The following is a 115,343-nucleotide window of genomic DNA, read 5'->3' on the forward strand; positions in this document are numbered from 1 at the left end:
CCAGGGATCTCTTCCCAGTTCCGGATTGGAAACAACTGCAATTGTAAATCCATTTTTGGAGCTAAGAATGGGACTTAAGGTACTTACTGCTTGTTCTCTGAAAACGATTGGAGTGGAAGGAACCCCATTGCCATAGGCGTATCCCAAGGCCAGATTTTCCTCCAGTTTATTCCCATGAAAATATCCGGGGACCGTAGCCCATTCCAAGTCAGATTCAGGAATCGTAACTAAAGAAGGACTGCTGAGAGAGTAAAAACCCTCTTTTGTAACCTCGAATTCTTCCTTAATAAGAATATCCTGGGGGAAAGTAGGGTCAAAGCTCCAGGTAATAATAATCGTACCCCAATCTGTCTTTTCTTTAAAAACAACTTCGTCTTTGCTTAACTGCTCTGCCAGATCAGGGAAAAAGAATAACGCCTCTCCCGCAGTATTCAGGACTACTGGACTTACCTGCTCTTTCCAGAGATTGTATTGGTACTTGTACACCTCTTCCAGAAAATCTCCACCAACGATCGTTTTGTGTTGGACTTCCGATTTTTTAGGAGGCATTTCCTCAGTCCTAATCAGGGTATATTCGCCTGAAGGATTGGGTATTGGTTTCCATCTTCCATCGGATTTCAATACAACTTGACTGATTCTCCAGCCCCCATCGCTGTTTTCCCAAGATATTTTCAGATGGTCATTTTCCAGCCCAATGATTGATGCGGTTTGGGCAAAGGAGAACGAGATCACAAAGCTTAGAACTAAAAAACAAATGGAAGATTTCATGGTTATTTGGTTTGGATAATTTAAGAACCTAGTCAGTTTTTTTAAAGAAAGACGATTGAGATAGAATCCCGAGATACAACTCCGAGCTCATTCGCCAACCTAAACATCAAATTGGACGAGCATTATCCCCATTTGAGGAACAGAAATAGTCAATTCGTTAGAGGTATTTTTCTGTTCAATCAAATTCCCCCTATTGTCCAAAACATTGACTCCTGAAATTCTCCTTTGAGTTAAAGCAGCAAAATCAATCTTCAATTCTGAATTCAGGCTCTCTTTTTCCTGATTGAGTAAAATCACCCAAATCTTGTCTCCTTTCTCACTAGAAGCAATTACATATTCAATTGAAGGATTGGAAATTGAAACTGCGCCAGGAATTATTTTTAGGTTTGCTTTCTCTCCAAAAACACTCCCTGCCTCAAACCCATAGCTTTGATGTGGACCAACCTTAGGAGTAATAAATCCCCGAGGAAAGATGATTTCCCCTTGAGACCTTAATTCCGTTTCGGCCATTAAGTAATCCGTAATCCAGCCGATTTGCCACCAGGCATGATGCGGATAGGGGCCTGCACCCATATCCATTTTTCTCCAGTAGTAGGTGGCAACACTGGTTTTTTCATCTACAAATGCATGCCGTCCAATGGCCGCAGCCCTTGCCATATCAGCAAAAATGGGTTCTCCGGTAAGCTGATGCATCCGGATAAACATCCCGGCGTGACTTGCCAAAAGAATCGGCCCTGCCGAATTAGCAGACCCCATAGTCCCGCCGTGTTCAAAACTCAGCCCTACCTGAGAAATCTCCCAATCCTCTACCTGCTTTCCGTTGACCGTTTTGATTTCCCTGCTTGGAATGGGGTGAGTGTAAACGGAGGTTGTGTAAATCTTGGCAGCCTGGATGGCGGCATCTTTATACTTACTCTCTCCGGTAAGGTCAAAAAGATCCAAATAAGCTTGGGCTGTCTGCCCTGTAGCAAAATCAGGCACATATCTGGCATCACCACATACACCCAAAAAACTTCCATTTTTGACTCCGTTTTCCAGATACCAATCTGCTCCTCTCACGGCTGCATCCAAATATTTTGGATCTTTCAAAATCCGGTAGGCAACCAACAAGCCGTAAAATGTTGGTCTGAAATCCTTCAAATCCTGAAAGATTTCTTGCTCCTCCCTGTCGTAGGCCACTGCCCAACTTCCGTCCTCCTTTTGCCAATCCAGCAATAACTCTGCACCTAATTTGAGTCTGTTTTTTAATTCTTCATTCTCGGGCTCGAAAAGGAGAATATTCCCAATATCCAGCATGATGTAATAAGTCAAAGCAATGGGCTCGACCATTTTACCCCATTCTTCCACAAATATCTTGGATTTGGACAGGTAATACTGGCCGATGGCTGCACCCTGAAAAAAGCCTTCGGAAGTTTGTTGTTGGGTAAGCTTAAAATTTAGGGCAAAAGGCAGGACCTTTTCTTTCAAATAAGGACTTCCCGTGGCATTTGCCAGCATCCACATGGCTCCGTAATCGGCATTTTTCATTGCATCCTTGTCCGAACCAACTACTCCTCCATAGTAAGCCTGGGCTCCGATTTTTTTACCCTCAAATTCTTCTACTCTCCAAAGAGATGTCACTGGATCCAAAAGATATCCATACATTTCATTTACCCTTTCGGTCAGAGATTGACGGTTTTTTCTAAGGCTCAAACCTTTTTCAAATTCAAAAACATCATAAACTGCATGATTCAAGGTCTCAAACCAATCCTGGCTGGACAAACTGAATCGATAACCAAAGGATATGGATTCCCCGGTTTTCTTCTCTGACTCGAATTCTCCCAAAACAGGGTAATAAATAGATGGCGTTAGCTCAGCCTTTCTGTTCATATGTGACAGGCCCACTTTCCAGTCCTTGTGGGAGTATTGATCCTTTTCCCAAGGATTCCTTCCCAACTCAGGATTTGAAATAACAGCAAGTGTAAAACCCTTTTTCGAGCTAAGAATGGGACTTAGGGTAGTTGCCGTCTTTTCGCTGAACACGATGGGTTGAGTAGGAACTCCATTTCCATAAGCATAGCTCAATACTAAGTTTTCTTCCAGTTTGTTACCATGGAAATAGCCCGGCACCGTGGCCCATTCAAGTTCGGCTTCCGGAATGGTCACCAAAGTAGGACTGCTTAGTGAGTAAAAACCATCTTTGGCAACTTCCAACTTCTCTTCAATAAGAATGTCTTGTGGAAACTTCGGATCAAGACTCCAAGTGATGGATACTATACCCCAGTCCGTTTTTTTACTAAATGAAACTTTATCTTTCCCTAATTGCTTAGCTTGATCCGGAAAAAAATAGAGTTCATCACCTGCAACATTCAAAGAAACGGGACCTACCTCTCTCTTCCAATGCTCCACCTGGTGACTGTAGATTACCTCAGGATAACTCTGTCCTACTATCGTATGAAATATTTTCTCAGATTGCTTTTCAGGCTTAGTTTCAGACCTGATCAAGGAATATTCTCCCGATGGATTGGAAAGTTGCTGCCATTTACCTTCCACCTTGATGACTACTTCACTGATTCTGTATCCTTCTTGGCCAAGTTCCCAACCGATTTTCAGATGTTCATTTTCCAGCAGGACATCTGGTTTACTCTTTAGATACGAGCAAGAACCCAGGACTGCTAATATGAAAATGAGAATTAATGATTTCATGGTTATTAGATTTATGGGTTTTCACAAACTTTGATCAGGGGGACCAGGAATAACAGCCTATCCCCAAGACACTTAGGATTACTGACTCAAAACTTATTTAATATTGGAAAGCCAGCATACTCATACCACCGACGATAGCCTGCTCACAACTTATATTTTTCACTAGTCTCGACCTTACCCTGAAGATTTGAGGCAGAAAACCAAAAAGGACTACCTTCTTTCATTTCCCTGATGGGAATGGTGAATTCAAAGGGATAATTTCCATCTACTAAACTTTCGATCTTGCCATTCTCATCTTCATAAAACAGGGTTACGCTTGAAAAACGGGAGTCATCCTCCTGTAAATAAAAATAGGCCCTCCGGTCGTACTGCCCCAAGTTGATAACCATAGCTCGGGTCTTTCCGAAATCAAATTCATGAAGACTATTTCTGGTTGATGAGCCTTGAGACAAGATTTTTTGTTGAAAGCCTAGCTTTGGCGAAAGTCCTTCCAGTTTAATAGCTGTTATTCCATTCCCGGCCACCTCTACCTCAAAAGAAGAAGAACTTTTTAGAAAGGATTTTCCGTCTCCCAAATTTTCTACATTTCTAATAGAACCGGTTATCCATTCAGGATTTACCCTAACGGTGGATTTCACGACATCCTTCGACTGGTTGGTAAATGCCAAATAAAGCCCTGATTCATTGTACCCGACTATATAATTCAACTGAGGGTTTGAAACTGATAGTAAATTATTTGGCATCCACAGTTGGACCCCTTTCTCATTGTAAAACCTACCATGCTGACTGCCATACATTTTATTTTGCAGATAGGCATACCCCTCAATGTATTCAGAAGGGAAGTCTATTTTGCCCTTAGACCTGACAAAAGCATCCGTGACCAAGTAATCCAGCAACATACTGGCCATCGGTAAGATATGGTTGTAATGAAAGGAATTAACACTTAAAGCTTTATGCTCACGCAGTGGATAGTCAGCCTTTTCATAGGCTGTTGTCCTTGCTGTATTGATATGGTAACCTGGGAAATTTTGAGATCGCCCGATAATTGCCGATTTGGCTACTTCCTTTAAAAAAGAATCATTGGTATAATATCCCAATCGCAACATCCATGGAGCATAATTGGCCATAAAAATTGCACGATGACCTTGACTGGTGCCCGAAGATTCAGCTGTAAGTCCGATTTCGGAAAGTCTCCAAGCTTCCACTTTTTCTTCGGGAAAATACATCTGCTCATGCCCTTTTGATTTCAGATACCAATAAAGAGGAGCTTTCCCTTCCTTATTGACTAAAATAGTTGTATCCGGAATTGCTGGAACCATCCAAGTAAACATAGTATATCTCCTAGCACCATCATGTGCTGCCTCCAGGTACTTTTTGTCTTTGGTGATTTCATATAATTCTGTCAATTCCACCCATTTCGGGGTGAAAGCATTCCAAAAAAACAATCCCGGAGAATAAGGATCCTCAAAATCAGTTTGTTTGGTTTCGACCCTTCTTTGTATGTATTCATCTGCTCCGGAAATTGCCAAGTTTAGGAATTTTTGATCCTTGGTGGCTTTGTAAAGGAACATGGCATTAACCCATGAATCCCCCTTTTCTGCCACATCCAAATTGCGGATCCGGCTTCGCCCAAACTCATTTTTGGCCAATTCAAGAAAAAAAACATTGGTTTGGCCAAGAATCTGGTACAAAGAAGCGAGTTCAGAAATTGGAGCTATTGGGCCAGTCATACTTCTGGAAGGATGCTGGATTTTTTGTTCGGGGTCAAGCGAAAAAAGAAATTTCTCTCTGGACAACATATACTCCAGTGTAGGGTAAGCTCTCCTTTCAAACATCGCCGAATCATCCATCACAATAGCCAATTCCAAAGGATTTAAACTCGAAACATTTTTTACGGCACCCGGAACATCTGTGGAATAGGCAAAACCCTTTAATGAATCAACAAACCAAGCATAATCTGACTTGGAATAGTCCACTATATTTTCAATGGTCTGGTTCAGAGATATCGTTTCATTTATTCTATAATCCTTAAACCCAAATTCACTTCTAGCAATATTTTCAAAGGCTTCATGGATTTCCCCGGATTCAATTACTAGGAAGGATTTAAATTGAAAAGTTTCTCCAACTTTCATCTCAGATCCCTGCCCGCCCAGCACCGGGGCAAATAATTGGGGTTGGGCTTTACCCTCCTCATTCCTAACCATGACCCCAAACCGACTATTTGAAAGTGACGGTAAAGGATCAAAAGGGAACTCTTCAGATGCTGCCATTACCCCCAAGGAATGGGTACCATTATGAACCAATGCGGTAGGAATTGGACAGCGAAAAGCCAAAGTCATTACCGGGCTTTCCGGAAATCTTTTCTCCTGCCAAATCAACGGCTGCCATATTTCCTTCACCTCAGAAAGCATGAATTCAGGAGCTCCAGTATAACCCACCGAAAAGAAACCATCCTTTTTCGGTGTGAGCTTATATGTAATGGCAGGATGCCTGCCTTCTATATCAAAGACTTCGGCTGAAAAATTAAAAAACTCATGATCATTAAAAATCAGTTGAATCGTGCCTTCCTTCATTTCCAAGGAAGATGCACTGATAGGAAATACCATTCCAGCATTGAATGGATTAGAGGTTCTTTTTGTGGCCTCCGCGTCCAATATCCTATCGTCAAAACCATCTCCTACCGAACTATCACTTCTTTTTACCTTTCCAAGATCCGCTCTTTTACCCTCGTAAGCCGTCCAAGTGATAATGTTATAAGGAACCCCCTCTATTCCAGCCGGCCTCATGGCTAAGTCAGGATTCTTCTCGCTGTAAATGATTGAAAAAGAAGGCTGAAATTGATATTTGAGCCCACCCTTTTGGATGATTATCTGGTTGTTTTCTATTAAAACCTTATCCTCTCCACCTGAGAAACACCCTAAGTTTAGAATTACAATAAAAGCAATCCAGACTTTTGAAATAATATTCATAGTTTAAAGTGGCTTTTTAGATTTTTAAATCCAGATTAAGAATAACAGCTAACCCCAAATACGCTCAGAGGCACATTTTCGACCCTTTTTTCAAATACAATGGTCAAACTAGTGGTGGTCACGGGCTCTTGAAATCTGACCTTTTGAATAGTTTGGTGATTCTCATTTTGTTGATGAATCACCTTACCTGAATCATCTTTTATCAGAAATGATTTGACACAAAAAGGTATTTCACTTTCGGGATGGCCCATTAGCGTGGATTCCATTGGATGGTCAAAATCAGAATCAAAATAAAGGTTGACCTCGGAAATCATCTTTTCTTGGGGCCATTTCAGTTTCAAAGCAGGAATAGAATCATCCAAAGAGGCTACCCAGGCATTGGGCTGATTGGTAGGTCTGAAAATCCCATTTGCAATATTTCTTGCGGAAAAAGGGCTTAAACTCTTCTCCAATTCGAAAGCAAGGTTATGCCCTTCTGGGCGGCGTTCCGGCACCCAAAATTCAAATGCATCAATGCCAATTCCGACGGGAGGCTCCTGCCTGCTACTTGTTGCAACAGATTTATTGAACTTATTAAATACGGACAGCATCCCCGTCACTCTGGTGTTTGAACACTTGAGCATTAGCTCAGAATTGGCAAGGAAGGTGACAAAAACATATTGGGAAGCCGTAATCTCCTGCTCAAAAGAAAAGAAATAGAAATGCTCTCCTGGCTCAATATCCAGTTGAAGCTTCTCTAAAATGATCTCAGGAGTATAGTTCTCTGGCTTTTCACTAAGCCTTAACTCGACAGTTAACTTGGATTTTACAGATGATTTAACCTGAATTCTAATTCCGGGAATAAGTCCCAGTTCTACAGGAATCATTTGGGCCATAGAAAAATCCAAGTTTCTCCAAGGTCCATCAAACGGAAGTCCTTTCAATTCCAATTCAGAAGAACTTGTTACATGAGCACTTTGAACCAAATCCTCACTGTCCTCCAGTCGAACATGAGGAATGTATTGCCCAGATCTGATTAGCCTTTTTTGAAGTTCATTCATCCGATGTTTTTCCATCAAATCTGCTGGCAAGAGATTCTGTTCCACACAAAGTGCCGCCGCCATGGCCACTGCCTGACCATTATGAGCGCAGGTAGCCATCACTCTGGAGGAACCAAAAGCAACGTGAGACGCACTGATAATTCTTCCACCAAGGAATAGATTCTTGATGTTTTTAGAGTACATGGTACGATAGGGGATTTGGTAAACCCCTTTGCTATGCCATTGGGTACAGCCAGGTTTGTCACCGAAAACACCATCCGCAGGATGCAAATCCAAAGCCCATCCCCCAAAAGAAACCGCATCGAAGTGTTTTCTTTGGTCTACGACATCTTTTTGGGTAAGCATGTAATCCCCTTCAAACCGACGGCTTTCCCGCTTGCCGGGAATCGTACCAACCCATTCTAAAGTCAGGTTTTCGGAATCTGGATATTGGCCTGAATTCTTGATATGATTCCAGATACCATATATGACTTTCCATAGCTCCCATTTGATTTCCTCGGATTCATGGATCGTGTCCCTTCTTCCTCCATATTCAACCCACCACAATCGACATCCAAATTCTTTAAGATTAAAGGTTTTGAATCTGGGTAACTTGGTAATATCAATATCCGCAAACCCTGGAGGAACAAAACGGACCGGCTTTCCTGTGTCTTTACTGTAGAAATAGATTGAATGACCGAGAAGCTGTCCATAGCTTTGATCAGGTGCAAATGCTTCATCAAACTCATCTTTTGATTCCGCTCCCATTCGAAAAGCTGCACCAGCGAGAAACCCTACTATTCCATCACCGGTGGCGTCCACAAAAAATTTGCCTTTGACCTGGTATTCGGTTGAATTTTGGGAGCAGAAAGCCCGGATGTAGTCTATTTGATCATCTTCTTCTTTTTGTAAATCGTGGACTGCGGTATTGAGAAGTAGCTTGATATTTGGTTCTCTAGTGACCATTTCAAGAAGGATAGTATCCAAAATCAGCGGATTACCTTCAGGATTACGGTAGAGATTTTCAACCAGTATTTCATCGACAACTCCTCCTTCTCTAGCCCAACGGTTGTTGTTACCCATGTGGGAGGTGGCGCCTAAAATCCAGAGTCGAACCTCCGAAGAAGCATTGCCCCCTAATACCGGTCTATCCTGGATTAAGATTACTTTGAGTCCTTGCCTGGCTGCCGTGATTGCACAACATGTACCTGATAATCCACCACCAGCTATTACCAAATCTGCGGTTAGGTAATCTGTTTTTAAACTTCTGGTTCCCTTTGAAAATTCTTGTTTTATCATAATTCCAATGCTCAGTTCGAGCGATTAAAAGTCTTTTTGAAGTTTTTGAATACTGCTTTTCACCACATTCCAATACAGAAAGGCTCCAAATCCAGAAATCAATACCCCTAAGACGATGAGATAAAAAGCGGATTCTGGCGCCCAAATAGATAGAAACCCGAATAGGAGGCCAATGGAAATAAGCGAAACACCGAGAACTTTAATCCCAAAATCATTCTGCTCGCTTTCGCCCTTTTCTTCCTCCTTTGAGGTATCAAGAAGATCAGGTTTGTCGAAGGAGGGCTGAATTTTTCCAAGAATCTCTACCAGAATTAGTAGAAAAATTGGAATCCCTACACCCAAGAGTAATTCCTCAGTTCGATTTAATGAGAATTGAAAAACAGCCGGTGTAAAAAACTTGAAGAATAAATTGATGGTCAAACTGATCACAGTGACACCCAGAATGGTTTTACCATTTTGCTTTTTTGAAAAAAGAGACCAAATAGCAGGACCATAAAGCGCTCCGCCAGTAACCGCGGCAATACTTAGAACCACCTCCACAATTCCTCCAGCCAAAGGAACCATAAATGCTACTCCGATCGTACCCAAACCGAAAAGAACGGTAGTGATTCTGGCTACAATCATCAAAGTTTTGTCCGTAGAATGGGGTCTTATCGGCCTAAAAATATCATTGGTCAGAACAGCAGCGGCTAAATTCAGGGAAGTATTGACCGAACTGGCTGTGGCGAAAATCATCCCTCCCAACATCAGTCCCAACACCCCGACAGGAAGCACCTGCTTGCAGATCATCAAATACGCACCTTCAGCCTCTAGCCCCTCCAAGCCCGGATTGAGCACCCTGTAGATCATGGGAGGAAGCATCCATATTACAGGACTCACAAGGTATAATGCTCCAAACAGGTAGCCGACTTTACGGGAAGAATTGGCATCCTTGACCGAAGTATAGCGCTGCACATAGGCCCAGTTGCCCCCAATAAATATAATGTTGTAAATCGTAAAGGCTACGATAAATACAGCGGTATACTCCCCATTGAAAAGATTGAAAAAGGTATCGGGAGTCTTCTCTATAAAATTGTTAAGACCCTGAACTTCCTCCAAAGAAAGCGGGATCACCAACAAAACTGCTGCGGTGAGAATAACAAATTGCAAAACATCGGTGACTACTACTGCCCATAATCCCCCGACGGCAGTGTACACCATGATCATACCTCCCAGCAAAAGAATTGCTGAGTTGATATCAAACCCAGTGGTGACATTGACAATCTTGGCTACAGGATAAAGAAATGCTCCCGTATAGCCCAAAGAAAGAAATAGAAAAAGGTAAGTGTAGTACTGTTGGATATTTTTCCCAAATCGATTGGTCAAAAATTCCGCAACTGTCAAAGCTTTGGATTTCCACCATCTCGGTGCGATAAAATACCCCACCACAAATCCTGCAATACACATGGACATTTGAATGGTAATGGCCACTAATCCATATTTGTAGGCAATCGAGCCCCATACCACGAAAGTTCCTGCCGAGAAAAAACTCATAAACAATGAAAGTCCATTCATCGACCAAGGCACAGCACCGCCTGCTGCAAAAAAGGACTTCATATTTGTCCCTTTGGTGGCAAAGGACAAGCCTGCCAACAGAATGATAAGTGAGAAGATAATGATGGTAATGTAATCGAGTTGCTGCATGTTGGTTCTTTGCTGAAAGTGGGGCGATTATCTGCTATTGCTAACTATGGAAAATGGTTTTGACCTTCCGTGGGAGGTAATTGAAGAAAGCCTGAACTCATAGTTGGTTTTAGGATTTAGCCCTTCTACAAATACAAATTCTTCCAAGGACTTGGAAATATTTTTGGCAATCCAGGGACTATCAGTTTTTCCTATTTCCCGATATTCCAAAAGATACCCTATAGCCTTTTTCACCGGTTGGAAGTGAACCAAAGCTGATCCGTTTTGAAGGGTTACACCGTTAAGGATAGGAGTCTCAGGGATTAAATTCTGATCAGGTGACACCTCATAAACAGGTGACCAATCACTGTGATAATAGTTATCCTTCACCCGTTGAATCTGAATGCGGTATATTTCATTAGTATCTTTAACAGGAATGAAAATCAAACCTGGATTGGTAGTGGAAATAATTTTGCTGTTTTCATCTAAATTCTCCTCCTTGGAAAATCTGACCCGAAATTGGAAGTCATCCACTTCGGTAGCGTATCCAACAAAAAACCCATTATTTTCTCTTTGAATATGCCGGATTGCTGGGGGTACGACCTTTTTAGGATCTATTTCGAGGACTTGCTTAAGGATCAAGGTTTCCCCTGCTGAGTTGACGGCAAAAACTTCCAATTCGTAGGAAGTGGAATATTCCAGCTCGTTTATATCAAGATAATTATCATAGGATGGACCGAATTCCTTTACCTCATCCTCCCCAAATTTTATCCTTGCTTTATGAAATTCAGCAGTAGGATTTTTATCCAGAAAAACCCTCAGCATACCAGATTTGGAAGGCAGATTGTTGTGAGCGATTCTACCTGCATAGACTCCCACTGGAGAAATGGCTTGGGGAGCTTTAAAATCCACAGCTGCATCGATGACTCTATCATTTTGAGGGGTCAAAAGGATGACTTCTAGCTTTTGTCCTCTTTCTGTTTTCCAAGCGATATTTCTTTTCAGTTGCGGCGTACCAGGATTGATTGTCGGTAAGTTTTCCCAACCGGATTCCAAAACCTTCCCATCATGGTCTTGTACCCTCCAAACCAAGCGGTAATTCTTTATCGAGAAGGATGGAATGTCTAAAAGTTCGCGAGGGGTCAAGGTGATATCTGCGCTTTTTCCAGAGCTTTTTAAAACCAGAAGTTCACTCAGTGGAGCATTTTCTTTTTGGATGCTGTAATAGGCCCGCTTCTTTCTTCTATACACATCGACCACACCCCAAGATCGGTTTTCGGAAAACTCCCTAGTTGATACATAATTACTTCTATAATCATTGAAGGTCCAAAGTGAAGCCCCAATTAAATAGGGCAACCCCCTAAGAGATTCAACCAAAGATTTGGCATCAAAATCGGAGTTAAGGTCCTCCCCAAATTGTCCAATCCCATATTCTGAATAGAAGAGGATTTTTTCCGGATACATCTTATGCTGTATTTCAGTAATTGACTTAAGGTCTCTTCCATATTTGTTGATCAATCCAAGATCGGAATGGAGGATAAAGTCGTTATCTCTTTGAGCTGTGTGGGAGACTGCGGACACCAATCTGGTAGAATCAAGTGTTTTTGCTAAAGCCACGCTTTGCTTAACATATTCAAAAGTCTCTGGATAATCCCCAATTTCGTTTCCTACACTCCACCCAATGATGCTTGTATGATTGTATTGGGTATCGATCAGCCTGATTAACCAATCTTTGGGAAGGTCCATTTTTGGGTCGGCTAAAGGATCAAAACCCCATAAAGGAACTTCTGAGATCGTCATAATTCCTCTTTCATCCATGTAATCCAATACTTCTTTTGGCAAAGGCAGGTGGGAGAGTCTAGCCAAATTTCCTCCTGCAGCTTTCATCAAGTCTATGTCTTCCTTGATTCTCCAAAGCGGAAGGGTATTTCCAGTCACCCGATCATCGGGCACCAAATTGAACCCCATCGCGCGTATGGATTCTCCATTGAGTAAAAGCTGTTTTTTGGCATGGTCTAATTCTATTTTTCTCAATCCAAATCGCTCGATAGAAACAGGCGCATCTGATCCTCTTAGAAAAACTTCTGAAGTGTAGAGATTCGGCATATCAAAATGCCATGGAAAGACCTCCTTTCCACTAAGAGAGGTTTTCAGGATAACTTCCTGATCAGATTCACCAGAAAGCTTTTGGGTAAATGGGATTTTTTTCAGTAAATGGCCGTCCTTTTTTATTTGGATTTCACCTGCCAAATCGGTGTTTTGATTAGTGAGGTTTTGGAACTTCAACCTAAAGTGTACTTCCGCGATCTTTTTCTTGTAGTCAAAAATGGGAGTTATGTAATTGCCAGTTAACCTGATTTCATCGGCAGCTGATAAATAAACCGATCTTCTGATCCCTCCCCAATTCCATATTGCCCCGATTTTCTTTGAATTATCCACCAGTAAGGTAACTTGGTTGGTCTGACCAGGTTTGATGTAGGGAGTAACATCAAAGGTGAAAGGAAGAAACCCACTGTTGCTTTTCCCGACAAATTGGCCATTAATCCAAAGAGAGGCATCATGGGAAACCGCCTCAAAATGGATTTTAATATTTTTCTCTTTCCAGGATTGCGGGATTTCAAAAGTCTTTTGATACCAAGCTGTTCCTACATAGTGTGCATATTCATTTCTTAGATCCCAATTCCCCGGTACTTCCAAGTTGTCCCAAGTTTGATTTTTTGAAACATTGGATTGATACCACTGATTCTCAATCCCATGGTTATAAGGATCAATCTTAAATGCCCATATACCATTTAATTCCAAGTAAGAATTCCCAGATTTATTTTGACAAAGAGCTGGTTCGAAATGAAAGGTCAGGAATATGAACAGCAAGAAAACAAAAGGAATCTTTTGAATTTTCATGGAGGGTGAATTAGCTAGTAAAGCTGAGGGTTTGAATTACAGCCTAAAATAGGTTTTTTAAATACCTGGAGATGAAAGCCTTCACCTCCAGGTATAGCCACACTATTCCCAAGCAGGGTTTTGTACCAATTGTGGATTAGCTTGAATTTCATCCAATGGAATTGGGAAATAGCGATGCTTGGGCTCTGGTTTTCTAGTTGGGAACACATTGTTGGTAGCCAAAGGAACCAGGGTAAGGAATTTTCCGGTTCGGGTCAGGTCATACCATCTATCTGCTTCAGCAAACAATTCCCATGATCTTTCCTGAATGACGGCATCCACAAATTGGGCTGCAGACAATCCTGGAGTCAGATTCTGCAATTTTGCTCTCCTTCTGACCATGTTGATATACCCATATGCTTTTGCTGTTGGTCCAGTAGCTCTTGCTTCAGCTTCAGCGGCAATCAGATATACATCGGCCATTCGGAGGATAGGCAAGTTGATCTCATACGCGCCCCCATTGGAATTGGGATCTCTGTATTTTCTGACCAACACCCCTTCAGTAGTAATTGGCGTGATGCTTTGCTGGGGTACAACTTGCCCACTTCGGTTAATGTAGGAGGTTGCTAACAGCTTCCTTCTATCATCTTGAGGATCAAAAGAATCATAAAATTTCTTATAAGCGAAAGCAGAACCAAAACTTGCATTACCATATTCTACCCCCGAACTGTTTTGAGGGCCAAATAATGCTGGAAGTTGAGCACTTCTTCCTGGAACAGCCCTGATGCTTTCAAAGGCCCAGATATTTTCAACTCGTGCCAAAGTCTCCTTAGTCACATCAAAAACGTCTTCGATATTATCCAACATCCTGTATGGACCAGAATTGATAACAGATTCGGCCATTTGAAGGGCCTTTGGATAATCCTCATTGTACAGAGCCGCTTTTGAATAAAGCGCCATGGCAGCTTCTTTGGAAGGCCTTCCAAATTGGGGAACTTGCTGACTGTATGCAGGTAATCCTTGGATTGCGGCATCTAGATCGGCGTAGATTTGCGCATATACTTCTTTTATCGTACTCTTTGGAAGGAAGGCATCGGCTTCTCTTTGACTAGGATTGGTTTTGATTACCACCTCTCCAAAATTCTTGGTTAGCATCCAATGATAAAATGCACGAAGGAAATAGGCTTCTCCTAAAATAACTGCTTTTCTACTCTCGTTCATAGCTATCCCAGGAACTTTAAATAGCACCCAATTAGCTCGCTCTATCCCTAAATAACAGGACCTCCAAGTTTGAACCGGAGACTCAAATTCTCTTGAGAAACTTTTTTGGGCAGAATAATTCGGGTCATAGCTGAACAAAGTGTAAGTATCCCTGGCTACTACCGGTCGCGGATAAATCTGGTCAGTACCCCAATCCACAGCATGTACTGCTGTACTATACATGGTAGCCATAGGATCGTATGCAGCAATAAGTGCTGTCTCAGCGTCCCCTGCTGTTCTGTAGAAGTTTTCTGAGGTGATATTTGAAAATACTTCCTCTTGAAGCTCACAAGAAATCAAACTGATGCCTATGAGTCCAACGAATATATAACTAATTAACTTTTTCATGATTTTAAGAATTAGAAGGTGATTTGAAGACCGCCTATGAAGGATTTCGCGATTGGATAAACAAGATTATCTACCCCGATTGCAACATTGGAACCACCGAAGGTATTGACCTCAGGATCAAACCCGCTGTAATCAGTAAATGTCACCAAGTTATTGCCGCTGACATAAAACCTCAGCTTTTGAATTCCTTTGATCCCCAGGATAGAATATCCTAATGTGATATTCTTCAACCGAACAAATGAGCCGTCTTCCATAAATCGATCAGAAATCGGCAATCTTCCTCCTTGGAATCCACTTACATATTCTTGTGAAGGATTGGTAGGAGACCACCTATTTTCTAATTCTTTAAGAACATTTCGCTGTCCTAGAGGATTTTCAAAAGTGTATCGACTTACATTATATAAATCATTTCCAACAGAACCCGAAACAAAGAAATTTAGATCGAATCCCTTGTAAGCAAAATTACTGGTGAAACCGAAAATGAAATCCGGATTTGGATCGCCAGTAATGACCTGATCCAAGTTGTTTATGACTCCATCATTGTTGATATCTTTAACCTTGTGCCCTCCAACTCTACCTCCTGAACCCGGTAAGATTTGCTCCCCAGACTGATAAATACCATCAAAAACAAAGGTCTTAAAAACTCCCAACGGGTATCCCACTGAAACTACACTGTACGGAGTAACGAATTGCTCATCAACATCCCCGTCCAAGCCAACAACCTTATTTCTATTGACTGAAATATTTGCTGAAATGTCCCATTTTAGATCTTTATTGATTAGAACTCCATTAAGTGCAAATTCAAAACCCCTGTTTTCAAGTTCCGCAAAGTTTCCAATGATGGTACTGTATCCTGAACTGAGTGGAAGATTTTTCAAATACAACAAGTCACTGGTTGTCCGGTTGTAAAAATCTGCTACTACACTAAATCGATCATCCAAGAAACTTACATCAAAACCGATATTTGATTGGTAGGACTTCTCCCATCTCAAATCAGGATTGGCGATTCCATTGGGAGCAAGACCAGTTACCAATACATTTCCCATGTTATAGGATGATCCGGGACCTACTGTAGCTAAAGACTGATAAGGATTAATTGCACCTGAATTACCTGTAATTCCATAGGAAGCTCTCAGTTTGAAGTCGGAAATCACGGTGCTCGATTTCAAAAATCCCTCTTCACTGATTCTCCATGCAGCCGAAGCTGCCGGGAAAAAACCATACTTATTGTTTACCCCAAACTTACTCGATCCATCTGCCCTAGCAGTAACATCAACGAATATTTTGTCTTTGTACCCGTAATTGACTCTGGCCATGTAACTGTCCAACCTTTCGGATGAACGAAAACTGTTTACTGAATAAACAGCGGCTACCTGAAGCGCCTCATTAGTTGTAGCATCATTGGGGAATCCGGTACCTGAAGCTTGATTGGATCTCACCTCGTCTGACTGGGTAGAAAACACCCCCGTAAACCTAAGACTATGATTCTCTCCAAACTTTTTACTGTAGGAGAATATACTTTCATGAAGTAAGGTGCTTAAATCTCTATTCAATTTTCTACCAGAACCTGAAGTAGCATTTCTGTCTCCAAGAGCAATAATGGATATCGGTGAATAGAAATCATTAAGATCGTTTCTCAACACGGCATTGAATGAGGCGGTGTAGGTTAGACCTTCTGCTAGTTTGGCCTCAATATAGAGATTGGAGAGAACCTGCTGAATAGCTGTCTTATTCAGAATTTCAGCTAAACCCAAGGGGTTGGTCACTTCCCGATAACCACCGGATACCTGATCTCCAAATGGCCAAACATTCCCGTTGGCATCATAGGGTTTGAGTGTGGGAGGTGCTCCCATAGCTGCACCAACAATGCTGGTTGTAATAGCCGCTCCATCTAAACTTGAAGAACCGGTAGGAATGGTATTGTTGATGTTTTGACTCCCCAAAATACTTGTCCCAATTTTGAACCTATCGTTGATTTTATGGTCTAAATTGATCCTGAGGGAATACCTTTGGAAATCAGAATTAATCACAATTCCCTTTTGGTCAAAAAAGTTACCTGAAATCGCAAACTGGGTTTTTTCATTTCCACCCAACAAAGAAAGTTGATGACTTTGCATGGGAGCATCTCTGTAAATTAAGTCCTGCCAGTTGGTACCTTCTCCTTCTGCAGCGGGATCCGCAAATACTGCTCTCCTATAAACTTCATTTTCCAACTCAGCAAATTGAGCCCCGTTAAGCATATCTATTTGTTTGGTAGGCTGTTGGACACCATAGTAGCTGTCTAAAGAGAATACCGTTCTTCCTGCACCTCCTCTTTTTGTGGTTATAATTATTACACCATTAGCGCCTCTTGCCCCATAAATAGCGGTAGAGGACGCATCTTTCAAAACCTCCACTGAAGCAATGTCATTAGGGTTTATAGTGGATAGTGGACTTAGGTCATTGACTCCTCCTCCATTATTGAATTGTACCCCATCAATAATAAAGAGAGGCTCAGAACTTCCTCTGATGGAGTTTGTTCCTCTAACCCTCACACTTACGTTGCCTCCGGGAGCTGCGGAGTTTTGTACTACCTGTAATCCCGCTACTCTTCCTTGAAGACCTTGAGCGACGTTTGCTACCGGAGTCTGTAGTATTTCTGCAGATTTGACAGAGGAGATTGATCCTGTGGTTTCGATCCTTCTTTGAGTACCATATCCCGTTACCACTACTTCCTCGAGCTGGTCAATGTCCACCGCAAGTTGGATCTGAAAATTGCTCTTCCCCCCGACAATAACTTCTTGTGAGACATATCCCAAATAGGAAATGACCAATACGGAATTGGGAGAGGGAACCTGAATGGAGAATTTCCCGTCGATATCCGTCACTGTACCGACAGTAGTCCCTTTGATTAAAATGTTAGCACCGGGCAGCCCGAGCTGATTCTCGTCCGTGACAACCCCGCTAACCTGCATCTGCTGGGCAATTGCCAAAGGAATACTACCTATGCACAAGCAAAGTAGTATTAGCGTTAGTAGTTTTTGTTTCATAATATGGGAGTATGGTTAATTGATCAATAATTCATTCGGAATTTCTTTTTGAAATAGCAAGAAATTCAAAACATGAAACCAATATATCGTCGAATCGGAAAATAAAAAATTGTTTTTTCAATAATTAATTCATTTTTATATCGTAAACGTTATCGATAACGTTTACATTTAAAAATTCCTTAACAACTTGATTGATTTATTGACAAAATGACAATGGGGGTTTTGGGGAAAATTTGTGTTTATTTTCCACGATCAAACAAAGAATATCGTTCTTTTGAATTTGAGAATAGGTTGGGTTAACTTAAACCAATTGATCACATACCGATTATCATATTACTCTAAAATCTTACCCTTGAAAAAGCCTATTACCATAAAGGATCTTGCTAAAAGTCTGAATATCTCGGTGGCTACTGTTTCCAGGGCTTTGAGAAACTCCAGCGAAATCAACGAGGAAACTAAGCAAGCTGTATTGAAGCTGGCAAAGGAAATGGACTATCATCCCAACCTGCTTGCTAGAGGGTTGAGCAGCAAAAAATCAAAAATTCTTGGTGTGGTAGTTCCTACAATCAACCGGCAATTTTGGTCCAATTCAATCTCCGGAATTGAAAATATCGCCTATCAAGACGGGTACAAAGTAATGATTTTCCAATCTACCGAATCTTTTATTAAGGAAGTGGAAATCGTAGAAACCCTCGCCAATAGCCGTGTTGATGGAATTCTCATTGCTTTTTCAAAGGAAACCAAAGACTATGCGCATGTCCAGCAGGTGATGGACAGAGGAATTCCTGTAGTCCTTTTTGAGCGGGTTTGCGAGGAACTTGAGACCTCCAAAGTAGTGACAGATGATTTTTTTGGTGCCAAAAAAATAACCCAACACCTCATCAGTCGGGGGAAAAATAACATTGCTTACTTGGGAGGCCCCATGTCTTTGGGAGTGTGCAAAGACCGGTTTCTTGGATTTCAAAGTGCTATGACAGATGCGGGATTGAACATACCGGCTGAGCACATTATTGAAACAGAAGAGTTCACTTTTGAAAATGCAAAAAACGGCATTTATCAACTTTGGAATACCAAGAATAAGCCGGATGCCATTTTTTGCTTTGCAGATATTTTGGCAATCGGAGCGCTGGATGCCTGCAAAGAATTAGGAATAAAGGTTCCTGAACAGCTGTCCATAGCCGGATTCGGCAACGACGACACAAGCAGGTTTGTAAGTCCCTCCATTACTACCATGGCACAACCTTCCTTTGAAATCGGACAGTTAGCCGCTAAGCTGATTTTAGAGGAAATCACCGCCGGAAATGAGGTTACGATCCTGAAAAAAGAAGTGATCCAACCTACTTTGGTGATCCGGGAAAGTTCTTGACAATTTCTTCAATAATCATAGTGCTAATTTTGCACGGGAAAATCTCACTCCAAACACTGAAAAGAAAAGTAATCTAAATTACTGTTAGTGTGGATTCACTTATTCCCAAAAACAGTTAAAAAAAACGGCATGGTGATGATCGATCGGTTTTAAAAACACCTTTAAGATGAAATCAAAAAAACGATGGTTTATTCAGTCTGTTGCCGGACTATTGCTTACCGGAACAGGCCTTTGCATGACTGTGAACGCTTGTTTTGCAAGATTCGCAGGCGAAGATTGGTTTTGGTATGGGACAGCAGCACTGCTGGTTTTTCAGGCGGGCTTATGCCTTGTAATTGACGGACTGAGATTCAGGATGAAGGAAAATTTTTAAGGGAATCTTAATCCTTCCTAAAAGGGATCTTTGGCTTTTTTACCGAAATTTAATAGAGTATTAAAAAGGGTTTAAACCAATTTAACTTCATCCCATCTAATACTCATTCAACCCATCCCAGCCATGATCAAGAAAATCACTCTCGCCCTTTTGGTTTTGCTAGTAGCCATCCAGTTTATTCCCATGGATAAAAACGAGTCAGGTCCTACCGAATTTGACATCAGCAAAAGCTACCACATCCCGGACAACGTGGCCACTATCCTGAAAGGCGCCTGCAACGACTGCCACACCAATACAACTATTTATCCTTGGTACTCTAACATTCAACCGGTAGGATTTTGGCTTAACCACCATGTAGAGGAAGGAAAAGAACACCTAAACTTCTCCAGCTTCACACAAACACCACTGCGGGTGCAAAACCACAAGTTTGAGGAAATCGTCGAAACGGTGGAAAGTGGGGAAATGCCGCTGGCAGACTACACCTATCTAGGCCTTCATCCTGAAGCGAAACTAACCAATGAGCAAAGACAAATACTCATCGACTGGGCAAAAGAGCAAATGGCTTTGCTTGCCTCCAAATATCCGGCAGACAGCCTAAAAATGCGACCCAGAAACTCTCCAGCTCAATAAAAAACAAAGCCCCAAGTTTTTGGGGCTTTGTTTTTGATGCCCTTCTAAGAAACGGTGCAATTAATTCAGGATCGCTTCGTCGCAATAAAGTCTGAATTCCTTGTTGACTTGTCAGCGCTGCTCCTACCCATGACCCAATTGATTGGGAGACTGCTTACCTAGTACTTCGTTCGCATTTACGAGTCTGTCATTACTCTTTTGTAAGTCCCAATTTTTTCGGAATCTCAATGACTTTCCTCCTACTTCCAAACTCCCAAACTTCCCAACCACCCAACTTCTCCCCTTTCAAAAGCCTAAATCTTTTCCTACTTTCCGACATGAAGAAAATCACCGATTCAGAAGTCCGATGGGGAGTTTTGGGAGTGGGCAATGTATGCGAAGTCAAGTCGGCACCGGCCATGAACCTTGTTCCACACAGCAAGTTGGTAGCAGTCATGCGTCGCGACGAGGCAAAAGTCCAGGACTACGCCACGAGGCATGGAGTTAACAAATGGTATACCGATGCTCGGCAACTCATCGATGATCCTGAAGTCAATGCCATCTACATTGCTACACCTCCCAATGCACATTTGGAATTGACCCAAATGGCAGCTGAAGCCGGTAAACCGGTCTATGTGGAAAAACCTATGGCCCGGACGCACGCCGAATGCCAAGCAATGATCGAGGCCTGCGAAAAAGCGAATGTGCCACTTTATGTTGCCTACTACCGTCGTGCACTTCCGCATTTTGTCAAAATCAAGGAACTGATGGAAAAAGGAGCCATCGGGGAAATCCGAACTGTTCATGTAAACATGAAGCAAGTGGTGGAGCCTGAGATCATCACGATGCTGGAAAACAATTGGAGGGTCGTACCCGAGATCGCCGGAGGAGGTTATTTCTTCGACTTGGCCTCTCATCAATTGGACCTATTGGATTTCTTCTTTGGAAAAATCACCCATGCTTCGGGATATGCCACCAATCAGGCCAAAGCCTATGCCGCTGAGGACTTGGTCGTAGGAAGTTTTGTTTTCGAAAACGGAGTACTGGGTACTGGTAACTGGTGCTTTACTTCTTCGCAATCTGCCGAAAAAGACGAAATCATCATCGATGGAAGCAAAGGGCAGATCCGCTTTGCTACTTTCGGTAAAGGCGAATTTACGCTGATACAAGACTTTCAAGAACACCAGCATTTTCACTTACCACTTCCCCATCATATTCAGCAACCCTTGATTCAAAGCATCGTCGAAGATCTCTTGGGAACAGGCACTTGCCCAAGTACAGGGATCTCCGGAGCCCGAGCCAATTGGGTCATGGGAGAATTGGTCAAAACCAGAATTGCTTAACCATCCACCATCTCCAGCCCTTTTTATATGTTTAAACACAATCAAATGAAATACCCCATCCCTAATCTTCCCATCTTCAAAAGAACAGGATGGACCCTTCTCTTTCTTCTTCTTTTCACGGGAATCCAGCAAAATCTATTTGGGCAGACCAAACCGATTTTTGAAAACGGTGAAGCCCAAATCGTACCGGAATTCAAAGACTCGACCAAATGGATCAGACATGACCTCTGGGTAGAGACGGAGTTTGACACCGACGGTGACGGGAAAAAAGACCGTATGCATGTGGCGGTGACCCGACCCTTTCAGACCGAAACCGAAGGACTAAAACTCCCTGTTGTTTATGCGACCAGCCCTTACTATGCCGGAACAGCCGGAAATAATCGGGAGTTTTTTTGGGATGTCCGCCATGAACTGGGTGAACCAGGCCCACCTCATGTCAATCCAGAAGTCAAGCGAACAGGTGAAAGACCAATCATTTCCAATACCGAAATCTACATTTGGGTACCCAGGGGATATATCGTGGTTCACTCCTCCTCTCCAGGAACAGGCCTTTCTCAAGGTGCCCCTACCGTGGGAGGACAGAATGAGTCTTTAGCTCCAAAAGCAGTCATCGAATGGCTAACAGGAAAAGAAAACGGCTATACCAGCCCTGACGGAAATGAGAAAGTAACGGCCTTTTGGTCCACCGGTAAAGTGGGCATGACCGGTACTTCTTACAATGGAACACTTCCCATAGCCGCTGCCACCTCAGGAGTCAAAGGATTGGAAGCCATCATCCCCATTGCCCCTAATACTTCCTATTATCATTATTATCGTTCGAATGGACTTGTCAGATCACCTGGCGGGTATTTGGGTGAAGACATCGATGTTTTGTATGATTTCATCCACAGCGGAGATGAGTCCAAAAGGGCCTATAACAATCGAACCGTTCGTGACAGCGAGATGGCACAGGGAATGGACCGAATCACAGGAGATTACAATGACTTCTGGGCCGGACGCGACTATCTCAATCAGATGGGAGATTTCAAAGCAGCACTCCTGATGGCGCATGGGTTTAATGATTGGAATGTGATGCCCGAGCACTCTTACAGAATCTATGAGGAAGCCCGGAGAAAAGGGGTTCCTTCCATGATTTACTATCACCAAAACGGCCACGGTGGACCTCCGCCCTTGAGCATGATGAACCGATGGTTTACCCGATACCTGCATGGAGTGGAAAATGGGGTGGAAAATGATCCCAAAGCTTGGATCGTCAGAGAAAAAGATCCTCAAAACAAACCTACTCCTTACACGGATTTTCCTAATCCTAGTGCTTCAGATGTGACCTTGTATTTGATAGGAGGAGCTCCAAGTACAGGCAAACTGAATCTTGAAAAAGTCACCAACAGCAAACAAGAAACCCTGGTAGACAACTATTCTTTCTCCGGTTCTGCCCTCGCCCAGGCTGAATTCACAGAACACCGATTGATGTATCTCAGCCCTGTATTGAAGGAAGATGTGCATATCTCAGGGACGGCAAGCATGAAAATCAAGCTTGCTTCCAACAAACCTGCAGCGAATCTATCGGTTTGGCTCGTTTCTCTACCATGGAATGAAGGCCGAAATGCCCGAATTACAGACAATATCATCACCCGTGGATGGGCCGATCCTCAAAATCATTCTTCTATTCGGGAAAGTGAACCCTTGATTCCGGGAAAATTCAATGAGCTAAACTTCGAACTTCAGCCTGACGATCAGATCATTCCTGCAGGACAACAAATCGGCTTGATGATTTTCTCTTCAGACAGAGAATTCACCCTTTGGCCACAGCCTGGCACTCAACTGACCATAGACCTGGACGGAACGTCCCTGACCCTTCCGATCGTGGGAGGAAAAGAGGCTTTCCAGCGATCCACCAAGTGATCGATTATAAAGAACCCAAAGCCTAGATCTGGGCTTTGGGTTCTTAATATCTGATATTAAAAAGATAAAATAGTGTCAATTTTAACAAGTCATGAACCTTCAAGAAACTTCTCTTTGGCCTGAGGTTGCGCTGGTAAGCATCTTGTTTTTGTTTGGGCATATATTTTTGGGGCACTTCGAAGAAAAAACCCCAAAATGGAGAAAAGTACTCAAGTACTTCTTGACCTTGATTTTAGTCGGTGGACTTTCCCTGCTTTTCAACCGAATCGTCGCCCTGATCTTTCTTGGCCTTACCTTAGTCCCAGTACTTTACATCCATTTGATATGGCTTCCAAGCAAGGGAATTAACGGCTGGACCGGAGAACCCCGTGAAAAATACTATGAGCTACGGGGCTGGGATAAAAATCCAAAACATAAAAAATGAAAAGAAAGACTTAATTTCTCTTTCACACGTTTACCCAATTCTAAACCGTCTTTTGGATAATCTTGCATTTTTCGATTACCCGTACCAGACTCTCTTGTATCACCCCCGCTAAGTTCTCTTTGGAAGTATCCTTAGCTTACAGTTTGAAGGAAATTTCCGGATTGCAACTCATTTGTTTTTTAAACCAAAACCTTAAATTTCTACAAATCCCAATTCCATGCACGAGCATCATCTGGTAGTTTTTATGGCCTTGCTGATTCTAGGCTATGGACTTTTTTCAAAAAAAGCAGAGAATTCGATCATCACTCCTCCCATGGTGTTTGTCATCATAGGCCTTTTAGTAAGTTTTTTTGATCTGGAATTGATGAAAGAAGGGCCAAAAGGCCCATTTGTCAAGCCCCTGATGGAATTCACACTGATGCTAATCCTTTTTATGGACGGGTCTGCGGTCGATCTGAAAACTCTCATGAACGAAAAGTCTCTTCCGTCTAGGCTTTTGGGTATCGGACTGCCTTTGACTATGCTATTGGGATCACTTCTCGCTATCCCTTTATTTCCCGAGATTCCGACACTTTCCCTGATTATGATGGCTTTTATCCTTTCGCCAACCGACGCGGCGCTGGGCCAGGCGGTAGTAACAGGGGATCAGGTTCCTCGCAAAATCAGACAAACAATCAATGTGGAAAGCGGTCTGAACGACGGGATTGGACTTCCCCCTATTTTGGTTTGTCTAGCCTTGCTTTCGGGTTCTTCTGGCGAGGGGTTTGATTCTCAGTATTGGCTTGGATTTGTGGCTAAACAGCTTATTCTAGGACCAATCATCGGGGTAGTGATCGGTTTTGTTTCAGGTAAACTATTGGAGCAAGCATTCAAAAGAGGAAGCATTACCCATGCTTACCAAATGTTGGCTTCTTTAGCCATACCGGTATTGGCCTATGCGGGTGCTGAACACTTTCATGGCAATGGATTCATTGCTGCGTTCTCCGCAGGTATGTTTTTTGGAACTTCTGTACCCATCCTTAGAGACCGAATCAAGGAATTTGGTGAGGCAAGTACGCAGGCAATGATTCTGTTCATTTTCTTGCTATTCGGGATTATTCTTATTCCTGCATCGTATCCTTATTGGGATTGGAGAGTCTGGCTTTATGCATTGTTAAGTCTCACCCTAGTCCGCATGCTTCCTGTAGCGATCAGCCTCATCAAATCCGGCTTAGACCTCAAAACCACCCTTTTTATAGGCTGGTTTGGCCCAAGAGGCATTGCGTCTGTTCTTTATCTCTTGATGGCTATCATTGCCTTGGGACCGGAAGGCAATGAAAAAATAATCAGCATCGTCAGTCTTACCGTTCTTCTGAGTATTTTCCTGCATGGAATTTCTGCTGTGCCACTTTCTGCGGTTTTGAAGAAAAGGGTTTAACCTGTCAAATCAGGAAGGATTTCTTAACTTACTAGTCATTTAATCTCCAAAATATGAATCGCACTCTTCTAACCTGCCTTTTTTTGATTGGATTTTCAATTTCCTATTCAAATGCCCAAAATCTAAAAAACCGCATTCAGCCTGGAAAAATGTACAATGCCGGAGATTCTTTGTATGCGCCGAAGTTTGGGTTTAGCGGAATAATCCCCCAAGGATGGGTGGGAGTCCTTCCTCGGGAATCAGAGGTTTTTCTGCTTAATTCCTCCACTGGAACCTTTGGCGAGATCTTCGTTTTTGGAAGGGAAAAAATCGATTTAAATCAACTGGCGAACACATGGAGAACAGGTGTAAATGTATCTGGAACCATCACTTTAAAAGCTTCAGATCCCAAAATCGAAGGAGATCTTCTTTTTTCACCGGTGGTTGCTGCAGGAAATTACCTGCCTCCCAAAAACTATAGAGCCTTTGCTGCCACCCGCTGTGGAGAGACTTGCATCACCGTTTTGGCGATTTCTTTGGAAGAAAATGCGGAAATGGCCTCCGCCTCAGCAATGGAGTTTTTAAAATCCGCAACCCTTTCTTCCCCCAAAGAAATTGATCCCTACGATGGATTTGACTGGAAAGGCTTTCTTACTGGAAAATTATTGATTTCCTATGAGGGATTTATTGGCGGGAAACAGCAAACCAAAATCAATCTCTGCGAAGACGGGAGCTTCCGGGCAGTCATTTCTAAAAAAGGCATTATGAAAGACAGTAATCCTGACTACAAAGGGACCATGAAAGGACTATGGACAGTGGAAGGAAAAAATTCAGAAGCCACTCTCACCTTCACATTTGAAAAGAAAGATTTAGCCCCGGTAACAGTCGAATTGAAATTCCTCAATGAAGAGCTTTACGCAAATGGAGAGCGGCATTATGCCAGCCAATCAGAAAAATGTGACTAAGCCAAAAAAAAATCCAGATTTCTTTCCATAAAAATTTCCTCGGGTCCTCAACCCGAGGTTTTTTATTTTCAACCAACTCATTCAATTGCCAAATTTTTTATAAAAAAGACTTATTGAAAAAAATTTTTTCAATAAGTAGCAATAAAATCATATCATTTTTTTAAATCATCGAAACATTATAGTTTAACTTATAATATTTTTTTATAAAACTGGCTCGATTTTAGAAACTACTAATGCAACTATCCGTTCCAAATTAGCATCTACACTAAAAAAACGGCATCAAGAATTGCAAGCAGCTCCTGTACCATGAGATAACCCTTCTAATCGACAACCCTTTATTTAACACTAAACCACAACTACCATGAACACCACAAAAACAAATCGATGGCTGAACCACCTATCTTTTGGAATCCTCTTCTTGGTCATGATGATCCATTCAAGTCCGGAAGCAATAGCCAAGCATAGAAATGGAGTGAGTTTTCAGGTCTTTTACGACCAACTTACTCCATATGGAGACTGGGTCAAAGATGCCCGATACGGTTACATCTGGCTTCCCGCGGTCTATGATGACTTTCATCCCTACGGCACCAACGGACACTGGGTTATGACTGAATACGGAAATACTTGGGTTTCCGATTACGATTGGGGCTGGGCCACTTTCCACTACGGCAGATGGTATTTTGACGATTACTACCAAAGCTGGGCTTGGATTCCGGGCTACGAGTGGGCTCCTGCTTGGGTGAGTTGGAGATCTGGAGGTGGGTACTATGGCTGGGCACCACTTGGACCTGGCGTCTCCATCAATGTGAGCATCAACATTCCTTCCCGGCATTGGGTGTTCATCCCTCATGGCCGGATCTATCACAGAAATGTATACCACTACTATTCACCCTATCGCCATCACCACACCAAGGTGAAAATCATCAACAGAACAACCGTGATCAACAATACGGTCGTCTACAACAATCACAATTACTATGCAGGTCCTAGCCGAAGAGATGTCGAGCGTGTGACCAGACAGGTAGTGCCCGTATACAATATCCGTACTGCGGAATCTCCAGGGAGATCGGCAGTGGCAAGAAACGAAGTGAGCCTATACAGACCCCAATTGGAGGAAACCAGAGGAAGAAGCGTAGAAGCTAGGCCGTCCAGAGTGTATCAGGCGGAAGAGGTGAAAACCGCACGTGCAAGCCGACAAATCAGTCCTGCGAACTCAGGCACAACCAGTCAACCTAGCCGAACTGGCTCTGCCAATCCCAGCCAAGGAACTGCAAATCAAGGAAGAACGGCCACTCCTTCGTCCAGAGGTCAGGAACAAAAATTTGAGGTGAAACCAGCTCCTGCAGATACCCGTCAGCGGGAGGCAACTTCCCAGCCCTCGAGATCTGCACAGCCTTCCAGACAGGGAACGGTACAAACTCAGCCTGCTCCTTCCCGAGAATCTCAGGTAAGAACACAGCCGCAGCCCTCTAGAGAATCACAAGTGAGAACTCAACCTCAACCTGGTAGAGATGCTCAAGTGAGAACACAGCCTCAACCGACACCGCGGGGAAGTGTGGAGCAGCGAAGTTCGGCACCTTCCAGAACTCAGGAAGTGCGCCAGCCTCAGCAGCGAACCCAATCTCAACCTCAGGTAAGAACCGCTCCTTCCCGAGGAAATGACACCAGGGTCTCTCAGCCAAGCAGAAGTCAAAGCAGCCAGCCACAGGTAAAATCCTCGGCGCCTGCCAGAAGCTCAGCCCCTGCAGGCCGAACCGAATCCTCAACCCCAAGCAGAGGAAACAGCCGAGACAGAAATAATTAAGCACATTAAATAACTAAACCAACTCAGCCCTGCCGAATCAATGGCGGGGCTTTTTTTCTCTATTTCCATCAACATCATTTGAAGCTCCATTTCTGAACTTTTAGACTTCTGATTTTAGCATTCAGAATTATGTTCTATGACTTTTCTTTAACTTACTTTTTCAAAACCACCGAATCCTTATGAAAAAAGTTCTTGCCATTTTGCTTCTACTTGGAAGCATCACTGCAACTGCACAAACCTACGATTCCTCCCTCCCTATCAAATACCGAAATATCGGCCCTTTTCGCGGCGGTCGATCAGTGGCTGCTAGCGGAGTGGTAAATGATCCGCTGACCTACTACTTCGGCACTACCGGAGGAGGACTCTGGAAAACCTCGGATGCAGGTCAGCATTGGGAGAATATTTCCGATGGATTTTTTACGACGGGTTCGGTTGGTGCCGTAGCTGTCGCCGAAAGCAATCCCAACATTGTCTATGTCGGAATGGGTGAACATGCTCCCCGGGGCGTGATGACCTCCTATGGGGACGGCGTATATAAATCCACCGATGCAGGCAAAACCTGGAAAAAACTAGGCTTGGAGAAGACCCAACACATCTCCCGAATCCAAATCCACCCAACCAATCCGGATATTCTTTACGTGGCCGCCCAGGGCGCTCTGCATGCTCCAAACGAGGATCGAGGCGTGTATAAGTCCATCGATGGAGGTTTGACTTGGGAAAAAGTCCTCTTCGTGGACAACATGACCGGAGCTGTGGAGCTTTCCATGGACATGAATTTCCCGGAAATCCTGTATGCCGCCATGTGGGAGCATCAGCGTTTCCCTTGGCAGGTGAAGTCCGGCGGTCCGGGCTCGGGACTTTACAAATCCACAGATTCCGGAAAGACCTGGAAGAAAATCCACAAAGGTTTGCCTGAGGAAAAAGGAAAAATGGCCATCTCCGTCTCTAGAGCCAATTCCAATAAGGTTTATGCCCTGATCGAAAGTGATACTGAAAAGGATCTCGGTGGTCTCTTCGTCTCTGATGACGCCGGAGAAAGCTGGACACTAATCAACAAAAGTAACCGACTTACTCAACGAGCTTGGTACTACATTGAAGTCTTCGCTGATCCCGTAAATGAGCATAAAGTCTATGTGCAAAGTGCGCCATTTCTGGTATCGATCGACGGCGGCAAAACCTTCGAAGACATCGACGGCCCGCACGGGGACTACCACGATCTCTGGATCAATCCTAAAAATGCCAACAACCTAATCCTGGCAGATGACGGTGGCGGTTCCATTTCTTTCAATGGTGGGAAAACCTGGTCTGTTCAGAGCAATATGCCTACCGCTCAGTTTTACCGAATTAATGTGGACAATCAATTTCCCTATCGCATCTATGGTGGGCAACAGGACAATACATCTGTAGTGATTTCCAGCATGGCCTTGGGCAGAGGAGGGATAACTCAAGAGCATTGGAACTATTCCGCAGGGGGAGAAAGCGCGTTTTTGGCCTTTGACCCGGATGATCCGAGATATGTATTGGGTGGAAGCTACCAAGGCACGATCGAAGTGCTTGACATGAAGACTCAGGGCTCCACCAACATCATGGCCGCCCCGATCCAATACCTGGGGATGGACGCGAAGGACATGAAGTACCGGTTCAACTGGAACGCACCGATCATCTGGTCCCAGCACGAACCCAATACCTTTTATCATGCTGCTCAGGTTTTACTGAAAACCCAGGATTGGGGAAAAACCTGGACAGAAGTTTCCCCTGACCTCACCCGAAATGAAAAATCCAAGCAAGGAAAAGGTGGCGTGCCTTACACCAATGAAGCCGTGGGTGCAGAAAACTACGGCACCATCGCCTATGTAATCGAAAGCCCGCACGAGACTGGAGTTATCTGGACAGGTTCTGATGATGGCCTTGTTCATCTAACCCGTGACGGAGGAAAAACCTGGACCAATGTCACTCCAAAAGACTTGAAAGAAACCCTTGTAAATGCCATTGAGGTTTCGCCTCACGATCTGGGGACTGCCTATATCGCGACGACCCGATACAAATTCAACGATTATACGCCTGCACTCTACAAGACCACCGACTACGGAAAGACCTGGACGAATATCTCCAAAGGCATTCCCTACGGTGCCTTTACCCGAGTGGTACGAGAGGACACGAAAGTGAAAAACCTGCTTTTCGCGGGAACTGAAACGGGAATGTATATCTCAAAAGATGGCGGTGCAAATTGGTCATCTTTCCAACTCAACCTTCCACTCACTCCGATTACCGATCTAAAAGTAGCCCATGATGACCTGATCGTGGCGACGGCAGGACGATCCTACTGGATTCTCGATGAGCTGAATGCCGTGCGGGAAGTACAGGCCAAAGCAGACAAAATCACGCTCTACACTCCAGAAAAAGCCCTTTTGGGCAACTGGTATTCCAGCATGAACAGTGGCAATCTGGACAGATTCACAGGCACGCATCCTTTTCAAGGACATAACCCTGCCAATGGCATGGTGATCTACTATCACTTGCCCGAAACCTTTGCCGACAGCACTGAATTGACTTTGGAAATTCTTGATGCCAAAGGAAATCTGGTGCGAAAACTGAGTTCCAAAAAAGATCCGGATTTCAAATCCTACGACGGTGGACCTTCACCCGAACCGACAATCTCCACGCGCAAAGGAGTCAACCGATTTGTCTGGAACCTGCGTTATCCGACGGTACAGGGTATCCCAAGCGCCTACATCGAATCGAGCTATGCGGGCCACAAAGCCATTCCTGGCACCTACACCCTTCGACTCAGCGGTGGAGGAGTGACAGCCGAAGCCAAAGGGGAAATCGTGGACGTTCCGGATTACAACCTCACTCCTGCCGACTACCAAGCCTATCACGAATGGATGAGTCAGCTGGAAAGCGAGGTCACCACCATGCACACCCTAGTCAATACTGCCAAAGCCTACCAAGACCAACTCAAAGACTTGGTCAGTCGCTTGGATAAAAAAGCGGAATACAAAGACCTAAAGACCGCTGCCGAAACCCTAATCAAAGAAATCCAAGCTTGGGATGAAGACATGGTACAGCGCAAGTCCACCGCCTATGATGACGTGGAAAACTTCCCCAACAAGTTCACCGCTAACTTTCTATTTATGATGAACCACGGAGAAAGCAGTATACCAAAAATCAACGAAGGCACCAAAGCCCGCTATGCCGAACTGATGGAACAGTGGAAACCCCTCAAAGCAGAAGGCGAGCGACTGATCCAAACTGCCGTGCCGGCATTTAATAAGTTGGCGAGTGAGAAGGGCGTTGGGGTGTTGTTTGTGAAGTGAGGAAAAAAGGCTGGGTGGAATTTTTAATTCCATCCAGCTATTCCTAAATTCATAAGAAAGGAACAGTAATGAAGGATAATAAGAAAACCAAGGATCTAAAGACCTTAGATCAATTTATTGAGGAAGAATTTGGGTCTATGGGAACGAAATCAAGGGATAGATTTGAAAAGGGATTTAGGGCTTTTGAAAGATCTTTCTTGGACAATAAACGGAATGGATTTTTCGAAATTAGTGTTTAGAACCAATTTATAAATTGTTTTGAATGTTTGAGTGAGATGACAAATCCCACCCAGCGTCAAGAAGAACTTCAAAGGATAAGAGTAGATATTACACCCAAGGGGGGTAGAAGATAATGAAGTGACCCTTTTTAGTGTTTGGCCCATGAAAAAAGAGGAAAGACCTAAGGTACTTTTTACAGATGAGCAATTGTGGTAGACGGGTTACAGAAACACTTTTGCAAATTCACACTCATTCTGAATCCTTACTTTTTCCTTGACAACTTGTCAAGTTAGGACTAACTTAGGTCAAAATCAGACAGCTATGACACTGACGATGCATATTGGGGAGTTTAAAGCTAGGTTTTCCGAAGTAGTGGAACTGATCAAAAACGGCGTAACCATCAAGGTAATCAAGGGAAAGTCCGGTGATTTGGTTGGCTATTTTGGCAAAAATCTCGAGCCTGCAAAACCTGTTAGGCGAACCTTGGGATTCTTTAAGGAGCAGGGTGTGACTATTAACCAAGAGGACCTCCTTTGGTCTGATCGGGAATTGGAAGAGTTTGGGCTATGAAGTATTTGCTCGACACTCATGTGATTTTGTGGCTCGCCTACGAAGACAGTAAACTCAGCAAAGGAGCCAAAGAGATCCTACTTGATATAAAAAACGAGATTTATTTAAGTGCTGTAAGCTTTTGGGAAATCGGATTGAAATTCCAGTCGGGAAAATTAGACTTAAAGGGCCATAATCCGGAAATTCTGAAAGCCGGATTTGATCAAAATTTTGATTTCCATGAGTTGAATTTGGAAATGGATGATACGGTTACAATTTACAACCTGGATTCATCCATTCACAAAGATCCTTTTGACCGAATGCTGATCTGGCAATCGCTACGGCACGGTTTAGCTTTTGTCACAGCGGATGAAAATATTCAACGCTATCAGGAAATTGGACTAAAAGTAGTGTGGTGATCAAGGGGATTTGAACGGTTTAAATTTTCAACAACCAAACTTAGGTGGTTCTTAGCAATTCTCCTGAAGCTCAAATTAGGACTGAATTAAGTCCGAGCGCTATCACTCGGCAATAAAACCCGAGTACTCACCTAGCCTTTTTCCACTAAAATCCTTAAACTTAGTCTATCAAATCATTTTGACATCATTTTTCATTCTTACCTGATTTTAAAAGTTCATCTAATGGAAATCCATCAAGAAGACAATGGCAAAAAAGGAAGTTTTTATATCCTCCTCGAAGGCAAAAAAGAGGCGGAAATGACCTATACCTGGGCGGGAACTCATCGAATGATCATCGACCATACCGAGGTCGGTGATGCGCTCAGGGGAAAAAATGCCGGCAAACAACTCGTAATGAAAGCGGTCGAATTTGCCCGGGAAAAAGGAATCAAAATCCTCCCCCTGTGCCCCTTTGCTAAAAGTGTTTTCCAAAAAACAGCAGAAATACAAGACGGACTCTAACTCACTACACTCATGGACAAGGACAATCTCACCAAAGAATATAGCAATGGCGAAGTCACCATCCTATGGCAGTCAGGCAAATGCATCCACTCCGGAAACTGTGTTAGAAATAACCCGGATGTATTCCAGCCCAAATCCAAACCATGGATCAAGCCTGAAGCAAGCACCACCGAACGAATCATCGAAACGGTGAAAAAGTGCCCATCTGGAGCGCTGACATTTTACTTGAACGAATAGTAAGGGGAATAGTCAAGCTGGGAGAGTTTAAAGAACACACTCTCGGCGTAGATGGTAAGGACCTATACTAAAATTCTTTCTTCTCCCCATTTGAGTATTGTTTGACCCTGACCACTCCCACTATTTTTAGAGTGTAGTGCAACTCGAAGTGCGGATTTTCCATCCTCAGCCTGAATCAATCTCATTTCTAAACCAACTGGAACAATGAAAATCACAAAAACAAGCATCCCACTTGTTGCGCTTGCCTTTTCCCTATTCGTATTTGCACAAAGTGTAACAGCCCAAGAAGTCGAAAGAAACAGAAGCAAGGCTGTCTATGTGGAAGTATTTGGAAATGGACTTACCTATTCCCTGAATTATGATACCCGATTCAGTAAAAGTTTAAAAGGACTTGGGGGCCGTGTGGGTATAGGATATCTGGCGATGGAGGGAGATAATCTAACTTCTATTCCCATCATTGTAAATTACCTATTTGGGAAGGACAAGCACTATTTTGAAGTTGGTGCAGGCACTACTTTTCTAGCTGCATCGAGCCCTACTCAATTTGGAACTATTGATACCCGGGAAAAGGGATCTGCTTTTATCGGAACGATGAGTTTTGGTTACAGACTGGAACCCCAAAATGGAGGCTTTATGTTCAGAGCAGGCATCACTCCATTATTTGACGGAACTTCCTTTTTCCCATTTTGGCCGCAGGTCTCTTTCGGATATTCATTTTAGAATGCGCTGGAATCCTTCCGTAGGAAAAACTATTTGAAACATTTCAGCTTTTAGCTGATGTGTTTCAGTTCCCTCCAAGGCTTAGTTTCTTCTCAGTAATTTGAAGTTCAATAAGGCGCAGAATGAAGTCTTAAACTTTCACATCTTGGCCATTGACTATTCCAAAGAGAAAAAAAGTTTTACGAAGCCATCGAAATTGCCCTTCACCCTACCGGATTGGAAATAATCAGACTTCCCTACGATTTTTTTGGTAATCCAGGTAATGACCATGCAGATGGCGATCAAATCAATTACCTGGAAATAGAAAACGTGATTTTTGTTCCGGTTTTTGACCTAGCCGAAGACATCGTGGCAATTCGTATCATCAAAACTTGTTTCCCCAATCAGAAAATCATCCCAATTGAATCCAATGAACTGGCTAAAAATGGGGGAATTCTGAATTGCATTAGTTGGACTATTCGGCGGGATTAATTGCAGATGTTTACTGAAAGATTTCTGAAATCTTCACTCCTTAAGGCCAGAAAATGAAGCAGCCGACGTTCTAAATGATCTTTCCTTACCTCTGATCAGGATTTTTTCTTCTCCCCAGGACCAATCCCAAAAATGCTCTAGCTTTAATCCTCAGGATAGTAAGGAACCACTTTTTTGATATACATCACACCGCCTGTCCTGATGATCACCTCAGACTGATTCCCTTTTTCGTCATAGCGATATTCGGTGGTTGTCGTAGAAGTCAGTACCGTATCGCCCTGCACGATATCGTACTTCTCGTTGCGTATTTCTTCGTTTCGGTCATTGTAATATTTCTTGTAAAAGACAAAAAGCTGATCTGCCGCATTGTACCACTTCTGCAAGACTTCATTGCCTCTTTGATCATAGGCATATTCGAGTTTTCCTTTCAGATTCCCATTGGGAAGAAAATCAGTCATCAGTAAAATGCGTCCCTCTTCATCGAGTTGATCGACCGAATTTTGGACAATGTCTTTTCCGTTATAGATGAGTTTCGTATATGAAATTGGCTTTTGGGGATCATAGGTGATTTCTTTCAACGCTGTCTCCTTAACTCCGGAAATAATCTGAGTTTTAATCAACCTTCCTTTTTGATCGTAGGTGTGATCCGCTCTGGATCTGAGTTCTCCGTTCAACTCATAATTTTCCTGATAATCTACCAACCCATTTTTTAGGTAGAAATACCTTGTTCCACCATTTACCCGGCTGGTATCTTTTCGGTAAATCTGATACCCAACTTTCCGTCCTTTATCATCAAACTCGTAGATCTCCCAAGAACTCACCTGGGGTTCATCCGTGGAGTTTTCGGGAATGGGTGCATGATCAATGATTTGAACATGATGCGGCTTGCCTTTGAGTCCTTCGTAGGGAATCAACCCCTTTTGTCCCAAGCAAAAGTTGGATAGAAATAAAAAGGAAATGAAGGTAATAACCTCAATGGAACTGACATTGGAAATTTTTTTTTTCAGATTCATGGGAATGAGAATTGAGCTAAACTAAAAAAGATTTCGATTATATCTAGCAAAAAAATCTTTGATCTGGGCATATCCGATTATGTTAAAATCAACACTTGTCAGAGATTCCGTGACATAAGGTCGATTAGATCCTTTTGGGGATAGTGTCAAAGGATCCACATTGACTTCCTTTAAATTCTTTTTTGAGCAAAAATAATTCAGAAAATCAAAGACCGATTTGGGCATTTTTATCTGAAATTCTTCTTTTGATTGAGTCGGCTTTCATGTATCTTTTAACATGAAAAAGAATTTAGGAAAGGCACACACTGTACTTCGCCTTTTTTTGGCGGTGTTATGTGCTTACCTATATTTTGGTGAAGTAATAACAGGTGCATGGGGCGTAGTCATGTTATTGTTGGCTTTTCTTTACCTATTTACAGGCCTTACTTCTTATGCTCCTTTGTATGACATTTTTAATATGAGTACCCGACGGTCAAAGAAAAAAGTTGATAACCCTTAGGTCTGGTCCATGAATTTTTTGGTATCAACCCTAGAGTTTATAGTATGGACTGTTGCTAGTCTGATTTCACTTTTGAGTGTAGTTTTATTCATCAAATCTCACTGGCCGGCTGTAACAATCTGGGGACTAAATGTATTCGTATCTGCACTTTCCCCTGTCTTTATTTTCTTTGGAGGATTGATCCTTTTAGTTGGCCTGGTTACCGGCAATCCTTTCCACATACTCTTAGGCACCTATGCCACTTTGGTTTATATGTTTCATTTTTTTAGCGTAACCCGACCACCTGATTCAGCATGCGGTTTTGAACAGGCCTTTGGAAGTAATTGGAGAGATCAAATACGTCCAGAACAACAAAAATACTTCCTCCCACACCGTAGGATCCTGAGACTACCCATGTTGCCTGAACCTCAGCTTGAGCAAAACATCCCCTTTGCGACTATTCCAGGCACCGATCATCAACTTTTGTGTGACATCGTGAAACCACCCTCCATGATAAAATCATCTGGGATTGCCTTCATTTTCTTGCATGGTGGTGCATTTTATACGATGGACAAAAATTTTCGTACGGAGGAACTCTTCAGGCACCTTGCCGCACAGGGACATGTGATCATGGATGTTGCTTTTCGACTGGCATTTGAAACCGACCTGATGGGCATGATCCATGATGTGAAAAGAGCCATTTTTTGGATGAAGGAGAATGCAAAACGCTATTCAGTAGGCCCGGAGATGATCATTGTAGGCGGAGGTTCTTCCGGTGGGTACCTGGGCTTGATGGCAGCCTATACTGCTACCGATACGAGGTTTACGCCCAATGAGCTTTATGGAAAAAACACCAACTGCGCTGCTGTGATTACCGAATACCCGGTCTCCGATCTGAAAGCACTGTTTTACCATACTGATGAAAGTAAAACCTCCGGGGCTGAAAACCAGAATTCAATTAAAAAACCACCTATTAAAATTCCGCTCTGGCTAATGAAAATAATAGGCAACAATTATGACCGGCTGGGGATTGACAAGGGAATTGACAAAGTGGGCACGATTGCGCCTTTGATGGGAGGAACACCTGAGCAATGCCCGGAGAAGTACACCTTTTTTTCACCTTTCACCTATGTAAGCTCAACCTGCCCGCCGACTTTGCTGATTCATGGTGATCACGATATCATGGCTCCGGTGAAATCCACACAGCTTTTATACGAAAAACTGATTCAACAAAAAGTAACAGCAGTGCTGCACATCATTCCACAAACAGATCATGCTTTTAGTCGTTTTTTACCTGCTATCGCTCCGGCAGCCCATAATTTATTCTATGATATTGAGCGGTTTATGGCCTTGATTGCAAACCAGAGGAAATGAATTTGGAACCCAAACTTGGAGTCTCACAGGGTCAGCTTCATCCGCCTATCTGATGGTAAAGCTCCAAAATTCCAAATCCGAACATTTGGTATTATTCCTTAAGCTGGTTACCGGTGCTCGCCGGAGCTTGGCCAAAGTGAGGATTACCTATCCAAAAACCCCTCTAGAAGCTGTTTTGATTTTTTCCCTCCCAAGTGACACTTACCTCCACCTCCCTTTTCTCTGAGCAAAGGAAAAATTCAAGATCAGTTCTCTTTGTCTGTATTCTTTTCTAATTGCTGTCGTCCTGTTTGCCTGGATGATCAAAAACCGATAAAAACAACCCGTGGGGAAACCTCCAGTCATTGCATAGCCCGGAGATTTCCATTGCAGCCTAGGACTTTTTGATCCCAATTCAGCCAATTTCCTCTGTAATCTCCTTAAATTCAAGTAGTCCATGGCATTGCCTTGAAAACTATGAAACTCTGGTTTTTCATTCTTTTTATTCTCACGTTTTTCCAGGCTGATCATTATCAGAAACTGCGAAATGAGATGGTCAAAACCCAATTGGAGGCCAATGGAATTCACCATCCCCTTGTGCTTCAGGCGATGCGCAAGGTGCCTCGACACCTTTTGGTACCCGGCAATGTCCGCCATTTGGCTTATGAAGATGGTCCACTGCCCATAGGATATAAGCAAACCATTTCCCAACCTTACATTGTCGCCTATATGACTGAGGCCATCGATCCGAAGCCTGGCATGAAGGTCTTGGAAATCGGAACCGGCTCCGGGTACCAAGCAGCCGTTTTGGGTGAAATAGTGGCTGAGGTTTACACTATCGAAATCGTCAAACCACTGGGCGAAAAAGCCCAAAAGGACTTGGCCGAATTGGGCTATAAGAATGTGTACGTGCGAGTGGGTGACGGGTACAAAGGATGGCCTGAGGAAGCACCTTTTGATGCCATCATCGTGACCGCTGCACCTGATAAAGTCCCTCAGCCCCTTATCGACCAATTAAAAGAAGAAGGAAAAATCATCATTCCGGTCGGGCCAAATGCCAATACTCAGGAGCTTCGTCTTCTTGAAAAAAAGAAAGGAAAAATCCGAACTACCTCCTTGTTTCCTGTCCGATTTGTACCCTTCGTCAGGGACAGTTTAAGCCACTATTGAAACTCAAACGTTCAGAATTAAAGGTTCCAATTTCACCTAACATAAAAAGTAAAAAAAGAATCCTCCTGCAAATCTTTGAAACCATCATTTCCTTGGGAAAAAGGTCCCCTGCAACAGCTACTTCGGGTAAGCCGATCCGATGAATCACATTTTTGCGCTCCACCTCCTTGCAAGCGTTCCATTTTAGCCCAGGCTTTCCTGCATTTTTCCTACCTTTGCGCTTTCCAAAGAATTCATCCCAAATCCATTACTCAATGGCCACCAAAAAAATACAATCTGCCCTCATCTCAGTCTATTATAAAGACAATCTCGAACCGATCATCGCCCTCCTAAAAAACCACGGAGTGAAAATCTACTCCACTGGAGGTACCCAGAAATTTATCGAGGAGCAAGGCGCAGAAGTAATCCCTGTGGAAGAATTGACCAGCTATCCGTCCATTTTTGGAGGAAGAGTAAAAACCCTTCACCCGAAGGTCTTCGGCGGTATTTTGTATAGAAGAGAGAATGAAGGAGATGTGGCCCAGGCAGCCGAATACGATATCCCGGCCATTGATTTGGTGATCGTGGATTTGTATCCTTTTGAAGAGACTGTGGCTTCCGGCGCATCTGAATCGGATATCATTGAAAAAATCGATATCGGAGGCATCTCACTCATCCGAGCTGCAGCCAAAAACTTCAAAGACGTGATCATCATCGCTTCCAAAAATCAGTACGGAGAACTCGAAGCCAAACTGGAGGCTCAAGACGGAGGCACCACCATCGAAGACCGTCGCTATTTTGCCGCACAGGCCTTCCAAGTGTCTTCCAACTACGACACCCATATCTTCAATTACTTCAACCGAACAGAAAATATCCCTGCTCTGAAAGTTTCCGAAAGCAAGTCCAAAGCGCTTCGGTACGGGGAAAATCCTCATCAGGCAGCACATTTCTATGGAAATCTGGAAGACCTATTTGACCAATTAAACGGAAAGGAATTGTCCTACAACAACCTTGTGGACGTAGATGCAGCAGTGAACTTAATTGCTGAATTTCCTGACCAAACTGCCTTTGCCATCCTCAAACACACCAATGCTTGCGGGTGTGCGACAGCTGATACGGTAAAAGAAGCCTATCAAAAAGCTTTTGCCGCTGACACAACCTCTGCTTTTGGAGGAGTATTGGTAACCAACAGAACCGTAGATAAAGACGCTGCGGAGGAAATGAATTCGCTTTTCTTTGAAGTATTGATCGCACCGGAATTTACCGAGGAGGCCCTTACTGTCCTCAAAGGAAAGAAAAACCGAATTCTGCTTCGTCAGAAAATGGCTTTACCGGGGACTAAGATGATCAAGACTTTGCTCAACGGAGTGATCGAGCAGGATAAAGATCTGGCTACCGAGAGCAAAGCAGATTTCAAAGTGGTCACCAAAGTCGCACCAACAGAGAAAGAATTGGATGCCTTGGTATTCGCAGCAAAAGTCTGCAAACATACCAAGTCAAACACTATTGTATTGAGCAACGATTCTCAGCTATTTGCTTCAGGAGTGGGGCAAACTTCCCGAGTGGATGCCCTGCGTCAGGCAATCCTCAAGGCGAAGGAATTTGGCTTTGACCTCAAGGGGGCTGTAATGGCTTCCGATGCCTTCTTCCCTTTCCCTGACTGTGTAGAGATCGCTCATGTAGCAGGAATCAGCGCTGTTGTTCAGCCAGGAGGATCAATTAAAGATCAAGACAGTATCGATTTCTGCGATGCCCACGGCATGAGTATGGTCATGACGGGAGTACGTCATTTCAAACATTAATTGGAAGTAGCTAGTAGCTAGACTTTAATGTCAAGACCTCCGGTTCATTTAGGATCGGAGGTTTTTTTTGTATTCCGATTATTCGTTCGAGAGAGCTGTACCATCTGAATTCACCAAAGTTGAATCCCCCTTTTTACTTTTCTAAAAACCAGCACTTTCAGAGGTGAATTGGATCAATATTTTTCTTAATTTGATAGAGGTGCCAAGCTCAGAAAAATGACTTTTGGACAATTGCAAAACTTCCGAAACGAATGTCTTTAAACAGATGGAAAAGACTACATCCTACAGACCCCAATCCGAAATCGATCCAAAAGACTTTTCGATCATACTGGGCGGCCCATTTTTCCAGTTGCTAAGAAAAGCCCACCTCAGTGGGAATGCCTTGGAACTGGTCAAAAAAAGAACGTTGATCATTTCCCTTTTGGCCTGGTTGCCGCTATTCCTCTTGTCTCTTTTGGAAGGAACGGCCTGGGGTGAGGCTATCGTGTTACCCTTTATCAAGGACATCGAAGTTCAAGTTCGTTTTTTGATTGCGTTGCCAATCATGGTAGTTGCGGAACTCATGGTACATGAAAGGATGCGTATTGTGGTCAATCAGTTTTTGGAAAGAGAGCTGATTCCCGAATTAGAAAAACCCAAATTTATTAAGGCAATTGAGTCCGCTTACCGCTTAAGAAATTCCTTTGCCGTCGAACTTTTCATCGTAGTTCTTATCTATGTCATTGGATACAATGTAGTTTGGGAAAAATCCATTGCGGTAGACGCAACGGCCTGGTTTACTGAAAATGGACAAGGTGAAAGAGGCCTTTCTATGGCTGGGATGTGGTTTAGGTATTTTAGCCTACCCGTATTTCAATTCCTTTTCCTTCGATGGTACTTCAGGATATTCATTTGGGCAAGATTCCTTTTCCAGATTTCCAAGATAAAGCTAAGGCTTTCGCCTATGCATCCGGATTATCTCGGAGGGCTTGGTTTTATTTCCAACATCGTCTTTGCATTTATGCCATTGGCGATAATGCACGGGGTGGTGCTGGCAGGATCTATAGCCAATCATATATTCCGGGAAGGAACCACTCTTCTCGATTACAAATATGAAATCATCGTCATCACTTTGATTGTGCTTTTTTTGGTTGTAGTTCCCTTATTGGCTTTTTCCTCCCAACTGGCTGAAGTCAAACGACAGGGAAACAGAACGTATGGCAAACTGGCGATTCAATATGGACATGATTTTGATACCAAATGGATCAACTATAATCAGCAACCAACTGAGACGCTCCTTGGCAACCATGACATCCAAGCACTCTCAGACCTTCAAAATGCCTTTAAAATAATCCGTGACATGAGGATGGTACCTATTTCACGAAATGATATCGTGATGTTGATAGCCGCCACCATAGCTCCTGTATTACCCCTTCTTCTGACCATGATGCCGCTAAATGAGATTATTCAAATGGCTGCAGGGATTCTTTTCTGATTTCCCTATTTCTACTGAATGGGCTTCTCCAAGAGTATTCTCGCTTGTTGAGAAAAATCTTCCCTACTTATCGTGTTATGGATATCTCCTGAAACAGGTGTGTTTTCCAAGGGCTCTAGTTAAAAGCACTTTTTCCATCCCCTAGACTTGTGTAAAGTCAAAAATGAATGAATTCTATTCCTTTCATTTTCGGCCTCGAATCCTCTATTTTGCCGTGCAATTTCCAACAGTTCATATTAGTCCTCGTATTTCCTATTTCGTATTTCGTACTTTTGAAGACTTATGAAGTCCCATCAGCTCAAATTATATAACACCCTCTCCCGTCAAAAGGAGGATTTCGCCCCCATCAACCCTCCTTTTGTTGGCATGTATGTCTGCGGACCTACGGTCTATGGCGATGCTCACCTCGGTCACGGCCGTCCGGCAGTCACGTTTGACACAGTCAATCGCTACCTGACTCATTTGGGTTATCGGGTGCGCTACGTTCGCAACATCACCGATGTGGGGCACCTGACCGGTGATGCTGACGAGGGTGAAGACAAAATCGCCAAAAAAGCCAAACTCGAGCAGCTCGAACCCATGGAAGTAGCCCAGCAATATACGGACACTTACCATCGGGATATGGCTTTGCTCAACACTTGGAAACCCAGCATCGAGCCTCGTGCCACAGGCCACATTCCAGAACAGATCGCCTTGGTGGAAGCTATTCTCAAAGAAGGTTTGGCTTATGAGGTCAACGGTTCTGTCTATTTCGATGTATTGAAATACAACAACAGCTACAAATACGGAAAGCTATCCGGGCGTGTCTTGGACGAATTGATCAGTGGGAGCAGAGATCTTGATGGGCAGGGAGAAAAACGTAATTCGGTGGATTTTGCCCTTTGGAAAAATGCTGCTCCAGAACATCTGATGAAGTGGGAATCCCCATGGGGAGTGGGTTTCCCGGGCTGGCACCTCGAGTGTACAGCCATGAGCTCCAAGTATCTGGGCACCCAATTTGACATTCATGGCGGTGGGATGGATTTGATGTTCCCTCATCACGAGTGCGAAATCGCCCAAGGTAACGCCTGCAATCATAAAGATCCGGCCAAGTACTGGATGCACAACAACATGATCACCATCAACGGACAGAAGATGGGCAAGTCGCTGGGCAACTTTATCACGCTGCAAGAACTTTTCACAGGAAATCATCGACTGTTGGAACAAGCCTACAGCCCGATGACGATCCGCTACTTCATGCTCACGGCTCATTACCGCTCGACCTTGGACTTTTCCAACGATGCGCTAAAAGCAGCACAGAAAGGCTACAAAAAGATCATCAACGGCCTGAGAATCGCACGTGCATTGGAATACACGCCAAATCCGGAGATCAGCTTGGACCCAGAACAAATCAAACAGGTAGAAAGCAGCATCACCGCAGCCTACCGTGCGATGGATGATGATTTCAATACGGCCCAAGCCATCGGTCATCTATTCAATTTGCTGAAAAAGATCAACTCGATCTTCACCGGACAGCTTGCCTCTGCGGCTTTGGGAGAGGAAGTTTTTGCTAAGCTGAAAGATACCTTTATCACGTTTGTGGTGGACATATTGGGCCTGATCGAAGAAAAAAGCGACGTGCAGGACTCCATGATCGAGCTTTTGCTGAAGCTTTATTCTGAAGCCAAAACTGCCCGTGACTACGCCAAAGTAGACGAAATCCGCGCTGGATTAAAAGCAATGGGTTTTGTAGTAAAAGACATGAAAGACAGAATCGACTGGGCTTATGAAGAATAATAAAACCTGGCTTATTGCCTTGTTGGTATTTGCCTGGGCCTGCTCAGGTGAAAAGACCACTGAAACAACCGTCACCGAAGCAGTAGTAAAGCCCTATCCTAGTTTCAATGCTGACTCTGCTTATGTGTTTGTTCAAAAACAAGTGGATTTTGGACCTCGTGTACCAGGTACAAAAGGACATGCCGACACCAAAGCCTGGATGATTTCAACTTTGGAAAAATATGGTTGGTCTGTACAGTCTCAGGATTTTCAGGCAAAGACCTATGACGGGTTGACTTGGAACCTTTCCAACATCATTGCCTCTTTCAATCCCCAAGCCAGCAAACGAATCCTGTTGGCTGCACATTGGGATACACGAAGAATCGCCGATAAGGATACCGAACGGCTTAACGAACCCATAGACGGGGCTAATGACGGGGGTTCTGGCGTAGCTGTATTAATGGAAATCGCAAGAACTATAGCCTTCCAGGACTTGAAGCCTGAAGTGGGGATTGATTTGATCTTTTTTGACGGAGAAGATGATGGTGAACCTGAAAACGCCCGACTGCGCGACAATTCACAGATTTGGTGGTGCCACGGGTCTCAGTATTGGTCCAAGAATAAGCATATTCCAAACTACTCTGCTTATTATGGCATTTTGGTGGACTTAGTGGGAGGTAAAAATGCCAAATTTTACAGGGAAGGCTACTCCAGAAAGTATGCTTCAGGAATTCTTTCGAAAGTGTGGGGCAATGCGGCTCAGTTGGGGCACAGTGACTTCTTTATTCAAAAGGATGCTCCAGAAATCCTCGACGACCATGCATTCGTCAATGAGTGGGCTGGAATTCCAATGATTGACATCATTGAGTTTTCACCTGACTTTGGATTTGGCCATTACCATCACACCCATCAGGACAATATGGAACTCATTGATGCCCGTACCTTAAAAGCAGTTGGAGAGACTGTTTTGTTTACAGTTTATCAGGAATAAGGTTTTTTCCCAAAATCTTTGCTTTATTCGTAATTGCAGACGATTGCAGGTTGAGGTAACTAGAAAGCACTAAAAATGAAGAAGGGTCATCAGATCACGATGAAGGAAATCGCTAAAAAGCTCGGCGTGTCGGTTTCCACCATTTCCAGAGCGCTCAAAGACTCCCCGGAATTGCATCCTGAGACCAAGCGAAAGATCGTGGAAGCTGCCAAGGAAATGAATTATCAACCCAATCTCCTAGCACAAAGTCTCCGTATCAGCCGATCCAAAACGCTAGGTGTCATTGTCCCCGAGATCACTTCTCACTTCTTCGCTTCCTGTATCAGTGGTATCCAAGACACGGCAAACAAGCGTGGGTACAATGTAATGATTTGTCAAAGCAACGAATCTATCGAACAGGAAAAGGCCAATATCCGAACTCTGGTTTCCAGTCAGGTGGATGGCCTTTTGATTTCGTTGAGTCGGGAAACCAATAAGTTTGATCATCTCTACGAGCTCTACGATCGGGAAATCAACTTTGTATTATTTGACCGGGTACAAGAGGATATCCCAGTTTCAAAAGTCACCTTCAACGATGCCGGTGGGGCTTATCAAGTGACCAAACACTTGTTGGAAAATGGTTCCAGAAGAATCGTATATGTCTCCGGTCCGGAGGATTTGTACATTTCCAAAAAACGAAAAGAAGGCTATCTCCGAGCCCTGGCAGAATTTGGAGTACATCAGGACAATTCCCTAGTCAAAATCACCGACCTTACGGAGGCTGGAAATATCAAAGTAGCCCGTGACATTCTGAACATGCGCCCACGGCCTGATGCTGTTTTTTGCATGATTGATCCGGTGGCTGTAGATGTATTAACCGAATGGAAAGCTCAAGGGATCAAAATTCCAGAGGATATTGCCTTGGCGGGTTTTACGAATAATCCAACATCAGCTGTAGTCGAACCCCCTCTTACCACAGTTTCCCAGCCTGGCTACGAGATGGGGAAACTGGCCGTCAGCCACCTTTTGGATCAACTGGACGGAATCGCCTCCGAGGATCCGATCTCCATTGTATTGGAAACCACTCTTGTCCCAAGGAAATCCTCCCAGCATTTTGAAGTGAAAAAGTAATCGGTTATTGTGTTATTAGTTATTGACCTAACAGGGAGCTTCTCTAATAACTGATAACCAATGACTTAATAACCAGTCCCATGCACACCCAACTCACCAAGACCTTTCAATCCTATTTTGCCACTACTCCACTTGTTGCTTTTGCTCCGGGACGGATCAACCTGATCGGGGAGCATACAGACTATCAGGAAGGTTTTGTTTTTCCTGCAGCAGTTTCACAGGGCATTTGGGTAGGTATTCAAAAAAACAGCCTAACTGTATGCCGCTTGTATTCCATGGATTTTGCCCAGGAATTCAGCTTTGAGTTGGATTTTATCTCTCCGAAAAACGGGCATTGGGCCACCTATGTCATGGGCATGTGTGCACTGATGAAGCAGTCTGGCTACGAGGTACAGGGATTTGACATGGTGATCGGTGGTAATATCCCGGTGGGTTCAGGACTTTCCTCTTCTGCAGCACTGTCAGTAGCGATTGGAACTGCAATTTCCGGTTTGTTTGACTTTCAGATACCCAAGAAAAACATCGTACTCTACGCTCAGAAGTCCGAGCACCTCTATGCCGGAGTCAAATGCGGGATCATGGATCCTTATGCTTCCGCTTTTGGAGCAGCTGGAAAAGCCCTTCTATTGGATTGCCGAAGCAATACGCATGAAGAAATCCCGGTGAATCTCGGCGAATATTCCCTGATCCTGGTCAATTCCAAGGTGAAGCATTCCTTAGCAGATTCTGCTTACAATAAGCGTAGAGAAGCCTGCGAGGAAAGCGTCAAAATTCTTCAATCCGAGTTTCCGGAGATTCATACCCTGCGGGATTTGAAAAATTCCGATCTGGAAAAAGTGAAGCAACTCCTTCCGTCAGAACTTTTTCCAAAAGCAAAGCACGTCATCACCGAATGTGCCCGGGTACACGAAGCCGCTGCAGCCTTGCAATCCGGAGACTTGGCTTCCTTTGGAAAACTGCTAAATGCCTCTCACCAAAGTCTCAGTCAGGACTTTGAAGTGAGTTGCCCAGAATTGGATTTCCTAGCGGATAAAGCTCAAGCCCTCGATATTGTCTTAGGTACCCGAATGATGGGAGGAGGCTTTGGCGGCTGCACGATAAATCTGGTTAAAACCTCCGAATTGGAAGCTTTCCAAGCAGCCTTGAAAACTCCATACCAACAAGCCTTCCAAAAGACCCCTGAGTTTATTTTGGCGGAGATCAGTGAGGGGGCGAGGGTACTTGGGTAAAAAAAAGAGACCTGCCAGGATTTGAAATCCTGACAGGTCTAATCATCCTGAAATTTTCCTCCATCGAAGGAAAATCCCCATTTCTACTTCCTTTTATACTTCGCTACCCGCTCGTCTTGGATGACTCCTGACCAGTTGAGTCCGAAGGTGAAATCATAGGCATTGCCAGCGGCGTCCACATGCACTTCCATGTCATGGGCGGTGTCTTCCAACTGAGTCTCCACTGCCGCCATCGAAGCTGGCAACTGAATCGGAAGCAGTGCGGATGGCTCATATTTACCACTTACCAGATCGAAAATCACCTGATCCTGCACTCCGAAGTGGAAGAAAATGCCCTGAACTTCTTTTTCAAATTCTGCCATCACCATGGGATTGGCAGCTTTGATAACCACAAAAACCGGCTTATCCCCCATTGCTTTTTTGGTATCGAGGATGGTCTTTAGATCCTGGAAGTTGGCGGTTTCTACCGACTTGTTTTTGTAGGATCGATTGGTCACTGACGGGTCCATCACTGGGTCTCCGGCAGCAAGGCTTTGCTCCCTGGCGAGTTCGGCTTTGTAGGGAGCGTATTGTAGGGAGATCGGTACGTAGCCATTTCCGCCTTTTTCACGATCAGCAAGGTCATAGCCGGTACCTGATTCAGGACTTTCCACAAAAACGAGGGAGAAATCTGCCTCTTCGGCTGTTTTCACCACTTCGAAATACTTCGCAGCAATCTCCAGATTGACCGGATCGATCCACCTGGGCTCGGTTTTGATTCCCCACCAGTTGGTCGTAGAAGGTACATAACGCTGCGGAATAAAGACTTTCTTTCGCTCTTTGATCGGCAAGGCTTGCGCTTCATTTTTCAGTAAGACCACAGACTTAACTTGAGCGTTGTAGCCTTCTTCCATAAACTTCGCATTTCCTACTTTTTGCTCAGTGACTTGCGGATCTAGGTACGGATTTTCAAAGAGTCCTGCATTGAAAATATTGCGAAGCAATCGCACGGCTGACTGCTCGATTCGGGCTCTTGCCGCATCTACACCCATTTCTTTCTCCATCAGTTCGAAGGCTTCCAAAACCGGGACTTTGTCATTATTTCCTCCAAACTGATCCCCTCCTGCCATCAAGACTTTGAAATGTCGATCCGCAATTGTGGCCGTTTCCATGCCCCAGGGCTTTCCTGCAAAGGTGTTCACATTGTCTCGCTCATTACCCGTCACGCCCCAATCGGTACACACCACGCCCTCGTACCCGTATTCTCCACGGAGCAAGTCTGTGATCAGATACTTGGAATACGCATTGGCGACGTTTTCTCCACTTTTATCCTGACCGAATGAAATGGTGTAGTAAGGCATGACTGCGGTAGCTTTTCCTGTAGGGCCATTCAGCTTAAATGCACCTTCGGTAAAAGGCACAAGGTGCTCCGAAAAGTTGTTTCCCGGATACACGGCAAATTTGCCATAGGCAAAATGTCCATCTCGACCGCCTTCTTCAGGGCCTCCGCTTGGCCAATGCTTGACCATGGCATTGACGCTGTGATAGCCCCAACCACCCGCGATCTCGGCCTCACCTGTGGATGTCTGAAATCCATCCACATAGGCTCTTGCCAAATCGGCTGCTAAGCGGGAATCTTCTCCAAACGTACCCTTGATTCTGTTCCAACGAGGCTCCGTGCCCAAATCGATCTGAGGGGAAAGCGCTGTCGAAATACCCAAAGCCCGATATTCTTCGGAGGCAATCTCTCCAAATCGCTGCACCAAAGCAGGATCAAAAGTCGCCGCCATGCCCAAGGATTCCGGCCACATGGAAATAGTTCCTCCTGCCCCGGCATTGTATTCCGTACTGGCTACAGGGCTGTGACGGGGATCAGAACTGTTATTGGCAGGAATACCAAACCCCAATCCCTCCACAAAAGCCTGCACCTTATTGTTCCACTCAGCGGCTACTTTGGGACTTTCCACCCTTGTAATCAAAACATGGCGCAGGTTATCCTCTTCCAAAAACTTCTTTTGCTGGTCGGAAATGCTGGAGGTCGGCAATCCGCTTTCTGAGATAGGCTTGCCACCATAGGTCCCTGCACCAAAACCCTGTGGATTGGCAGGGATGGATTGATGCGAACTGTAGAGCATCAATCCGGCGATTTGCTCCTTGGAAATCTTGGAAGCCAAGTCCTTGGCTCGCTCCTCCACCGGTAGTCTCCAGTCTTCGTAGGGATCAAGAGAACCGTTTTTGTTGAGGTCTTTGAAAGCAAGTCCCGAATCCTTCAAAATCGTGACTCCGGAAGACTTGGAATAGCCCAAAGTCTGTCCCATGGACTGCTTGACGATAACTATGTCTTCACCGATAGTTTGCTCGGTGATCTGATTGCTTTCGCAGGCAAAAAGGCTAAGCGAAAGCAAAACTGCGGTAGTTTTAACTGGTCTCATGTGGAGAATTAGTTTCGTATTTGGAAAGACAGGACTAGCTTCTCAAACCCGCCTTATTTTTCACCTGCAATATCGGGATTTTTTATTGTTCCAACCTGTAACAATAGCCATTCTCATCATGAAAAATTACCGAAATTCAGTTACTTAGGGGCCGAATTCGGAGAAACCTCTATTTTGCAAAAAATTAATCCAAACCTTATGAATTACCCGAAAAACCTACGTAGCCTGCTCTTTTTGCTTGTGCTGTTGGGAGTAGGTTTGGCTTCTTGCTCCAAAAAGCGGGAAGGCCAACCGAAAGTGCTGGTTTTCAGCAAAACTGCTGGATATTATCATGAATCCATTCCAAATGGGATCGCTGCAATCCAAAAATTGGGAGCAGAAAACGGCTTTGCGGTAGATACCACCAAAAATGCCGAGTTGATCAATGAAGAAAACCTTGCTCAATATGCAGCGGTCATCTTCTTAAGCACGACTGGTGATGTTTTGGATCACTACCAAGAGGCGGATTTCGAACGCTACATCCAATCAGGAGGTGGCTTTGTCGGAATTCACGCCGCCGCTGACACGGAGTATGAGTGGGGCTGGTATGGACGATTGGTCGGTGGATATTTCTCAGACCATCCAGGCATCAACGATCCTCATCCAAACGTGCAGCCTGGAAAAATCACCAAAACGGGCGAAAAGCATCCTTCTGTAGACTTTTTGCCTGAATCTTGGGAGCGTACCGACGAATGGTACAGCTATAAAAAAGTCAATCCAAACACCAAAAAACTCTTACTACTCGATGAAGCTTCCTATCAGGGAGGTGCGGACATGGGCGAGCATCCGATAGCTTGGTACCATGATTTTGACGGAGGCCGTGCTTACTATACCGGAGGAGGTCATACCAAAGAATCTTATGAAGAAGCTGACTTCTTGAAGCATCTATTGGCGGGTATCCAATATGCTATAGGAGAAAATGAAGAGTTGGACTACAGCAAAGCCAAATCCAAGCGCACACCAGAGGAAAATAGATTCACCAAGACTACCCTTTCCATCGGTCAGTTTACCGAACCGACAGAAATGACTGTACTGCCAAATCTGGATATTTTGGTTGCCCAAAGAAGAGGAGAAATCCTCCACTACAATAACGCCACCGGCGAACTGAAAGAAGTCGCCAAATTGGATGTGTACTGGAAAACCGAAGTGAAGGGCGTGAATGCGGAAGAGGGTTTGATGGGCTTGCAAAAGGATCCAAATTACGCTACAAATAATTGGGTGTATGCCTTCTATTCACCGACTGGCGATCAGGAAATTAACCGACTTTCCCGATTCAAGTTTGCCAATGGAGTCTGGGATATGGCTTCCGAACAAATCATTCTCGAGCTGTATTCCCAGCGGGACATCTGCTGTCATACCGGTGGTTCGATCACCTTTGACAAGGACGGAAATTTGTTCCTGTCCACGGGTGACAACTCTACTCCATTCAATCAGCCTGGCTCCAAATACACACTCAACGGCTACGCTCCACTCGACAGTCGCGATGGCAACAAGCAGTGGGACGCCAGAAGAAGCTCCGGCAACTCCAACGATCTAAGAGGAAAAATCCTCCGAATCAAAGTAAATGAAGATGGAAGCTATACCATTCCTGAAGGCAACCTGTATCCTCAAGGCACAGAAGGCACCCGACCTGAGATCTATGTTCAAGGCTTGAGAAACCCTTATAGAATCTCTGTAGATCAGAAGACCAACTTCCTCTATTGGGGTGAAGTAGGACCTGATGCCGCCAATGATTCGCTTGATGTAAAAGGTCCGCGTGGCTACGATGAAGTAAATCAGGCAAGAAAAGCGGGGCATTTTGGATGGCCATATACCATTGGAAACAACTTCGCTTATCGGGAATTCAACTATGAGACTGGACAGACGGGTCAGGCCTTTGACATTAACGGACCGGAAAACAATTCTCCAAACAATACCGGTTTGAAGAAACTTCCTCCGGTAGAGCCTGCCTTTATCTGGTATCCGTATGCAGTATCTCCTGATTTCCCTCAATTAGGTACAGGAGGACGTAATGCCATGGCTGGTCCTGTGTACTATTCCGATATGTATCCTGCAGAAACACGCATGCCTGATTATTTTGACGGCAAGTTGTTTATCTATGACTGGATCAGAGGATGGATCAAAGTAGTGACTATGCAGGAAAACGGTGATTTTGACAAGATGGAACCCTTCATGAAAGGCACCAAATTCAACGCTTTGATGGATATGGAAATGGGTCCCGACGGTAAAATCTACATTCTCGAATATGGAAACGGCTGGTTTACCAAAAACCCGGATGCAGGTCTCTTCCGAATCGACTACAATGGAGGAAATAGAGCTCCAGTGGTGGCAGACTTGAAAGTAGACAAGACTTCAGGTAAGAATCCGCTTACCGTGACCTTGACTGCATCTGCCTCAGACCCTGAGAAAGATCCATTGACTTATACCTGGGACCTTGGCAATGGTGAAACCAAAACTACCAGCGATCCTACCCTAACCCATACTTTTAACACCGTGGGTGAATACGAAATAAAAGTGACAGCCAACGATCCTGCTGGATTGGCAGGAACAAGCACCTTGGTATCTGTGTATTCAGGTAACGTTGCACCAGTGGTGACCATCCAAGTAGAAGGCAATCAATCCTTCTACTTCCCCGGTAAGAAGGTAAGCTACTCTGTTTCTGTCTCAGATGAAGACCATCCTGATGCAGCTTCTGATATGTCTAGCCTTTATGTTGCAGCGGACTACCTCCAAGGCATCGATCAGGCAGAAGCAGATATGGGTCATAAAATCATGAGCGAAGCGATGACTGGAAAGTCTCTGGTACAATCCCTGACCTGTAAAACTTGCCATAAGGAAAATGAGGCTTCTATCGGGCCTTCTTATACCGAAGTAGCTAAAAAATACAGAGAAAGAAACCGTGATTACCTGGTCAACAAGATCAAAAATGGTGGTGGAGGAGTATGGGGAGAAACAGCCATGCCTGCCAACCCAGACCTGAAAAATTCAGAGGTCAATGCTTTGGTGACTTACATCCTTTCCCTAAGAAAAGAAAGCAAGCCAAGTCTAGCCGCCAAAGGAACCGTGGATCCGACTTTAGGCAATCCTCCTTCTCCAACCGGCTCTTTGGTATTCTCAGCTTCTTATACCGATAAAGGAGGCGAAAATATCAAACCAATGACCGGTTCTTCCTCCTTGGTATTGATTCCAAATACCGTGGATTTGGCTCAGGCCGGTGATTTTGCAACGTATACCAAAATGGTCTTCGACGGCAGAACCTTGCTGATGGTACCTAATACCAAGGGCTCATTTGCACTGCCTGCCATTGATTTGACAGGAATTGGTTCGGTGACTTTGATGACAGCTTCCCAAGAAGCGCTTAAAGCTCCGGTCAAATTTGAGATCCGACTGGACAGTCCTACCGGGCCTGTGGTTGCTGAAGGATTCCATCAGGAAAGTGAGGGATTCAAAGCACCAAACATGCCTATCCTAATGCACCAGGCAAACATCCCAGTATCTGGAACCACGGACGGCAAAAAGCATAAGCTTTACTTCGTAAGTGATGCCAATGGTGCTGAACTGGGAACATTCATTCTGACAGGAATCACCTTTAATGCGAAGTAATAACTATAAAAATCCTATCACCCTGGCCTGTGTCCTCACAGGCCAGTAAAATTAAAGCCAGCCCGAACTCATTTCAGGCTGGCTTTTTTACTTTAGCATAAAGGGGAAATTAAGAGAAGTTACAAACCGAATTCGAAGGCTTCCAAATCACTTTTTGGTCATTTAAATCTGATAAACTTATTTCTCCTTCTACTCTATTTCCTTCACAGTCTTTCACGATCAAAGCCCAATTGGCAAGTGGGTCACAAGAACCAAAAAAGAAAACCGTCTCGCCCTGATACCTTGCTTGACTCAAATAAGAGTACTCCGAAAAACCCGGACCACTCATCTCTTGGATTGCAGATTTGATCCAAGCAAGATCCTCTACCGGATTCTCGACTCCACAAACCACCGGTCCTTCCTCATCATTACAGGAAAAAAGGAGCGCAGAACAAACTAAAAGGAAAAGATACTTTTTCATAGATACAAAGTTTTTGATTTAGTAATGATACGAATAGGATAGGTCATTGGCTACAATACCATAAAAAAAGCCACCCTAATCAATTCAGAGTGGCATATTTGGATTGATTCTTTCGAAAATACCTAGGCGGAATAATGGATTTTTAGAAATATCGAATGTCGAATATTGAACGTCGAACTCAGAACCTCCTACCTCTTATTTCATCGGAGAAAAAGGCAAAGCCTTGTAAAATACCGCATCGATCTTTTCCACGATTTTACCGTCAGCTTCTGAAGCATCTCGAGCCTTGATCCAATCCGGATCGGCAACAAATCTCTTGAATGCCTCATTGTAGGCTTCCTTAGAATCATGGCCAAGGATATACACCAACTTAGGCTGAGATCCGTCTTTCTCCACCGTCAACCAATAAGGATAGTTTTTCAAACCCTGTCTGGCAAACAATTCCCGGGTATGGTCCCGAAATCGGGTTTGGATATTCTCGATTCTCCCCGGCAAACAATAGTAGGTTCGCATTTGAAGGATTCCGCTTGGCTTGGGCTTTTTATGATCATTCAGGTTATTAGCCCAAACCATGAACGTCTGATCCACTTTTTGAACCAAGGGACCATTGGCCTCAGAGGCAGTTCGTGCTGCCACCCACTCTGGGTCGTTGGCAAATTTGTTCCAAAGTACATCTCGCGAAGCCTCGTCTGGATACCCCAAAATGAAAGTCAAAGTCTTATCCGGATTTTCCTCAGAGATAAAATAGGCGACATTTTCGATCCCGTTTTTCTTAAACAGTTTCAAAGTATGATTCTCAAATCGCTTGATCAGATCAGGCATTTTTCCTTCATGGGCGGTATAAGTCCGCATTTCGAAGTACTTAGACTTGATGCCCTGTTGGGCAAAGGTGACTACCGCCAAGGTCAGGGCGAGCAGCAGAGTGGTGATTTTTTTCATCAGGTTTAAGGGTTTGATTTTATTGGAAATTGATTTGAAATACAAGGAAATAATTGGAAATACAACTGAAATCTTGTCTCCTTTGGAGGTAGAAATACCTTGGAAATACCTCTTGAAATCTATTTCTACCCTTATTTCATCGAGCGAAGCGAGTTGTATTTCTACTGTATTTCTATAGTCTTAAATTTTTTACTTTTTCCAAGCTTTATACAATGCCGGACTAAGTACCAGTGCAATGGTAAGTAGACCGAAGGTCTCCCGGTTTTCTTCCATTTGCGGAGTCTTCATGGTCAGGTCTTTTTGGGCCCACTCATCGGCAATCCAATCCCCTACTCCTCCCGGAAAAAAGTAAATCGCTCCGAGGACTGCCAATATGACCACCAAGGTCAACGGTAGTTTAGGAAAAATCCCCCTCACTCCGAGTAAACAAAAGATCATCGCTGCGCCATAAATGCTCACCCAGACTTCCGGATCAGGATCGTTAAATTGCCAGTAAGCAAAGAGGGCAAACAGGAAAAACCAGATACTGAAGTAGATTTTATTGAATCGCATAGGCATTTGGGTTGATGCGCTAAACTAAGCAATTTCAAAAACAAACCATCCTGCCTGGGATAATCGGTCGAGAATGATTTTTAGCAGAAAAATGATCCTATTTTACAGCCAAAATTCCTGACCTTATGGCTCAAATCCGAATCGCCAAAACAGCATATGATCTTCAGGGAATTCTGGACCTTCAATGGGAAAACCACCTCAGTCGTGTTTCTGATGAAGTCAAACAGGCAGATGGTTTTGTCACGGTAAGACACACCCCTGAGCAGCTCCTAGCCCTTCAGTCCATCGCCCCCCACGTGATCGCCTTAGAAGAGGACCAGGTGGTGGGGTATATATTGGCAATGACCAAAGCCAGCCGTGATTTGATTCCCGTTTTGGTCCCCATGTTTGATCAGTTTGATCAGATCTCCTACCGTGATAAAAAGATATCCGACTATGAATACATGGTAGTGGGCCAAGTATGTGTGGCAAAAGATCAGCGGGGAAAGGGACTTTTTGATCAAATGTATGAAGCCTACAAAAACCAATTCTTCAGCCAATTTTCCTTTGCCATCACCGAGATCGCCAAAAGCAATACCCGATCATTGGCAGCACACAGACGGGTCGGCTTTGAGGTCATTCACGAGTTTGAAGAAGTAACCCAATCCTGGGCAATTGTGGCTTGGGATTGGAAATAAATTAGAAGCAGGTCAGAGAAGGATAGTTGACCTAGAAATGAAAATTAAATTAGTCTTACTTATAGGGTAATAAGTAAATGATTGGGTAAGGAAACGGGGACTTACGGGTTCCCGTTTTTATTTATTAGAAATTAATTCCTTACCTTTTGAATACATAGATGGAATAATTCATTCAAATATGGCTATTTCAGAGCAACAACAAGAAATAATCAAGAGAGCTGCCCATAAATATCACCCCAAATTTATCGGCATTTTTGGTTCCTACGCACGAGGAGATCAAGCTATAAATTCTGATTTAGATATCTTGATCGATTTCGAGGAAAATGTGAATCTCATTGATCTGATTGGTCTAGAGCAAGAACTTTCAGAACTGTTGGGTTTGAAAGTTGATTTAGTAACTCAAAAATCGATTTACCCGCCGCTTAAGTCGATAATTGAAAATGATTTAATCAGAATTTTATAGGATGAAGAAAGATCCTTTGATTTATCTCAACCATATTTTTTCCTGCATCCAGAAAATCAAAGAATATACCCACGGATTCAGTGAATCTGACTTTCTTCAGAAGCCTGTCATACAGGATGCTGTTATCAGAAATCTCGAAATAATTGGTGAAGCCACTAAAAAAATACCAATCGAGTTTCGAGAAAAATATCCTCATATTGAATGGAAGAAAATTGCAGGAATGAGGGATAAACTCATTCACGATTATATAGGAGTGGATCTTTGGGCTGTTTGGGGTGTAGTCAAAAACATCTTACCAATCTTGGAGACTGAGCTAATTTCCATCATCGAGGACATGGAATAAGTAGATTAATCCAAAACCTATGGATTAGGGAAAAGCCTAAACACCGGATTCGGACGATGCGCCTGCCGTATCAACTCCTCCAACTCAGCCACTTTTTCCGAATTCGCTTCTGCAAGGTTTTTACTTTCTCCTGGATCAGAGGCCAAATCAAATAACTCCACAGTCGTTTTTGAAGGATCTTTCACCTGATACTTTACCAACTTCCAATTGCCCTGACGTACAGCCTGTCTTCCGCCCAACTCATGAAATTCCCAATACAGATGATCGTGACGAGATTGATCTGATTTGCCCAAAAGCGCTGGCAAAAATGAAATTCCGTCAATTGCGTCAGGTACTTTTTCCCCTAAAATATCAGCCAACGTAGGCAACCAATCCCAAAAGGCGGATACATGATCAGATTTACTTCCAGGTTTCACTTTTCCCGGCCATTTGACGATCATCGGCACCCGGATTCCCCCTTCATACAAATCCCTTTTTAAGCCCCTAAAAGGTCCATTGCTGTCGAAGAACTCAGGATCTGCTCCTCCTTCAAAATGGGCTCCATTATCTGAGGTGAAGATCACGAGGGTATTTTCTGCGAGACCCAGTTCTTCCAATTTGGCCAAAACTTCACCCACATAGCGATCAGTTCGCTCCACCATCGCAGCAAACGCAGCATGAGGAAAAGATTCGGACTGGTAGCCGGGAATTTTCATTTCAGGTCCATAGTCGCCTCCTTCAGGTGCCTGATGCGCTTTTTCCTCCCCGAATTTTGCCCGATACTTTTGGAAAATAGCATCATCCGGTGCCGCCAGTTCGGCATGAGGCATCACGATCGGCATGAAAAGGAAAAAGGGATTTTTCTGATTTGATTCAATAAAAGCCAAGGTCTTTTCCTGAATCAAATCCGGAGCGTAAGTCACTTTATTGGTCCAGTCATTTCCCGGAAGATCCACTTGGGTTTGATTTTCCCAGAGGTAAGCGGGATAATAGCGATGGGCGTAGCGCTGACAATTATACCCGTAAAACTGCTCAAAACCCTGATTGCTCGGATCACCGGAAGTACCTACAAAACCCAAGCCCCATTTCCCAAAAGCCCCAGTCGCATAACCTGCTTGCTGAAAGATCTTGCTCAGCGTCTGAAGCGTGTCCGGCATGGGATATTGCCCTTCGGGCTGAATCTCAAAATTGCCTCGAACTGGAGTGTGCCCGGTGTGAAGTCCAGTAATCAGGGCCGAGCGGGAAGGGGCACACACGGGTGCCCCGGCATAATGCTGAGTAAAAAACATCCCTTCTCTAGCCAGACGGTCAATATTTGGGGTCTCAATGTACTGTTGTCCCAAAAAGCCCAAATCTCCATAGCCCAAGTCATCGGCAAGGATGAAGATCACATTGGGAGTAGAGGAATCAAACGGAGAATCCGGAGTCGAGCTTTGACAAGAGACAAGGCCAAAAAAAGCTCCGAAAATGAGCGCGATGGAGGAGAATTTCATGCTGGAAAATAACCCAAAATGGATTAAAACAGAAATGGGAAGCATTTCTTGAAGAAAGCTTCCCATTTAATAATCTGAAAACCATAGTCTTCAAATCACTCCAAGCTACAGTTTATGTGGCTTTTCCCAGTTGCCCGAGTCAAAACCGACAGTCTGCAGTCGCTCCGAAGAGCATGTCCCAATTTTCAGATACCTTTTTGCATTTCTGCGGTTGCCCTTCTCAGACTTTTCTTTCGAAAAGCCCCTTCATGCCCGGTATCCTGAATCTGCCCGAAAGCAAATTCTTGGGCCGATCGTGATAGCACTTCTGCGGTGGTCCGTTTCAAACTGCTGCATTTGAGCAGCCGTTCCTTTGTGCCCGATGAAGTTTACTTTTCACCCGAGGGTTCCAAGCGCTGATGAATCCGTTTTTGCATTTCTGGAGTTTCCCCTTTCAACCGTGAAATTTCTTCCCCGATCTTTCATGCCCGGAAATTTGATTTCTCCGAAGAGAAGCTCAAACTCAGTCCATCGTTTTTGGCACTTCTGCGGTTTTCCGTCTCAGAAATTTTCCTTTCGAAAAACTCCCCTTCGCGCCTGATCTCAATCTGTCAAACTACGGTCCGAAATCTTACTTTCGGCCTTTTATCTCTCACTTGGTATAATCAAAGTTGACTGATTTTCAGCCTGATTCCAAATTTTCAACTAAAAACTTTCCCACAACTTTTCCCCAAAGAAAAAGCCACAAAAACACAGGATATCCACCATTTTACATGGAGTTATGCACATTTTTTGGAATATTTTTTCAAAATTATGATATCTGTCAGCATTTTGATTGGACTCTATTTTTCTCTCTTTGTGTTTTCGATTATTTTGACAATTCATCCAACAGCCAATTTCCCAAATGACCCGAAGAAGATCTTTTATCAAACAATCCGCCCTCATCGCCGGAGGCCTTTGGCTTTCCCCCTCTCTACTTCAGGCCCGACAACAAACTGCCCCAAGCGACCGAGTCCGCGTGGCACTGATTGAAGCCAATAATATGGGATTCGGAATTCTGCGTCATCATCTCGCTCTTGCTGAAGTGGACTGCGTAGGGATCTGCGATGTGGATCAGAATGTTTTGGAAAAGCGCCTCAAAGAAGTGGAAGATGCGACCGGAAAGAGACCCGAACGATTTACAGATTTCCGTAAGCTGTTGGAGAAAAAGGATCTCGACGCAGTCATCATCGGCACACCGGATCACTGGCATTGTCTGATTGCCGTGGCGGCCTGCCAAGCCGGAAAAGATGTCTATGTAGAAAAACCAATGGCCAACTCCATAGGAGAATGCGACTTGATGACCCAGGCTGCCGCCAAGTACAACCGAATCATGCAAGTAGGGCAACAGCAGCGGGCCGGACAGGCTTTTATCGAATCCAGAGATTTGGTCAAAAGCGGTTACCTGGGAAAAATCCGAAAAGTAAACATCTGGTCCAATTTCAATTATGGTTTGGGAAATGAAATCAAACCATTGACGACCGTACCGGAAGGAGTGGATTACGACTTTTGGCTAGGCCCTGCCCCCAAGCGGGAGTTTAATCCCAATCGCTTTCACGGCAGTTGGAGACACTTTTGGGACTACGGAGGAGGCTTGATGTCTGACTGGGGCGTACACCTGCTGGACATGGCCATCTGGGTAGAGGAAAACCCTTCTGCACCCTCCACAGTCTTGACCTATGCCAAAAATGTAAACAAAGAAAACCGGGATCGGGACACTTTTGACACGATGAATGTGCTTTTCCCAAAAAAAGACTTCCTAATCAACTATGACATGAACGGTGGCTTGCAAAGCGGACCCTACAACAAACCTTATGGTATTGCCTATGTCGGGGAATTGGGAACACTGGTCGTAAACCGAAACGGCTATGAAATCTATCCCGAATGGGACGGAACTGCAAAAGCCCCAAAATGCGAAGCCAAAAAACTCGAAGGCACCACCGAATCTCACAACCTCCACGTGGCTAATTTTGTGGAGTGCATTAAAACCCGAAATCAACCCATTTGCCCTCCAGAAACCGGAAGACTGGCGGCTCTCCATGCTCATATTCCGAATATTGCTGCCCGAATTGGTGCAGAACAGTTGATTTGGGATGACCAAAAAAGAGAATTCGTAGGCAATGCCGCTGCAAATGCGCTGATTTGGCCGGAATATCGGGAGCCTTGGACTTTGCCGAAGGTTTGACCGTCATTGCGAGGGGCTAAATTTTCACACAAATTGGATCTTAGGTCTTCGGTGCCCCGAAGCAATCTCTTCCTGTAGAATTAATTAAGACTGCTTCGTCGCAATAAAGAAATTCCAGAAATTTATTGACAAGAATGCTCCGCACATTGACGGCTAAACTATAACCCCGATGTTCAAGGCTTCAACTTTACTATACTATCAATTTCGGACTATTGAAAAGATTGCTTCGGGATCGCAATGCTTAAGAATAATTTGGTAATCAGAAAAATCCCTCGCATTGACGCCAAAAGTGCTGGTTCAGGAGAAGCAACACAACTTCCTACCTCCAGACTTCCTACTCCCCAACACCCTTACTTCAAGGCTATTCTCATCAAATACGCATCCGCCGTCATATACAGATACTTTTCATCGGCATCAAAGGCACAATTTGCCGTTCCGTTTTCGGTAAGGATTGTCCCAAGTTGCTTTCCTTCCGGGCTGATCACCAAAACCCCGCCAGGACCGGTAGCAAAGAGGACTCCACTGGAATGCACCTTCAGTCCATCGGGAAGACCCTTTCTGGTTTCGCTTTGGAATGCAGTCGCATCAAAAAGCACTTTTCCCGCGACAACATTACCCTTTTCATCCAAATCAAAAGCATAGTATCTCGCTTTTTCCGGATCGGATTGGGCAATATGGAGCGTCTTTTGATCGGGACTGAGCGCGATTCCATTGGGTCGCGAAAGGGTATCCACCAGCAAATTCACTTTCCCATCGGAGTCCAAACGATACACGCCCTGAAAATCCAGCTGCTTCTCATCCCAAGGGTCCATCCCGTAAGGCGGATCAGTGAAAAAAAGTTGACCCCGAGAATTGAAAACCAAATCATTGGGACTATTGAAACGCTTACCCTCATATCCGGTGGCCAATGCTTCAAATTCCGATTTTGGTGCCTCAAGCGAAGCCAGCATTTTGCCTAATTGCCGCTCTCCGTGTTGGCACAAAATCAGGTTTCCTCCTGCATCCAAGGTCAGTCCATTGGCCCCTGGTTCGCGTTTATCGGTACGATCTCCCCAGTAGCCCGAAGGACTCAAGTAAAGCGAAAGACTGTCTTTCTCGGTCCATTTCCAGATTTTATTGGTGGGCACGTCGGTAAAAATCAAGGCTTGCTGCTCCTCCAGCCAAAGCGGCCCCTCCGCCCATTCGAAACCCGAAGCCAACACTTCGATTTTGGCATCCGCAGGAATCAGGGCATTTATTGAAGCATCAAGTCGCTCCACCGAACCGATAGTCATGACTTCCTGCTCAAGGGATTCCTGAGATTTAGGAGAAGAACATGATGCGAGTGCAAAAAGGATTAACCAAAAGGAGTTTTTCATGTGTTTATAATTTGATTTTCATTTGCCACATGGAATGCCCTGGATAATCATTTCCCTGTGTGAGACATTTTCTCATGGGCATTTCATAATAGGTTGATTTTGGGAAAGAGGAAGTTAACCCAATCTGCTCAAAAGTCCGAATCCAATCTCAATCATAGATTAAAAAGCCCCAACTTCACAAATTCAATGAAATTTGTGAAGTTGACTTCATGAATTTAGCTGAATTTAGGAAGTTGTAGAGAAATAATTAGCGTCACAACCCACTCGCCTGGGCATTTTTTCCGCGTTGAGCGATCAGCTTCTCCCGAATTTTTTCTCTCCGGTAAAAATCCAAAGGTTCAGCCTCTCCTCCACTCTGGATTCGCGCCTCTCTAACTAAAGGTCTGACATCTGTCAAAAACGCTTCTTGCAGCACTTCCTGAGCTCCCACCACATCTCCTTCATTTTGGCATTGAGTCAATTTTTCACGGTCCACCAAAAGAGCCTTGGCATAAGCCTGTGAAATGGCCTCGAGCGCCTGAATCAGATCCTCCAATGGGTCCTTGGTATTGTGACTCGCATCGATCATCCAGGAAATAGAGTCCCATGCTTGCGCCCTTTCAGCCGCTCCACCGATCAGTTCGCAAAAGATCAAGAAGAGCTGATAAGGCTTCACACTCCCTGTGCTAAGGTCATCATCCCCATATTTGCTGTCATTGAAGTGGAAGCCGGCAAGCAGATTCTGATGCATGAGCGTAGCTACAATCTGTTCGATATTGGTATTGGGCAGGTGATGGCCCAGATCCACAAGCACCTTGGCCCGCTCTCCAAGCTGCCGACAAATCAGCGCCGAAGTGCCCCAATCGGGAATTACCGTATGGTAAAAATTGGGCTCGTAGGGCTTGTACTCCAAGAGCAATTTCCAGTCATGAGGCATTTCCGCATAGATTTCCTTCAGGGATTCCGTGGTCCATTGCAGCGCCTTTCGGAAATGGGCCTGTCCGGGAAAATTGCTTCCATCCGCCAGCCACACGGTCAGCCCTTTACTTCCCAGGCTTTTTCCGATCTCGATCACCTGAAGATTATGTTCCACGGCCTGAGCACGTACAGCTGAATCGGCATTACTCAACGAACCCATTTTATAGGAAAGCGGCTGCCCGTAATCCTGAAAGGTATTGCTATTCATCGCATCAAAACCGATCCCCAGACTTGCTACTTTTTGCTTCACTGCCTGAGCATCTTGGGGAATATCCCAGGGAATATGCAGTGAAACGGCATCTGTTCGCTTGGTCAGTTTGGACAGAAGTCCGATATCCTCCAGTTTTTCCTCCAAATTTCTGGGTTCACCTCCAATTGAAAACCGCCCAAATCTCGTCCCTCCCGCACCCAAGGCCCAACTCGGTACCGCAATCTGGAAATTGGAAATCTGAGAAATCAAGGCATTTACTTTAATCCCTTTGACATCAAGCTGCTCAGAGATCAAGGAAAGTGAACGTGCGTGAAATTCTTTGGACATTTGTTTAAGAAAATTTGGTATTGGAGTTATTCGAGTTAATTACTCTTATATTCTGATTGAAATTCCACAATTACCGACTTCGTATTGCCCAACTCTCGTCGGGCAGGTGCTCAGTCTTACACCGAATTGGTTTTGCGGGAGAGAGCTTTAATTTTCTTCCGTCTCCGGTCCTCTGTCTTCCTGCTGTCTATTTATCCAAAACGGTGCAGTCACCATCCAAGCGAGCATCCCGATTCCCATACAAAGCTTCATGGAGTCGAGTTCAATTTGGCCCAAAAAGAAAAGCACAGGTGGTACAATTGACAACACTAATCCGATCACAGAGGCAATTTTCAACAGACCTTTCATTTGGCAAGGAAATTAGTCAAGGGGTATTTCATTCTAGATAAAACTACGAAAATGGCCACGGCCACAAACCAGCCGGGAAGACCGAGAAAGAAGATTTCCACACCATAGGAGAAGTTCAAAGCCAAACAAAAACCCAAAGTCAACACCCAACTCAGCAGTGCCGGCCAGCTAAAATCCGACTTGGAATTCAAGGCTCCTTCCGAACGGAAACCCATTTTGTCAGCAAAATAAAAATCTGCAAAAATCACCGCCCCCATCGGCATCAAGAGCAATCCATAAAGTGCCACAAAGTCTAATAGCTTCATCACGAGGGCTGGAAAACAAGCTGCCAAACTGGTGATCCCACCCACGATGGCTGTGATTTTCCAAGTGGGGACTTTCGGAAAAATCCCCTGCAAAGCCAATCCTGCCCGGTAAATTGTCGGATTGGCCGTAGTCCAGCCCGCGATAATCACGCAAACTGCCCCGGCAATGCCTAAGGTTTGATAAGCAATCTGTCCCGGAGCAAATTCCTGGGAACCGGTATTGGCCTGAAGAAACACGGCATACAAAATCCCAGAGGCAATCCAAGCTACAAAATGCCCCAAATAAACACCTGCGAACACTGAAAATCCTGAAGTCCAGGATTTGGCGTACCGCAAAATGGTCAGATCTGACATGCCGATATGCATGGCCATATTGCAAAACCAGGCAAAAAAGATGATGTGCCAGATGGTGAATCGGGACATACCCGGAAGTGGAACCCCGTTCCAAATCACCTCCTTCGCCACAGAAATCAAGCTTTCAGCCGAACCGACCCCCAACTGAGCTAATCCAACAATCCCCGCAGCGATAAAAATCAGAATCATCCAGGGCGACATCACATTGGCAAACTTGGATACCTGATTGTACCCTTGGATTGCTACCAAGGTAATCACAGCCCCCATCAACAGAACCGTTACGATCCAACCGGGAGTTCGGGGAAGCCAGTCATTCAACGTCGGCATCTCCAGATTAAAAGGAATCCCTACCGCAGTAGCAGAAACAGCAATCATCGAACCTGCCAGAAAACAGAACATCAATGCATTGACCAGATTATACCAACGAACCACCTGTTTTCCGGCGATTCGTTCGAGCTGGTAATAAAGCGTCATTCGCTTGGCAGTGGCAATCGGGGCAGTAATCAATCCCCAACTCAGTACAGCGAGCAGATTGCCGAGTAAAAGACCTAAAACCAAATCCCCCGCACTGACTCCATGCGCCACAAACAGCGGCCCGATCACAAATTCCGTCCCAGCAGTATGCTCTCCCGCGTACATTCCCAGAAAACTCTTATTGCCTTTCAGTTGATTGTCCGGAATGGGAGTCCGTTCGTATTCATTGGTTTCAGCAACTATTTTCTTGAATAATTTACTGCTCATCGGATTTATTTTGGGATGAATAAAATAAAGAATCAAACCTGCCCTGTCCTGCCCTGTCAGACTACAAATTATCCTTTTATCTTTAGAAAATATTGAGAAAGGCAAAATTGAAATCAGAAATGAACTACCAATCAATTAATGACGAAATATGCTTCTCTCAAGAAAAAAAATCTAAAAAATCATTACTCGCAAGACACTACAGGATACCTAATGCCATGGATTCTGTGAAATTCATGTTATAACCAGTAGACCTGTACCAATGAATACACCTATTATGAGTTTCAAATATGTAAGTTACCTCTGGGATGAAGCTAAAGCTGCCCAACTGGAGGGAAATGAGGTGGACCTTTTAATATATCGCTCCAATATGCTGGGAGCGGACCTGAGAATCACCAATTACGGCGGCGGAAATACTTCCTGCAAGACCATCGAACTTGATCCATTGACCAAGGAGCCTGTGGAAGTGATGTGGATCAAAGGTTCGGGTGGAGATATTGGTACGATGACACGTTCTGGTTTGGCTGGACTTTATGTCGACAAACTCCGGTCTCTTAAAGGAATCTATCGGGGCATCGAATTTGAAGATGAAATGGTAGAGCTGTTCAATCATTGTATTTATGACCTAGCCTCCAAGGCACCTTCCATCGACACCCCGCTTCATGGATTTTTACCTTTTAAGCATATTGACCACCTTCATCCGGATGCTGCGATTGCCATAGCAGCTTCCAAAGACGGAGAAAAAATCACTCAAGATCTTTGGAAAGGTTCTATCGCGTGGGTTCCTTGGCAGCGACCAGGATTTGACCTTGGACTGAAACTCAAAGAAGCCCTCGACAACAACCCTGGCATTCGTGGAATTATGCTCGGAGGACACGGATTGTTTACCTGGGGAGATACCGCGTATGAATGCTACATGAACAGTCTGGAGGTAATTGAAATGGCTTCCTCTTATTTGGCTGAAAATTATGGCAAGAAAAGACCTGTTTTCGGTGGAGAAAAAGTGAAATCACTGGATGCTGGCCAAAGAAAATCCCAAGCCGCTAAGCTAGCTCCAATTTTGAGAGGCTTGGCTTCCTCTGAAAAACGAATGGTCGGCACCTTCAACGACAGTGAGACCGTGCTCCAATTCATCAACAGCCATGATCTTGGAAAATTAGCACCTATGGGCACCTCTTGCCCAGACCACTTTTTGAGAACCAAAATCAGTCCTTTGGTCTTGGATCTACCGGCAAATGCGGATCTGAGTGATGTAAAAGGTCTAAAAGAGAAAATAGGAGCTGCTTTCCAAACTTACCGGGAGATGTATGCCGACTACTACCAAAAGCACAAGCATCCCAACAGTCCAGCCATGCGTGACCCCAATCCGGTGGTCATCTTATGGCCGGGAGTGGGCATGTTTAGCTATGCCAAGGACAAGCAGACCAGTCGAGTTGCCTCAGAATTCTACATCAATGCCATCAATGTAATGCGCGGAGCAGAAGCGGTTTCCGAATACGTTTCTCTTCCACTCCAGGAGGCTTTTGACATCGAATATTGGCTTCTAGAGGAAGCTAAACTTCAGCGTATGCCAAAGGAAAAGCCACTTTCCAGAAAGATCGCCCTGATCACCGGAAGTGCGGGAGGAATCGGAAAGGGAATCGCCGAACGGTATGTGCAGGAAGGCGCTTGTGTGGTGCTAACCGATATCGATCAGGAAAGACTGAATGGCACCGTCGCAGAATTTGAAAAGAAATACGGAAAAGATGTCGTCCTCGGAGTTCGCTTGGATGTCACGGATACCGGAAGCCTAGCCGAAGCCATTCAGGCGACTTGTCTCAAATTCGGCGGATTGGATATCGTGGTCAACAATGCTGGCATCTCGATTTCCCGTGCCTTTGAAGATCACACCCAACAGGATTGGGACCGACTCAATGACATCTTGGTCATGGGGCAGTACCATGTCTCTAAAGCAGGAGTTGACCTGATGCGTCAGCAGGGATTAGGAGGTGACATTGTCAATGTAGTCAGCAAGAACGCCTTGGTGGCTGGGCCAAAAAATGTGGCGTATGGCACCGCCAAGGCAGCCCAACTTCACATGTCTCGCCTGATGGCAGCCGAATTGGCTGAAGACAAAATCAGAGTCAATGTGGTCAATCCGGATGCTGTGATCGAAAACTCAAATATTTGGGAAGGAGGCTGGGCAGAAAATCGGGCCAAAGCCTACGGCATCGATGTGAAAGACCTTCCTCAATACTATGCCAACAGAACCCTTTTAAAGGAAAGCGTGAAAGTCAGCGACATTGCTGATGCCGCCTTTGCCTTCGTCGGTGGACTTTTGACCAAATCCACCGGAAATATGCTCAATGTGGATGGCGGCCTCGCGGCGGCTTTCCCTCGGTAAGTCCGATACCCACTTTTACCCTAACAACCTAACCCAATTAACCCTTGTAACCTATGCTTCTTGACAAATCTGAAAAAATCGCCGTGGACTCGCGCACGCCGAAGTACCTGCAGGTGGTCAATTTGATCCTGGAGGAAATTGAAAAGGGAAAACTGAAAATCGGCGACAGGATTCCCTCCATCAATGAAACCAGTTTTGACTTTTTACTATCCCGAGACACCGTGGAAAAAGCCTACAATGAATTGAGAGATCGTGGGATCATTTCTTCTGTAAGGGGAAAAGGATTCTATATCTCTTCAACCAATATGGGACACAAAATGAAGGTCCTGTTGCTTTTCAACAAGCTCAGTTCGTACAAAAAAATCATCTATTATTCCATCTTGGACACACTGGGCTCGCAAGCCACAGTGGATTTGTACATCCATCACTACAACAGAAACCTTTTGGAGGATTTGTTGGAACAAAACCTGGGCAACTACAATCAATACGTTTTGGCACCGCATTTCTTTGATCAGGACGGACATCCTGAAGCAGGCTATGACTTGATCAAGCGTATTCCAAAAGAAAAACTACTAATCATTGACCGGGCTGTAAAAGGTCATGAGAATGAGTTTCCCGGGGTGTATCAGGATTTTGCCAAAGACATTTTCGAAGTGCTGGAATCAGGAATGTCGCACTTACGGAAGTACCAAAGATTAATCTTGGTTTTTCCAAAAGGTGAACTGTATCCGGTGGAAATCATGGATGGGTTTAAGCGATTCTGCTTTTTTCATGACTTCAAAAACCTTATCGTAGACGGGGTAGATGATGACGAACCACTGGATGTGGGCGACTGCTACATAGTCCTGGCTGAGTCAGATCTGGTAAACATCGTCAAAAAGTCAAGAGAGCAGCTCCTCAAGCTGGGACGGGATGTGGGCGTGATTTCTTACAACGATACCCCACTGAAAGAAATCCTGGCAGAAGGGATCACTACCATCTCCACTGATTTTGTCAGTATGGGCAAATCCATCGGAGAGCAAATTCTCGGAATCGAGGACCGAATCCCCATCAAGAATCCTTTCCGGATGACCCTCAGAAAGTCACTATAACCACAAATCAAAGAGAGTCCGGACCACAAATTCAGACTCTCTTTTCTTATAAACCATTTCTAAGTTCCTTTTAAAAGTTACTTGGCTATTCACCATTTACCATGTCTAAAATCCCCGTTACCGCTGTATTTGACATCGGGAAAACGAATAAAAAATTCTTCCTTTTCGACGAAAACCTCAAAGAGGTCTTCAATACCTATACCCGACTGGAAGCCATTCCGGATGAGGATGGATTCCCCAGTGAACCCATTTTACCACTAAGGGAGTGGATGCTTAAGACTTTTCAAGAGGCTTTGAAGTTCCCGGATTTTGAGATTAAGAAACTCAATTTTTCGGGCCATGGCGCTTCTTTCGTTCATACCGATGAAATCGGGGAGCCCGTCACCCCGCTTTATGATTACCTGAAGCCTTATCCTGAGGAGCTTTTGGAGAAATTTTATGCAGAAAATGGAGGCAAAATGGTTTTTTGCCAAAAGACCTCTTCTCCACCCCTTGCCATGCTCAATTCAGGGCTTCAGATTTATTTCCTGAAACACGCCAAACCTGAGTTTTTCAAAAAGGTCAACTATTGTCTTCATTTGCCTCAGTACCTCAGCTTGATCTTTACCGGCCGAATGGTATCCGACTACACCAGTATCGGGTGCCATACCGGGCTGTGGGATTTTGAGAAAATGGATTACCACGACTGGGTAAAAAGAGAAGGAATCGAACCTCTATTGCCTCCCATTCTACCCGGAAACACACTTCTGACCACCAAACCTGAACTTGGCAGCATCCCCTGCGGCATTGGTATTCATGATTCTTCTGGAGCACTTTTACCTTATTTGCAGCAACAAAAAGAACCTTTTGCACTGCTTTCGACCGGGACCTGGGCCATCAGCATCAATCCTTTCAACAAGACGGCACTCACGGAATCCGAACTCAACCAAGATTGCCTTCAGTTCCTCAGCATTTCCGGTCAACCGATCAAAATCTCCCGTCTGTTCATCGGAGAAGAACATAAATATCAGGTGGATGAAATGTACAAGCATTGGGATCTTCCACTTGGCACTTATAAAAAGCTTCAATTCGATCCGTCGATTTTTGAAAAAGTGGCGGCCAACGCTCAAAAAAGAATCGGATTCCATTACCTCAAACCCCAAGAGTATGGTCTGGAAAAAGCTGAATTTACCGACTGGAGCATTTTTTCAGAATTTACCGAAGCCTATTACACCTTTATTCACGAACTGACAGACATTCAAGTCGCTTCCTTAAAGTTGGTTTTAGACGGTGCGCCAGTGAATCGAATTTTTGTGGATGGGGGTTTCAATGCGAATTCTATTTTCCTGGAGATGCTGCGAATCAAACTTCCCGGGAAGGAAATTATTCCTAGCGATTTCCCAAATGGATCAGCCTTGGGGGCTGCGATGTTGGTAAATATGAAGTCCTGATTTTATCTTCCTGCTATGAACCAGCCTACCCCACATATCGGACTTTTTATCCCTTGCTATGTCGATCAGTTTTATCCCAGAGTGGGTATTTCCACCTTGGAATTACTGGAAAAATTCGGGTGTCGCGTAAGCTATCCCTTGGGACAGACTTGTTGTGGTCAGCCAATGGCTAATGCAGGGTACGAAAGAGATACGGAAGGAACAGCCAGGCATTTTATCGAACTGTTCAAAGATTTCGATTACATCGTCGCTCCTTCAGGGAGTTGTGTCTTGCATGTCAAAGAGCACTTTCCCAAACTCCCAGACCTGGAAAAGGAACATCAGGATATCCACGACAAAATTTTTGAGCTCACGGAGTTTTTGACAGACATTCTTAAAGTGGATAATCTAAAAGGAAAGTTCCCTCATAAAGTAGGTTACCATGCCTCCTGCCACGGGCAACGAGGCCTCCGTTTGGCATCGAGCTCCGAAATGAACAGTACCCCTTTCAATAAAGCAAAAAGCCTTTTGGAAAATCTGGAAGGACTGGAGTGGATGACCTTAAGCCGTACGGATGAATGCTGTGGCTTCGGTGGAACTTTCTCGGTCACTGAGGAAGCCCTGTCCCTCCGAATGGGCAGAGATCGACTGGATGATCACGAAAATCATGAAGTGGAAATACTTACAGGAGGAGATATGTCCTGCATCATGCACCTGCAGGGCATAGCCAGTAGAGAAGGAAGAAAAGTGAAGTTTATGCATCTGGCAGAAATCCTAAACCAAGCCATCCAATGAGTCACCCACAGGCAGCCACCGAATTTTTAAAAGACCAAGCCAAAGCCAAATGGCATGATGAAACCCTTTGGTTTGTACGGGACAAGCGTGACCGCATCAGCAAAACGATTCCAGAATGGGAAGAGTTGAGAAATCTCGCTTCCCAGATTAAGGAAAATGTCCTGTCCAAACTGGATGTTTACTTAGAGGAATTTGAGCGAAATGCCCAAAAAAACGGAATTCAGGTACATTGGGCCAAAGATGCGGAAGAACACAATCAGATCGTGTTTTCCATTTTGCAAAAGCAAAAGTGCACGGCCATAGTCAAGAGTAAATCCATCCTGACAGAGGAATGTCACCTCAATCCTTATCTGGAAAAAAACGGAATCGAGGTGGTAGACACGGACTTGGGCGAGCGAATTGTGCAATTCCTCAATCAACCACCAAGCCATATAGTGCTTCCTGCCATTCACTTAAAAAAGGGGGAAATCGCTGAGCTTTTCCATGAAAAGCTTCACACCGAAAAAGGAAATGAGGATCCGACCTATCTGACTCATGCGGCACGACTTCACCTGAGAGAGAAGTTTCTGAAAGCCAAAGTAGCCATTACCGGGGTTAATTTTGCAGTGGTGGAAACGGGCGAATTCGTCGTCTGCACCAACGAAGGAAATGCCGATATGGGAGTTCATCTCGCAGATGTCCATATCGCCTGTATGGGAATCGAGAAAATCATCCCAAGAAGGAAAGACCTTGGCGTATTCCTTCGATTGCTCGCTAGGTCTGCCACGGGACAACCCGTCACCAATTACAATTCACATTTCAGAAGCCCATCACCTGGAAAAGAAATTCACCTTATCCTCGTGGACAACGGACGTACAGCTCAACTGGCACGGGAAAAATTCCGGAACTCACTGAAATGCATTCGCTGCGGAGCCTGTATGAATACCTGTCCGATCTACCGTCGAAGCGGAGGATACAGCTATGGAAGCACGGTCCCGGGCCCTATAGGTTCCATTCTTTCACCGGGTTTGGATATGAAAAAACACAGCACCCTGCCTTTTGCTTCCACACTTTGCGGAAGCTGTTCGGACGTGTGCCCGGTGAAAATCAACATCCACGAGCAACTCTATGAGTGGAGACAAGAGATCACCAAAACTCATGGTGAACTCGGAAAAGGCCTGTCTATGAAACTGGCTAATGGGATTTTCAAAAGTCCTCTAGCCTACAAGATCTCAGGAAATCTAATGCGAACAGCGCTAAAAACCCTTCCCAAGTCATTGATTTACCATCCAATCAACAGTTGGGGGAAAGGCAGAAATCTTCCCGAAACACCCAAGGAATCCTTTAAAGACTGGTACCTGAAAAACAGAAAATGAGCAGCCGAGAATCCATATTAAACGCCATCCGGGGAATTGAAAAAGAAGAAAAACCTCTTCCAGAGCTTCCTTTATTCGGGATATCGGAGGATGTTGAGACAGGCTTTAGAAAGTCTATCGAAGGAAATAAAGGATACATCGTGTCGGAACAGGAGTTTTTGAACTGGCTTTCTGAAGCTAGTTTCCCAAAAGTGTATTCAGCCTCCTCAAGCTATGCTTCCATATCTACTTTGTCTCTTCCTGAAGATCCTCATGACTTAGAAGACCTGAATTTGGCCATCTTAGAAGGACAATTCGGAGTAGCTGAAAACGGAGCAATTTGGCTGGATGATCAACAGCTCCCCCATCGTGCCATTCCTTTTATTACCGAGCATTTGGTCATAATTCTCAAAAAAGAAAATTTGATCCCTACACTTCATCAAGCCTATGATCGAATCGGATTGGACTATTCAGGCTTTGGATTATTCGTAGCCGGGCCTTCCAAAACAGCGGACATTGAACAATCCCTAGTCATAGGTGCTCATGGAGCCAAGAGCCTAAGAGTGGTACTTTGTTGATTCCAGATCTATTTCCAGGTAAAAGACATTCTCATTTGATTCATTGATGAGATAGCCCAGTCTCATCCCCAAATGATCAGCAATTTTCTTACAAAGAGACAATCCTATCCCTGTCCCTTTTTCATTTTTAGTACCCTTTGCACTTTTAGCGCCAAAATCGAATAAATGGGTGCGCAATTCCTCCGGGATCAGCTTTCCTGTATTTCTCACTTCCCATCTTATTTTGTCATCTGAGGTGGTCAATGATAGATAAATCAAAGCACCGACAGGAGAAAATTTAATCGCATTATCCAGCAGGTTTTTCAATATAATCTTCACCTCCTTGGCTTCTAAATTAACGACTAAATTTGGCCCGTTTAATTCGAATACCATCCGTTGGTTTTTACTTAATGCTTGTCCCCCCATGGTATCCACCATCAGCATTCCCAACTTTTTAATGTCCGTCTCAGGCTTCTCAGTTTCTCTGACCTGCATTTCTGAGATAACCCACGCAAGAGTATTGTCCAATACCTGAGTCAGCTGAAAACTCTGTGATTTTAATCCGGAAAGAATTTTGGATAAATCCTCTTTGTCCAAGATCCCCTGATCCACCATATCCAAAGTAGCATTTAACGTTCCAATAGGCCCTCTTAAATCATGCGAAAGAAGGGCGATTAATTCATTCTTTTTGGAATTTAAAGCGGTAAGTTCTGCAAGCTGAATTTCATTTTCTTTTTTGAGATCTACCAAAATCCGATGCTGCTTCTGATAATTGATGATCAAAAGATAAATCCCGATGAAAATGAAAATAGTGCATAAGGCTATAGAAATAGCATTATCCAAAAACAATTCTCTGGGACTTTGATAATTTTTCGAAACTTTAATAAGGGATTCTACCTCCAGGTAAAAAAGCAAGAGGTAACTCCCCATGCTTGCTACCAACCAAATTAAATTCAATGGCTTTTTGAAAAAAATGGCCACAGCCACCACAAATACAAAGATATTGGTCAACGTTGGCCCTTGATAGCCATCATTGTAGAGGTAATTGATAATGGTAAAAATCAAAATCAAACCCAACATCAGATTCATAGCCAAAAAGAACTTTCGGTACCTGACCATGATAAAAACAAAGCATAAAAAAAGGGAGATATAGACAAGCCGGACTCGATTCAAAACGGGGTTTAAATCCAAGAAATAATCTGATATTCCAAAGAAAAGGATGGCAAAAAATGTCAGGAACACAAAATACAAAGCAATTCTTTGCTGCAATTGCTCCAGATTTCCGGGATCTTGTTGACTATTGAAAAGCCTCCTCCACATGAATACTTATACTTTATGTTATACACATAAAAGTAAGAAAGTATTACGGGAGCACCCGACATCTATTAAAAAAAGGCATGAAATACCTACTTTGTTGAATGAAGTGCAATTCTATTACCCTCCGAATCTACAAAAACGCCCATAAACCCAATGTTTGGGGCGATGAGTCGCCTTTCAAACAGAACCTTTCCTCCGCACTCCTTTACCCTTTCAAGTTCTGTCGTACAATCTTCAGAAGTAAAATAAATCAAGGGCCCGGAATCTAAACTTGGCTTGTAAAAATCCTTTTGATAGACCAAACTTCCTCCGGCACCGCCATTACGTTCATCCCAAGGGAACCAAGCCATTTCAAAATCCCCCATGATCTGCCTGCTAAGTTTACAGTCAAATACTTTTTCATAAAATAGTATCGCCCGGTCCATATTCTGAACCGGGATTTCAAACCAACAGACAGTCACTGATTTCATAAGGCTGGGTGAGATATGGTATTCATGGTTTTGAGTAATTCTTATTTGATCAAGATCTATTAAATAGATCTTGATCGATACTGTCCTTCGACTCTGTTAAATATCACATACCTGGCATCTTATATCTGCTTGTCTTTTTGTCAAAAGTCTAGCCTCTTTGTCTTGCAACATCGAACTGATGTCTAAGGTCTTGATACTTGCTACTCAAACTCTCGTCAGCTTTATCGGATAGGTTTTTCCGGCATTCCACTGACAGACATAGATATTTTCATCCTGATCGATGCACACATCATGGCAATGTTTGAAAACCGGTTCTTTTTGCACCATCAATTGAAGTTCTCCATTGCGATACTCGGGGGCGGTTCCTCCAGGATTGGAGACCACTTTATTATTGATATCCAGAATCGTCACAAAACCTGAATTGTTGGTTTGCTCCAAATAGCGCAGCCTCGACCAACAAACTCCTGCATACAGGTTTTCTTTATGAAAAACAGGTCTACAAACAAAAGCCCCAGGAAGGAAAATCGTCTCGAGGTACTTTCCATCCATAGTGAATCTCTTGAAAGAATTATGACCTCGGGAAGTGCACATCAAAGTAGGCTCTTTGCCTCCACGTTGATCCACTGCTATGCCATGTGCAGTACTAAACTGCTCATCTCCTTGGCCGGCACCGCCGAATTTCCGGATGAATTTGCCGTTTTTGTCATATTGAAGAAAAAACTGGGAACCATAGCCATCGGCAATGTAGAGATCTCCATTGGGAGCAATCGCGGTTTCAGTGGGTACCCATCGCATTTTTTCATCATAAATCCCCTCTGCTATCGGAGAATTAATTTCCGCCACCACTTTACCATCCAAAGTAGTTTTCACTACCCTGCCCCCATTGTCCACCACCCATAGGTATTCTGCATCTCCTTCGTCCACCAGCGAAAGCCCATGAGCACGATCCAACCCCAAAGTCCAAGTTTGTAATAGTTTACCCGACTGATCATACATGATGACATTATTTTTTACTTCATCAGTGAGAAGAATCATCCTCCCTTTTCGGTCCATGACCATCTCATGGCAGTTGACTACGGGCACTTTGTCGGGATCCAAATTGCCCCAGTTCATATCAATTTTATATCTGAAGTCACCGTGACCGAGCACTTGATCTTGAGCGGCAAAAAGGGAAAATTCTGGTTTAAGGGTCATAGCTAGTCCTAATAAGGAAGTGTTTTGGATAAATTTTCTTCGTGAATGCATGGAATAAAAGGTATATGGTCAATTTAAGGAAATTGGTAAGAATGGCTTTCCTGAAGCGGAAAAAATTTTTAGCTTAGAATTATCCCAAAACCCAACACCTATCGATGAAACTCAAACTCTCTACCCTTCTCTTGCTACTGGTCTTAAGCTTACAGACCCAAGCCCAAGAAATAGCACTCCAGCTGTATTCCCTTCGCAACGAAATGAAGGTTGACCCTGTCAAGTACCACAAAATGATAGCCGAATGGGGTATCTCTGCACTCGAAGGAGGGGGAAATTATGGAATGTCTGACACGGAGTATTTCAAACTCCTTTCTGAAAACAAACTGAGAATAGTCGGTGTAGGCGCAGACTACAACAAACTGAAAACTGATCCTATCTCGATAATTTCTGAAGCAAAAAAATACGGAGCAAAATTCGCCACCTGCTATTGGATTCCACACGCTGAGGGACCGATCAGCTTGGATGAAATCAAAGCCGCCACAGATCTTTTCAACCAAGTCGGAGAGCAATTTGCAAAAGAAGGAATCACCTTAACGTACCATCCCCACGGGTATGAATTCGCAAAGAGTGGTACAGGCACGCCGATGGACTACATGCTGGAAAATGCCAAGCACTTCAAATTCAACATGGACGTGTTTTGGGTACAGATGGGGGGAGCCGATCCGCTGGCTATCATGAAGAAACATCCCGGAAAATTCCCTCAACTTCACCTTAAAGACCGAAAGAAAGGCACTCCGGGGTCTCCTGATGGTAGAGGTGATGTAGAAACTAACGTTGTTTTGGGCACTGGAGACATTGATATCGCAGGACTGATCCGAGAAGCTAAAAAACAGGGCACCCAATTCTTGGTCATCGAAGATGAAAGCAGTCGATCCGTCCAGCAGATCCCACAAAGCGTGGCCTACATAAAAAGTATACTTAAAAACTAGATTACTAAAGCCCATCCCAAAAAGATGGGCTTCTTTCTTTTACCGTGTAGCGTATTTACACATTGCTACGTTTGGTCTTTGAATATATCGGCTTCACTTAATTCTTGTACTTATGAAAAGATCCAAACTATTCCTCGCGGCGTTTCTTCTGATAAGTGGAATATTTTTTTCTTGTGAAGATCAGGTCACCACTACTTACACCTACCGAACGATGTTGCCGGTCTTTCTGGAAATGAGTGATGTAAGAGCAAGAATGATAGCTGTAGAACCCGCCCAACCCCTGGACAACCCCGGCAAAATCTACATTTACAAAGATTTTCTATTTGTGAACGAACCCACCAAAGGGATACACATTTTGGACAATTCCAATCCTTCCAATCCCATCAATCTGAGTTTTATTCCCATCGAAGGAAATGTGGATTTGGCTATCAACAGCGACATTCTTTATGCCGACAATTACGTGGATTTGTTGGCCTTTGACATTAGTAAGATCAGCAATATCAAATTAGTCAAGCGTGTAGAAGATGTTTTTATGCACATGTACAGGCATGAGACCGGACAGATCATCACCTTCAAAGACACGGTGATCACGACTGAAAGTCCAAGATGGGAAACCATGGGCTGGCTGGCTCGTTCCGACATGAGCTTCACTGCCAACATGGCGGCTGCTTCTCAAAGCTACGGAACAGGTGGTTCGATGGCGCGTTTCACACTAATGGATGGGCATCTGTATGCAGTGGACGAAACCACCATGCGGGTATTTGATGTGCAGATTGCAGCCGAACCCAAGTTTGTCAAACCCATTGATCTAGGCTGGGGTATTGAGACTATTTTCCCTTTTCAAAAGAAATTATTCATAGGATCCAACCGGGGAATGCACATCTATGACGCCTCCACTCCCCACTCCCCTACCCGAATGGCCGTGTATGAGCACGTAGTCGCCTGCGACCCGGTAGTAGTCAATGAAGAGCACGCTTTTGTAACCTTGCGAAGCGGCAATTTTTGTGTGAACAATATTAATGAACTACAAGTCATCGATATCAAAAATCCATACGAACCTAAGCTGAAAAAAGCATATCCCATGCTCAATCCCCATGGTTTAGGATTGGCTGGGGATTTCCTTTACGTCACTGAAGGCAGGCATGGTCTGAAAAGCTTCAATGTCAAGGATATCATGAACATTGACAAAAATCAACTCGAATTTTTGCAAAGCATGAAATCGGTCGACTTGATACCGGGGCCAAAGTCTCTGATCGTGATCGGCCCAGACGGGATTTGTCAATACGACTACAGCACCCCATCCAAGCTGAAAAAACTTAGCTGTATCCAAGTCACTAACCCGGTAATAATCAGTTGAGATTATGAACCGCAAAGTCATTTACCTTATCCTTTTGTTTTTCTTTGCCTATGTCAAAGCCTTGGCACAGGACAACGTATATTTCCAGCAGACTGAGGTGGGATTCCTTTGGGGGAAAGGGCTAAAAAACTGGGAAGGAGGCTACGAAAACCGTTTGAATCTTACATTTTCCACTTTCCACGGTGCTAAAATCAACCCCAACCATGTGTTGGGTTTTTCCACAGGCTTAGATCAATATGACCAAATCAATCTTATTCCGATCGCCTTAGGTTGGAGAGGTTTTTTGGGAAAAGAGGGCAAACCTCGACTTTTTGCAGGATTGGACTTAGGTGGAGGCGCTGCTTTTCTTGAAAAAAAGGAAACCACTGATTGGAGTAGCAGTTGGTATGAAGGAGGAATGATGGTCAGCCCTACTGCTGGCGTAAAATTTCCGGCAAAGAGAGGAAAATGGGCTCTTTCCACCAGCATTGGTTACAAAAGACAACAAGCCTCCTTTCTTCAGGGATTTTTCGACAGGAGCGGACTATCCTCCTTCGCTACCCCAGGGATATCTCGCTTACCAAACGGGTTTTCTTCACTAAACGAGACCAATTACCTTTTTCACAGCTTAGTCTTCAGAATGGGTGTGATGTTCTAATTAAAAGTAGGTTTAAACCACCTCACTGCGTTGTGAAAATAGATCTTGTCCACCACCCCTTTCGGAAGTTTAAGTCCCTTGAAAGAACCGTTAACCTCGGAGACTTCCATTACTTCATCAGTCACAAAATACCTCCAATCCTTCAGCCAGGTTGCTTTGGCATTGGCCATTACTCTTGCTGGGTCAGAGTTTCCTGAAATTCCCAAATCTGTTCCATAAATGAGTCGATCTTGGTATTTGATCAGGAATTGACGGATTTTTTCCCGATCCTTTTGACTTTGGAATTGGAGATGACAGATTCTAGCAGCCATGTCCACCGCTAGATTGGGATATCGATCCAGTCTTTTGGCAAGTTCATCCACATCCCACTCCAAACTCCCCAAATGAGCCCCGACAAAGCGGATATTGGGAAATTTGGCCAGCAGACGATCCCGAGCATCAATCTGCTCCTCATAGCTGGGATATTCCGGATGCAAATACATGTGGTATTCCGGATGCTCTTTGAAATAAGTCCGGTCATTGTTGACGGTCATATCTTCAAGAGGCAGCCAGCAGTTTTTTGGCTCTCCCAAATGCGCCATCAGCGTTTTACCCTGAGCCTCTACAAACTTAAAGATTGGCTCCAATCTGGGGTGATCTGCCATGATAAACTCTCCGTTTTCGTCACGATAAGTCATTCCGATATTTTTCCAGATCTTGATTCCAATCGCTCCCTGCTCAAAAGTGGCCGCGATACGTTTGATTTCCTTCTCTGCCCAATCCGAATCTTTCCAATCAGCTAAAGAAATGGTGGAAAGAAAGTCGATATGACTGGGGTTGACGTTTTTCTGATGGAGGGAAAGGCGGATTTGCTCAGGAAGCGGAGGATAGCTAGGCACATCAACGTTCACAGTAAGCAGTAAAAAATTATTCTCCTTACCCGCCTCCATCAGTGCGGTATTTTCTGAATTGTGATGGGTATGTGAATCAATCTTTTTGACTTTTTGAAAGTCCTCAAGGCTGTAATAGCTTTCTTCAGAATCAATCAAAAGCCCTAACACGAAGGGTGCCAGAACAGGAATCAGGAAAGTAATCATAGTGGATCAGGTCGGGGTCCACTAAAGTTAAAAAAATACGTGTCTACATTTCTAAAAAAAGATCACAGAAACCGCTTAATAGTCCACACAATCAGAGCAAACAAGAAAACCAAAATGGAAATCTTATTAATCCCGTGCATCATGCGCAGGTTAAAGTTGGTAGGCTTAGTTGGATCCGGCTTACGGAAAATATTCAGGAAGTAATTTCCCACCTCACCCAACTTGAAGAATTCTTTGACTTGGTTTTTCTCTGACATGATGCTTGAGTTTTACTATTTAACCCAATTTAGGCGAAATTGATTTCCTTTTTGAAAATTGAGAATTTGAAATACTTTTGAAATAAAGACCGCTTCGCGGTCTGAAATACCCACAGAAACATTGTATTTCAACTGTATTTCAACTGTATTTCAACTGTATTTCAACTGTATTTCTTTTTAAATCGTCTCCGGCTCGATCCACATCCCGTCTTCCCGAATAATGTTGATCAGTTCGTCCACGGCCTTTTCCGAAGGCACCGATTTCTTGACCACTTCTTTTCCTTTGTAGAGGGTGATTTTTCCTTTTCCGGAACCTACGTAACCATAATCCGCATCGGCCATTTCTCCCGGACCGTTTACGATACAGCCCATGATGCCGATTTTAACCCCTTTCAGGTGATCAGTGCGCTTTCGGATCATTGCAGTGGTTTCCTGTAGGTCAAACAGCGTACGTCCGCAAGAAGGACAAGAGATGTATTCCGTCTTGGACATTCGGGTTCTTGCTGCCTGCAAAACCCCAAAGCTGACTGAATTATGCAACTTGATCTGATCCAGCACTTCCTGACGGGTATGATCTCCTTCTTTTTCCAAAGAAATCAAGATCCCATCACCCAATCCATCCACCAAAAGGCCTCCCACATCGGTAGCCGAATAGAGCATGGTCATATCAGCTGTCTGATCGGGATAGCTCACCTTGACCACCACAGGCAATTCGCATTTGGCTTCAAGTAGACTCACAAATGCTCGACGCAAAGCTGGCATACTATGCGAATTGGAAGTTTTCAGGATGAGAATGGTGTCTTTTCTTCCCGCGACTGCTGGAATCACCTGCTCGATTTCTGTGTCTTCTACTTCCAGAAAATTGAGTTCGGCATGAAACCTTGAAGCTTCCAGGTACTGATTCAGACTGAAAAGCGGAAACTTGTTTACCTGATCAGGCGCTTGTTCCCACACGGAAACGTTCTGAATTTCCTTCATGCCATTGGGCAACATAAAGGGAATCGGATTGGAACCCGAAAAGACAAAATCAGCTCCCAAGTCATTCATTTTCCATTTGTCCAATTCGGGAAGGTAAAAATGACCGACAGCCTTCATTTCCCGATCGGTGATTTTCTCGACTTTGGAAATATCTGCAATGACCCTAGGCACATTATGTCCCCCGAAATTATAAGTCTCGGTGACATGTCGCTTGTTATGCTCAAAAGGGGTAATCGGATAATGGCTTATTTCCCGGATGGGAGCATGACCTGCACGGTCTGTATATCGATCGATCAATGCCTTAGCTACAGGTGCTTCAAACTCCGGGTCCTCCGTCAAGGAAACCCTCACGGTATCTCCAAGTCCATCTTCCAGCAAGGTACCTATTCCGACTGCAGATTTGATACGACCATCTTCTGCCTCTCCTGCCTCAGTCACACCCAAATGGAGTGGATATGGCTTAAAACCACCCTCGTTCAGTTTCTGAACCAACAGGCGATAGGCTTGTACCATTACTTGAGTATTGGAAGATTTCATGGAAATGACGATATCAAAAAACTTCTCGTCTTCGCAGATTCTCAAAAACTCAAGAGCAGACTCAACCATCCCCAGCGGCGTGTCTCCATATCTGCTCATGATTCGGTCGGAAAGCGAACCATGGTTGGTACCGATACGCATGGCTGTACCGTTTTCCTTACAGATTTTCACCAATGGTAAAAACCGCTCTCTGATCCGTTCCAACTCTTCGGCATAAGAAGCATCGGTGTAATCGATGACCTCAAATTTCTTTTTATCCGCATAGTTTCCCGGATTGATGCGAACCTTTTCCACAATCCTCGCGGCGAGTTCGGCAGCATTTGGAGTAAAGTGAATATCTGCCACCAAGGGAGTCTGATACCCTCTTCTTCGAAGTTCTGCTTTGATATTTCGGAGATTCTCCGCCTCCTTGATCGAAGGGGCCGTAATTCGGATCAATTCACAACCCGAGTCAATCATTCGGATACACTGCTCGACAGAACCGATCGTATCCATGGTGTCCACGGTTGTCATAGATTGTACTACGATGGGATTGTCCCCTCCGATGACGACATCTCCTACTTTCACGGGGATGGTCTTTCGACGGGAATATTGCGTCAAGCTGTCGCAATAGAGAGAATCCAAGCTTTTGATCAAAGGCTCCATAGGTTAAATATCTCCAAGTTGGGGGCGGATAATTAGTTCTTCAACAACGGTTTGGGGGGAAAGGTTATAGGCAGCCCAAACACTCTCTGCCACGTCCTGTGCACGGACAAAACGCTCCATTGGCAAATCCACTCCAGCCCAGCTATCCGTGAGGGTAGCTCCGGGTAAAATGGACGTGACCTTTACGTGATGTGGCTTTAATTCCTCACGTAGGCATTTGGTCATACCTAGCATAGCCCATTTGGAGACTGCGTAGCTTCCTCCATTGGGGTAAGCAGTCAAACCTGCAATTGAACCCATGCTAAAAATATGTCCGGACCTACGGTTGATCATTTCTTTGACAAATGCTCTACTGAGGTAATAAGCAGAAAAAAGGTTGGTCTGCATCATAAACTCAAAATTGCCTTCCGGCTCATCATGAAGAGCTCCGGGCAGAAAGATGCCAGTGTTATTGACCAAAATATCAGGGATCACCAGGGATTTCACCTCCTCTGCAAACCTGTTTACTTCCTCTTTTTTGGAAAGGTCAGCCACAGAGGCCAATACTTGAATATGAGGATGTTTTCCTTCAAGAGATTTTTTTAAAGCCAAAAGATCATCCGCATTTCGTGCACAGGTATAGATATCAAATCCTTCCAACGCGAAGCGTTCAATGATCGCCCTTCCAATCCCCTTGGTACCTCCTGTCACCAGGATACTTTTCCTCATTTGTTTAGTAGTTTAATAGTTAGTATGACAACTATCTAGAACGAACAAAGTTACATTTTTTTATCAAAACAGCGCGGAGACTTGCATTCTACCAACATGTACGACCCGGTCCAAACCCTCTGAGTTTCTTCCCTCATAGACCAAATTGAGTTGTAAACCTGTTCCAATCTTTTGAAGCCAACTTAAGTTCCAGGTGACATTGGTGCCCGGAGTGAGTGCCTGCAGCATTTCATAGCCTACCGGAGAATTTATTTCCCCATTGTAATCGATTTGGATCAGTTTGAGATTTCCCATTAGGGTGGTCTTGATAGCCTTTGCATACCTCAAATCCAATCCGACTTGGTGGGTTCTTGCCCTTTCTTCGTACTCGATGTTTTGGGTATTCTCTTTCCCCGTGAAGGAATAATTGCCAGTGATTCTAAAAAAGGGAGAAGGCTGCCAGGCTAATTCTGGTCCGATCATACTCTGGTTGATCGTGTAATTCCGATTTTCCAGAAAATCAGAAGCAGATACTCGGTTACCCAATCCTCCAATCAGTCGTAATGTAGTGATTGAGTTAAAATTGTATCGGGTATTGAGTTTCCAATCCTTTTGAATTTGGTCTTCAAATCCCCCGGACAGCAACTGCTTAAGCTGGGAGTCGAAGAGAGACAGGTCTAACCCATATTTTGCGGATGCCCTGTTAAAAAAGAAGGTGGTTCGGATTACCTGTCTAAGTGAGATAATTTCATTTCGGTCTATTCCACCAATAAAAGGATTGATCCGTACCCAGAACTCATCTGAAGTCACTTTTTTTTCCACGCTGAGACTGGAGGTATTTGAAAACTTCAAAAGAAAAGCTTTCAAGCCTCCTTGATTTTTCCAATCCTCTGGAAATCTGGCTTGCAGTCGGTAATTCAACAGGGTGGAATAGGCTTGTATATAGGTATCCGTCGGGACAAAAACCTTGATATAGAGCTTCTCCTCCGGATTGATGGCAAGGTAAAACTCGTTGAGCTGCTGGATTCCATCCCCATTATCATCTCTCCAAGTATGGGTGCCGTCTCCATTTGGGGCAGGCAAAAAGACAAATTCCCGCTGAAGTTCCCGTCCATTGCCCAAGGCATAGCTTATTTCATTTCGAATGAGGTTTTTACCGAGAGAACCTGTGTAGTCTATTTTTCCCAACAAGGTCAACTCAGTAGGCAATTCTCTTTGCAGAAATTCAAGTTCACGGTAAGTAAGCGTACTGGTAAGGCTGTGTTGATCCCACTGTTTGCGAAAAGCAAAATTGGTGGTGAATGCCTGCGTATCATCCAGAAGTTTTCCATCAATCGGCAATCGATCCTGTCGCCAAGCTGCGTCGGCAGAAAAAGCATACCTCAGCGAATCGTTGCTTTTCAGAAATACAAGGTGTTCTTTAAAATTCATTGCTGTCCTGAGAACCGAATCCCGCTCTGACTGTTTCAACGCATTCTGATCCAAAGAAAATTGGTATCCGGGAACAAGAATTTTGGAACGGTAACTCACGTTTCCTACATACCTGACCCAATCCGTTTGGAGGGTATCTTTATCGGCATTCAGGCGAAAGAAATCCTGCCTAACCCAGATTCTTTTCCCTAACTCGGCGTTCCAGACGGCATTATGCTGAACTCCATTGAGTTTATCAGCACGATTTCTCAGGTAGATTTTATAAAGAAAATTATTTCTGGAGTCTTTTTCCAAGGCAAGTTGAGTCCAAAATAGACGCTCTGCAGCAGCCTTTTCCAAATCTACGGGATCCAATCCCCAATCTCTGTCAAACTCGATATACCTAAAGCGGTCAATAAAATTGAAATTGGTCGAATTATATTCCAGTTCAGTTTGGGCCTTTATTCGGTAGCCTTTCAACGCACCGATTTCCCGGTCCTCGGATTGAACCCCCAATTTCCACGCTAATCCCTGATTATCTGCATCATCTTCAGTGGAAAAAAGGTTTTGATCCTGTGAGGAAAGCGCCAGCTCCGTATATACTTTTTCATGACTTCCCAATTTCAATCTGGTGCCGGCCGTAGTCATGCGTTTTGAATCCGGTGCGGGAAGTTGAGTTAAAATGGAATAATCCGCCTGAGGCTGACCATTGACTCGGGGCACAAACTCAAACACCGTCCCATTGGCCAATTGATTGATTCGCCTATAATCTCCCTGACCCAGAGGGACCTGGGAAAATGAAAGTGCAAAATGAGCCTTTTGGGGATCTGTAGAATATCGATAATAAGTGATCAACCGGCCTAGATCATCGACGTCTTCTACTTTTTCATACAAAATGCGTGTAGGATCAAACGCCACTGAATCAATTCTAGGAATCACGGCATCTTCCACCTCATCACCTACAGAAGCCAAAAGTGCCTGTTCTTCGGGAGAAAACTCCGTAAACAGAGGTCTGTTCCGATTGTCCTTTTCTTGATAATAATTCAGATAAACGTCCATCTTCCCATTGCTTTGCAGGTGATTGGCCCCCAAAATGGATCGAGAATAATTCCTCTCTGCAAACTCAAAGTCAACTCTCACCCTTGAATATTGAGTAATCAGGACTTTAGGCGTAAATGTGATTTCGGCCTGATTGTAGTCGATGACGTAATCGGCATTAAAACCTCTTTGCAATAATCTTCCATCCAAAAATACCCGCTCCGAATTAGCCATGATAATCACAAATCGCTCTCCATTCGGTCCATTGACCCGATAAGGACCTAAAACCCCTTCCAAAACAGGCACTTGGATAGAAGCAAATTTGCCTTTAGCTACTGAAGCAAACCCTTGAGTACTTGATTTCCAATTAGCTTTCAGTTGGTACTGAGTAGTCAGTTGGATTCCCTGGACATTTTTATAATAACGCAAAAATTCAGATTGCCTCTGCTGAAGTACTACATCCCCTGCCGCAAGTCTGAAATTATCATTGTAAAGCTCTATAAGCACATTATCGAAATCCTGAATTTGCTGGGTATTCCCCTCTGGCTGGAAAGGAACATTCTGATCGGTAATACTGGCCCGGATTTTCAGATTTTCTCCGATCTCTCCTTCCAGTTGCAGATTCAAAGCCGAATTGACAAAGACATTCTGGGTATTCCCAAAGGACACTCCTCTTGTCAAACTTCCTGTTTTGTAAAGAGTAGAACTAGGAAAAAGCTCTTCCTGAATATCCAATGGACTTACGGCAGCCACTCTGTTATCCTTAAACATTGCTGTGGAGTCATAATCCTCTGCCAAGGTTCTTCTTGCAAAACTCCTGTCCAACCTTACAGCCAACGTTTTATAACAAATCTGCACTGAATCAGGTCTACTCTGTTCAGGAAATCTGATTTGAAGGGTTCTTTGTGAGGTAGAGTATACAAAAGGAAAGGAGTTGCCCTGCAGATCAGAAACCCGAATACTTGCCTCAATTGCAGTGAGTGAATCGAGAACTTGCGGAGATTCAAAGTCTTTGGAAATGACCCAACGGCATTTTTCCTGTGCCGCAGCTGTAAGCAAGGAGGCAAAAAATAAAATCCAAGAACAAATCAATCGGCGCATCAGACCCTTTGAAACTTTTTCTTTCAAGGTACTAAAAAGCCCAAACTATTGAACTAGCGGAAAGGTGAGGTAGAAAGTGGTGCCCTTGCCAACTTCTGTCTCAAACCAGATTTTCCCACCTGCGGTCTCCACTCCACTTTTGGCAATGGCCAAGCCCAATCCGGAGCCTTGGCTTTTTGTACTGAAATTTGGAATAAAGATTTTGTCCCGCAGATCATTGGGTATTCCCTTGCCATTATCCGTGATTTCTAAAAAAACCGCCTGCTCAGTCATCCATAACCATATCCGAATGTGGGGTGTTTTACCAGGCTCAACAGCCTGAATCCCATTGATGATCAAATTAGAAATTACCCGTCCAAACAATTTATCATCCCCCATGATCGGAATATGCTCTGTGTAGGAATCATCCTGAAAGTCCAGTTGGATGCGCTTGTCGTTGATAAACAGGTCTAAGACTTTATTCAACACCTGCTTAAAGTTCATCAACTCATTTTTGGGCAATGGCATTTTGGCAAAAGTAGAAAAAGACGATGCTATGCCACTCAGTGCATCCACTTGGTGGATGAGGGTTTCAAGTGATTTTTTAAGCTTTTCCTGATCCTCAAGCTTCCCCTCCTGCTCCAATCTCAGCAAATGTTGAAGAGTCAACTTCATAGGCGTCAGCGGATTTTTGATTTCATGCGCCACCTGTTTGGCCATTTCTCTCCAAGCGGATTCCTTTTCGGTTGAAGCCAAGACTTTCTTACTGGCCTCCAGCTTATAGAGCATGTTATTGTATTCGTTGACTAAGAGACCAATCTCATCTTTGGATGCCCAGTGCATGGGTTCGTTGTTGTCCAGACTGGTAGCCTTTAGTTTCTGAGTAAGCAATTTAAATGGAAGAGTCAGGTGCTTGGAAACGAAAGAGGAAACGATCAAAAACAGGATAAAGATGACTACGAAAGCATTGAAAATATTGCTGAGCACATCTGAAATGAGCGAGTTAAGCTCCGACTCAGACTCAAAAAATGGAACAGCCAAAATCCCTATCACGGATTGGTCTATTTGGGAAGGCACCGCAAGGTAGACCGTTTGGTACCGAAGCTTTCCTATCTGTTCTTCGACTAATACTTGAGAAAGGTTTTTTTCTATTATTCCTGCCAATGCGGCCGGATTAATTTGAGGCGCAAGAATCTTTTTTTCAAAAATATTGCTGCGATTAGAAGCTTCCAGGAAGCCTTCTTTGGTATACAAATGAATATCACTGGCAATCGTATTTGCGAGAGAATTAACCTCTTCATTGAGCAGGTCCCGATCTAAAGAAGATGGGTTTTGATTGCTGAAAAAGGAAACCAGATTGCTTTTAATTAGCGTGGCTTTTTGTATGTACTGCCTATTTAAGTCATCTCTGTAGCTTCCTGCCAATAACCCTATCGTGATAATGGATATGATGATGATGGGAAAAAAGAAAGCGAAATTAAGGTAAAGCTGAAGTTTGGTGGAATAATTAAACTCGAAGTTTCTATACCCCTTCAGCAAGGTATTGAGCAGAATGGCCAGGAAAGTCAAAAACACAAAGGCAACAAAAAACAGAGAAATATTTCCGAAAAATCGGGATATAGAATTGATCGGAGAAGACAGAATAATCAACTCATCTCCATTTCGAACCCCGAAATGATGATACCCCATAGCAATGATCCCCGATTCAAACAACTGCTCCCTAGTAAGCTCATTTTGAAATTCTTCTTGATAGAAGTTAAATGTGCCAGAGCTCCGAATCAGCTCTCCCTCTCTGAAGACCGCATAGTCGAACGAAACCGGATCCAGCTTTTCTGCATACTTTTTATCCAAGAGTAATTTTGGATAGACACTACCTGCCTGGATTCTCAATTGGTTCAGCTCCAGATAGATCGTCCCAAGCAGGTTGTTTTCCCTCACTATCGGAATAAAGGAGACAAACTTATTTCCCAAGCTGGTTTCTTTTCCTCGGATGAAATATAAATCTCTGACTCCGGTGGCATAATCACTTTTCACAAAGGTCTGCCTAAGGTCTCTTAAATCTCCCCCATCTGTGGGGCCCAAGATTTGAGCTCCTGAAGACGAAAAAACCCGAATAAGAACTTCAAATTGATCAAAATAATTGTCCAGATAGATCTTTCGGATCTTGGTCTCTATGGGATCTTTGGATAGTAAAGGATCGGCAAGACGATTTTGGATAAAGAGGTCGTTTTTCAACCGCGAAAAAATATCACCCAGGAAAAATTCCGTCATGACATCATTCTCAATAAGATTCTGATTGGCAAAGCTGACCTTAGATTGGATCAACCGTTCTCGTTCTGTTTGAAAAGTACTGATCCCCGAAATCACCGCTGTGACCAGGCAAGCATAAAAAAACGTCAGAAAAGTATCTAAACCAAGGCGAAAAACATTTTGAAAGAGTTCAAACCGGATAATGGTGAATAAAAAAATAAAATGGATCAACCCTGCGATTCCCACCCAAAATCCGGAAACAAAACAAAACACCAATACGGGAACAGCCCAAAAAAGAAGGAAACGATAGCAAATGGATTTATCCCTATTGACATGGAGCAACAAGCTAATCAGGGTAAGGCTCAACAGGACATATACGGAGCCCCATAGGAAAAGAATCAAAAAGCTCAGCCCCTTAAACCAATCAAATGAAGGAATAGAGCGTATATCAAGGATCCATTGGGAATTGAAAATCAAATCTCTTGGCAAAAACCAAATTAATCCGAATAGAAAAGTAGTACCAATAAGCACCAAGAGAATTGCCCATTCCAAACGGAATTTTTGGCTCCAAGAAATGGACTTTTGAAAGGTGATTTTTGAAGCCAATTGAAAAATCACCAAACCAAGAATAAGTACAGCACATAACGTATTGAGCAACAAATCTCCCAGGCTGGGATTGAACCAAGAGCTGGCATAATTGGAGGGGTCAAACAATGGGAAATCAAAAAAATCACCTGGAAAATCCAAGCTAATCATCCCCAGTCGGATTAAAGCCAAAATCAGGAATCCATACCCTATGGTCTGCCAGGGATATCCTTTTCTCCACTTCTTCCTCAGAAAATCGAAGCTAAACAGAAAATAAAGGAGAAAGACAGAGCAAATGAAAATCAACAATGGGGTATTGGAAACCCTACCTACAGATTCAAAACCCAATTGGAAATTGATTCCAAAGAGGAATTTTCCCGATTCACTCTTGATTTGGTAGTTTCCCTCCTCGGGATTGGAAAAAATCTGAAATCGGTCATTTCCAAATATTTCCGGATTGGGCCCTGTTTTTACATAGTCATTTTCGATAGTTCCAGGCCAGATCAAACGGAAAGTTTGTACGAGAAAATAATCCGAGGTATTTCTTTTTAATTTTCTGATTTTCACCAAAAAGGTACCAAAAGGATCTTCCAAGACTTGGTACTCTTTGCTTAAATCCAAATTGGCAAAATCCAAGGTAACCGTGAAATCGGACCAAAAAATCAATTTCCCCTCAGGGTCAAGAATGAAAAACGGCTGAGAATGCTTCTGTTTGCTGATTCCATCAAAACTAATAGGCTCTTCTGGCCTGATGTCCATCAAAATTTGAATGAAATCTTCATCAAATTTTTTGTCGACTTGATGAATTCTCCTTTGGATAGATTCCAAGTATTCCTCTTCCTGACTTTTCTGAAAAACAAAAAAATTCAGGATTAATACGATCAACAGAAGAAAGACACTGATCAAAATGACCAATGTGCGAATGGGGAGTTTCATCATGCAGGCTAAAAATAAAAAAGCAAAGTCTGCTATCAAACTTTGCTTTCTGTTCTCTTATCTGACGGTCAATTTTGCTTTCTTTTTCTTGGCAGTCCTATACCAAAAAAATCCGATAATTGCCGCCATCAAATAAGGCATCACAAAGAGATAGAGTATCCCATTGTTGAGTCCTGCACCTATGGTAGTCTCTCCGTTACTTACGTTATTTTCTACCGAAGCCCTACACATCGCACATTGAGCTGATGCTGTAAGATGTAGAAAAAGAGCAAGAAGAGAAAGAAGGCTTACTTTGAGTTTCATATCACTTTTGAATCATGCTAAGACTTAGGTTCAAGCCTTAGTGGGTGTAATAAGGAGAGATCATCAAATAAACTATGACACCCGTAACCGAGACATACAACCAGATCGGGTAGGCAAATTTAACCACTTTCCGGTGTTTTTCCTTTTGATCAGTATACCCATAATAGTAGGCAAACAGAATCGGAAAAAGCGCAACCGCTGCAAGAAGAATATGGGAGATCAAAAGGAAGTAATAAATAGGCCTGACAATCCCTTCACCACCGAAAGAAGTACTTTCGGCAGCCCCATGATAGATTACATAAGAAACCAGAAAGACAGCACCCAGCACAAAAGCGACTGTCATCGTAGCGCCATGTAAGGAATATTTCTTCTGCTTGATGAAAACCAAACCCACAATCAAAGCAATGGATGCAGCTGTGTTGATGACAGCATTCAGGTGAGGAAGAAAATACACCCAATCGCCAAGAGAGGTGATTTTTGCAGGCATAAACAGGAGCACTGCCACCGCCAGAGGAATGGCAATGGAAATTCCTATAATCCAATTTTTGACTTTTGCTTCATTTTGAAGCGCTACAGAATTACTTGCTTTTGTCATGTAACAACACTTTTGTTTCCAACATCAATAAATCCACATCTTCACGGTTTGTTCCGCTATAGTATCCACGAATCCTTCCCTCTTCATCAATCAGGATAAATTTGTCACTGTGCACGAAATCATCCGGAACCCCGTTGCCATCCAAAGTAGGAAGGATAAAGCCACAACGGGCTAATTGATAGGTTTCTTCTTTAGGACCTGAGAGAAAATGCCATTTGCCGGAAATAGCATGATGCTCATTGGCATATTCCTTTAAAATCTCCGGAGTGTCGTACTCAGGATCTATACTGATAGACATGATCTGGACTTTTGTTTCATCCCGAAACATGTCATTCACACGTTCCATTTCTTTGGACATCACAGGACAAATGCTCGGGCAGGAAGTGAAGAAGAAATCCACGATGGTGATTTTCCCCCGCATTTGAGCTCTCCCGATTTTTTGACCATCCTGATTGGTAAAGGAAAATTCAGGAATATAATGCTGGGAGCTATCAGAAACGGGGCATTCCTTAAAAGGATTATCGACTCCGTTCTGAAAATAGATGGGAAGGTCGTATTCATTAGTGCCGAACCCTCTCAGAAACATAAAGATCAAAACAGGGATCAGTAAAATGCATACTAGAACCATTCCCTGAAGAATTCTCAAACTTCGCATATGGAATATTTAACAAAAAAGAAGGTTGAAGTGATTCACTCCAACCTGCCTTTTTTTAAGATTATTTATTTTCTTTTTACCAACGCATCAAAAAGATGTCAGAACCTTCCTTGATCAAAGCAATTACCAGCCATACCAAGAAAATCAAAGGCACAATGATGGAATAGAATAAGGGCTTCACTTCATCCCCAAGGTGCATAAACTCCATCATGATATATTTCGCCTTCCAGATTGTCAGGATAATAAACAGAGCATAAAGAAGAATACCTCTGTCCATTGTAAAGGCCATGATAAATTCCGCAACCGTGATTGCAAGAAGGATACCTGCTGTTTTCCAGATTTTCTTGATCTTCTCCTCGTTTCTAGGCTCTACTTGGAGCGTGGATTTAGTGTCTTGAATTTCCATATTTCGAAGATTTTTTAAGCTTAGATCAGATAGAACAAAGTAAATACGAATACCCAAACGAGGTCAACAAAGTGCCAGTAAAGGCCAATCTTTTCTACCATTTCGTAGTGCCCGCGCTTGTCGTAAACGCCTACCGCGGCCTGATAGAAGCAAAGGAATAACAGGAACACCCCTACTGTTACGTGGAACCCATGGAAACCGGTAATGAAAAAGAATAGCTGAGCAAAAGCAGCAGGCCCATATTCATTGACCATAAGGTTGGCACCAAATACTGTCTCGGTGACACTCTGACCTAAACCATTGACATAGGTAAGAACAGAACCCGCATCCGTACCATGGATAAAGTGAGACCATTCCCAAGCCTGACAGCTCAAAAATGTAATACCACCCAGCAAGGTCCAAAGCATCCATTTTACCACGTCAGCTCTGTCATTTCTATGACCGGCTTCTACCGCCAATACCATCGTAACTGAGGAAGCAATCAAAATGAAAGTCATGATACCTACGAATACAAGCGGTGCATGAACTCCATGTAAGAAAGGAACTGCTTCGAAAACAAGTTCAGGAATTGGCCAGTATTCGTTTGATCCTACAAAACTGTCCAAAGGACCTTCGTAAGCTGGATAGCTGACGCGGATAGCCAAATAGCTAATAAGAAATGCAGCAAAAGTGAAGATGTCGGAGAGCAGGAAAAACCACATCATGAGTTTTCCATAGCTGGCTTTAAGGGGTTCGTTACCTCCACCCCAAACGCCTCTTTTCGAGCTTACTCCAATAGCAGTAGAATGCGCAGACATAAGTTATTTATTTGTACCAGGTTTTATTTAATGATTCAACAGCAAAAACATGAATAGATAAAGCCATAACCCTCCCAGAAAATGCCAATAGGTGGTTGCCATTTCCATTGTATTGAGAGATTTGGAATGAACCTTCAGTCTGAAGGTCGAAATTAGCACAATAATCAGAAATATCACACCACTGATCAGGTGCAAAGCATGCAATCCGGTGAAAACATAAAGGAATGATCCTGCAGGATTGCCTACAAAAAACACATCTCTGTCCACCAAAGCTACCCAACTATACCATTGACCAACCAGAAATGCAATTCCCAAGAGAACAGTGGCTACCATACCCATTCTTAGCCCGAGGAAGTTATCCCTCTTAGCCGAATAATAGGACCATTGGAGAGCTACAGAACTCAAAATTACGATTCCGGAAGTCACCCAGAAAATCTCAGGAAGATCATACTCCAGCCAATTTCCTTCAGATTGGCGAACAATATACGCACTAGTCAAGGCAGCGAAGATCATTACTACGGTCACCATGAAGAGCCACAACGCAAACTTCTTGGGATGCATGCTGATGGGCTGCTCCACGATATCAATATATTTCAGTTCTCTTTCCATGGCATCAAGGCATTTTATCTAATAGGTAAGCGATCTGAACTATGGGAAGGTAAAGGAAAGAACCAAACATGATTTTTAGAGCCGATTTTCTGGAGCAATCCCTCATCAAAGAAAAAGTTTGAGCCAGAAATAGAACTCCACAGACGGTAGCTACAATGCCTGAATTAAGACCTGTTAATCCGAAATAACTAGGCAAAAGACCGAGTGGAAGAAGAAACAAAGTGTAAATCATGATCTGAATGGCGGTATTCAGATCCTGACCACCTCCACTAGGCAACAGTTTAAAACCGGCTCTTTTGTAATCCTCGTCACTAACCCAAGCAATGGCCCAGAAATGTGGAAATTGCCATATAAATTGAATACCGAAGATGATCAGCGCCTCATAAGTAATCTGACCCGTAGCGGCAGTCCAACCCAACAAGGGAGGCATAGCACCCGGAATCGCTCCCACAAATACTGCAATTGGCCCAACTCGTTTCAAAGGAGTATAAGCAAATACGTAAAGTATCATGCTTAGAATACCAAGCCAAGTAGTCAGTGGATTGGTGAAAAACCAAAGAAGGAAGATACCTAAGACAGCAACAAAGGTGGTAAACCAATAGGCTTCCTGAAGAGAAATGATCTGAAGAGGAAGCGGCCTGTTTTGGGTTCGCTTCATCAGCTTATCAAGGTCACGCTCCATGATTTCATTGGCTGCCCCAGAGGCGCCTGAAATCAAGAAACCACCTAAAGCCAAACCGAGGAAGCCTGACCAACCAAAACTAGCGCCACGATCTCCTAAGATGTAACCAAACACCGCAGAGAAAGTGACCAAAGCTGAGAGTCTTAGCTTGATCAAATCCGAATAAGCCTTAATTCTAGATAGTATTAGGGCAGATATAGAATGGTCAGTTACGTCAACTGTCCTCATTATCACATGGTGTTAAACTCGACTTTAATTTGATCTCTTAACTGAAGAATTAGAATAAACTGAATTCCCAAGATTAGAGACCCTAATAACAAATGTACCGGCTGAAGAAACGCCGGAATCCCAAAATAGGCCATACCTATACCGGAGCCTATTTCGAGAAGGAGAACAACCATTAAAAGTTGACTCCAAAGATTTACCTTTGATTTTCTCTTGGTGAACTTAAATGCCCAAAAGAAATACAATAGGTGGATTCCAAGAAGAAGAAGTGAGAAAGAACGGTGAATCAGGAAATCCAAACCCACTCTGTCTACCCATTCCTCTCTAAGCATATTACCTAGCGCAAAAGAAATCTGATCTATCTTCTCGCGTACCTGAGTTCCCAAAATCACTTGGATGAGCATTAACACTGTACCCAACACAAGGATCCATTTTACTTTTTTAGGAACTGGATTCTCTGCATTAGTTCCTGCCATAAGCCGGTAAGACCTATGATTGATGTACAAGAGTACTGCAACTAAGGCTAATGCAAGCAACATGTGGAAGGTAATCATCCAGTGAAGCAAATTTGTGGAAACCACAATAGAACCAATCCAACCCGTAAACAAAACAAGGAACAAGGCAAGAAAGGAATTTAAGGGTATCCACTTATCAATTTGCCAAAGCTTAAGAGACTTTACAACTGTCCCTATGATCAAAAGACCAATAACTACACCGATCAATCGATTGATATATTCAATCCAGGTCTTAGTCGCATTGAATTCCTCCTCTACTAGAATAGACTTATCATTTGCTATCTGATCAGCTGCTTCGCGGAATCCCAGTTTTTCAAGTGTCGCTACAAACCTTTCGTTTTTAGCCAGTCTTTTCTCCAGATAAATCTCCTGATAATTTTTTGGGAGCTGATCCACACTTGTGGGTGGAATCACACTCCCAAAACATTTTGGCCAATCGGGACATCCCATACCAGAACCGGTACTCCGGACTATCCCACCTACCAGGATGAGAAAATAAACAGCTATCACCGTCAGAGTAGACCAACGGCGAAAGCTGTTTAAATTTTTATTAGTGTTTGGATTCATTTGCTACCAAAACCTCAGCCTCATCTTTCATGATTTCCAATTCAAGCTTCACAAGCTCTTGCTCGTGAGGAAGGTTAGATTCTGGAGTTTGAGATAATGGAACAGTCTGAGGAATGAAGTCTTCAGCGGCACCAGGTTTAGAGTAGTCGTAAGGCCAACGATACACAGTCGGGATCTCTCCTGGCCAGTTACCATGACCCGGTTCAATTGGAGTAGTCCATTCAAGGGTAGTTGATCTCCATGGATTCTGAGTAGCTTTTCTTCCTCTGTACATGCTGTAGAAGAAGTTGAACAAGAAGATAAACTGAGCAGCAAAGGTGATAATAGCGGCAGCAGATACAAACATGTTCAAATCAGTATACATGTTGGAAAACTCGAAGTTAGTCCATGAATAATACCTTCTTGGGAAACCGGCAATACCAATGTAGTGCATAGGGAAGAATACCATATATACACCTACAAATGTCAACCAGAAGTGAACATAACCCAATCTGGCATCCATCATTCGACCAAACATCTTAGGGAACCAGTGATACACACCAGCCAAGAGACCGAAGAAAGAAGCCGAACCCATAACAAGGTGGAAGTGGGCTACCACAAAGTAGGTATCATGCAACTGAATGTCGATCGCAGAGTTACCTAAGAAAATACCTGTCAAACCACCGGAAATAAAGAACGATACAAGACCAATAGAGAAAAGCATTGCCGGAGTGAAAATCAAGTTACCTCTCCACAGAGTGGTCAGGTAGTTGAATACTTTTACAGCCGACGGAACTGCAATAATCAGTGTCAAGAACATGAAGATAGACCCCAAGAAAGGATTCATACCTGACACAAACATGTGGTGTGCCCAAACGATGAAGGAAAGAATGGTAATTCCCAACATCGAAATAATCATTGCCTTATATCCGAAGATAGGTTTACGGGCATTAGTAGCAATAACTTCCGAAGTAATCCCTAAAGCAGGAAGCAATACGATGTAAACTTCAGGATGCCCTAAGAACCAGAACAAGTGCTGGTAAAGAACAGGGCTACCACCTGTGTTTGGAAGTGCTTCACCCGCTACGTAAATATCAGACAAATAGAAGGAGGTTCCAAAGCTACGGTCAAATACCAACAGCAAAGCGGCTGCGAACAAAACAGGGAAAGACAAAAGACCAATTACAGCAGTCAGGAAGAACGCCCAAATGGTCAGAGGAAGTCTGGAGAATGACATCCCTTTGGTTCTCAGGTTAATGACTGTAGTAATATAGTTAATACCACCCAGCAATGAAGATGCAATAAAGAATGTCATCGCTACCAACCACAGTGTCATACCAAGACCGGAACCAGGAATCGCCTGCTCAAGCGCGGAAAGTGGAGGATATACTACCCAACCACCACCAGCCGGACCCGTTTTAATAAACAAAGAGATAAACATGATCACACTGGAAAGGAAAAAGAACCAGTAAGAAAGCATGTTCATAAAACCGGAAGCCATGTCACGTGCACCGATCTGAAGTGGAATCAGGAAGTTGGAAAACGTACCACTCAAACCTGCGGTCAATACAAAGAACACCATGATGGTACCGTGCATTGTGACCAAAGCGAGGTAAAAAGTAGGATCAAGTTTACCAGTCTCATCTATCCATCCACCTAGCAAGGGGCGAAGAAACTCCAGATTCATGTCAGGAAAACCTAACTGAAGTCTGAAAAGGATAGACAGGAAACCACCAATAATCGCCCAGAAAATACCGGTCACCAAAAACTGCTTACCGATCATTTTATGGTCAGTACTGAAGATGTACTTTGTTATAAAATTATCATGATGCTCATGATCGTGATGATCGTGAACTGCGGCGTCATGATGTGCAACAGATGCTGTAGCCATAACCTATAATTTTATTTTTTACTTTCGCTCAATTGAATTTCTGCAAGTTCCTTTACTTCAGGAGTCAAGCCTTCTGCTAAAGAAGGATTCTGCTGAATAAAAGACTTCTGTTCCGACAACCACTTCTGGTAGGCCTCAGGCTCTACCACTTCAATCACCTTCTTCATAGAGAAGTGCCCACGCCCACAGATTTCTGTACAAGCGATTTCATATTCAAATTCAGGATCATTCAATTCTGCTCTCATTTCTTCGGTAGTCTTGGTAGGTACAAACCAGAAACGAGTTGGCATACCGGGAACGGCATCCATTTTTAATCTCATGTGAGGAGCAAAAACAGAGTGCAATACATCACGCGCTCTAATTTTAAACAACACAGGCTCACCCTTAGGAATTACCACTCTTGGAGAAGGAAAATCATCCAAAGAATTTTTATCGGTAAAATCAATACCATGAGAATTGGAAGCAGTGATCAATCTATAATCATGATCACCAAGAACATTATCCTTTCCAGGATAGCGGACGTCCCAAGCAAATTGGTAACCCATGATTTCCACAACATGGGCTTTTTCAGGAGCAGGTGCGGTAATATCAGACCAAGCCATCCATCCGGATATAACCAAACCAGCCAAAACAACACCCGGAACAGCTGTCCAAATGATTTCTAACTTGTTGTTGTCAGGATAGAAAGTGGCTTTTCTGTCTTCTTTATACTGATACTTGTATGGGAAGATGAACAAAAGAACGTGCGTAATTAGAAAAACCACACCGGTCACAGCCATGGTAATCCAAAACAAACGGTCGGTTACAACCCCATGTTCGGAGGCAATTGGCAATTGGTAATTATCAAATTCCTTGATAGAATACCAAAACATCAGAATCCCAGTACCCACCAGGAAGAGTACAAACAGAATAGCATTGATTTTATTGCTACCCGTCGCAATTTTCTTGTCTGATCCTTTAACGACAGACACCAAGGTCTGAATTCTGTAAACCATCCAAATAATGGACAACAACAGAAGAACCCCTACTCCAATCAGAAATCCGTACATATCTTATTTTTTTCGGATAAATAATTAAATGTGATGATTATAGCTTTCTTCAAGCATTGGGTGATTTTTAGCAATCAGGTTTTTCTTCGCCAGACCTCCAAGCACCACCAACGCCACCGCTGAACCGTAAACCAGGAACATACCCACTTCCATCAAACCAATACCTCCATTGTGTCCCAAAGTACCGGGCTGAACCATCAAAAAGAAATCAATCCAGTGACCTACCAACAAGATGGAACATACCAATTTGAGGAAAACCCCATGCCTTTTGGCATCTCTTGTCATAAGAACTAAGAAAGGCAAGAAGAAGTTTAGAGCCAAATTCACAAAAATGAATGGACTGTAAACATCACTGGTCAATCTTTCCACAAAATAGACTGTCTCCTCAGGGATGTTGGCATAATAGATCAACAAGAACTGAGAAAACCACAGATAAGTCCAGAATATGGAGAAACCAAATACGAATTTGCCAAGGTCATGCACATGGTTTTCATTGACCATTTCAAGATATCCTTTTCCTCTCAAGAAAAGAACAAGAAGCGTGATGGCAGAAAGGCCAGATACAAACCAAGAAGCAAAAACATACCATCCGAAGAGAGTAGAGAACCAGTGCGTGTCAATAGACATTACCCAGTCCCATGCTGCCACCGAAGAAGAAACTGCAAAGAAAACAAGAAAGTAAGCGGACCAACTTCTCATTTTAAACCAGTGCGAGGTACCACCCAATTGATCTTCCTGATCAGAGATCTTCTTGAACTTATTGAAGAAGAAAACCCAGAAAGTAAAGAAGATTACCATTCTGGCAATGTAGAAGACAGGGAAGGTTCCCTTTTCCATTGGCCAATAAAAGAATGCTCCTTTACCATCGATGATCTTGTCGTATTGAGGATCATTCTTGTCAAATAAATAAGCATGCGTCCAGTGGAATAGATCATGATTTGCAATGAAGAAAGTGGCAATCATTAGAACAGCAGCGATTGGAAGCCAGTTTCCAAATGAAAGCATTACTCTCAAAATTGGAGTAGACCAACCAGCCTGAGCTGCAAATTGGATAGCGAAAAAGAATACACCGACAATGGCAATACCAGTAAAGAATACGTTATTGATCCAAAGATTGGCATAAAGCCTTTCATACCAATGGAAGGCATGACCACCGGCTTCGCCAGCTTCCTCATGATGACCTCCTGTCATTGCAAGAACAATTCCAATACCCAGAAGGATTGCACCGATGACCAAAACGGTCATGATCGACTTTTTAATCGAAGCAGAGAAATCAAATCTCTGATCTAAATTATAATGATGTTCGCCGTGATGAGCCATGATTAATTAGCTGGGGTTACTTGTGCTACCGCGGTAGAATCTGCTACAGGAGCTGCCTCTGCAGCCACAGCCTGACCTTGGATAACTTGTTTAACATAGTGAACAATTTTCCATCTGCTTTCAGCAGGAATCTGAGAACCATGAGCTCCCATTCGGCCTTTACCCTTGGTAATTACGTGGAAAATATGGCCTTCCGGAAGATTCACGTAAGCGCCACCTTTAAGATTGGCTACACCTCCGATTACTTCACCGGCTTTACCGTCACCTTCCCCGCCTTTACCATGGCAAGCGTTACAATATTGCAAATAGAGTTTTTCTCCATCTTTTAAAACTTGCTCTGAAGAAGCAACCGGATTTTTGATCAAAGCAGCCTGGTCAAGCTCAAATTGCTTTAATCTGTGGGGCAAATAGCCCTGCTTATTTCTTGGAACAGTATTTTCAACTGGTTCTCTCATGTTCATCCCATTCGGGTTATGAACATTGGAGTTGAAAAACTCTCCTTTTCCATCTTCTCTGTTGGATAGCCAAGAGCCCTGAGATTCATCTTTGATTTGAGTCAACGGCTCATAAGCTACAGAGTGATACATCTGAGGCGCATACTCTAGCCCCGGATTGTCGCCACTAGCCTTGCATCCAGCCAAAAGGGAAACGGCCAGAGCAGAACCTGCGAATAGTAATGCGTTAGCAATTTTCATATATCCGGTATTTCTATTCAAAACTTTTATTATTCACTTCTGTAGCACCTGAAGACTTAAGAATCTCCTTGATCTTCTCCACTTCTATCGCGCTGTTGTTGGCAATATCAATGGCCATTACATGCTTATCATCGGTGATTCTGAGATCGAAAATTCTTGGCTGAGCCCAAGGCTTCAAATTAGAACTAACCATGAAAACACCAACCATTCCGAAAGCCGCTAAAAGCACTGTCATTTCGAAAGACACTGGGATAAAATCAGGGAAAGCAGCATAATCTTTACCTCCGATAATCATGGGCCAATCAAATTTCATCATATAGAACTGCATGGTCAGCGCCAAGCTTGTCCCAAGCATCCCAAACAAGAATGCTGCAATAGGGAGACGGCTTCTTTTGTAGCCTAACACATGCTCCAATCCGTGAACGGGATAAGGAGAGTAAACTTCGTGGATTTTAACACCACTGCCTCTTACTTTTTCAACGGCATGGAGCAATACGTCCTCATCGTCGTACACCCCAAGAATAAAATGAGTATCTCTTTCCATGATTATTTGTGCACTTTATCAGATGAAGATTTCAATACAGACTTAACCTCAGCCATGTTGATTACAGGGAAGAACTTCGCGAATAGGAAGAACAAAGTAAAGAACAAACCAAAGGTGAAGAGGTATACCCCGATATCAGCCCAAGTTGGGTAGAACATTGCCCAAGATGAAGGAAGGTAATCTCTGTGTAGAGAGGTAACGATAATTACAAAACGCTCAAACCACATACCGATATTCACCACCAAAGACAAAAGGAAGGTAGCAACGATTGAGGTACGAATTTTCTTGAACCAGAAAAGCTGTGGAGAGATTACGTTGCATGTCATCATTGACCAGTAAGCCCACCAGTAAGGACCTGTTGCTCTGTTGATGAATGCATATTGCTCAGCGGCTACACCAGAATACCATGCAATAAAGAATTCTGTGATGTATGCGATACCTACGATAGAACCCGTGATGATGATTACAATATTCATCAACTCAATGTGTCCCATGGTGATGTAATCTTCCAACTTGAACACTTTTCTAGTGATGATCATCAAGGTCAATACCATCGCAAAACCAGAGAAAATCGCACCGGCTACGAAGTATGGAGGGAAGATAGTCGTGTGCCATCCAGGGATTACCGAAGTGGCAAAGTCAAAGGATACGATCGTGTGAACTGATAGTACCAGGGGAGTGGCAAGACCTGCTAGAATCAAGGAAACGGATTCATACCTCATCCAAGTTTTAGCTGCACCGTCCCAACCAAAAGAAAGCGCACCATAAATGGTTTTTCTCAAACCAGTGGCACGGTCACGGATAGTTGCAAAATCCGGGATCAAACCGATATACCAGAACACAAGGGATACTGAGAAATAGGTAGAGATCGCGAATACGTCCCAAAGAAGCGGAGAGTTAAAGTTAACCCAAAGCGAACCAAAAGTATTTGGAAGAGGAAGTGCCCAATACGCACCTAACCAAGGACGTCCCATGTGGATTACTGGGAACATTGCCGCACAGATAACGGCAAAGATGGTCATCGCCTCTGCAGCACGGTTGATGGATGTTCTCCATTTCTGTCTGAAAAGCAACAAAACTGCTGAAATCAGCGTACCGGCGTGACCGATACCCACCCACCAAACGAAGTTGGTGATATCCCAAGCCCAACCTACGGTCTTGTTAAGACCCCACATACCAATCCCTTCCCAAAGGGTGGCAAGAAGGGCAATAGATCCTAAAGCCAATACACCGGCGGCAGTCAGGAAAGCCAAAAACCAAAGTTTGGTTGGCTTGCCTTCTACCTGACGTGCCACATCATATGTCACATCATGATAGGATTTACCTCCGGTAACTAACGGCTCGCGTACGGATGAAGTAACCTGCATAGTTTATAAAATTATGATTACGCTTCGTTTTTCTCTTTATTTCTGATCTTGGTGAAGTACCAAACGTTAGGGCTTACGTTGATTTCTTCCAACACGTGGTAAGCTCTTTCTTCACCCACTTCTTTGATTGCAGAGTCAGTCTCTTCAATCTTCAAAAGTTTGGAGACTCGGCTATTTGGATCATTCATATCACCAAAAACCAAAGCATCAGTAGGACAAGCTACTGCACAGGCTACATTCACCTCACCGTCTTCCAGCTTACGCTTCTCACGCTTAGCTGTCAATTTACCAGCCTGAATACGCTGCACGCACATGGAGCACTTCTCCATCACACCACGTACTCGAACTGTCACATCCGGGTTCAATACCATTTTGCCCAAATCGTCGTTCTGAGCAACGTTCACACCCGCAAATTCTTTATTGTCGTGATACTTGAACCAGTTGAATCGACGTACTTTATATGGACAGTTGTTAGCACAATATCTAGTACCAATACATCTGTTGTAAGTCATTTGGTTAAGACCCTCTGAAGAGTGAGTGGTTGCAGCTACTGGACATACCGTTTCGCAAGGTGCATTATTACACTGCTGGCACATCATAGGCTGGAAGGTGACTTCAGGATTTTCGGAAGCAACTTCCAATCCGCTCAGATCATCAGCCGCAGCATCAGAAGAGTAGTAACGATCAATTCTGATCCATGCCATTTCTCTTCTGTTCAACACTTCCTGCTTACCTACTACAGCCACGTTGTTTTCAACCTGACATGCTACAGTACAAGCTCCGCAACCAATACAAGAGTTCATATCGATAGCTAAGCCCCAGTGATGCTGGCTATACTTATGTCCACTCCAAAGAGATATTTTAGATGGTTTCACAAATTCACCATCCTTATAAATTTCAGGCTTATAGCGACCGGCAGAAGCGTCCGCTTTGTATTCTGTAAGGGTAGCCTCTTGGATCACGTTTTCACGCGCCATGAAGGTCTGATGAGTTTGTGTACGTGCAATTTTGTAGGAATCAGCTGTAACAGCTACCTCTACTCCTGCTGTGATATCGAAATTCACAAAGCCTTTGGAAGCATCTAAAAGATCGTAAGCATTAACACCTACTCCATCCGCAACGCGACCGGCTTTAGTTCTACCATAACCCAATGCAAGACCAAAAGTACCATAAGCTTGACCTGGCTGAACCAAAATAGGAACTACAAGAGTCTTACCGTTTACCGAAATCTGGGCTTTCTTTGTATTTTCCTCTACCATGGTTACTCCGTTTTCTGAAGCCCACTTTTGAGAAACTGTCAGGTAATTGTCCCAAGTAGCTTTGGTAATTGGATCCGGCATTTCCTGAAGCCAAGGATTGTTGGCAAAAGTACCGTTTCCAATACCTACTTTAGAATAAATCACCAATTCAGCCCCAGCATTGTCAGCCTTGTAGGCTTTAGCTACCTCTGCGGCTGCAGAAGAAGCATCGGCAATCGGAGCCACTGCCACAGGCACTGGTTCAACGGCAATTACACCATTGAACAAAGATCTATCCCAAAATTCTTGGAAAGAGACACCATTACCCAAAGTGGAATAAAGCGTAGCATTCCAATTGGCCTGGAGGTAATCATAATAGTTAGAAGTGGAACCTGCCCAAGTTAAGAAAGAGTCCTGAGCCTGACGGGTGTCAAACAAAGGCGAGATTGTAGGCTGAGCAAGAGAGAATTGACCTTTCTTAGGCTGATAGTCATTCCAGGATTCCAAGAAGTGATGATCCGGAGCAACGACCTGTACCAAAGAAGAAGTCTCATCCAAGGTTCCATTGGTGGCGATACTTACTTTAGCTTTGGCGATTCCTTCAGCAATTTCAGCACCTCTTACATGGTCATATACAGGATTACAGTTATAGAAAATAACAGCTCCTACTTGTCCGCTCTTCAATTCAGTGATGAATTGATTCATTCGAGCGTCGTTACCTTTTCTGAAGTATACTGGAGTAGAAAAATCTACTGTCGCACCGTTGTTTCCAAGAAGCTCGTTAATCGCATTTACCACGATCTGAACATTTGGATCGTTTGAACCCGAAACGACCAAAGAAGCTCCTTTTGAAGCCCAAAGATCATTTGCTGCTTTATCAAGATTCGCAATTTCAACTTTGCCTGCAGTAAAAGTTGCCGCCCCTGCTTTAGTAGCGATAGCATTGTATAGCGCCAAAACAGCCAAACCAGACTGAGAAGCTTTGATTGGAGTTCTGTAGTCCGCATTCGCACCTGTCAGAGACAAGTTGGATTCAAATTGATAATGACGGGACATTTCAGCCTTCTCCTTGCTGATTTTTCTTGTCTTTGCATAAGCAGCTGCAAATTCAATAGGAGAAATCCAAGTTCCCAAGAAGTCTGCTCCGAAGGAAACAATGGTTTTGGCCTTATCGAAATGGTAGGAAGGAATAACAGCCTGACCATAGAAGGTCTCAGCAGCCTTAGAAATACCATAGTTTGAGATCGGATCATACATGATCACTTCAGCACCTCCAAAAGCAGCACCAAATTCCTGTAAAGCTTTCTCTGTGGTAGGGGATAAAATTGTATTAGCTACAATTTTTACGGCGCCAGCGGAAGCAAGCTTAGATTTAACCTGCTCATCCACTGTTTTCCAATCAGACTTAGCACCTGCTACCATAGGACCAGTCAATCTTTGCTTATCATAAAGAGAAAGCACAGAGGCTTCTACGATTGCATTGACCTTACCTTTATTGATAGGAGAAAGTTCGTTCCCGTCGATCTTTATAGGACGACCTTCTCTGGTTTTCACTACTACAGCCGCATAGTCACCTCCTGAAGCGAAAGTGGAAGCATAATAGTTGGGTATGGATGGGTTGACATCCACTGGCTTATTCACATAAGGAATGGCCTTTCTCACGGGAGCTTCGCATGCCGCCAAAGAGGCTGCCGCCAAACTGAATCCCATTAACTTGAGAAAATCTCTTCGGGAAGCACTGCCATCCTCATTAAGATTGGTAGGAAGCTCTGGAAACTCCCTGTCGGCATGCTTTACAAACTCCGGATCGTTGCTGAGTTGCTCGAGCCCTTTCCAGTAGGTTTTTTTATTTTCCTTCATTTTTATTTCTAGGAATGAATTAGCAAAAGGATAAGGAATTAATAGTGGCACTTAGCACACTCCAGGCCTCCGATGTCTTTTACTTTCAAAGCATCTTTGGAGGTAGAGTGAAGTTGAACCAACTTATCATAGTAAGCATTGCCCTCGGTAGCAATTTCCGTCTGTCTGTGGCAATCAATACACCAGCCCATTGTCAATGAACTATGCTGTCCTACCACTTCCATTTCTTGAATAGGACCATGACAAGTCTGACATTCGATACCACCAACTGCCACGTGTTGAGCATGATTGAAATAAGCAAGATCAGGGAGATTGTGGACCCTCACCCATTCAATGGGCTGATTATTATCGACGGCATTGTAAATCTTCTGGATTTCAGGAGAAATTCCTTCTTTGCCACCCACATTTTGGATATGAGTATGACAGTTCATACAAATATTGGCTGAAGGGATATTGGCGGATTTACCGATCTCAACCCCAGTGTGGCAATACTGACAGGCTATTTCATACTGACCGGCATGGAGAGCGTGTGAAAATGCGATAGGCTGGGCAGGAGCATAGCCTTGCTGTACACCTACGGAATACAAACCATCGATAGCTGTCTTGGCAACCAAAGCAACAACAAGAGCGGTAACAATAATGATAAACGCATCACTTTTAAAAACTTTGGAGACATCTGATTTCTGAGATATAAACTCTTTGTCGTCCTCTGACAGGTCCTGCTTGTTGATGTATTTGGTAAGAACTGAGATAATCAGTCCCAAAACAACCAAGATCAGCAAAAGAACTATCACCAAGACACCCAAGATGATGGTCAGGTATTCACTTGGAATACCTCCACCTGCGCCGGCACCCGCAGCATCTCCGCCGGCAGTTGCAGCTGCCGCAGTTGGGTCTACTTTGTCACCGTACTCAATGTAGGCCAAAAGGTTGTCCAGATCGCCATCGCTCAAAAACTCGTGAGCAGGCATTACAGTATTGTTGTACTCCTTATAAAGTGCGTTGGCGTACGCATCTCCGGATGCGATTACAGCCTGGGAATTCTTGATAAAGCTTTTTGCCCAAGCAATAGACTGTCTGTCAGTGATACCTCTCAGCGCTGGACCTACACTTTTCTGGTCTAGCTTGTGGCATTGTTTACAGTTTGCATTGAAGACAGTCTTACCTGCTGCAATCGCCTCATCACTGCTTGCCACAGCTGGATCTACAGCATACGCCGAGACCCCAATCAGCATGAAAAACAGCACTGCCAGTGTCTGGAAACTCAATCGAATCCCTACTAACGAGCGTTTGGATAACATATTATAGCTAATTAAATAGTTTATACGGTTCTCATTAACCCCTGCAAAGGTACTATTGGAGGCCAATTTTTCAAACATGAATCCCAAGTCGAAAAAAAAGGTAAAAGAAGCTTCCGTAGCAAGGTATACACTTGTATTACAGCACTTTATAGGCATCTCAAAAGAGAATATTTTATTTAGAACAATTATAAATAACAGATTTTTTGCAGTCTTTCTTTACCTGTCTGATTATCAGTATTTGAAGTCTAAAAAGGATTTTAAATCGTATTCATTTAGATTTTTTTTGAAGCAAATCGGGAGAAAAAAGCAAAGACCATGTTTGGCACAAGCAAAGAATATCCCTACATTTGCATTCCGAAAAATAATGGTCGCGTGGCCGAGTGGCTAGGCAGAGGTCTGCAAAACCTTGTACAGCGGTTCGAATCCGCTCGCGACCTCAACAAAAGCATCCGAAAAAAACGGATGCTTTTTTCTTTTTAGGAAAGCCTTCATCCTAATCAGTAAAAAAATCTGCAAAAAAAACGCCGACTTTTCAGCCGGCGTTTTCTATTTACTTCAGAAAATAAGTCTTGATTCTTTTGTCTAGAATCTGAAGTCTTATTTCTTTCCTTCCATCTTCTCTTTTAACTCAGCCAAAGCATCGATGTCTCCTAGCGTTGATTTTTCAGCTTGAGCAGGCATTTCGACTGAATCTTCCTTCTTCTTGCCGGCTGAAGCAGCTGCTTTCTTAGCCGCTTTAGCTTCTTCTTTGAAGGTAGCTGTGTGTGAAAGAACAATACGCTTATCGTCTTTAGAGAATTCGGTCACTTTGAAGTCCAAAGATTCACCTACTTCTACCTGAGAACCGTCTTCTTTCTCCAGATTTTTCACAGTGGCGAAGCCTTCCAATCCGTAAGGAAGCTCAAGGACAGCACCTTTGTCATTCTTGGAGTTAACCGTACACTTGTGCACTGAACCTACTGGGAATACAGTTTCGAAAGTATCCCATGGATTTTCTTCCAACTGCTTGTGACCCAAAGCCAATCTTCTGTTTTCTACGTCAAGTTCAAGAACAGCTACTTCTAGCTCGTCTCCCACTTTCACAAATTCAGAAGGATGCTTGATTTTCTTAGTCCAAGAAAGGTCAGATACGTGAACCAAACCGTCGATACCTTCTTCCAATTCAAGGAACAGGCCGAAGTTGGTCAAGTTTCTTACTACACCTTTGTGCTTAGTGCCTACTGCATACTTGGTAGACATGTCACCCTTGGTCCAAGGATCTTCAGTAAGCTGCTTGATACCCAAAGACATCTTTCTTTCGTCTTTATCCAAGGTCAACACTACTGCTTCGATCTCATCACCCACTTTCACAAAGTCAGCTGGGTTTCTCAAATGCTGAGACCAGCTCATTTCAGATACGTGGATCAAACCTTCTACACCTGGAGCCAATTCCAAGAATGCACCGTAGTCAGCTACGTTTACGATCTTACCTTGAACTCTTGAACCTACTTCCAAGTTGGCAGCCAAAGAATCCCAAGGATGAGAAGTCAATTGCTTCATACCCAAAGAAATTCTCTTCTTATCGTCATCGAAGTCAAGTACCACCACCTGAACTTTCTGATCAAGGTGCAATACTTCTTCTGGATGATTGATACGGCCCCAAGAAATGTCTGTAATGTGAAGTAGACCATCCACACCACCCAAATCGATGAATACCCCGAAATTGGTCATGTTCTTGATCACACCTTCCAATACCTGACCTTTCTCCAGGTTGTTTAGGATTTCAGCTTTTTGCTTCTCTAGATCTTTCTCGATCAATACTTTGTGAGAAACAACTACGTTATCGTTGGTGTGGTTGATTTTCACCACCTTCACTTCCATCTTCTTACCTACATAGATATCGAAATCTCTGATAGGCTTTACGTCGATTTGAGAACCTGGCAAGAAGGCTTCTACACCGTAGATATCTACGATCAAACCACCCTTGGTTCTTCTCTTCACAAGACCCTCGATCACGCTGTCGTTTTCCAATGCGCTCTCGATGTCCTGCCAAGCACGAACGATTTTTGCTTTTTTACGGGATAGGATCAACTGACCCAAGGCATTTTCCTGCTCTTCGATGAAGACCTCAACTTCATCACCTGGCTTGATACCGGCAACGTCACGGAATTCAGAAAGAGGCACAAGACCGTCAGACTTGAATCCGATGTTGATGATCACATCCTTGTCGTTTACTCCTACTACTACACCTTTGATCACCTCTTTTTCAGTGATCTCATTCAAGGTACCGGCATACATTGCTTCCATCTGAGCTCTTTGCTCTTTGGAGTAGCCATCTCCGAAACCTTTGGTGCCGAAGTTTTCCCAATTAAATTCTTTTGAACTAGACATAAATAAAATTGACTCTGTAAATCAGCAAGCCTAGAGTCATGAGATTGCTGTTTTTTTGGTTAGAAATCAGCGCTTTGCAATCACAAAACACCCCGTTCACCCGAACGGACTGCAAAGGTATTGATTTTCTTTAATTTGGATAAACACAAAATAAAATTTCATCCCTAAATAAGGACAGTCCATCCACTACTTGAATTTTAAACGGATCGCTGTAAACTTGTTAAAAAGAAAAGCCCCGAATCGCTTCGAGGCTTGCAAGCAAAGAGTTAAAGGATATAATTCGAACCCAAATCTAACTCAATTTCCCCAATGATCAAGTTCTTTCAGTGGATTTATACCGCTTATTCTGCACTGATCTTCGTAGCCTTGATGTTGATTTTAGGATTATTCATCGTGATTCCGATCTTGGTCGCCGAGAGAGGAGACAAAATCTCCATTCGCGTGATCTGGATTTGGGCTAAGGTATGGGCTTTTCTTTCCGGAATTCGCTTTGAAGTACACGGAAAAGATTTGATCGACATCAAAAAACCTTACATTTTTATTTTCAACCACCGTTCCTTCATTGACGCCCCCATTATCCCGATTGCGATTCCTCAGGCTGTGAGAGCACTCGGTAAAAAAGAGCTTTCCAGAATTCCAGTCTTCAGTTGGGTAGTGGGAAGACTCGCTGTATGGGTAGATCGTACTTCCGTTGAATCCAGAAAAAAAAGCCTCGAAAAACTAATTGGAATCCTTGAGAAAGGAATTTCTGTGGTCGTTGCACCTGAGGGAACAAGAAATGACACCTCTGAAACTTTACTTCCATTCCAAAAAGGCGCCTTTAGACTTTCGATTGACACACGAATCCCAATAATGCCCATGGCAGTAATCGGAGCGGATCAAATCATGAAAAGGGGCTCTATCCTACTTAGCCCTGGAAAGGTGAGAATCTATTTTTCTGACCCCATTTTTCCCCCACCTCCTTCTGACACGGCGGTAAATGATTTTGCTTCAAAATGCAGAAACCGTCTTGAAGCTATGATTGTGGCTCATGAGTAATATTCACCTCTTCCTCGGAAAAAACATCCTGCGTCAATTGTTCAAAAATCACATACAGCACCAAAAAGGTCATAGGAAAGGTGACCAACAGCCCAATTCCAGCCAGAAGCAATCCAATCACATTCATAGCGATCAGGATCATCAAAAGAGCAAAAAATTGCCACCAATTACGGGTAATCAATTTTCTGCTCCACTCCATGGCAGACCATACATCCAAGCCTCCAAAAATCCCCATTAACATGGAAAAAAGATAACCAACAGCCAAATACACCCCTGGAATGATCAAAGCAAATAGCCCCAAAGCCACCAAGACCTGAGAAAGTAGAGAAATCGCTACCAAAGGCATCCAAAATCTAAAACCTCCAAAAAAATCGGGATACATCACCGACTCCCCCCTACTAATCTTATTGGCTACCAAAAAGAAGCCTGAATAAAGGGGAGGGGCCAGCAAGGCACTGTAAAGGATCATGTATTCCTGAATGTAAATCACCACAATTCCCTGAATAGACAGAATCAGCATCATATATATGATATGAAGCAAAGCCTGGGCTTTGAATAATTCCCAGGCCTTTGCAAATGATTCTTTGATATCAAAATCTACAGGAACCGTAAGCAATCGGTTCAGGCGTGCTTCCTCCATTCTTATTTGGTAAATGCTTCCAGGATATCGTGCTTGGTGATGATATGAATATTATCCAAGGTATCTCTCACTAGCACCGCTTTTTCTTTCTCCACCATGGAAGAAAGTACGTCCAAGGTAGAATCCAAAGCAACAAACTTCATCGAAGGCTCCATTACTTCAGATACATTCGCATCTTTCAACAGTGGATTGTCTATGATTTTTGAAAGCAACTTATTGTCGGTCAAGCTACCTACTACTTCATCTCCATCCAAGACAGGGATTTGAGAAATGCTTTTGCCATTCATTAAAGAAATGGCTTCCTTGACAGAGTCCGACTTTTTCACAGACACCAACTGGTAACTTCCGCTGCGCTGCGCAATGATGTCTCTGGCAGTAGAAAAGGTTTTGTCCTCCAGGAAACCATGATTTCTCATCCATTCATCGTTGTAGACTTTGCCCAAGTAGCGAGTTCCGTGATCGGGCAGGATAATCACCATTACATCGCCTTCTTTCAGGTGGTCTTTTGCCCATTCTAAGGCACCATGTACAGCGGAGCCACAGGACCATCCCACAAAAAGCCCCTCCTCCCGCGCCAGTCGGCGGGTCATCACCGCTGCATCCTTATCGGTCACTTTGATAAAGTGATCAATCAAACTGAAATCCACGTTTTTCGGAAGAATGTCTTCACCGATTCCTTCAGTCAGGTAAGGATAAATCTCTTTCTCGTCAAATATCCCTGTCTCCTTGTATTTTTTGAATACCGATCCATAGGTATCTATTCCGACAGTTACAAGATTGGGGTTTTGTTCTTTTAGGAATTTGGCAGTACCGCACATAGAGCCACCTGTTCCCACTCCCGCTGCATAATGCGTAATTCTTCCCTCCGTATCATTCCATATTTCAGGGCCGGTAGTTTCGTAGTGGGCAGCAGCATTGGAAAGGTTATCGTATTGATTGGGATAAAATGAATTTGGAATCTCACGATTTAACCTTCTCGCTACAGAGTAATAGGATCTCGGATCCTCAGGAGTTACGTTGGTAGGGCAAACGACCACTTCTGCCCCTACAGCCTTTAGGATATCGATCTTCTCTTTGGACTGTTTGTCTGCCATGGTAAAAATACACTTGTAGCCTTTAGCTACGGCTGCGAGCGCTAAACCCATACCGGTATTTCCGGAAGTCCCCTCAATGATCGTTCCGCCTGGCTTTAAGATTCCGGCTTTTTCGGCATCTTCCACCATTTTGATGGCCATCCGATCCTTCATGGAATTGCCCGGATTGAAGTATTCCACTTTGACTAACACCTCTCCTTTAATTCCTTGAGAAAGCTTGTTGAGGCGGATCATCGGCGTATTGCCGATGGTATCGATGATGGAGTTATAGATCATGGGTCTGTTATATTTGGTCTTCAAAATTAGAGGATTTTTTTAGGCTCAGTGCAAAAGTCCCGCTCCAAACCAAATAATATTTTGCTTTTATCAAACCGTCTTAAGTCTTGCGTTCTAAGGTCTTTATTAAAAAATACAAAGGCAGAGCCTCTGAATCCTTTCAACAGCTAGATTTCTTTAAACTCAAGTCTTTTCAGAATATCCAAGGTCACATGGACCATAATGGATGAAATAACTCCCAATCCAACCACCATGGTCAAGAGTCCAAGCATGAACTGATCTGTCAAGGCAAGTACAATTACTGAAAGAATGAATGAGGGAATCAGCCCAAAAACAAAAATACCTCCAATCATCAAAGGTTTGATCAATATCCGATCCCAACCCTCATCAAGACCTATTTGGGGAATCAGATTAATGGAAAGTCCTGTCAAATAGGCAAAAATCATCCCCAACGGAAAGATCAAAATCAGCCATACACTCACCTGAGCTAAAAACACTGAGGGTACAATCAATAGGAAAGAAAAGATAATCGTCTGCAGCAAATCCAACTTGATCATATTCCAAAACTTGGATGTCCAAGATGAAGGGACCAGGATAAACCAGGGCTTTTTGAGGTCTCCGATATTGGCCCGACCTACCCCTGCCAGAAAATAAAAAGCAATCATAAAACACAGATAGAAATAAAGCACCTTGTGGGAAAACCAATCAAAATTGGATAAACCTGCAAGAAGTATCCCCAACGCAGATAATCCCATGGTATAAACTCCAATCAGGGGATGAAAATCCTGACGGCTGCTGTGCACATAATTTCTCCAATAGAACGCCTTCGCCCCCATTCCAAACTCCGGAAGGGCCAATTGCTTTTTGGTATTGAGGCTGTAGGTATCTTCAGTAATCTCCCTCTTGCCCATGGCCTTTTCTAGCTTTTCTTCGTTGGATTTGGTAGACTCCAGCACATCCTCATAATAGTAGCCGGCGTATTGAATGACCAATTTGACCACGGTGAAGTAGGTAAGCCCATACAACAACAAAAACGAGGTAGACAAAACCCAGTTTTGATGGGCCAAATACCCCATGATTCCCCTACTCCACCCTACAATAGGGAAAAGATCGAACCAAGAAGAAGCAATCCATGAAAACATGCCTTGCCAGAATTTTTCGGCCATAAAGCCCGGGATCAGAACCATCCCCGTCAGGAGCACCCCTAATGCAATGACTCCCCCTCGGATATACTCCAACATACCATACCTCGTATGGAGGGTATAAATCAAAAACCTGAGCGGAAAAATCATGAAAAAAAACAAAGCAAATCCAAGAAGTATAAAAATCACCCCCAACACTCCCAAGTCATAATCTCTTGCCAGTTGGCCACCACTGTAAACCAAAAAAAACAAGGATCCCCCCAAAGCTGGCAAAATTGATCTCCCCATGTAGTAAATCAAAAGATTTTCAGGCTTGACCGGTGCAGTAAAAAGCAAGTTTACATCCGCCATTTTGAAAAAGGTGACATTGTTTTTCGTGGCTCGATAAAGCTGAAAGACCAAAAAACCCAAGGCTAGGATGGTAACCCCTCCTACCAAATTCTGAAGGGCAAAATCCACTTCCCCCGCTGCATCCAGGTCAAGGTCATCCATGGAGGCCTTTTCCGAAGAAAATCTCCTGGTGTACATAAACACAAAATAGCCCACTGCGACGGCATAAGGAATCAATCGGGCGGGATTCTTAAAGATGAGCAGAATGTTGTTCTTCAGAATCCACAGATCCTTTTTAAACAGTAACTTGATCTCATTCATCCTTGGTCAGCTCTAAAAACAAATCCTCCAGACTTAATCCTTCTCCCCTTGCAGCCTGAATCTTGAGGTTCTCCACCGTGTCATTGCCTATGATTTTCCCATCTTTCATGATCATCACCCGATCTGCAATGGACTCCACGCTATCAATCAGGTGTGTAGATACCAAAATGGTTTTCCCTTGTTCTTTGAGATTTTTAAAAAGCAACTTGGTGTTTTTAATCGCCTTGGGATCCAAACCAATCATGGGCTCATCAAAAAACAACAATTGGGGGTCGGGAAGAAGCGCGCAACAAATGGAAACCTTTTGACGCATGCCCTTGGACAGGTCCCGACCTAGTTTCTTTTGCTTGTCATCCAATTCATACAGTTCCAAAAGCTCTTTAGCTCTGGGTTGCCAATCCCTCACTCCATAGGCCTGAGCGATAAACTGCATATGTTCCCAGATCGTGAGCAGATCATAGACGTAAGGAGTCTCAGGAATATAGCTAAAATATTTCTTGGCCTCCACACTGAGATGATCATGACCTCCAATGGTGATTTCCCCCGCGGTCTTTCGTAAGAGTCCCACGATGCATTTCATAGTCGTGCTTTTCCCTGCCCCATTTGGACCAAGCAACCCTACTACTTCTCCACCCTCCAGGTGAAATGAAACATGATCCACGGCATTTTGCTTGCCATATTTTTTTACGAGATCTGTAACTGTCAGCATCAAAAATCCATTTCGCGATATTGCCACTATTTCCAGAAATATTCTATCATCTGATGGAGCAGAGAAGAAAAACATCCATCACCGAGGTTTAGCCGGCTATTTTAGAATTTTAAAGGAATAGAAATAAGTAAATTCCTAAGCTCTCAACCAAAAGATAGAAGGGTGGGTTGCAAGTTTTGGAATCTTTTTTGATCAATTTTGATGAACCTCTTAACTAAATATGAATCTTATGAGAAAAATTTTTGGATTAGTTTTCTTCCTGCTTGCCATGCAAAATGTATTTGGGCAACGGGCAGGAGGATTCCGATTTCAAATGGACTTAGGAACCGCCATCCCAAAAAATGGAGGAATCGGAGCACTGGTAAATCTCGAACCTCAAATTCTGATTACAGATAACATGGCGTTTGGCCTAAGAATGGGAGTGGCAGGATTAGCCAAAGATGTTACCTATTTTAATATTCCGGAAGACTACGACGGAGAAATATCTGCCAATGCATCTGTGACCGGAACTTTTAACTACTATTTCAATAAAGGAAACAGTAGAGTTGCCCCATACATTGGAGCAGGTTTTGGATACTTTGGTCTTAGCTCCATCGATTTGGAAGATACGGATATCAACGAAGATGAAGTCGGAGATCTAGAAGCCGATTTTGCTTGGGCCCCTATGGTAAGGGCTGGGATAGAATTAGGCAAATTCCGAATAGGCGGAGAGTATAACTTTGTTCCACCAAGCAATCTCCAAAATGTAAGCGGACAAGTCATTGGTGAAGCAATCAATCAGTATTTCGGATTTACACTTGGCTTTTTCGTAGGAGGAGGCAAGTGGGGGAAATAGTTTCGAAATCTAGATTTGGCATAATCAACCAACACAAACTATTTGAAAACTAAAAAAGGGCGAGACCAATCTCGCCCTTTTTTACTATTTAGATTTACGTTGTTGTTTGAATCCAATGTTTAGCATCTCGTGTCTAAAGTCTAAGCTCTTGCTACCTGATACTTGCAGCTTAATTCTTTAAAGACTAACCTTTCGCTCCCGCCAAAAGATAGAGTACCGCCATTCTGACCGCTACTCCATTTTCGACCTGTTCCAGGATAATGGATTGCTCAGAATCAGCAGCATCAGAACTCAATTCTACTCCCCGATTGATTGGTCCAGGGTGCATGACCACAA

90 protein-coding genes and 1 tRNA gene (2 of these 91 running past the window's edge) are annotated in these 115,343 nt (G+C 43.7%); 42 read left to right on the forward strand and 49 right to left on the reverse strand.

The window, feature by feature from the left end; all coding sequences use genetic code 11:
* The 8 genes from DDT91_RS07630 to DDT91_RS07665 form a co-directional block, all read right to left on the reverse strand.
* A protein-coding gene (locus tag DDT91_RS07630; RefSeq protein ID WP_187175573.1) for a glycerophosphoryl diester phosphodiesterase crosses the window boundary here: on the reverse strand, positions 1-768 show its 5' portion. 1,827 nt of this gene lie to the left of the window's left edge; the window shows 768 of its 2,595 coding nt (coding positions 1-768); it begins with the start codon at positions 766-768; its stop codon lies beyond the left edge, outside the window.
* Positions 769-867: 99 nt separating this feature from the next.
* A complete protein-coding gene (locus DDT91_RS07635; protein ID WP_187175575.1) occupies positions 868-3,453 on the reverse strand; it encodes a glycerophosphoryl diester phosphodiesterase in 2,586 nt (861 codons plus the stop codon).
* A gap of 143 nt (positions 3,454-3,596) precedes the next feature.
* On the reverse strand, positions 3,597-6,422 hold the full coding sequence (locus DDT91_RS07640; RefSeq protein ID WP_187175576.1) for a hypothetical protein: 2,826 nt from the start codon (positions 6,420-6,422) through the stop codon (positions 3,597-3,599).
* 35 nt (positions 6,423-6,457) lie between these two features.
* Positions 6,458-8,740 (reverse strand): FAD-dependent oxidoreductase, encoded by a 2,283-nt coding sequence (locus tag DDT91_RS07645; RefSeq protein WP_187175578.1) that lies wholly within the window; start codon positions 8,738-8,740, stop codon positions 6,458-6,460.
* Between the two features lie 24 nt (positions 8,741-8,764).
* Entirely contained in the window at positions 8,765-10,423 is a 1,659-nt protein-coding gene (locus DDT91_RS07650; RefSeq protein WP_187175579.1) for a sodium:solute symporter family protein, read from the reverse strand.
* A gap of 27 nt (positions 10,424-10,450) precedes the next feature.
* Complete coding sequence (locus DDT91_RS07655; protein ID WP_187175581.1) at positions 10,451-13,303, reverse strand: sugar-binding domain-containing protein; 2,853 nt, start codon at positions 13,301-13,303, stop codon at positions 10,451-10,453.
* 102 nt (positions 13,304-13,405) lie between these two features.
* On the reverse strand, positions 13,406-14,890 hold the full coding sequence (locus DDT91_RS07660; RefSeq protein WP_187175582.1) for a RagB/SusD family nutrient uptake outer membrane protein: 1,485 nt from the start codon (positions 14,888-14,890) through the stop codon (positions 13,406-13,408).
* Positions 14,891-14,901: 11 nt separating this feature from the next.
* Positions 14,902-17,919 carry a TonB-dependent receptor gene (locus tag DDT91_RS07665; RefSeq protein ID WP_187175584.1) on the reverse strand — a complete coding sequence of 1,006 codons (3,018 nt, stop codon included), beginning with the start codon at positions 17,917-17,919 and terminating at the stop codon, positions 14,902-14,904.
* A 352-nt stretch (positions 17,920-18,271) separates the two neighbouring features.
* Here DDT91_RS07665 and DDT91_RS07670 point away from each other — a divergent pair, with 352 nt between their 5' ends.
* The 16 genes from DDT91_RS07670 to DDT91_RS07745 all read left to right on the forward strand — a co-directional run bounded on the left by DDT91_RS07670 (position 18,272) and on the right by DDT91_RS07745 (position 34,534).
* The gene (locus tag DDT91_RS07670) at positions 18,272-19,285 is read left to right on the forward strand and encodes a LacI family DNA-binding transcriptional regulator (RefSeq protein ID WP_187175585.1); all 1,014 of its coding nucleotides are present in this window, start codon (positions 18,272-18,274) and stop codon (positions 19,283-19,285) included.
* Positions 19,286-19,451: 166 nt separating this feature from the next.
* Entirely contained in the window at positions 19,452-19,658 is a 207-nt protein-coding gene (locus DDT91_RS07675; RefSeq protein ID WP_187175587.1) for a hypothetical protein, read from the forward strand.
* 123 nt (positions 19,659-19,781) lie between these two features.
* On the forward strand, positions 19,782-20,288 hold the full coding sequence (locus DDT91_RS07680; protein WP_187175589.1) for a heme-binding domain-containing protein: 507 nt from the start codon (positions 19,782-19,784) through the stop codon (positions 20,286-20,288).
* 317 nt (positions 20,289-20,605) lie between these two features.
* Complete coding sequence (locus DDT91_RS07685) at positions 20,606-21,610, forward strand: Gfo/Idh/MocA family protein (RefSeq protein WP_187176125.1); 1,005 nt, start codon at positions 20,606-20,608, stop codon at positions 21,608-21,610.
* A 45-nt stretch (positions 21,611-21,655) separates the two neighbouring features.
* Entirely contained in the window at positions 21,656-23,512 is a 1,857-nt protein-coding gene (locus tag DDT91_RS07690; protein ID WP_187175590.1) for a Xaa-Pro dipeptidyl-peptidase, read from the forward strand.
* A gap of 91 nt (positions 23,513-23,603) precedes the next feature.
* Positions 23,604-23,936, forward strand: a complete 333-nt coding sequence (locus tag DDT91_RS07695) for a hypothetical protein (RefSeq protein ID WP_187175591.1) — start codon at positions 23,604-23,606, stop codon at positions 23,934-23,936.
* A gap of 217 nt (positions 23,937-24,153) precedes the next feature.
* Positions 24,154-25,353 (forward strand): sodium:proton antiporter, encoded by a 1,200-nt coding sequence (locus DDT91_RS07700; protein ID WP_187175592.1) that lies wholly within the window; start codon positions 24,154-24,156, stop codon positions 25,351-25,353.
* Positions 25,354-25,406: 53 nt separating this feature from the next.
* Positions 25,407-26,297, forward strand: coding sequence for a hypothetical protein (locus tag DDT91_RS07705; protein ID WP_187175593.1), 891 nt, complete (start codon positions 25,407-25,409; stop codon positions 26,295-26,297).
* Between the two features lie 361 nt (positions 26,298-26,658).
* Positions 26,659-28,101 (forward strand): DUF6600 domain-containing protein, encoded by a 1,443-nt coding sequence (locus tag DDT91_RS07710; RefSeq protein ID WP_187175594.1) that lies wholly within the window; start codon positions 26,659-26,661, stop codon positions 28,099-28,101.
* Between the two features lie 179 nt (positions 28,102-28,280).
* Positions 28,281-31,418 (forward strand): glycosyl hydrolase, encoded by a 3,138-nt coding sequence (locus tag DDT91_RS07715; RefSeq protein WP_187175595.1) that lies wholly within the window; start codon positions 28,281-28,283, stop codon positions 31,416-31,418.
* A gap of 540 nt (positions 31,419-31,958) precedes the next feature.
* Positions 31,959-32,207, forward strand: coding sequence for a hypothetical protein (locus tag DDT91_RS07720; RefSeq protein ID WP_187175596.1), 249 nt, complete (start codon positions 31,959-31,961; stop codon positions 32,205-32,207).
* Positions 32,204-32,605 (forward strand): type II toxin-antitoxin system VapC family toxin, encoded by a 402-nt coding sequence (locus tag DDT91_RS07725; protein WP_187175597.1) that lies wholly within the window; start codon positions 32,204-32,206, stop codon positions 32,603-32,605. Before DDT91_RS07720 ends, DDT91_RS07725 begins: the two co-directional genes overlap by 4 nt.
* Positions 32,606-32,827: 222 nt before the next feature.
* Positions 32,828-33,106, forward strand: a complete 279-nt coding sequence (locus DDT91_RS07730) for a GNAT family N-acetyltransferase (protein ID WP_187175598.1) — start codon at positions 32,828-32,830, stop codon at positions 33,104-33,106.
* Between the two features lie 12 nt (positions 33,107-33,118).
* Entirely contained in the window at positions 33,119-33,343 is a 225-nt protein-coding gene (locus tag DDT91_RS07735; protein ID WP_187175600.1) for a (4Fe-4S)-binding protein, read from the forward strand.
* A gap of 204 nt (positions 33,344-33,547) precedes the next feature.
* Complete coding sequence (locus DDT91_RS07740) at positions 33,548-34,063, forward strand: hypothetical protein (protein WP_187175601.1); 516 nt, start codon at positions 33,548-33,550, stop codon at positions 34,061-34,063.
* A gap of 216 nt (positions 34,064-34,279) precedes the next feature.
* The gene (locus tag DDT91_RS07745; protein WP_187175603.1) at positions 34,280-34,534 is read left to right on the forward strand and encodes an agmatine deiminase family protein; all 255 of its coding nucleotides are present in this window, start codon (positions 34,280-34,282) and stop codon (positions 34,532-34,534) included.
* Between the two features lie 143 nt (positions 34,535-34,677).
* Here DDT91_RS07745 and DDT91_RS07750 read toward each other — a convergent pair whose 3' ends face one another.
* Positions 34,678-35,547, reverse strand: coding sequence for a hypothetical protein (locus DDT91_RS07750; RefSeq protein WP_187175605.1), 870 nt, complete (start codon positions 35,545-35,547; stop codon positions 34,678-34,680).
* Between the two features lie 277 nt (positions 35,548-35,824).
* Between DDT91_RS07750 and DDT91_RS20790 the strand changes: the two genes are divergently transcribed.
* From DDT91_RS20790 to galK, 9 genes are all read left to right on the forward strand, one after another.
* Positions 35,825-36,046 (forward strand): DUF2892 domain-containing protein, encoded by a 222-nt coding sequence (locus DDT91_RS20790; protein ID WP_187175607.1) that lies wholly within the window; start codon positions 35,825-35,827, stop codon positions 36,044-36,046.
* A 9-nt stretch (positions 36,047-36,055) separates the two neighbouring features.
* Positions 36,056-37,399, forward strand: a complete 1,344-nt coding sequence (locus DDT91_RS07760; protein ID WP_222718620.1) for an alpha/beta hydrolase — start codon at positions 36,056-36,058, stop codon at positions 37,397-37,399.
* 456 nt (positions 37,400-37,855) lie between these two features.
* Positions 37,856-38,548, forward strand: a complete 693-nt coding sequence (locus tag DDT91_RS07765) for a protein-L-isoaspartate(D-aspartate) O-methyltransferase (protein WP_187175609.1) — start codon at positions 37,856-37,858, stop codon at positions 38,546-38,548.
* A gap of 254 nt (positions 38,549-38,802) precedes the next feature.
* The gene (gene purH, locus DDT91_RS07770; protein ID WP_187175611.1) at positions 38,803-40,329 is read left to right on the forward strand and encodes a bifunctional phosphoribosylaminoimidazolecarboxamide formyltransferase/IMP cyclohydrolase; all 1,527 of its coding nucleotides are present in this window, start codon (positions 38,803-38,805) and stop codon (positions 40,327-40,329) included.
* A gap of 265 nt (positions 40,330-40,594) precedes the next feature.
* The gene (locus DDT91_RS07775) at positions 40,595-41,803 is read left to right on the forward strand and encodes a hypothetical protein (protein ID WP_187175613.1); all 1,209 of its coding nucleotides are present in this window, start codon (positions 40,595-40,597) and stop codon (positions 41,801-41,803) included.
* A 282-nt stretch (positions 41,804-42,085) separates the two neighbouring features.
* A complete protein-coding gene (gene cysS, locus DDT91_RS07780; RefSeq protein ID WP_187175615.1) occupies positions 42,086-43,579 on the forward strand; it encodes a cysteine--tRNA ligase in 1,494 nt (497 codons plus the stop codon).
* A complete protein-coding gene (locus DDT91_RS07785) occupies positions 43,569-44,549 on the forward strand; it encodes a M28 family peptidase (RefSeq protein ID WP_187175617.1) in 981 nt (326 codons plus the stop codon). The genes cysS and DDT91_RS07785 overlap by 11 nt, the downstream gene beginning before the upstream one ends.
* Positions 44,550-44,624: 75 nt before the next feature.
* Positions 44,625-45,659 carry a LacI family DNA-binding transcriptional regulator gene (locus DDT91_RS07790; RefSeq protein ID WP_187175618.1) on the forward strand — a complete coding sequence of 345 codons (1,035 nt, stop codon included), beginning with the start codon at positions 44,625-44,627 and terminating at the stop codon, positions 45,657-45,659.
* 80 nt (positions 45,660-45,739) lie between these two features.
* Entirely contained in the window at positions 45,740-46,888 is a 1,149-nt protein-coding gene (galK, locus tag DDT91_RS07795) for a galactokinase (RefSeq protein ID WP_187175619.1), read from the forward strand.
* 83 nt (positions 46,889-46,971) lie between these two features.
* On the opposite strand, the gene DDT91_RS07800 is transcribed toward galK, so the two are convergent.
* Positions 46,972-49,299, reverse strand: coding sequence for a glycoside hydrolase family 3 protein (locus DDT91_RS07800; protein ID WP_187175620.1), 2,328 nt, complete (start codon positions 49,297-49,299; stop codon positions 46,972-46,974).
* Between the two features lie 198 nt (positions 49,300-49,497).
* Between DDT91_RS07800 and DDT91_RS07805 the strand changes: the two genes are divergently transcribed.
* Entirely contained in the window at positions 49,498-52,941 is a 3,444-nt protein-coding gene (locus tag DDT91_RS07805; protein WP_187175621.1) for a ThuA domain-containing protein, read from the forward strand.
* A 109-nt stretch (positions 52,942-53,050) separates the two neighbouring features.
* On the opposite strand, the gene DDT91_RS07810 is transcribed toward DDT91_RS07805, so the two are convergent.
* The 3 genes from DDT91_RS07810 to DDT91_RS07820 form a co-directional block, all read right to left on the reverse strand.
* Complete coding sequence (locus tag DDT91_RS07810; protein ID WP_187175622.1) at positions 53,051-53,401, reverse strand: hypothetical protein; 351 nt, start codon at positions 53,399-53,401, stop codon at positions 53,051-53,053.
* A gap of 195 nt (positions 53,402-53,596) precedes the next feature.
* Entirely contained in the window at positions 53,597-54,340 is a 744-nt protein-coding gene (locus DDT91_RS07815; protein WP_187175623.1) for an NIPSNAP family protein, read from the reverse strand.
* Between the two features lie 189 nt (positions 54,341-54,529).
* Positions 54,530-54,892 (reverse strand): transmembrane 220 family protein, encoded by a 363-nt coding sequence (locus DDT91_RS07820; protein WP_111391788.1) that lies wholly within the window; start codon positions 54,890-54,892, stop codon positions 54,530-54,532.
* A gap of 125 nt (positions 54,893-55,017) precedes the next feature.
* Between DDT91_RS07820 and DDT91_RS07825 the strand changes: the two genes are divergently transcribed.
* The 3 genes from DDT91_RS07825 (at position 55,018) to DDT91_RS07835 (ending at position 56,375) form a co-directional block, all read left to right on the forward strand.
* Positions 55,018-55,569 (forward strand): GNAT family N-acetyltransferase, encoded by a 552-nt coding sequence (locus DDT91_RS07825; protein WP_187175624.1) that lies wholly within the window; start codon positions 55,018-55,020, stop codon positions 55,567-55,569.
* A gap of 178 nt (positions 55,570-55,747) precedes the next feature.
* Positions 55,748-56,032: a nucleotidyltransferase family protein gene (locus tag DDT91_RS07830; protein WP_187175625.1), complete on the forward strand. Its 285-nt coding sequence runs from the start codon at positions 55,748-55,750 to the stop codon at positions 56,030-56,032.
* A 1-nt stretch (position 56,033) separates the two neighbouring features.
* Complete coding sequence (locus tag DDT91_RS07835) at positions 56,034-56,375, forward strand: DUF86 domain-containing protein (protein ID WP_187175626.1); 342 nt, start codon at positions 56,034-56,036, stop codon at positions 56,373-56,375.
* Between the two features lie 17 nt (positions 56,376-56,392).
* Here the strand turns inward: DDT91_RS07835 and DDT91_RS07840 are convergent, their stop codons facing one another.
* A complete protein-coding gene (locus DDT91_RS07840) occupies positions 56,393-57,847 on the reverse strand; it encodes an arylsulfatase (RefSeq protein ID WP_187175627.1) in 1,455 nt (484 codons plus the stop codon).
* 883 nt (positions 57,848-58,730) lie between these two features.
* On the opposite strand from DDT91_RS07840, the gene DDT91_RS07845 reads away from it, so the two are divergent.
* Positions 58,731-60,050, forward strand: coding sequence for a Gfo/Idh/MocA family protein (locus DDT91_RS07845; protein WP_187175628.1), 1,320 nt, complete (start codon positions 58,731-58,733; stop codon positions 60,048-60,050).
* A 350-nt stretch (positions 60,051-60,400) separates the two neighbouring features.
* Here the strand turns inward: DDT91_RS07845 and DDT91_RS07850 are convergent, their stop codons facing one another.
* From DDT91_RS07850 to DDT91_RS07865, 4 genes are all read right to left on the reverse strand, one after another.
* Complete coding sequence (locus tag DDT91_RS07850) at positions 60,401-61,408, reverse strand: SMP-30/gluconolactonase/LRE family protein (RefSeq protein WP_187175629.1); 1,008 nt, start codon at positions 61,406-61,408, stop codon at positions 60,401-60,403.
* Between the two features lie 253 nt (positions 61,409-61,661).
* Positions 61,662-62,903, reverse strand: a complete 1,242-nt coding sequence (locus DDT91_RS07855) for a TIM barrel protein (protein WP_187175630.1) — start codon at positions 62,901-62,903, stop codon at positions 61,662-61,664.
* Between the two features lie 147 nt (positions 62,904-63,050).
* Positions 63,051-63,251 (reverse strand): hypothetical protein, encoded by a 201-nt coding sequence (locus DDT91_RS07860; protein ID WP_187175631.1) that lies wholly within the window; start codon positions 63,249-63,251, stop codon positions 63,051-63,053.
* Positions 63,248-64,651 (reverse strand): cytosine permease, encoded by a 1,404-nt coding sequence (locus DDT91_RS07865; protein WP_187175632.1) that lies wholly within the window; start codon positions 64,649-64,651, stop codon positions 63,248-63,250. The genes DDT91_RS07860 and DDT91_RS07865 overlap by 4 nt, the downstream gene beginning before the upstream one ends.
* Before the next feature lie 259 nt (positions 64,652-64,910).
* Between DDT91_RS07865 and DDT91_RS07870 the strand changes: the two genes are divergently transcribed.
* From DDT91_RS07870 to DDT91_RS07895, 6 genes are all read left to right on the forward strand, one after another.
* Positions 64,911-67,031, forward strand: a complete 2,121-nt coding sequence (locus tag DDT91_RS07870) for a bifunctional aldolase/short-chain dehydrogenase (protein ID WP_187175633.1) — start codon at positions 64,911-64,913, stop codon at positions 67,029-67,031.
* A gap of 53 nt (positions 67,032-67,084) precedes the next feature.
* On the forward strand, positions 67,085-68,122 hold the full coding sequence (locus DDT91_RS07875) for a GntR family transcriptional regulator (protein ID WP_187175634.1): 1,038 nt from the start codon (positions 67,085-67,087) through the stop codon (positions 68,120-68,122).
* A gap of 101 nt (positions 68,123-68,223) precedes the next feature.
* A complete protein-coding gene (locus DDT91_RS07880) occupies positions 68,224-69,552 on the forward strand; it encodes an FGGY-family carbohydrate kinase (protein WP_187175635.1) in 1,329 nt (442 codons plus the stop codon).
* A gap of 15 nt (positions 69,553-69,567) precedes the next feature.
* Positions 69,568-70,326, forward strand: a complete 759-nt coding sequence (locus tag DDT91_RS07885) for a (Fe-S)-binding protein (protein ID WP_187175636.1) — start codon at positions 69,568-69,570, stop codon at positions 70,324-70,326.
* A complete protein-coding gene (locus tag DDT91_RS07890) occupies positions 70,323-71,681 on the forward strand; it encodes a lactate utilization protein B (protein WP_187175637.1) in 1,359 nt (452 codons plus the stop codon). Before DDT91_RS07885 ends, DDT91_RS07890 begins: the two co-directional genes overlap by 4 nt.
* Positions 71,678-72,238 carry an LUD domain-containing protein gene (locus DDT91_RS07895; RefSeq protein ID WP_187175638.1) on the forward strand — a complete coding sequence of 187 codons (561 nt, stop codon included), beginning with the start codon at positions 71,678-71,680 and terminating at the stop codon, positions 72,236-72,238. Before DDT91_RS07890 ends, DDT91_RS07895 begins: the two co-directional genes overlap by 4 nt.
* Here the strand turns inward: DDT91_RS07895 and DDT91_RS07900 are convergent.
* The 3 genes from DDT91_RS07900 to DDT91_RS07910 form a co-directional block, all read right to left on the reverse strand.
* A complete protein-coding gene (locus DDT91_RS07900; protein ID WP_187175639.1) occupies positions 72,218-73,537 on the reverse strand; it encodes a sensor histidine kinase KdpD in 1,320 nt (439 codons plus the stop codon). The genes DDT91_RS07895 and DDT91_RS07900 overlap by 21 nt on opposite strands.
* 86 nt (positions 73,538-73,623) lie before the next feature.
* The gene (locus tag DDT91_RS07905; RefSeq protein WP_187175640.1) at positions 73,624-74,004 is read right to left on the reverse strand and encodes a VOC family protein; all 381 of its coding nucleotides are present in this window, start codon (positions 74,002-74,004) and stop codon (positions 73,624-73,626) included.
* A gap of 204 nt (positions 74,005-74,208) precedes the next feature.
* Positions 74,209-75,249 (reverse strand): 6-bladed beta-propeller, encoded by a 1,041-nt coding sequence (locus DDT91_RS07910; RefSeq protein WP_187175641.1) that lies wholly within the window; start codon positions 75,247-75,249, stop codon positions 74,209-74,211.
* 104 nt (positions 75,250-75,353) lie between these two features.
* On the opposite strand from DDT91_RS07910, the gene DDT91_RS07915 reads away from it, so the two are divergent.
* The 3 genes from DDT91_RS07915 to DDT91_RS07925 all read left to right on the forward strand — a co-directional run bounded on the left by DDT91_RS07915 (position 75,354) and on the right by DDT91_RS07925 (position 78,175).
* The gene (locus DDT91_RS07915; protein WP_187175642.1) at positions 75,354-76,181 is read left to right on the forward strand and encodes a sugar phosphate isomerase/epimerase; all 828 of its coding nucleotides are present in this window, start codon (positions 75,354-75,356) and stop codon (positions 76,179-76,181) included.
* A gap of 112 nt (positions 76,182-76,293) precedes the next feature.
* Positions 76,294-77,538, forward strand: coding sequence for an LVIVD repeat-containing protein (locus DDT91_RS07920; protein ID WP_187175643.1), 1,245 nt, complete (start codon positions 76,294-76,296; stop codon positions 77,536-77,538).
* Positions 77,539-77,542: 4 nt separating this feature from the next.
* A complete protein-coding gene (locus DDT91_RS07925; protein WP_187175644.1) occupies positions 77,543-78,175 on the forward strand; it encodes a hypothetical protein in 633 nt (210 codons plus the stop codon).
* Here DDT91_RS07925 and DDT91_RS07930 read toward each other — a convergent pair.
* From DDT91_RS07930 to DDT91_RS08035, 22 genes are all read right to left on the reverse strand, one after another.
* A complete protein-coding gene (locus DDT91_RS07930; RefSeq protein WP_187175645.1) occupies positions 78,172-79,251 on the reverse strand; it encodes an amidohydrolase family protein in 1,080 nt (359 codons plus the stop codon). The two genes, DDT91_RS07925 and DDT91_RS07930, sit on opposite strands and share 4 nt — an antisense overlap.
* A 62-nt stretch (positions 79,252-79,313) precedes the next feature.
* Entirely contained in the window at positions 79,314-79,508 is a 195-nt protein-coding gene (locus tag DDT91_RS07935) for a DUF6728 family protein (protein WP_187175646.1), read from the reverse strand.
* 177 nt (positions 79,509-79,685) lie between these two features.
* Positions 79,686-81,668, reverse strand: a complete 1,983-nt coding sequence (gene ispG / locus DDT91_RS07940; RefSeq protein WP_187175647.1) for a (E)-4-hydroxy-3-methylbut-2-enyl-diphosphate synthase — start codon at positions 81,666-81,668, stop codon at positions 79,686-79,688.
* Positions 81,669-81,671: 3 nt separating this feature from the next.
* Entirely contained in the window at positions 81,672-82,376 is a 705-nt protein-coding gene (locus DDT91_RS07945; RefSeq protein WP_187175648.1) for an SDR family oxidoreductase, read from the reverse strand.
* Positions 82,377-82,439: 63 nt separating this feature from the next.
* Entirely contained in the window at positions 82,440-85,904 is a 3,465-nt protein-coding gene (locus tag DDT91_RS07950) for a hypothetical protein (protein WP_255502048.1), read from the reverse strand.
* A gap of 45 nt (positions 85,905-85,949) precedes the next feature.
* Complete coding sequence (locus DDT91_RS07955) at positions 85,950-89,657, reverse strand: ATP-binding protein (protein ID WP_187175649.1); 3,708 nt, start codon at positions 89,655-89,657, stop codon at positions 85,950-85,952.
* 54 nt (positions 89,658-89,711) lie between these two features.
* Positions 89,712-89,957 carry a hypothetical protein gene (locus tag DDT91_RS07960; RefSeq protein ID WP_187175650.1) on the reverse strand — a complete coding sequence of 82 codons (246 nt, stop codon included), beginning with the start codon at positions 89,955-89,957 and terminating at the stop codon, positions 89,712-89,714.
* A gap of 37 nt (positions 89,958-89,994) precedes the next feature.
* On the reverse strand, positions 89,995-90,552 hold the full coding sequence (locus DDT91_RS07965) for a DUF420 domain-containing protein (RefSeq protein ID WP_187175651.1): 558 nt from the start codon (positions 90,550-90,552) through the stop codon (positions 89,995-89,997).
* Positions 90,536-91,207: an SCO family protein gene (locus tag DDT91_RS07970; RefSeq protein ID WP_187175652.1), complete on the reverse strand. Its 672-nt coding sequence runs from the start codon at positions 91,205-91,207 to the stop codon at positions 90,536-90,538. The genes DDT91_RS07965 and DDT91_RS07970 overlap by 17 nt, the downstream gene beginning before the upstream one ends.
* 76 nt (positions 91,208-91,283) lie before the next feature.
* Positions 91,284-91,613: a cytochrome C oxidase subunit IV family protein gene (locus tag DDT91_RS07975; protein ID WP_187175653.1), complete on the reverse strand. Its 330-nt coding sequence runs from the start codon at positions 91,611-91,613 to the stop codon at positions 91,284-91,286.
* Between the two features lie 20 nt (positions 91,614-91,633).
* Positions 91,634-92,410: a cytochrome c oxidase subunit 3 gene (locus tag DDT91_RS07980; protein WP_187175654.1), complete on the reverse strand. Its 777-nt coding sequence runs from the start codon at positions 92,408-92,410 to the stop codon at positions 91,634-91,636.
* Positions 92,411-92,437: 27 nt separating this feature from the next.
* A complete protein-coding gene (locus DDT91_RS07985; RefSeq protein ID WP_187175655.1) occupies positions 92,438-93,019 on the reverse strand; it encodes a cytochrome c oxidase subunit 3 in 582 nt (193 codons plus the stop codon).
* Between the two features lie 4 nt (positions 93,020-93,023).
* A complete protein-coding gene (gene cyoE, locus DDT91_RS07990) occupies positions 93,024-93,929 on the reverse strand; it encodes a heme o synthase (protein WP_187175656.1) in 906 nt (301 codons plus the stop codon).
* A gap of 2 nt (positions 93,930-93,931) precedes the next feature.
* Positions 93,932-95,008: a heme A synthase gene (locus DDT91_RS07995; protein WP_187175657.1), complete on the reverse strand. Its 1,077-nt coding sequence runs from the start codon at positions 95,006-95,008 to the stop codon at positions 93,932-93,934.
* Entirely contained in the window at positions 94,992-96,878 is a 1,887-nt protein-coding gene (locus DDT91_RS08000; RefSeq protein WP_187175658.1) for a cbb3-type cytochrome c oxidase subunit I, read from the reverse strand. Before DDT91_RS08000 ends, DDT91_RS07995 begins: the two co-directional genes overlap by 17 nt.
* 11 nt (positions 96,879-96,889) lie before the next feature.
* Entirely contained in the window at positions 96,890-97,927 is a 1,038-nt protein-coding gene (locus tag DDT91_RS08005; RefSeq protein WP_187175659.1) for a cytochrome c oxidase subunit II, read from the reverse strand.
* Between the two features lie 24 nt (positions 97,928-97,951).
* Positions 97,952-99,247: a quinol:cytochrome C oxidoreductase gene (locus tag DDT91_RS08010; protein ID WP_187175660.1), complete on the reverse strand. Its 1,296-nt coding sequence runs from the start codon at positions 99,245-99,247 to the stop codon at positions 97,952-97,954.
* Between the two features lie 2 nt (positions 99,248-99,249).
* Positions 99,250-99,942: a cytochrome c gene (locus tag DDT91_RS08015; RefSeq protein ID WP_187175661.1), complete on the reverse strand. Its 693-nt coding sequence runs from the start codon at positions 99,940-99,942 to the stop codon at positions 99,250-99,252.
* Positions 99,943-99,955: 13 nt separating this feature from the next.
* Positions 99,956-100,486 (reverse strand): DUF3341 domain-containing protein, encoded by a 531-nt coding sequence (locus DDT91_RS08020; RefSeq protein ID WP_187175662.1) that lies wholly within the window; start codon positions 100,484-100,486, stop codon positions 99,956-99,958.
* A gap of 2 nt (positions 100,487-100,488) precedes the next feature.
* Positions 100,489-101,853: an NrfD/PsrC family molybdoenzyme membrane anchor subunit gene (gene nrfD, locus DDT91_RS08025; RefSeq protein WP_187175663.1), complete on the reverse strand. Its 1,365-nt coding sequence runs from the start codon at positions 101,851-101,853 to the stop codon at positions 100,489-100,491.
* A 17-nt stretch (positions 101,854-101,870) separates the two neighbouring features.
* The gene (locus DDT91_RS08030) at positions 101,871-104,951 is read right to left on the reverse strand and encodes a TAT-variant-translocated molybdopterin oxidoreductase (protein WP_187175664.1); all 3,081 of its coding nucleotides are present in this window, start codon (positions 104,949-104,951) and stop codon (positions 101,871-101,873) included.
* 38 nt (positions 104,952-104,989) lie between these two features.
* Complete coding sequence (locus DDT91_RS08035) at positions 104,990-106,252, reverse strand: c-type cytochrome (RefSeq protein WP_187175665.1); 1,263 nt, start codon at positions 106,250-106,252, stop codon at positions 104,990-104,992.
* Between the two features lie 366 nt (positions 106,253-106,618).
* On the opposite strand from DDT91_RS08035, the gene DDT91_RS08040 reads away from it, so the two are divergent.
* Positions 106,619-106,689: transfer RNA gene (locus DDT91_RS08040), tRNA-Cys, on the forward strand.
* A gap of 160 nt (positions 106,690-106,849) precedes the next feature.
* On the opposite strand, the gene rpsA is transcribed toward DDT91_RS08040, so the two are convergent.
* Entirely contained in the window at positions 106,850-108,622 is a 1,773-nt protein-coding gene (gene rpsA / locus DDT91_RS08045; RefSeq protein ID WP_187175666.1) for a 30S ribosomal protein S1, read from the reverse strand.
* Positions 108,623-108,931: 309 nt separating this feature from the next.
* Between rpsA and DDT91_RS08050 the strand changes: the two genes are divergently transcribed.
* Positions 108,932-109,660: a 1-acyl-sn-glycerol-3-phosphate acyltransferase gene (locus tag DDT91_RS08050; protein ID WP_222718621.1), complete on the forward strand. Its 729-nt coding sequence runs from the start codon at positions 108,932-108,934 to the stop codon at positions 109,658-109,660.
* Here DDT91_RS08050 and DDT91_RS08055 read toward each other — a convergent pair.
* From DDT91_RS08055 to DDT91_RS08070, 4 genes are all read right to left on the reverse strand, one after another.
* On the reverse strand, positions 109,638-110,300 hold the full coding sequence (locus tag DDT91_RS08055; RefSeq protein WP_187175667.1) for a hypothetical protein: 663 nt from the start codon (positions 110,298-110,300) through the stop codon (positions 109,638-109,640). The genes DDT91_RS08050 and DDT91_RS08055 overlap by 23 nt on opposite strands.
* 2 nt (positions 110,301-110,302) lie before the next feature.
* Entirely contained in the window at positions 110,303-111,670 is a 1,368-nt protein-coding gene (locus DDT91_RS08060; RefSeq protein WP_187176129.1) for a pyridoxal-phosphate dependent enzyme, read from the reverse strand.
* Between the two features lie 167 nt (positions 111,671-111,837).
* Entirely contained in the window at positions 111,838-113,463 is a 1,626-nt protein-coding gene (locus DDT91_RS08065; protein ID WP_187175668.1) for a putative ABC exporter domain-containing protein, read from the reverse strand.
* Entirely contained in the window at positions 113,456-114,172 is a 717-nt protein-coding gene (locus DDT91_RS08070; protein ID WP_187175669.1) for an ABC transporter ATP-binding protein, read from the reverse strand. Before DDT91_RS08070 ends, DDT91_RS08065 begins: the two co-directional genes overlap by 8 nt.
* Positions 114,173-114,401: 229 nt before the next feature.
* On the opposite strand from DDT91_RS08070, the gene DDT91_RS08075 reads away from it, so the two are divergent.
* A complete protein-coding gene (locus DDT91_RS08075) occupies positions 114,402-115,007 on the forward strand; it encodes an OmpW family outer membrane protein (RefSeq protein WP_187175670.1) in 606 nt (201 codons plus the stop codon).
* 184 nt (positions 115,008-115,191) lie between these two features.
* Here DDT91_RS08075 and DDT91_RS08080 read toward each other — a convergent pair whose 3' ends face one another.
* Positions 115,192-115,343, reverse strand: the end of a protein-coding gene (locus DDT91_RS08080; protein WP_187175671.1) for an aspartate carbamoyltransferase catalytic subunit. It continues 775 nt past the right edge of the window; 152 of the gene's 927 nt are visible here — the last part of the coding sequence; its start codon lies beyond the right edge, outside the window — the gene reads right to left on this strand; its stop codon occupies positions 115,192-115,194.

Source organism: Algoriphagus sp. AK58, from assembly GCF_014324365.1.
Taxonomy (GTDB): Bacteria; Bacteroidota; Bacteroidia; order Cytophagales; family Cyclobacteriaceae; genus Algoriphagus.

Coding starts and splice junctions, on each gene's coding strand:
- DDT91_RS08015 (WP_187175661.1), bottom strand. CDS start 99,942: ATGAAAATTGCTAACGCATTACTATTCGCAGGTTCTGCTCTGGCCGTT.
- DDT91_RS07705 (WP_187175593.1), top strand. CDS start 25,407: ATGAATCGCACTCTTCTAACCTGCCTTTTTTTGATTGGATTTTCAATT.
- DDT91_RS07840 (WP_187175627.1), bottom strand. CDS start 57,847: ATGAAATTCTCCTCCATCGCGCTCATTTTCGGAGCTTTTTTTGGCCTT.
- DDT91_RS07980 (WP_187175654.1), bottom strand. CDS start 92,410: ATGTCTGCGCATTCTACTGCTATTGGAGTAAGCTCGAAAAGAGGCGTT.
- purH (WP_187175611.1), top strand. CDS start 38,803: ATGGCCACCAAAAAAATACAATCTGCCCTCATCTCAGTCTATTATAAA.
- DDT91_RS07850 (WP_187175629.1), bottom strand. CDS start 61,408: ATGAAAAACTCCTTTTGGTTAATCCTTTTTGCACTCGCATCATGTTCT.
- DDT91_RS08020 (WP_187175662.1), bottom strand. CDS start 100,486: ATGGAAAGAGATACTCATTTTATTCTTGGGGTGTACGACGATGAGGAC.
- DDT91_RS20790 (WP_187175607.1), top strand. CDS start 35,825: ATGAAAAAGAATTTAGGAAAGGCACACACTGTACTTCGCCTTTTTTTG.
- DDT91_RS07710 (WP_187175594.1), top strand. CDS start 26,659: ATGAACACCACAAAAACAAATCGATGGCTGAACCACCTATCTTTTGGA.
- DDT91_RS07965 (WP_187175651.1), bottom strand. CDS start 90,552: ATGACAAAAGCAAGTAATTCTGTAGCGCTTCAAAATGAAGCAAAAGTC.
- DDT91_RS07880 (WP_187175635.1), top strand. CDS start 68,224: ATGTCTAAAATCCCCGTTACCGCTGTATTTGACATCGGGAAAACGAAT.
- DDT91_RS07800 (WP_187175620.1), bottom strand. CDS start 49,299: ATGAGACCAGTTAAAACTACCGCAGTTTTGCTTTCGCTTAGCCTTTTT.
- DDT91_RS07975 (WP_187175653.1), bottom strand. CDS start 91,613: ATGGAAATTCAAGACACTAAATCCACGCTCCAAGTAGAGCCTAGAAAC.
- DDT91_RS08005 (WP_187175659.1), bottom strand. CDS start 97,927: ATGTACGGATTTCTGATTGGAGTAGGGGTTCTTCTGTTGTTGTCCATT.
- DDT91_RS07845 (WP_187175628.1), top strand. CDS start 58,731: ATGACCCGAAGAAGATCTTTTATCAAACAATCCGCCCTCATCGCCGGA.
- DDT91_RS07815 (WP_187175623.1), bottom strand. CDS start 54,340: ATGAAAAAAATCACCACTCTGCTGCTCGCCCTGACCTTGGCGGTAGTC.
- DDT91_RS07660 (WP_187175582.1), bottom strand. CDS start 14,890: ATGAAAAAGTTAATTAGTTATATATTCGTTGGACTCATAGGCATCAGT.
- DDT91_RS07870 (WP_187175633.1), top strand. CDS start 64,911: ATGAATACACCTATTATGAGTTTCAAATATGTAAGTTACCTCTGGGAT.
- DDT91_RS07665 (WP_187175584.1), bottom strand. CDS start 17,919: ATGAAACAAAAACTACTAACGCTAATACTACTTTGCTTGTGCATAGGT.
- DDT91_RS07970 (WP_187175652.1), bottom strand. CDS start 91,207: ATGCGAAGTTTGAGAATTCTTCAGGGAATGGTTCTAGTATGCATTTTA.
- DDT91_RS07955 (WP_187175649.1), bottom strand. CDS start 89,657: ATGATGAAACTCCCCATTCGCACATTGGTCATTTTGATCAGTGTCTTT.
- DDT91_RS08000 (WP_187175658.1), bottom strand. CDS start 96,878: ATGGCTACAGCATCTGTTGCACATCATGACGCCGCAGTTCACGATCAT.
- DDT91_RS07790 (WP_187175618.1), top strand. CDS start 44,625: ATGAAGAAGGGTCATCAGATCACGATGAAGGAAATCGCTAAAAAGCTC.
- DDT91_RS07860 (WP_187175631.1), bottom strand. CDS start 63,251: ATGAAAGGTCTGTTGAAAATTGCCTCTGTGATCGGATTAGTGTTGTCA.
- DDT91_RS07715 (WP_187175595.1), top strand. CDS start 28,281: ATGAAAAAAGTTCTTGCCATTTTGCTTCTACTTGGAAGCATCACTGCA.
- DDT91_RS07930 (WP_187175645.1), bottom strand. CDS start 79,251: ATGATTACTTTCCTGATTCCTGTTCTGGCACCCTTCGTGTTAGGGCTT.
- DDT91_RS07825 (WP_187175624.1), top strand. CDS start 55,018: ATGGCTCAAATCCGAATCGCCAAAACAGCATATGATCTTCAGGGAATT.
- DDT91_RS08010 (WP_187175660.1), bottom strand. CDS start 99,247: ATGGCTCATCACGGCGAACATCATTATAATTTAGATCAGAGATTTGAT.
- DDT91_RS07695 (WP_187175591.1), top strand. CDS start 23,604: ATGAACCTTCAAGAAACTTCTCTTTGGCCTGAGGTTGCGCTGGTAAGC.
- cysS (WP_187175615.1), top strand. CDS start 42,086: ATGAAGTCCCATCAGCTCAAATTATATAACACCCTCTCCCGTCAAAAG.
- DDT91_RS07935 (WP_187175646.1), bottom strand. CDS start 79,508: ATGTCAGAGAAAAACCAAGTCAAAGAATTCTTCAAGTTGGGTGAGGTG.
- DDT91_RS07730 (WP_187175598.1), top strand. CDS start 32,828: ATGGAAATCCATCAAGAAGACAATGGCAAAAAAGGAAGTTTTTATATC.
- DDT91_RS07885 (WP_187175636.1), top strand. CDS start 69,568: ATGAACCAGCCTACCCCACATATCGGACTTTTTATCCCTTGCTATGTC.
- DDT91_RS07680 (WP_187175589.1), top strand. CDS start 19,782: ATGATCAAGAAAATCACTCTCGCCCTTTTGGTTTTGCTAGTAGCCATC.
- DDT91_RS07830 (WP_187175625.1), top strand. CDS start 55,748: ATGGCTATTTCAGAGCAACAACAAGAAATAATCAAGAGAGCTGCCCAT.
- DDT91_RS07895 (WP_187175638.1), top strand. CDS start 71,678: ATGAGCAGCCGAGAATCCATATTAAACGCCATCCGGGGAATTGAAAAA.
- DDT91_RS07905 (WP_187175640.1), bottom strand. CDS start 74,004: ATGAAATCAGTGACTGTCTGTTGGTTTGAAATCCCGGTTCAGAATATG.
- DDT91_RS07785 (WP_187175617.1), top strand. CDS start 43,569: ATGAAGAATAATAAAACCTGGCTTATTGCCTTGTTGGTATTTGCCTGG.
- DDT91_RS08050 (WP_222718621.1), top strand. CDS start 108,932: ATGATCAAGTTCTTTCAGTGGATTTATACCGCTTATTCTGCACTGATC.
- DDT91_RS08060 (WP_187176129.1), bottom strand. CDS start 111,670: ATGATCTATAACTCCATCATCGATACCATCGGCAATACGCCGATGATC.
- DDT91_RS07985 (WP_187175655.1), bottom strand. CDS start 93,019: ATGGAAAGAGAACTGAAATATATTGATATCGTGGAGCAGCCCATCAGC.
- DDT91_RS08065 (WP_187175668.1), bottom strand. CDS start 113,463: ATGAATGAGATCAAGTTACTGTTTAAAAAGGATCTGTGGATTCTGAAG.
- DDT91_RS07865 (WP_187175632.1), bottom strand. CDS start 64,651: ATGAGCAGTAAATTATTCAAGAAAATAGTTGCTGAAACCAATGAATAC.
- DDT91_RS07960 (WP_187175650.1), bottom strand. CDS start 89,957: ATGAAACTCAAAGTAAGCCTTCTTTCTCTTCTTGCTCTTTTTCTACAT.
- DDT91_RS07805 (WP_187175621.1), top strand. CDS start 49,498: ATGAATTACCCGAAAAACCTACGTAGCCTGCTCTTTTTGCTTGTGCTG.
- DDT91_RS07950 (WP_255502048.1), bottom strand. CDS start 85,904: ATGCGCCGATTGATTTGTTCTTGGATTTTATTTTTTGCCTCCTTGCTT.
- DDT91_RS07700 (WP_187175592.1), top strand. CDS start 24,154: ATGCACGAGCATCATCTGGTAGTTTTTATGGCCTTGCTGATTCTAGGC.
- DDT91_RS07900 (WP_187175639.1), bottom strand. CDS start 73,537: ATGTGGAGGAGGCTTTTCAATAGTCAACAAGATCCCGGAAATCTGGAG.
- DDT91_RS07635 (WP_187175575.1), bottom strand. CDS start 3,453: ATGAAATCATTAATTCTCATTTTCATATTAGCAGTCCTGGGTTCTTGC.
- DDT91_RS07920 (WP_187175643.1), top strand. CDS start 76,294: ATGAAAAGATCCAAACTATTCCTCGCGGCGTTTCTTCTGATAAGTGGA.
- DDT91_RS07760 (WP_222718620.1), top strand. CDS start 36,056: ATGAATTTTTTGGTATCAACCCTAGAGTTTATAGTATGGACTGTTGCT.
- DDT91_RS07690 (WP_187175590.1), top strand. CDS start 21,656: ATGAAATACCCCATCCCTAATCTTCCCATCTTCAAAAGAACAGGATGG.
- DDT91_RS07735 (WP_187175600.1), top strand. CDS start 33,119: ATGGACAAGGACAATCTCACCAAAGAATATAGCAATGGCGAAGTCACC.
- DDT91_RS07720 (WP_187175596.1), top strand. CDS start 31,959: ATGACACTGACGATGCATATTGGGGAGTTTAAAGCTAGGTTTTCCGAA.
- DDT91_RS07925 (WP_187175644.1), top strand. CDS start 77,543: ATGAACCGCAAAGTCATTTACCTTATCCTTTTGTTTTTCTTTGCCTAT.
- DDT91_RS07820 (WP_111391788.1), bottom strand. CDS start 54,892: ATGCGATTCAATAAAATCTACTTCAGTATCTGGTTTTTCCTGTTTGCC.
- DDT91_RS08030 (WP_187175664.1), bottom strand. CDS start 104,951: ATGAAGGAAAATAAAAAAACCTACTGGAAAGGGCTCGAGCAACTCAGC.
- DDT91_RS07835 (WP_187175626.1), top strand. CDS start 56,034: ATGAAGAAAGATCCTTTGATTTATCTCAACCATATTTTTTCCTGCATC.
- ispG (WP_187175647.1), bottom strand. CDS start 81,668: ATGGAGCCTTTGATCAAAAGCTTGGATTCTCTCTATTGCGACAGCTTG.
- DDT91_RS07750 (WP_187175605.1), bottom strand. CDS start 35,547: ATGAATCTGAAAAAAAAAATTTCCAATGTCAGTTCCATTGAGGTTATT.
- DDT91_RS07655 (WP_187175581.1), bottom strand. CDS start 13,303: ATGAAAATTCAAAAGATTCCTTTTGTTTTCTTGCTGTTCATATTCCTG.
- DDT91_RS07645 (WP_187175578.1), bottom strand. CDS start 8,740: ATGATAAAACAAGAATTTTCAAAGGGAACCAGAAGTTTAAAAACAGAT.
- DDT91_RS08035 (WP_187175665.1), bottom strand. CDS start 106,252: ATGTTATCCAAACGCTCGTTAGTAGGGATTCGATTGAGTTTCCAGACA.
- DDT91_RS08075 (WP_187175670.1), top strand. CDS start 114,402: ATGAGAAAAATTTTTGGATTAGTTTTCTTCCTGCTTGCCATGCAAAAT.
- DDT91_RS08055 (WP_187175667.1), bottom strand. CDS start 110,300: ATGGAGGAAGCACGCCTGAACCGATTGCTTACGGTTCCTGTAGATTTT.
- cyoE (WP_187175656.1), bottom strand. CDS start 93,929: ATGAGGACAGTTGACGTAACTGACCATTCTATATCTGCCCTAATACTA.
- DDT91_RS08070 (WP_187175669.1), bottom strand. CDS start 114,172: ATGCTGACAGTTACAGATCTCGTAAAAAAATATGGCAAGCAAAATGCC.
- DDT91_RS07640 (WP_187175576.1), bottom strand. CDS start 6,422: ATGAATATTATTTCAAAAGTCTGGATTGCTTTTATTGTAATTCTAAAC.
- DDT91_RS07725 (WP_187175597.1), top strand. CDS start 32,204: ATGAAGTATTTGCTCGACACTCATGTGATTTTGTGGCTCGCCTACGAA.
- DDT91_RS07995 (WP_187175657.1), bottom strand. CDS start 95,008: ATGAATCCAAACACTAATAAAAATTTAAACAGCTTTCGCCGTTGGTCT.
- DDT91_RS07945 (WP_187175648.1), bottom strand. CDS start 82,376: ATGAGGAAAAGTATCCTGGTGACAGGAGGTACCAAGGGGATTGGAAGG.
- rpsA (WP_187175666.1), bottom strand. CDS start 108,622: ATGTCTAGTTCAAAAGAATTTAATTGGGAAAACTTCGGCACCAAAGGT.
- DDT91_RS07650 (WP_187175579.1), bottom strand. CDS start 10,423: ATGCAGCAACTCGATTACATTACCATCATTATCTTCTCACTTATCATT.
- DDT91_RS07875 (WP_187175634.1), top strand. CDS start 67,085: ATGCTTCTTGACAAATCTGAAAAAATCGCCGTGGACTCGCGCACGCCG.
- DDT91_RS07675 (WP_187175587.1), top strand. CDS start 19,452: ATGAAATCAAAAAAACGATGGTTTATTCAGTCTGTTGCCGGACTATTG.
- DDT91_RS07775 (WP_187175613.1), top strand. CDS start 40,595: ATGGAAAAGACTACATCCTACAGACCCCAATCCGAAATCGATCCAAAA.
- DDT91_RS07855 (WP_187175630.1), bottom strand. CDS start 62,903: ATGTCCAAAGAATTTCACGCACGTTCACTTTCCTTGATCTCTGAGCAG.
- DDT91_RS07810 (WP_187175622.1), bottom strand. CDS start 53,401: ATGAAAAAGTATCTTTTCCTTTTAGTTTGTTCTGCGCTCCTTTTTTCC.
- nrfD (WP_187175663.1), bottom strand. CDS start 101,853: ATGCAGGTTACTTCATCCGTACGCGAGCCGTTAGTTACCGGAGGTAAA.
- DDT91_RS07765 (WP_187175609.1), top strand. CDS start 37,856: ATGAAACTCTGGTTTTTCATTCTTTTTATTCTCACGTTTTTCCAGGCT.
- DDT91_RS07915 (WP_187175642.1), top strand. CDS start 75,354: ATGAAACTCAAACTCTCTACCCTTCTCTTGCTACTGGTCTTAAGCTTA.
- DDT91_RS07685 (WP_187176125.1), top strand. CDS start 20,606: ATGAAGAAAATCACCGATTCAGAAGTCCGATGGGGAGTTTTGGGAGTG.
- DDT91_RS07890 (WP_187175637.1), top strand. CDS start 70,323: ATGAGTCACCCACAGGCAGCCACCGAATTTTTAAAAGACCAAGCCAAA.
- galK (WP_187175619.1), top strand. CDS start 45,740: ATGCACACCCAACTCACCAAGACCTTTCAATCCTATTTTGCCACTACT.
- DDT91_RS07910 (WP_187175641.1), bottom strand. CDS start 75,249: ATGCATTCACGAAGAAAATTTATCCAAAACACTTCCTTATTAGGACTA.
- DDT91_RS07740 (WP_187175601.1), top strand. CDS start 33,548: ATGAAAATCACAAAAACAAGCATCCCACTTGTTGCGCTTGCCTTTTCC.